Origin of the sequence: Bradyrhizobium sp. HKCCYLRH1034 (genome assembly GCF_051168375.1) — a bacterium.
In the GTDB taxonomy this organism is placed as follows: Bacteria; Pseudomonadota; Alphaproteobacteria; order Rhizobiales; family Xanthobacteraceae; genus Bradyrhizobium.
In genome coordinates this window covers 1-113342 of record NZ_JBNPUW010000012.1, presented here as the reverse complement: position 1 = coordinate 113342, position 113342 = coordinate 1, and the positions used below count along the sequence as shown (strand labels likewise).

General features: G+C 66.2%; 103 protein-coding genes and 1 pseudogene (1 of these 104 running past the window's edge). 43 read left to right on the top strand and 61 right to left on the bottom strand.

Features of this window, described 5'->3' with window-relative positions; translation table 11 throughout:
• A protein-coding gene (locus ACQR0W_RS25685) for an NAD(P)H-dependent flavin oxidoreductase (protein ID WP_316171409.1) crosses the window boundary here: on the bottom strand, window positions 1–904 show its 5' portion. 83 nt of this gene lie to the left of the window's left edge; only the first 904 of its 987 coding nucleotides appear in the window; it begins with the start codon at window positions 902–904; its stop codon lies off the left edge, out of view.
• 103 nt (window positions 905–1007) lie between these two features.
• Here ACQR0W_RS25685 and ACQR0W_RS25680 point away from each other — a divergent pair, with 103 nt between their 5' ends.
• Window positions 1008–1898 (top strand): LysR family transcriptional regulator, encoded by an 891-nt coding sequence (locus ACQR0W_RS25680; protein WP_316171411.1) that lies wholly within the window; start codon window positions 1008–1010, stop codon window positions 1896–1898.
• Window positions 1899–2127: 229 nt separating this feature from the next.
• Window positions 2128–3075 (top strand): cyclase family protein, encoded by a 948-nt coding sequence (locus tag ACQR0W_RS25675; RefSeq protein WP_316171413.1) that lies wholly within the window; start codon window positions 2128–2130, stop codon window positions 3073–3075.
• A 178-nt stretch (window positions 3076–3253) separates the two neighbouring features.
• Here ACQR0W_RS25675 and ACQR0W_RS25670 read toward each other — a convergent pair whose 3' ends face one another.
• Window positions 3254–3853 (bottom strand): TetR/AcrR family transcriptional regulator, encoded by a 600-nt coding sequence (locus ACQR0W_RS25670; RefSeq protein ID WP_315752961.1) that lies wholly within the window; start codon window positions 3851–3853, stop codon window positions 3254–3256.
• A gap of 49 nt (window positions 3854–3902) precedes the next feature.
• Here ACQR0W_RS25670 and ACQR0W_RS25665 point away from each other — a divergent pair, with 49 nt between their 5' ends.
• From ACQR0W_RS25665 to ACQR0W_RS25655, 3 genes are all read left to right on the top strand, one after another.
• Complete coding sequence (locus ACQR0W_RS25665; RefSeq protein WP_315711360.1) at window positions 3903–4745, top strand: oxidoreductase; 843 nt, start codon at window positions 3903–3905, stop codon at window positions 4743–4745.
• Window positions 4746–4892: 147 nt separating this feature from the next.
• Window positions 4893–5378, top strand: a complete 486-nt coding sequence (gene ruvX / locus ACQR0W_RS25660; RefSeq protein ID WP_315711358.1) for a Holliday junction resolvase RuvX — start codon at window positions 4893–4895, stop codon at window positions 5376–5378.
• A gap of 3 nt (window positions 5379–5381) precedes the next feature.
• Window positions 5382–6305, top strand: a complete 924-nt coding sequence (locus ACQR0W_RS25655) for an AEC family transporter (protein ID WP_315827243.1) — start codon at window positions 5382–5384, stop codon at window positions 6303–6305.
• Between the two features lie 10 nt (window positions 6306–6315).
• Here ACQR0W_RS25655 and ACQR0W_RS25650 read toward each other — a convergent pair whose 3' ends face one another.
• The 3 genes from ACQR0W_RS25650 to ACQR0W_RS25640 are packed head-to-tail and all read right to left on the bottom strand — an operon-like array spanning window position 6316 to window position 9525.
• The gene (locus ACQR0W_RS25650; protein WP_316171415.1) at window positions 6316–7140 is read right to left on the bottom strand and encodes a CPBP family intramembrane glutamic endopeptidase; all 825 of its coding nucleotides are present in this window, start codon (window positions 7138–7140) and stop codon (window positions 6316–6318) included.
• The gene (locus ACQR0W_RS25645; protein WP_316171417.1) at window positions 7137–8780 is read right to left on the bottom strand and encodes an acyl-CoA dehydrogenase family protein; all 1644 of its coding nucleotides are present in this window, start codon (window positions 8778–8780) and stop codon (window positions 7137–7139) included. The genes ACQR0W_RS25650 and ACQR0W_RS25645 overlap by 4 nt, the downstream gene beginning before the upstream one ends.
• 22 nt (window positions 8781–8802) lie before the next feature.
• Window positions 8803–9525: a M15 family metallopeptidase gene (locus ACQR0W_RS25640; protein WP_316171464.1), complete on the bottom strand. Its 723-nt coding sequence runs from the start codon at window positions 9523–9525 to the stop codon at window positions 8803–8805.
• Between the two features lie 154 nt (window positions 9526–9679).
• Between ACQR0W_RS25640 and ACQR0W_RS25635 the strand changes: the two genes are divergently transcribed.
• From ACQR0W_RS25635 to dprA, 5 genes are all read left to right on the top strand, one after another.
• Window positions 9680–10633 (top strand): aspartate carbamoyltransferase catalytic subunit, encoded by a 954-nt coding sequence (locus tag ACQR0W_RS25635; protein WP_315740287.1) that lies wholly within the window; start codon window positions 9680–9682, stop codon window positions 10631–10633.
• A gap of 23 nt (window positions 10634–10656) precedes the next feature.
• Window positions 10657–11958: a dihydroorotase gene (locus ACQR0W_RS25630; protein ID WP_315711353.1), complete on the top strand. Its 1302-nt coding sequence runs from the start codon at window positions 10657–10659 to the stop codon at window positions 11956–11958.
• A 30-nt stretch (window positions 11959–11988) separates the two neighbouring features.
• Entirely contained in the window at window positions 11989–12585 is a 597-nt protein-coding gene (gene plsY, locus ACQR0W_RS25625) for a glycerol-3-phosphate 1-O-acyltransferase PlsY (RefSeq protein WP_315711352.1), read from the top strand.
• A gap of 147 nt (window positions 12586–12732) precedes the next feature.
• Window positions 12733–14127 (top strand): patatin-like phospholipase family protein, encoded by a 1395-nt coding sequence (locus tag ACQR0W_RS25620; protein WP_316171419.1) that lies wholly within the window; start codon window positions 12733–12735, stop codon window positions 14125–14127.
• Window positions 14128–14189: 62 nt separating this feature from the next.
• Window positions 14190–15308: a DNA-processing protein DprA gene (gene dprA / locus ACQR0W_RS25615; RefSeq protein ID WP_315827249.1), complete on the top strand. Its 1119-nt coding sequence runs from the start codon at window positions 14190–14192 to the stop codon at window positions 15306–15308.
• A gap of 3 nt (window positions 15309–15311) precedes the next feature.
• Here the strand turns inward: dprA and ACQR0W_RS25610 are convergent, their stop codons facing one another.
• Entirely contained in the window at window positions 15312–15710 is a 399-nt protein-coding gene (locus ACQR0W_RS25610) for a winged helix-turn-helix transcriptional regulator (protein WP_315711348.1), read from the bottom strand.
• Window positions 15711–15807: 97 nt separating this feature from the next.
• Here ACQR0W_RS25610 and ACQR0W_RS25605 point away from each other — a divergent pair, with 97 nt between their 5' ends.
• Window positions 15808–16419, top strand: coding sequence for an FMN-dependent NADH-azoreductase (locus ACQR0W_RS25605; protein WP_316165131.1), 612 nt, complete (start codon window positions 15808–15810; stop codon window positions 16417–16419).
• 126 nt (window positions 16420–16545) lie between these two features.
• A pseudogene (locus ACQR0W_RS25600) lies at window positions 16546–16739 on the top strand (winged helix-turn-helix transcriptional regulator); the annotation flags it as partial.
• A gap of 13 nt (window positions 16740–16752) precedes the next feature.
• Here ACQR0W_RS25600 and ACQR0W_RS25595 read toward each other — a convergent pair.
• The gene (locus tag ACQR0W_RS25595) at window positions 16753–16962 is read right to left on the bottom strand and encodes a hypothetical protein (protein ID WP_315712655.1); all 210 of its coding nucleotides are present in this window, start codon (window positions 16960–16962) and stop codon (window positions 16753–16755) included.
• 225 nt (window positions 16963–17187) lie between these two features.
• Here ACQR0W_RS25595 and topA point away from each other — a divergent pair, with 225 nt between their 5' ends.
• The 8 genes from topA to ACQR0W_RS25555 all read left to right on the top strand — a co-directional run bounded on the left by topA (window position 17188) and on the right by ACQR0W_RS25555 (window position 28480).
• A complete protein-coding gene (gene topA, locus ACQR0W_RS25590) occupies window positions 17188–19959 on the top strand; it encodes a type I DNA topoisomerase (RefSeq protein ID WP_315711346.1) in 2772 nt (923 codons plus the stop codon).
• Between the two features lie 4 nt (window positions 19960–19963).
• Window positions 19964–22345, top strand: a complete 2382-nt coding sequence (gene rnr, locus ACQR0W_RS25585) for a ribonuclease R (protein ID WP_316171423.1) — start codon at window positions 19964–19966, stop codon at window positions 22343–22345.
• Entirely contained in the window at window positions 22342–22788 is a 447-nt protein-coding gene (locus tag ACQR0W_RS25580; RefSeq protein ID WP_315711344.1) for a DUF983 domain-containing protein, read from the top strand. Before rnr ends, ACQR0W_RS25580 begins: the two co-directional genes overlap by 4 nt.
• 40 nt (window positions 22789–22828) lie before the next feature.
• A complete protein-coding gene (locus ACQR0W_RS25575) occupies window positions 22829–23587 on the top strand; it encodes an NUDIX hydrolase (protein WP_316165129.1) in 759 nt (252 codons plus the stop codon).
• A gap of 44 nt (window positions 23588–23631) precedes the next feature.
• Window positions 23632–24969: an amidohydrolase gene (locus ACQR0W_RS25570; protein ID WP_316171425.1), complete on the top strand. Its 1338-nt coding sequence runs from the start codon at window positions 23632–23634 to the stop codon at window positions 24967–24969.
• Window positions 24970–25293: 324 nt separating this feature from the next.
• Window positions 25294–26619 (top strand): LLM class flavin-dependent oxidoreductase, encoded by a 1326-nt coding sequence (locus ACQR0W_RS25565; RefSeq protein WP_316187308.1) that lies wholly within the window; start codon window positions 25294–25296, stop codon window positions 26617–26619.
• Window positions 26620–26739: 120 nt separating this feature from the next.
• Window positions 26740–26907, top strand: a complete 168-nt coding sequence (gene rpmG, locus ACQR0W_RS25560) for a 50S ribosomal protein L33 (RefSeq protein WP_015666342.1) — start codon at window positions 26740–26742, stop codon at window positions 26905–26907.
• Window positions 26908–27127: 220 nt separating this feature from the next.
• Window positions 27128–28480 carry a globin-coupled sensor protein gene (locus ACQR0W_RS25555; RefSeq protein ID WP_316185722.1) on the top strand — a complete coding sequence of 451 codons (1353 nt, stop codon included), beginning with the start codon at window positions 27128–27130 and terminating at the stop codon, window positions 28478–28480.
• Window positions 28481–28544: 64 nt separating this feature from the next.
• On the opposite strand, the gene ACQR0W_RS25550 is transcribed toward ACQR0W_RS25555, so the two are convergent.
• From ACQR0W_RS25550 to ACQR0W_RS25520, 7 genes are all read right to left on the bottom strand, one after another.
• A complete protein-coding gene (locus tag ACQR0W_RS25550) occupies window positions 28545–28775 on the bottom strand; it encodes a hypothetical protein (RefSeq protein WP_315827257.1) in 231 nt (76 codons plus the stop codon).
• Between the two features lie 146 nt (window positions 28776–28921).
• Window positions 28922–29620, bottom strand: coding sequence for an aspartate/glutamate racemase family protein (locus ACQR0W_RS25545; RefSeq protein WP_316187310.1), 699 nt, complete (start codon window positions 29618–29620; stop codon window positions 28922–28924).
• A gap of 255 nt (window positions 29621–29875) precedes the next feature.
• Window positions 29876–30277 carry a DUF1127 domain-containing protein gene (locus tag ACQR0W_RS25540; RefSeq protein WP_315827259.1) on the bottom strand — a complete coding sequence of 134 codons (402 nt, stop codon included), beginning with the start codon at window positions 30275–30277 and terminating at the stop codon, window positions 29876–29878.
• 467 nt (window positions 30278–30744) lie between these two features.
• On the bottom strand, window positions 30745–31110 hold the full coding sequence (locus ACQR0W_RS25535; RefSeq protein ID WP_316187311.1) for a DUF1127 domain-containing protein: 366 nt from the start codon (window positions 31108–31110) through the stop codon (window positions 30745–30747).
• A 507-nt stretch (window positions 31111–31617) separates the two neighbouring features.
• Window positions 31618–31788 carry a hypothetical protein gene (locus tag ACQR0W_RS25530; RefSeq protein ID WP_315740306.1) on the bottom strand — a complete coding sequence of 57 codons (171 nt, stop codon included), beginning with the start codon at window positions 31786–31788 and terminating at the stop codon, window positions 31618–31620.
• Between the two features lie 878 nt (window positions 31789–32666).
• Window positions 32667–34088, bottom strand: a complete 1422-nt coding sequence (locus ACQR0W_RS25525; RefSeq protein WP_315718396.1) for a PleD family two-component system response regulator — start codon at window positions 34086–34088, stop codon at window positions 32667–32669.
• A gap of 12 nt (window positions 34089–34100) precedes the next feature.
• A complete protein-coding gene (locus ACQR0W_RS25520) occupies window positions 34101–34466 on the bottom strand; it encodes a response regulator (protein WP_008964019.1) in 366 nt (121 codons plus the stop codon).
• 216 nt (window positions 34467–34682) lie between these two features.
• Here ACQR0W_RS25520 and ACQR0W_RS25515 point away from each other — a divergent pair, with 216 nt between their 5' ends.
• Both ACQR0W_RS25515 and ACQR0W_RS25510 read left to right on the top strand, forming a co-directional pair.
• Window positions 34683–34982, top strand: a complete 300-nt coding sequence (locus tag ACQR0W_RS25515; RefSeq protein ID WP_315718395.1) for a DUF3572 domain-containing protein — start codon at window positions 34683–34685, stop codon at window positions 34980–34982.
• Window positions 34979–36286, top strand: a complete 1308-nt coding sequence (locus tag ACQR0W_RS25510) for a DNA polymerase IV (RefSeq protein WP_315827260.1) — start codon at window positions 34979–34981, stop codon at window positions 36284–36286. Before ACQR0W_RS25515 ends, ACQR0W_RS25510 begins: the two co-directional genes overlap by 4 nt.
• Before the next feature lie 8 nt (window positions 36287–36294).
• Here ACQR0W_RS25510 and ACQR0W_RS25505 read toward each other — a convergent pair whose 3' ends face one another.
• Window positions 36295–37152, bottom strand: coding sequence for a cell envelope integrity EipB family protein (locus ACQR0W_RS25505; protein WP_315718393.1), 858 nt, complete (start codon window positions 37150–37152; stop codon window positions 36295–36297).
• Between the two features lie 205 nt (window positions 37153–37357).
• Between ACQR0W_RS25505 and ACQR0W_RS25500 the strand changes: the two genes are divergently transcribed.
• The 4 genes from ACQR0W_RS25500 (at window position 37358) to ACQR0W_RS25485 (ending at window position 40450) form a co-directional block, all read left to right on the top strand.
• Complete coding sequence (locus ACQR0W_RS25500; protein WP_315827261.1) at window positions 37358–37825, top strand: RidA family protein; 468 nt, start codon at window positions 37358–37360, stop codon at window positions 37823–37825.
• A 75-nt stretch (window positions 37826–37900) separates the two neighbouring features.
• Complete coding sequence (locus ACQR0W_RS25495; protein WP_315827262.1) at window positions 37901–38653, top strand: glycerophosphodiester phosphodiesterase; 753 nt, start codon at window positions 37901–37903, stop codon at window positions 38651–38653.
• Between the two features lie 102 nt (window positions 38654–38755).
• On the top strand, window positions 38756–39964 hold the full coding sequence (locus ACQR0W_RS25490) for a GNAT family N-acetyltransferase (protein ID WP_316187312.1): 1209 nt from the start codon (window positions 38756–38758) through the stop codon (window positions 39962–39964).
• Between the two features lie 60 nt (window positions 39965–40024).
• Window positions 40025–40450, top strand: a complete 426-nt coding sequence (locus ACQR0W_RS25485; protein WP_316187313.1) for an HIT family protein — start codon at window positions 40025–40027, stop codon at window positions 40448–40450.
• Here the strand turns inward: ACQR0W_RS25485 and nadC are convergent, their stop codons facing one another.
• From nadC to ACQR0W_RS25445, 8 genes are all read right to left on the bottom strand, one after another.
• Window positions 40451–41299 carry a carboxylating nicotinate-nucleotide diphosphorylase gene (gene nadC / locus ACQR0W_RS25480; protein WP_315718388.1) on the bottom strand — a complete coding sequence of 283 codons (849 nt, stop codon included), beginning with the start codon at window positions 41297–41299 and terminating at the stop codon, window positions 40451–40453.
• Window positions 41296–42849, bottom strand: coding sequence for an L-aspartate oxidase (locus tag ACQR0W_RS25475; protein WP_316171440.1), 1554 nt, complete (start codon window positions 42847–42849; stop codon window positions 41296–41298). Before ACQR0W_RS25475 ends, nadC begins: the two co-directional genes overlap by 4 nt.
• Window positions 42846–43832, bottom strand: a complete 987-nt coding sequence (gene nadA, locus ACQR0W_RS25470; RefSeq protein ID WP_315827266.1) for a quinolinate synthase NadA — start codon at window positions 43830–43832, stop codon at window positions 42846–42848. Before nadA ends, ACQR0W_RS25475 begins: the two co-directional genes overlap by 4 nt.
• Window positions 43833–43900: 68 nt before the next feature.
• Entirely contained in the window at window positions 43901–44860 is a 960-nt protein-coding gene (locus ACQR0W_RS25465) for an NUDIX hydrolase (protein WP_316171441.1), read from the bottom strand.
• Window positions 44861–44875: 15 nt separating this feature from the next.
• Window positions 44876–45358 carry a tRNA (N6-threonylcarbamoyladenosine(37)-N6)-methyltransferase TrmO gene (gene tsaA, locus ACQR0W_RS25460; RefSeq protein WP_316171442.1) on the bottom strand — a complete coding sequence of 161 codons (483 nt, stop codon included), beginning with the start codon at window positions 45356–45358 and terminating at the stop codon, window positions 44876–44878.
• Between the two features lie 78 nt (window positions 45359–45436).
• Window positions 45437–45781, bottom strand: a complete 345-nt coding sequence (locus ACQR0W_RS25455; protein ID WP_316171443.1) for an AzlD domain-containing protein — start codon at window positions 45779–45781, stop codon at window positions 45437–45439.
• Window positions 45778–46524: an AzlC family ABC transporter permease gene (locus ACQR0W_RS25450; RefSeq protein ID WP_315827269.1), complete on the bottom strand. Its 747-nt coding sequence runs from the start codon at window positions 46522–46524 to the stop codon at window positions 45778–45780. Before ACQR0W_RS25450 ends, ACQR0W_RS25455 begins: the two co-directional genes overlap by 4 nt.
• A gap of 121 nt (window positions 46525–46645) precedes the next feature.
• On the bottom strand, window positions 46646–47671 hold the full coding sequence (locus ACQR0W_RS25445; protein ID WP_316171444.1) for a lytic transglycosylase domain-containing protein: 1026 nt from the start codon (window positions 47669–47671) through the stop codon (window positions 46646–46648).
• A gap of 133 nt (window positions 47672–47804) precedes the next feature.
• Here ACQR0W_RS25445 and ACQR0W_RS25440 point away from each other — a divergent pair, with 133 nt between their 5' ends.
• Window positions 47805–48740 carry a glycine reductase gene (locus tag ACQR0W_RS25440; RefSeq protein ID WP_316171445.1) on the top strand — a complete coding sequence of 312 codons (936 nt, stop codon included), beginning with the start codon at window positions 47805–47807 and terminating at the stop codon, window positions 48738–48740.
• 114 nt (window positions 48741–48854) lie between these two features.
• Entirely contained in the window at window positions 48855–49316 is a 462-nt protein-coding gene (locus ACQR0W_RS25435) for a PEGA domain-containing protein (protein ID WP_315718380.1), read from the top strand.
• Between the two features lie 15 nt (window positions 49317–49331).
• On the opposite strand, the gene ACQR0W_RS25430 is transcribed toward ACQR0W_RS25435, so the two are convergent.
• On the bottom strand, window positions 49332–50348 hold the full coding sequence (locus tag ACQR0W_RS25430; protein WP_316171446.1) for a carbon-nitrogen hydrolase family protein: 1017 nt from the start codon (window positions 50346–50348) through the stop codon (window positions 49332–49334).
• A 191-nt stretch (window positions 50349–50539) separates the two neighbouring features.
• Here ACQR0W_RS25430 and ACQR0W_RS25425 point away from each other — a divergent pair, with 191 nt between their 5' ends.
• The gene (locus ACQR0W_RS25425; protein WP_316171447.1) at window positions 50540–51496 is read left to right on the top strand and encodes a helix-turn-helix domain-containing protein; all 957 of its coding nucleotides are present in this window, start codon (window positions 50540–50542) and stop codon (window positions 51494–51496) included.
• Between the two features lie 78 nt (window positions 51497–51574).
• Here ACQR0W_RS25425 and ACQR0W_RS25420 read toward each other — a convergent pair whose 3' ends face one another.
• Window positions 51575–52459 carry a LysR family transcriptional regulator gene (locus ACQR0W_RS25420; protein ID WP_316171465.1) on the bottom strand — a complete coding sequence of 295 codons (885 nt, stop codon included), beginning with the start codon at window positions 52457–52459 and terminating at the stop codon, window positions 51575–51577.
• 94 nt (window positions 52460–52553) lie between these two features.
• Here ACQR0W_RS25420 and bla point away from each other — a divergent pair, with 94 nt between their 5' ends.
• From bla to ACQR0W_RS25395, 5 genes are all read left to right on the top strand, one after another.
• Complete coding sequence (gene bla / locus ACQR0W_RS25415; protein ID WP_316171448.1) at window positions 52554–53453, top strand: class A beta-lactamase; 900 nt, start codon at window positions 52554–52556, stop codon at window positions 53451–53453.
• A 141-nt stretch (window positions 53454–53594) separates the two neighbouring features.
• Window positions 53595–53756 carry a hypothetical protein gene (locus tag ACQR0W_RS25410; protein ID WP_315718376.1) on the top strand — a complete coding sequence of 54 codons (162 nt, stop codon included), beginning with the start codon at window positions 53595–53597 and terminating at the stop codon, window positions 53754–53756.
• Between the two features lie 41 nt (window positions 53757–53797).
• Window positions 53798–54124 carry a c-type cytochrome gene (locus ACQR0W_RS25405; RefSeq protein WP_316171449.1) on the top strand — a complete coding sequence of 109 codons (327 nt, stop codon included), beginning with the start codon at window positions 53798–53800 and terminating at the stop codon, window positions 54122–54124.
• Between the two features lie 99 nt (window positions 54125–54223).
• Window positions 54224–55651, top strand: a complete 1428-nt coding sequence (locus ACQR0W_RS25400; protein ID WP_316171466.1) for an MFS transporter — start codon at window positions 54224–54226, stop codon at window positions 55649–55651.
• 5 nt (window positions 55652–55656) lie between these two features.
• Window positions 55657–56418, top strand: a complete 762-nt coding sequence (locus ACQR0W_RS25395; protein WP_316171467.1) for a sulfite exporter TauE/SafE family protein — start codon at window positions 55657–55659, stop codon at window positions 56416–56418.
• 87 nt (window positions 56419–56505) lie between these two features.
• Here ACQR0W_RS25395 and clpA read toward each other — a convergent pair whose 3' ends face one another.
• Together clpA and clpS are read right to left on the bottom strand one after the other, a co-directional pair.
• Window positions 56506–58893 carry an ATP-dependent Clp protease ATP-binding subunit ClpA gene (gene clpA / locus ACQR0W_RS25390; RefSeq protein WP_315718374.1) on the bottom strand — a complete coding sequence of 796 codons (2388 nt, stop codon included), beginning with the start codon at window positions 58891–58893 and terminating at the stop codon, window positions 56506–56508.
• Between the two features lie 410 nt (window positions 58894–59303).
• On the bottom strand, window positions 59304–59636 hold the full coding sequence (clpS, locus tag ACQR0W_RS25385; protein WP_008960690.1) for an ATP-dependent Clp protease adapter ClpS: 333 nt from the start codon (window positions 59634–59636) through the stop codon (window positions 59304–59306).
• Window positions 59637–60126: 490 nt separating this feature from the next.
• Here clpS and ACQR0W_RS25380 point away from each other — a divergent pair, with 490 nt between their 5' ends.
• Complete coding sequence (locus ACQR0W_RS25380) at window positions 60127–61902, top strand: TadE/TadG family type IV pilus assembly protein (protein WP_315718373.1); 1776 nt, start codon at window positions 60127–60129, stop codon at window positions 61900–61902.
• Window positions 61903–61993: 91 nt separating this feature from the next.
• On the opposite strand, the gene ACQR0W_RS25375 is transcribed toward ACQR0W_RS25380, so the two are convergent.
• Window positions 61994–62335: a phasin family protein gene (locus ACQR0W_RS25375; protein WP_315718372.1), complete on the bottom strand. Its 342-nt coding sequence runs from the start codon at window positions 62333–62335 to the stop codon at window positions 61994–61996.
• Window positions 62336–62764: 429 nt separating this feature from the next.
• Between ACQR0W_RS25375 and ACQR0W_RS25370 the strand changes: the two genes are divergently transcribed.
• Window positions 62765–64513 carry a D-alanyl-D-alanine carboxypeptidase gene (locus tag ACQR0W_RS25370; RefSeq protein ID WP_315827276.1) on the top strand — a complete coding sequence of 583 codons (1749 nt, stop codon included), beginning with the start codon at window positions 62765–62767 and terminating at the stop codon, window positions 64511–64513.
• Between the two features lie 235 nt (window positions 64514–64748).
• On the opposite strand, the gene ACQR0W_RS25365 is transcribed toward ACQR0W_RS25370, so the two are convergent.
• From ACQR0W_RS25365 to ACQR0W_RS25350, 4 genes are all read right to left on the bottom strand, one after another.
• Window positions 64749–65465 (bottom strand): DnaJ domain-containing protein, encoded by a 717-nt coding sequence (locus ACQR0W_RS25365; protein ID WP_315827300.1) that lies wholly within the window; start codon window positions 65463–65465, stop codon window positions 64749–64751.
• Between the two features lie 110 nt (window positions 65466–65575).
• Window positions 65576–66334, bottom strand: a complete 759-nt coding sequence (locus ACQR0W_RS25360; protein WP_315718370.1) for a VWA domain-containing protein — start codon at window positions 66332–66334, stop codon at window positions 65576–65578.
• A 132-nt stretch (window positions 66335–66466) separates the two neighbouring features.
• Window positions 66467–67354 (bottom strand): alpha/beta fold hydrolase, encoded by an 888-nt coding sequence (locus ACQR0W_RS25355; protein WP_315718369.1) that lies wholly within the window; start codon window positions 67352–67354, stop codon window positions 66467–66469.
• A gap of 413 nt (window positions 67355–67767) precedes the next feature.
• A complete protein-coding gene (locus tag ACQR0W_RS25350) occupies window positions 67768–68691 on the bottom strand; it encodes a division plane positioning ATPase MipZ (protein ID WP_315718368.1) in 924 nt (307 codons plus the stop codon).
• Between the two features lie 262 nt (window positions 68692–68953).
• On the opposite strand from ACQR0W_RS25350, the gene panC reads away from it, so the two are divergent.
• Complete coding sequence (gene panC / locus ACQR0W_RS25345) at window positions 68954–69805, top strand: pantoate--beta-alanine ligase (RefSeq protein ID WP_315718367.1); 852 nt, start codon at window positions 68954–68956, stop codon at window positions 69803–69805.
• 168 nt (window positions 69806–69973) lie between these two features.
• Here panC and ACQR0W_RS25340 read toward each other — a convergent pair whose 3' ends face one another.
• From ACQR0W_RS25340 to mgtE, 8 genes are all read right to left on the bottom strand, one after another.
• Entirely contained in the window at window positions 69974–70414 is a 441-nt protein-coding gene (locus tag ACQR0W_RS25340) for a DUF1489 family protein (protein ID WP_316171451.1), read from the bottom strand.
• Window positions 70415–70437: 23 nt separating this feature from the next.
• Window positions 70438–71430 carry a hypothetical protein gene (locus tag ACQR0W_RS25335; protein ID WP_315827277.1) on the bottom strand — a complete coding sequence of 331 codons (993 nt, stop codon included), beginning with the start codon at window positions 71428–71430 and terminating at the stop codon, window positions 70438–70440.
• 298 nt (window positions 71431–71728) lie between these two features.
• Window positions 71729–71920 carry a hypothetical protein gene (locus ACQR0W_RS25330; RefSeq protein ID WP_315718364.1) on the bottom strand — a complete coding sequence of 64 codons (192 nt, stop codon included), beginning with the start codon at window positions 71918–71920 and terminating at the stop codon, window positions 71729–71731.
• A gap of 239 nt (window positions 71921–72159) precedes the next feature.
• The gene (locus ACQR0W_RS25325) at window positions 72160–72819 is read right to left on the bottom strand and encodes a glutathione S-transferase family protein (RefSeq protein ID WP_315718363.1); all 660 of its coding nucleotides are present in this window, start codon (window positions 72817–72819) and stop codon (window positions 72160–72162) included.
• A gap of 163 nt (window positions 72820–72982) precedes the next feature.
• Complete coding sequence (locus ACQR0W_RS25320) at window positions 72983–73843, bottom strand: hypothetical protein (RefSeq protein ID WP_316165100.1); 861 nt, start codon at window positions 73841–73843, stop codon at window positions 72983–72985.
• 147 nt (window positions 73844–73990) lie between these two features.
• Window positions 73991–74809 carry an aldo/keto reductase gene (locus ACQR0W_RS25315; RefSeq protein WP_316187314.1) on the bottom strand — a complete coding sequence of 273 codons (819 nt, stop codon included), beginning with the start codon at window positions 74807–74809 and terminating at the stop codon, window positions 73991–73993.
• Window positions 74810–74885: 76 nt separating this feature from the next.
• Window positions 74886–75161, bottom strand: a complete 276-nt coding sequence (locus ACQR0W_RS25310; RefSeq protein ID WP_315718360.1) for a helix-turn-helix domain-containing protein — start codon at window positions 75159–75161, stop codon at window positions 74886–74888.
• Window positions 75162–75242: 81 nt separating this feature from the next.
• Window positions 75243–76661, bottom strand: a complete 1419-nt coding sequence (gene mgtE, locus ACQR0W_RS25305; protein ID WP_316187315.1) for a magnesium transporter — start codon at window positions 76659–76661, stop codon at window positions 75243–75245.
• Between the two features lie 110 nt (window positions 76662–76771).
• Between mgtE and ACQR0W_RS25300 the strand changes: the two genes are divergently transcribed.
• A complete protein-coding gene (locus tag ACQR0W_RS25300; protein WP_316187316.1) occupies window positions 76772–77608 on the top strand; it encodes a polysaccharide deacetylase family protein in 837 nt (278 codons plus the stop codon).
• A 240-nt stretch (window positions 77609–77848) separates the two neighbouring features.
• On the top strand, window positions 77849–79042 hold the full coding sequence (locus ACQR0W_RS25295) for a polysaccharide deacetylase family protein (RefSeq protein WP_315718357.1): 1194 nt from the start codon (window positions 77849–77851) through the stop codon (window positions 79040–79042).
• Between the two features lie 56 nt (window positions 79043–79098).
• On the opposite strand, the gene ACQR0W_RS25290 is transcribed toward ACQR0W_RS25295, so the two are convergent.
• The 4 genes from ACQR0W_RS25290 to ACQR0W_RS25275 form a co-directional block, all read right to left on the bottom strand.
• Entirely contained in the window at window positions 79099–79473 is a 375-nt protein-coding gene (locus tag ACQR0W_RS25290) for a hypothetical protein (protein ID WP_315718356.1), read from the bottom strand.
• Window positions 79474–79706: 233 nt separating this feature from the next.
• Window positions 79707–80945: an NAD(P)/FAD-dependent oxidoreductase gene (locus ACQR0W_RS25285; RefSeq protein WP_316171456.1), complete on the bottom strand. Its 1239-nt coding sequence runs from the start codon at window positions 80943–80945 to the stop codon at window positions 79707–79709.
• Window positions 80946–80960: 15 nt separating this feature from the next.
• Window positions 80961–81311 (bottom strand): RidA family protein, encoded by a 351-nt coding sequence (locus ACQR0W_RS25280; RefSeq protein WP_315753009.1) that lies wholly within the window; start codon window positions 81309–81311, stop codon window positions 80961–80963.
• Between the two features lie 39 nt (window positions 81312–81350).
• Window positions 81351–82847 carry an amidase gene (locus tag ACQR0W_RS25275; RefSeq protein WP_316187317.1) on the bottom strand — a complete coding sequence of 499 codons (1497 nt, stop codon included), beginning with the start codon at window positions 82845–82847 and terminating at the stop codon, window positions 81351–81353.
• Window positions 82848–83052: 205 nt separating this feature from the next.
• On the opposite strand from ACQR0W_RS25275, the gene ACQR0W_RS25270 reads away from it, so the two are divergent.
• A complete protein-coding gene (locus ACQR0W_RS25270) occupies window positions 83053–83718 on the top strand; it encodes a helix-turn-helix domain-containing protein (protein ID WP_316187318.1) in 666 nt (221 codons plus the stop codon).
• Between the two features lie 12 nt (window positions 83719–83730).
• On the opposite strand, the gene ACQR0W_RS25265 is transcribed toward ACQR0W_RS25270, so the two are convergent.
• From ACQR0W_RS25265 to ACQR0W_RS25195, 15 genes are all read right to left on the bottom strand, one after another.
• Entirely contained in the window at window positions 83731–85779 is a 2049-nt protein-coding gene (locus tag ACQR0W_RS25265; RefSeq protein WP_316187319.1) for a UvrD-helicase domain-containing protein, read from the bottom strand.
• Window positions 85776–86330 carry a hypothetical protein gene (locus ACQR0W_RS25260; protein WP_316187320.1) on the bottom strand — a complete coding sequence of 185 codons (555 nt, stop codon included), beginning with the start codon at window positions 86328–86330 and terminating at the stop codon, window positions 85776–85778. The genes ACQR0W_RS25265 and ACQR0W_RS25260 overlap by 4 nt, the downstream gene beginning before the upstream one ends.
• 1 nt (window position 86331) lies before the next feature.
• Window positions 86332–89262, bottom strand: a complete 2931-nt coding sequence (locus ACQR0W_RS25255) for a site-specific DNA-methyltransferase (RefSeq protein WP_316187321.1) — start codon at window positions 89260–89262, stop codon at window positions 86332–86334.
• Between the two features lie 194 nt (window positions 89263–89456).
• Entirely contained in the window at window positions 89457–92471 is a 3015-nt protein-coding gene (locus ACQR0W_RS25250; protein WP_316187322.1) for a BPTD_3080 family restriction endonuclease, read from the bottom strand.
• 778 nt (window positions 92472–93249) lie between these two features.
• On the bottom strand, window positions 93250–95838 hold the full coding sequence (locus ACQR0W_RS25245; protein ID WP_315753011.1) for an ATP-binding protein: 2589 nt from the start codon (window positions 95836–95838) through the stop codon (window positions 93250–93252).
• A 213-nt stretch (window positions 95839–96051) separates the two neighbouring features.
• Complete coding sequence (locus ACQR0W_RS25240) at window positions 96052–97560, bottom strand: glycerol-3-phosphate dehydrogenase (RefSeq protein WP_316187323.1); 1509 nt, start codon at window positions 97558–97560, stop codon at window positions 96052–96054.
• The gene (locus ACQR0W_RS25235) at window positions 97557–98303 is read right to left on the bottom strand and encodes a class II aldolase/adducin family protein (RefSeq protein WP_315827284.1); all 747 of its coding nucleotides are present in this window, start codon (window positions 98301–98303) and stop codon (window positions 97557–97559) included. Before ACQR0W_RS25235 ends, ACQR0W_RS25240 begins: the two co-directional genes overlap by 4 nt.
• Window positions 98304–98321: 18 nt before the next feature.
• The gene (locus tag ACQR0W_RS25230; RefSeq protein WP_315718348.1) at window positions 98322–99362 is read right to left on the bottom strand and encodes a 2-hydroxyacid dehydrogenase; all 1041 of its coding nucleotides are present in this window, start codon (window positions 99360–99362) and stop codon (window positions 98322–98324) included.
• Window positions 99355–100935: an FGGY-family carbohydrate kinase gene (locus ACQR0W_RS25225; RefSeq protein ID WP_316171459.1), complete on the bottom strand. Its 1581-nt coding sequence runs from the start codon at window positions 100933–100935 to the stop codon at window positions 99355–99357. The genes ACQR0W_RS25230 and ACQR0W_RS25225 overlap by 8 nt, the downstream gene beginning before the upstream one ends.
• 2 nt (window positions 100936–100937) lie before the next feature.
• Entirely contained in the window at window positions 100938–102047 is a 1110-nt protein-coding gene (locus ACQR0W_RS25220; RefSeq protein ID WP_315718400.1) for an ABC transporter ATP-binding protein, read from the bottom strand.
• A 15-nt stretch (window positions 102048–102062) separates the two neighbouring features.
• Window positions 102063–103166 (bottom strand): ABC transporter ATP-binding protein, encoded by a 1104-nt coding sequence (locus ACQR0W_RS25215; RefSeq protein WP_315718346.1) that lies wholly within the window; start codon window positions 103164–103166, stop codon window positions 102063–102065.
• Window positions 103167–103172: 6 nt separating this feature from the next.
• On the bottom strand, window positions 103173–104030 hold the full coding sequence (locus ACQR0W_RS25210) for a carbohydrate ABC transporter permease (RefSeq protein ID WP_315718345.1): 858 nt from the start codon (window positions 104028–104030) through the stop codon (window positions 103173–103175).
• Window positions 104031–104042: 12 nt separating this feature from the next.
• Window positions 104043–104969 (bottom strand): carbohydrate ABC transporter permease, encoded by a 927-nt coding sequence (locus ACQR0W_RS25205; RefSeq protein ID WP_315753025.1) that lies wholly within the window; start codon window positions 104967–104969, stop codon window positions 104043–104045.
• Between the two features lie 102 nt (window positions 104970–105071).
• A complete protein-coding gene (locus tag ACQR0W_RS25200; protein ID WP_315753013.1) occupies window positions 105072–106511 on the bottom strand; it encodes an extracellular solute-binding protein in 1440 nt (479 codons plus the stop codon).
• Window positions 106512–106549: 38 nt separating this feature from the next.
• Window positions 106550–107539 (bottom strand): sugar-binding transcriptional regulator, encoded by a 990-nt coding sequence (locus ACQR0W_RS25195; RefSeq protein WP_315718398.1) that lies wholly within the window; start codon window positions 107537–107539, stop codon window positions 106550–106552.
• A 180-nt stretch (window positions 107540–107719) separates the two neighbouring features.
• On the opposite strand from ACQR0W_RS25195, the gene ACQR0W_RS25190 reads away from it, so the two are divergent.
• The 3 genes from ACQR0W_RS25190 to ACQR0W_RS25180 are packed head-to-tail and all read left to right on the top strand — an operon-like array spanning window position 107720 to window position 110909.
• Window positions 107720–108994, top strand: a complete 1275-nt coding sequence (locus ACQR0W_RS25190) for an FGGY-family carbohydrate kinase (RefSeq protein WP_315827289.1) — start codon at window positions 107720–107722, stop codon at window positions 108992–108994.
• Window positions 108991–109860: a TIGR01459 family HAD-type hydrolase gene (locus tag ACQR0W_RS25185; protein ID WP_316171460.1), complete on the top strand. Its 870-nt coding sequence runs from the start codon at window positions 108991–108993 to the stop codon at window positions 109858–109860. Before ACQR0W_RS25190 ends, ACQR0W_RS25185 begins: the two co-directional genes overlap by 4 nt.
• 14 nt (window positions 109861–109874) lie before the next feature.
• The gene (locus ACQR0W_RS25180; protein ID WP_316171461.1) at window positions 109875–110909 is read left to right on the top strand and encodes a class II aldolase/adducin family protein; all 1035 of its coding nucleotides are present in this window, start codon (window positions 109875–109877) and stop codon (window positions 110907–110909) included.
• A 12-nt stretch (window positions 110910–110921) separates the two neighbouring features.
• On the opposite strand, the gene ACQR0W_RS25175 is transcribed toward ACQR0W_RS25180, so the two are convergent.
• Both ACQR0W_RS25175 and ACQR0W_RS25170 read right to left on the bottom strand, forming a co-directional pair.
• Complete coding sequence (locus tag ACQR0W_RS25175; protein WP_316187324.1) at window positions 110922–112778, bottom strand: tetratricopeptide repeat-containing glycosyltransferase family protein; 1857 nt, start codon at window positions 112776–112778, stop codon at window positions 110922–110924.
• Between the two features lie 109 nt (window positions 112779–112887).
• On the bottom strand, window positions 112888–113097 hold the full coding sequence (locus tag ACQR0W_RS25170) for a hypothetical protein (protein ID WP_316235461.1): 210 nt from the start codon (window positions 113095–113097) through the stop codon (window positions 112888–112890).
• Between the last annotated feature and the right edge of the window lie 245 nt (window positions 113098–113342).

Sequence of the window (113342 nt, the reverse complement as noted above, 5' to 3'; positions counted from 1 at the left end):
CGGCGGCCGGCGGGATATCATGGATCAGGCCGACGGCCTCGCCGGCAATGACGGCGGCGATGTCGAAATTGCCTTCGGTCCGTGCCTTCACATAGTCCGCCGACACGTTCTCGACCTGCTGCAGCAGCTCGACCTCGCGCCCCTTCCAGCGGCGCGCATGGTCGTTGACCAGGCAGCGTCCGGTAAACGGCGCCGGCCAGACATTGTTGCGGGACAGGTCGAAGATGATGCCGCGCACGGTCTCGCCGGCTTTCGCAGCGCAGATGCGCCGCTTGGCCTCGTCGGCGCCGGCAGCCTCCCGGCTGGCATAGAAGCGCGTGCCGAGCAGCACGCCCTCCGCCCCCAGCATCAGCATCGCCGCAAGGCCGCGGCCATCGGCAAGACCGCCGGCCGCCGCCACCGGCACTCGCCCCGCGGCGAGGTCGACGATCGCCGGCACGATATCGAGCGTGGTCCGCGACGCGCCATGACCGCCCGCCTCGGTTCCTTGTGCAACCAGGATGTCGGCACCCGCCGCGATCGCCTGCTCTGCCATCGCTTCGTCCTGCACCTGGCAGATCAGCAACGCACCGGCCCGCTTGATAGCCGGCGCGAACCGCGCGGGATCGCCGAATGACAGCATGATCGCCGCGGGCCTGGCGGCGAGCGCCACGTCGAGCAGATCGGGTTGCTTCGCCAGCGACCAGGTGATGAAACCGATACCGAACGGCGCAGGCAAGCCTTCAAGCTTTGCGGTCTCTTGCGCGAGCCAGGTTCGGTTGCCATAGCCGCCACCGAGAATACCGAATCCCCCGGCGTCGCTGACCGCGCGCACGAGGCGCGCATCGGCAATCAGATCCATCGGCGCCAGCAGGATCGGCTGGCTGATGCCGAGCTTCTCCGTCAACGCCGTCCGCAGTGCCATGAAAGTCTCCTCAACTCTGGACGGCGACTTTAGGCGCGGCTAGCATTCTCTCAAAATGAATACTTGAGAACTCTGCCATCGCAGATTCAAAACGGAGATCGGCGTGGAACTGAGCGACCTCGAAACCTTTGCAGCCGTGGCGCGCAGCGGCGGCATCACCCGCGCTGCTGAGGCCCTCAACACGGTGCAGTCCAACGTGACCCAGCGGATCAAGGCGCTGGAAGGCGAGATCGGCACCGCACTGTTCGAGCGGCACAGCCGCGGCATGACCCTGACCCATGCCGGGCTGCGACTTCTGCCTTACGCCGACCGGATGGCGGCGCTGTCGCGCGAAGCGCTGCTCGCCGCGCGCGATGACGGCGAGCCGAGAGGACCGCTGACGATCGGCTCGATGGAGACGACCGCCGCCGTGCGCCTGCCGACGCTGCTCGCGGATTTTCATCGGCGCTTCCCGGCTGTCACCCTCGGTCTGCGCACGGCGCCAACCGCCGAGCTGGTGGCCGCCGTACTCGACGGGACGCTCGAGGGCGCTTTCGTGGCCGGCCCGATCGAACATCCCGAGCTCTCGGGTATCATCGCCTTCGAGGAAGAGCTGGTGCTGGTGACGGCCCGGCGCTTTGAAAGCCTGTCAGCCTTGCGTGCGGCCACGGCTGCCTCCGGCCCGACGGCGCTGGTGTTCAGGGCCGGCTGCACCTACCGGCAGCGGCTGGAGCAGGTCTTCAACGATTTCGGCTGGCCCGCGGCCGCGCGCATCGAGCTCGGTACGCTCGACGGCATGATCGGCTGCGTCGCCGCTGGCATGGGCGTCGCGCTGCTGCCACGCGCTGTGGTGACGCGAAACGAGATGATCGGCAGCGTCAGCCTGCACACGCTCGATCCAAGTCATGGACGCGTCGAAACCCTGTTCATCCACCGCCGCGCGGCGCATCGCAGCAGCGGCCTCTCGGCCTTCATGGCCGGACTCGCCGGCCGGGACCACGACATCGCAGCCTGACGCGATTCATTCAAAGATTGTGCTGAGCATCGCCAGCGAACGGCGCATTCCATTGCGCGAAATGACGTTTTCGCGCAGGGAAAAACAGCCATTTCGACCGATGCGACTTTCGGGCGCTGTGCAGCGCACGCGCGCGAAATAGCTTTGTCTGGCCATCCTCTACTACGTTAGGATGCAGCGCTGGCCCAGCGCGAAACAGAACAAACGTCAACATGTCGGAGGAAATGCGATGCGCAACGCGTTCGTGTTGTGCTGCTCGATTGCCATGATGGGTGCGATCGGGACGGCGAATGCCCAGGACAAGACCCCGGATTGGACGAAATCGAAATGGGGCCCACAGGACGAGATCGGCGCGGCCAACTACATCACGCCGGAGCTCGTGGTCAAAGCCGCCTCGCTGGTGAAGACCGGCAAGTCCTACCCGCTCGGCATGATCGTCGATTCCAAGACGCCGGCCTATCCGCCGCGTTCGTTCAAGATCACCGTGGTGCAGCCGGGCCAGGCCGGAATTCCCGGCCTCGGCCCGAACAAGGCGACCTACAATGACGACATCGTCGAAGGCTGGGTCGGCGTCGGCAGCCAGATCGACGGGCTCGGCCATCTCGGCATCGAGCACGTCTATTACAACGGCAACAAGCTGCTCGACTTCGCCGATCCGACCGGCCTGAAGAAGCTCGGCATCGAGAAGGTGCCGCCCTTGGTGGCGCGCGGCGTGCTGCTCGACATGGCGGCTTATTACAACACCGACGTGGTCAAGGAAGGCACCGCGTTCAACGTCAAGGAGATCGAGGAAGCTGCCAAGAAGCAGGGCGTCGAGATCCGCCAGGGCGACATCGTGATCTTCCACACCGGCTGGCTTGGTTTGATCGGCAAGGACGATAAGCGTTACGGCGCCGGCGAGCCCGGTCTCGGCGTCGAGGGCGCCAAATACCTGACCTCGAAGGGCGTGGTCGCGGTCGGGGCCGACAACTGGGCGGTGGAGGCGATCCCGTTCGAGTCGCCGAACCTGTTCGAGGTGCACCAGATCCTGCTCGCCATGAACGGGACCTACATCCTGGAGAACATGAACACGGCCGACCTCGCCAAGGACAAGGGCTACGAGTTCCTGTTCGTGCTGGGTCAGCCGCGCTGGCGCGGCGGCGTCCAGGGCATGATCAACCCGATCGCGATCCGTTAAGCTCCGCCGATCTCCTCGTGAGGGCATCCCGGGAGCGCCGCGTCCTCACGAGGAGTCTGGAATCGTCCTGCGAAAGTAAGCCTTGGACAAGGAGTCCGCCGCAGGCGCGCCTGGAGCGAGCCGGCCGACACAGACCTGGGACCGGTCGGTCAGTCGACCAAGCCGCCCCTATCGGACGTTAATGGAGGTAGGCGAGCAACAAGGCACTCGCCATGTCTCGCGCACGCGGGGCGAGCGCCGCGTCCGACAATTCGCCCGCAGTCCAGAAGGACAACACGCCGCGGAAACTGAAGGCGAGTTGCTCTGGAAGGCAGCACAGCGCTTGTTCTCGCCGGCTGGCCGTCAGTCCCTCTCCCTTTCCCAAGGCCAGTGCCCAGAAGGCAGTGGATCGGGAAAGCGTCTGACCGGGCGAAGCCTGGGCGGCACCCAGCCATCCCATCACGGTCCGGTTCACGTCTGGATTCTCCAACATCACCGCCACCGCCGTATCAATAGCCAATAGCACGCGTGTCTTCGTATCTCTCGATGGTGGCGCGGCGGTGTACCGCGTCTCCATGGTGTCGATCCGACGTATGGAGAGAGCCTGCATGATCGCCGCCTTGTTGCCAAACTGATTGAACGGCGTCGCGAAGCTGACCCCCGCCTCAGCGGCAAGGTCTCGCATCGAGAAATCGGCCCTGCCCTGACGGAGAAGCCGCTCTGCCGCATCGAGGACGTGCCGACGAAGCGGCTCGCCTCTCATGCCAATGGATGAATGTTCGGTCTTGCGAGGTACCATGCAATATCTATATCATGATATAGATAACCTTGTCATGCGGAGTTGTACGATGGCGGCTGCCGAATCGAAGATTTTCCTCGTCACTGGCGTCAGTTCGGGCTTGGGCCGAGCGTTCGCAAAGGGCGCGCTGGCCGCCGGCCATCGGGTGATCGGGACCGTGCGAAGGGTCGGGGATGCCGAGGCTTTTGCCGCGCTTGCAGCGGGCAAGGCTCATCCTCTCGTGATCGATGTTACCGATTTCGATGCAATCCCGGCTGCTGTGGCAGAGGCCGAGAAGCAGATTGGCGCGATCGACGTCCTGGTGAACAATGCCGGCTACGGTCACGAGGGCACGCTGGAGGAGTCCTCGCTCGACGATCTGCAGCGGCAGTTCGCCGCCAACGTGTTCGGCCCTGTCGCGATGATGAAGGCCGTGTTGCCGGGGATGCGCGCGAGGCGGCGCGGCCATATCGTCAATGTGACCTCCATGGGCGGCTTCATCACCATGCCCGGGATCAGCTTCTATTGCGGCAGCAAGTTCGCGCTGGAGGGCATCTCGGAGTCGCTCGGCAAGGAAGTGGCCCCCTTCGGCATCCGCGTCATTGCGCTTGCGCCCGGTCAGTTTCGTACCGATTGGGCGGGACGGTCCATGGATCGCACGCCGCGCAGCATTTCCGACTACGACGCCGTCATGGATCCGATTCGCGCCGCCCGATTGGCCAAGAGCGGAAACCAACCCGGCGATCCCGCGAAGGCCGCACAGGCATTGCTTGCCCTCGTGGAAGCCGAAAAACCGCCTGTGCGGCTGTTCCTCGGCGAGGACGCGCTGGCCCTGGTCGAGCAGAAGATCGAGGGCATGAAAGCCGAAGTGAGTGCCTGGAACAAGCTCTCGCGCTCCACCAGCTTCGCTTGATGATCCAAAGCCGGCGCATCCGGGAAAGACTGCAACGCTCGACATCTGGGCCGGTCGACTCGCGTGCGCGAGCTTCATCGGGGCGGCGAAGCGATGCACGTCCTCACCTGCTGGCCCGCCACGCACCTGCGTGTTAAGCGCATTGCCATGCCCGCCCCCATCCTCCCCCTCATCGAGGCCGCTGGCCGCTGGCCCGAGCGCGGCGCGCTCGTCGGCCTCGATCTCGGCACCAAGACCATCGGCGTCGCCGTGTCCGATCCGGACCGGCGGCTCGCCACCGGCGTCGAGACGATCCAGCGCAAGGCCTTCAAGGCCGACGCGGCGCGACTGCTGGCGATTTGCACCGAGCGCAAGGTGGTCGGCTTGGTGCTGGGCCTACCCATCAACATGGATGGCAGCGAGGGGCCGCGGGCGCAGTCGACCCGGGCGTTCGCGCGCAATCTCGCCGGCCTCACCGACCTGCCGATCGGCCTGTGGGACGAGCGGCTGTCGACGGCGGCGGTCGAGCGCGAGCTGATCGGCATGGATGTCAGCCGCGCCAGGCGCGCCGAGGTGATCGACACGCATGCGGCGATCTTCATCCTGCAGGGAGCGCTCGATCGGCTTGCGACCTTGCGCCAGTCCGGTCGCTAGCCCATGAGCCCCGTCGCCGCGGCGCTCGCGCCGGTATTCCTGCTGATCGTGGTCGGCTTCGGCCTGCGGCGCAGCCTGATCCGGCTGGATACGCAATGGCACGGGCTCGAGCGGCTGACTTATTATGTGCTGTTTCCGGCGCTGCTGATGCAGAGCCTGGTGAAGGCCGATCTCGGCAAGGTGCCGGTCGCCGGCATCGGCGGCGCCTTGTTCCTGGCGATGCTGGCGATGTCGGCGCTGTGCCTCGCGCTGCGGCCGCTGCTCACCCGCTCCGGCATCGATGGTCCGGCCTTCACCTCGATCTTCCAAGGGGCAACCCGCTGGCAGACCTACGTCGCGCTCAGCGTCGCCGGCAGCCTGTTCGGCGCGTCCGGGCTTGCGGCGGCGTCGGTGGCGATGATCGCGATCATCCCAATGGTCAACGTGTTCAGCGTCGCCGTGCTCGCCCACTACGCCTCGCCGACCCGCCGCTCGATCCGTGAGATCCTTGCCACCATCGTGCGCAATCCGCTGATCTGGGCCTGCATCGCCGGGCTCGCACTGAACGTGGCGCATATGCCGCTGCCAAAGCTCTGGCACGATGCCGCCGATGCGCTCGGACAGGCCTCGCTGCCGATCGGCCTGCTGGTGACCGGCGCCGGCCTGCACTTCGAAGGCTTGCGCCGCGCTGGCCCGGCCGCTGCGCTCGGCGTCGTGCTCAAGCTGGTCTTGATGCCCCTTCTCGCGATCGGGCTCGCCGGATGGTTCGGCGTCACCGGCCCGAGCCTCGTCGTCGTCGCGATCTGCGCGGCGGTGCCGACCTCGCCGAGCGCCTATGTGCTGGCCAAGCAGATGGGCGGCGACGCGCCGCTGCTGGCGCAGATCATCTCGCTGCAAACGGTGCTGGCGGCGCTGACCATGCCGCTCGCGATCGCCTGGGCGAGCTGAACGCGTCCGTTCAGGAAGAACCGCTGGCCAGCCACATGGTCTGCACCGTGGCGGCGAGGTTGTTGAGGCCGTGCAGCACCATGGTCAGATAGGTGGAGTGGGTACGAGAGCGCAGATAGCCGAACCACACGCCGAGGGAAAACACGTTGATCAGGGCGAACCAGTCGTACTGCAGATGCAGCACGGTCCACAGCAAGGACGACAGCACGATGGCGCCGGGCACGCGCAGGAAGGAGTCCGACCAGCCGCGGTAGAGAAAGCCACGCGCCATCAGCTCTTCCGACACTGGTGCGGCGACGCAGAAGGCGATGACCAGCAGCCAGACCACGCCGTCGCCTCTGGCGGTCTTCATGATGTCCACCATGAAGCTCGCCGACTTCTCTTCGCGTCCCGTCAGCTGCGCCGCCAGCTCCCAGCATCCCAGGATCACGACCATCCCGACAACGCCAAAGACGAAATTCTTCCAGCCGGTCCAACGCAGGCCCAGATAGTCGACGAACGACATGCGGGTGTGGCGGACGGCAAAATAGATCGGGATCAAAATGGCCGGGACGCCCATGATCGCCGACAGCGAGACCGTGAGCGACCGGCTCGCGATCTGGATCATGGCCAACTGAAACGCGGCCATGCTGTCGATTGGACCCTCATGGCGCAGCAGGAAATAGACGATCGGAGTCAGCTGGCCGATGAAGAACACGACGATGATGAGGAGGCCCCACAGCAAGGTGCGCCAGAAGCCCAGCGTGCGAGGCTGATGCTGCGCCGGAGCGACCTGCTGCGGCGGGTTGCCCGGATCGAGCGAATCCATCACGGCGGCTTCGGGAGAGTCGGTCAAGGCAGCGCGCGCTCCAGCAAGCTACGGATGTCTGAGCGATCGAGATCGACCGCGCCATACATGCTCGGGTGAACATTGGCGAGCCGCGTGGCGGCGAAAAGCTCCGCATGAGCGGGCATAACGAGGTTGAGCGCGGCGGCGGCTGCGAGCAGCGCCAACTTCTCGACTGCGAGGCGCGCGACGCGCTCGGAATCCGGCCGGCGGAAGCTGGTCTCGATGAAGGCGAGCGACTCCGCCGCGCCGGGCAACCCGCTGGTCTCTGCTTTGAGATGCATCAGGACGTGCGCGGCCGCCTCCGCCTCGCGCGCCAGCGCCCGCAGCACGTCCAGGCACATGACGTTGCCCGAGCCTTCCCAGATCGCATTGACCGGCGACTCCCGGAAATGGCGGGCGAGGATGCCGTCCTCGACATAGCCGTTGCCGCCCAGGCATTCCATCGCCTCATACAGGAACGGCGGCGCGCTCTTGCAGACCCAGTATTTGATCGCCGGTGTCAGCAGCCGCACGTAGTTCGCCTCCCGCGGCGACAGAGGCGCGCGATCGAACGCCTGACACAGCCGCATCACCAGCGCCACCGTCGCCTCGACATGGAGAGCCATGTCGGCGAGCACCGCCTGCATCAGCGGCTGGTCGGCGAGATGCTTCTGGAACACGCTGCGATGGCGCGCATGATGCAGCGCGTGCGCGAGCCCCGAGCGCATCAGGCCGGCAGACGAGATCGCGCAATCCTGCCGCGTCAGTTGCACCATCTGGATGATGGTGCTGATGCCCCTGCCCTCGTCGCCGACCCGCTCGGCATAGGCGCCGACGAACTCCACCTCCGACGAGGCATTGGAGCGGTTGCCGAGCTTGTCCTTCAAGCGCTGGAACTGGATCGCGTTCACCGAGCCATCCGGCTTGAAGCGCGGCATGAAGAAGCAGGTCAGGCCGGCATCGGCCTGCGCCAGCACCAGGAAGGCGTCGCACATCGGCGCCGACATGAACCATTTATGCCCCGTGATGCGATAGCCATCGGTCGTACGCTCAGCGCGCGTCAGGTTGGCGCGCACGTCGGTCCCGCCCTGCTTCTCGGTCATGCCCATGCCGAGTGTCATGCCGCGTTTTTGCCACCACGGCGCAAACGCCGGATCGTAGTCATCGGTCGCGATGACCGGCATCGCTCTTGCCAGCAGATCAGGCTGGGCGGCCAGCGCCGCCACCGAGGCCCGCGTCATGGTGATCGGGCAGAGATGGCCGCTCTCGACCTGCGAGGCGATATAGAACTTCGCGGCGCGCACCACCTCCGAGCAGCCGCCGACGGGCTGGCCTTCTGCCGTCCATGTCGAATTGTGCAGGCCGGCTGCGGCCGAGCGCGTCATCATCGCATGGTAGGCCGGATGAAATTCGACGACGTCTCGCCGAAAGCCCTTGGCGTCGAAGCTGCGCAGCTTCGGCGTGTTCTCGTTGGCGAGCCGGCCCTGCTCGGCCATCGCAGCTGAGCCCCAGAGCGCACCGAATGCAGACAGCTCCTGCTCGGCTCCGGCACCATCATTGGCCTTCAAGGCATCCATCAACGGCCGGTCGGCCGTGAACAGATTGACGTCCTCGAATGGCGGCGACTGGTTGAAGACCTCATGGGTCGCGAAGGAAGACTGCCTCATGGCCGTGCCCTACAGAGATCGATCATCGGCGCGGCCGAATGGGAAAAACATAAGTCGTCGCGCCAGCGCCCGGCAGCGAAAAGTGCCACCACTCCTTGGCATAGTTCACAAAACCTTGCCGCGCCATCACCGCGACCAGTTCGTTGCGCCAGCGGCGCTGCTCCGGTGTCAGGTTCTGCGCGGCGGTATGAGCCTTCACGTCGGAACAATCGTAGCCGGTTCCCATGTCGACGCCGCCCTCGGGCGCGCGTAGCGCTGCGGGCGCGGTGCAGTCCGCGTAGTCCTTGGCCGGGTCGAACGCCGCGGAATTGTCGGCCGCGAGCTCGACCAGCGTGAGATCGAGCGCCGCACCGGTCGAATGGCTCGAACGCACGGCGATGTAGCCGAGACGGAACAGGTCCTGCTTGGCAATGCGCGGACTGTAGCGGCGGCCGGCCGTGGTCTCGACGCCGTCCTGCGACCAGGCCAGCATCTCTGCGACCGCACGCACCGGCCGGTAGCAGTCGAGCATCTTCAGCGACAGGCCGCGCGGCCGCAGCTCGGCCTGAGCCGCCTGCAGCCGCCGCGCCACGTCACGCGTCACGACGCATTCGGCCGCCTCGTAGCCCGGCAAGGGTCGGCCGACGAAATTGTTGCTGCCGGCATAACGGATGTCCTGGAGGATCGTCGGGTCGATGTCGCGGAGATAGACGAAATCGAACGGCAACGCGGCCGCGCCGGCCGGCACGATCGCCGCCAGCAAGATCAGGGCGTATCGGAGCGGACCTCTTCCGGCGATGGCCCGCCAGTCCCCGGTTTGGAGCCCCCCGAGAGGCTCGGAAGACGGAACGGGGGAAAACTCGGAACCCCGGCTTTCGGCCTTGCCCCCCATGGAAACCGCGCCTATAGCTCTGGCTTTAATGGCAACCTCTCCGAAATCGACTTTCGTCCTCGGGCACCGGCATTTGCTGGGAATCGAGGGCCTTTCCGCCCACGACATCACCGGCCTCCTCGATCTGTCCGAGGAGTATGTCGAACTGAATCGTCAGGTCGACAAGAAGCGCACCGTGCTGCGCGGCCGCACCCAGGTCAACCTGTTCTTCGAGGCCTCGACGCGGACCCAGTCGTCGTTCGAGATCGCTGGCAAGCGGCTCGGCGCCGACGTCATGAACATGTCGGTGTCGTCCTCGTCCATGCGCAAGGGCGAGACCCTGATGGACACCGCGGTCACCCTGAACGCGATGCATCCGGACATCCTGGTCGTCCGTCACCACGCCTCCGGCGCGGTGGAGCTGCTGGCGCGCAAGGTCGACGGCTCCGTGATCAATGCCGGTGACGGCGCGCACGAGCATCCGACCCAGGCGCTGCTCGATGCGCTGACCATCCGCCGCAACAAGGGTCGCATCGAGGGGCTGGTCATCGCGATCTGCGGCGACGTGCTGCACTCGCGCGTCGCGCGCTCCAACATCCTCTTGCTCAACACCATGGGCGCCCGCGTCCGCATCGTCGCGCCCTCCACTTTGCTGCCGCCGGGCATCGAGCGCATGGGCGTCGAGGTCGCGCGCGACATGCGCGAAGGGCTCAACGGCGCCGACATCGTCATGATGCTGCGGCTGCAGCGCGAGCGCATGAACGGCTCGTTCGTGCCGTCCTCGTCGGAATATTTCCAGTATTTCGGGCTCGACCAGAAGAAGCTCGCCTACGCCAAGCCCGACGCGCTGGTCATGCATCCGGGACCGATGAACCGCGGCGTCGAGATCGAATCCATCGTCGCCGACGGCGCGCAATCGCTGATCCGGGAGCAGGTCGAAATGGGCGTGGCCGTGCGCATGGCCGTGCTCGAGGCTCTGGCCCGCAACCTGCCCAACGCGTGATACAGAAGTCGGGACCAAACGCCATGCTGACCGACCGCCGCCCGATCCTGCTTGCCAATGCGCGCGTGATCGATCCCTCCCGCGACTTCGACGGCCCCGGCGACGTGCTGATCGCCGACGGCGTGATCCGCGACCTCAAGCGCGGCATCGGCGCCGCGGGCGTGCCCGAGGGCACCGATGTCGTCAACTGTGCAGGCAAGATCGTGGCCCCCGGCCTGATCGACATGTGCGCCTTCGTCGGCGAGCCGGGTCTGGGCCATCGCGAGACCTTCGCCAGCGCCAGCCAGGCCGCCGCCACCGGCGGCATCACCACCATCATCTGCCAGCCCGGCACCGAGCCGGTGATCGACAATTCGGCGACCGTCGACTTCGTGCTGCGCCGCGCCCGCGACACCGCGATCGTCAACATCCAGCCGATGGCGGCGCTGACCAAGGGCCTGCGCGGCGAGGAGATGACCGAGATCGGGCTGTTGCGCGCCGCCGGCGCCGTCGCCTTCTCCAACGGCCACACCAGCGTGATGAACGCGCAGGTGATGCGCCGCGCACTGACCTATGCGCGGGATTTCGACGCCCTGATCGTGCATCACACCGAGGATCCCAATCTCGTCGGCGAAGGCGTCATGAACGAAGGCGAGTTCGCCTCGCGGCTCGGCCTCTACGGCATCCCGCCCGCAGCGGAAGCCGTCGTGCTCGAACGCGACATGCGCCTGGTGGCGCTCAGCAAGGGCCGCTATCACGCGGCCGCGCTGAGCTCGATCGACTCGCTCGACATTCTCAGGCGCGCGCGCGAAGCCGGCCTCACCGTGAGCGCGTCGGTCTCGATCAACCACGTGACGCTGAACGAGAACGACATCGGCCCCTACCGCACCTTCCTCAAGCTGACGCCGCCGCTGCGCACCGAGGCCGACCGCCGCGCGTTAGTCGAAGCGCTGGCCTCGGGCCTCATCGACGTCATCATGTCGGACCACACGCCGCAGGACGTCGAGGTCAAGCGGCTGCCGTTCGCGGAGGCTGCGAGCGGCGCGGTCGGGCTCGAGACCATGCTGCCGGCGGCGTTGCGGCTCGTGCACAATGGCGAGCTGAGCTGGACGACCCTGATCCGCGCCATGTCGACGCGGCCCGCCGAGCTGCTCGGCCTGCCCGGCGGCAGCTTGCGGGCAGGCGCGCCGGCCGACATCATCGTGATCGATCCGGACGTGCCCTGGATCCTCGATCCGGCCGACCTCAAATCGCTGTGCAAGAACACGCCGTTCGACGAAGCCCGCTTCACCGGCCGCGTGGTCCGCACCATCGTCGGCGGCCGCACCGTGTTCGAACATGTCTGACGCAAGGCGAAGCTTGGAAGGAGTGGTGTGATGGGTTCCGAAGCCTTCCTGCCGGTCGCTCTCATCATCGGCTATCTCCTGGGGTCGATCCCGTTCGGCCTGATCCTGACCAAGCTGGCCGGCACGCAGGATCTGCGCAGCATCGGCTCCGGCAATATCGGCGCCACCAACGTGCTGCGCACCGGACGCAAGGGGCTCGCGGCAGCAACCCTGCTCGGCGACGCGCTGAAGGGTACGGCGGCGGTCATCATCTCGGGCTATCTCGGCGGCCCGAATGCCGCGATGATCGCGGGCCTCGGCGCCTTCCTCGGTCACTTGTTCCCGGTGTGGCTGAAGTTCCGCGGCGGCAAAGGTGTCGCCGTTTACATCGGTATTTTGATCGGTCTGTTCTGGCCGGGCGCGATCTTCTTCTGCCTGGTCTGGCTCGCCACCGCATTCGCGCTCCGCTACTCATCACTCGCGGCACTCGTCGCCAGCGTGCTGACACCCATCGTGTTGTGGGCATTCGGCCACACCGCGCTGGCGGCCCTGTTCGCCCTGCTCACACTGTTGCTCATTTACATGCATCGCGAAAACATCAAGCGATTGCAGTTGGGCACCGAGAGCAAGATCGGGGCGAAGAAGTAGTCGCTCCGGACAAATACGGAGCAAATACGGAAAACCTGTGTTGCGCCCTGATTTCACAGCGGCTGCGCAGCAACACCGGCGATTCATCAGCTCATAAGTTAACGCGGGACTCTGGCGTGAATCATGATTGCCTGTCATGATTCCTGCATGTGGTTACGCAAGACCAACTCCAGCGGTTCGTCGGCCACGCACGATGACCGTACTGATCAGGCTCCGGCGCAGCAGAAGGCGGCCCCGGCCCGGTCGAACGCCAGCCTGCTGCTATCGGCCGCTGAGATCTGGTCGACCGGCATCACGGCCGCTGCAGAACCGGCGCAGACGCCCGAGACGCCTGCCGGGCCGGTCATGTCGGACGTCGCGCTCCCCGCCGAAATATCCGAGCCCAGCCCTGCGCCGGAACGAGCCGATGGCGCGCCGGCCGTCGCCGAGATGATCATGGCGGCCACGAGCACGCCCGTGATCAGCGAGACAAAGACCGCAGAGGCGCCCGAGCGAACGCTCGCGGAGACGATCGCAACGGTTAAGCTGCCGCCGCCGCCCCGGACATGGCCGCCGCGCAAGCTGTCGCTGGCCCTGCAGGGCGGCGGAACGTTCTCGGCCTTCACCTGGGGCGTGCTCGATCGCCTGCTCGAGGAACCCGGTTGCGACTTCGACACCATCAGCGGCGCCAGCGCCGGTGCGGTCAACGCCGCGCTGCTCGCGAGCGGGCTCGCCAAGGGCGGCCGCGACGAGGCGCGCAACCGGCTCGCTTTGTTCTGGACCCGGCTGATGGAGGAGGCGTCGTTCCGATCGCTGCTGGTGATCGGCGCGTACTCGCCGGCGAGCAGCTCGGTGTCGTTCGGTGCGGGGCTGCGCGGCGGACGCGCCGACCCGCTCGATCTCGATCCGCTCCGCGACATCCTCCGCGAAACGATCGATTTCGACGCCGTGCAGGGCCCGGCCGCGCCCCGCCTGCTGGTTGCGGCGACCCGGGCTCGTGACGGCCTGCCGCAGATCTTCCGCAATGCCGGCATCACACCGGATGCACTGCTCGCCTCCACCTGTCCCGCGCAACTGCACGCCGCTGTCGACATCGAGGGCGAAGCGTATTGGGACGGCGGCTACGTCACCAATCCGCCGCTGATCCAGATCGCGCATGAGTCCAGCGCCGCCGACCTGCTGGTCGTTCAGGTCACGCCCGCGCGCGACGGCCATGTCCCGACGACCTCGGCCGCGATCGATCGCCGCCTCGACCAGATCGCCGGCAATGCGGTCCTGAACGCCGAACTCGCGGCGCTCGAATGGGCGCGCAGCGACGGCCTGCATCCGCCGCGCGTCCATCGGCTTGCGGCCGAGGACGAGATCGAAGCCCTGGCACAGCGCGATGCGACCGATCTCGGCAGCGACTTCGTCGAGCTGCTGTACCAGCGCGGACGCGACGCAGCCGAGCGCTGGCTGCGCGAAGCTCCGGTCGGCACCACGCCAGCCATCCAGGGCGATCAGCCGGTGCTATCGTCTCCGGTGTCCGAGTCCGAGGATGTGCGCGACGTCGCGCCGGCGTAGCGCGCCCTCTTCCCTGCGTCCTCGGGTTGCTCCATTCTAGTCCCCGGTAAAGGGGGCTTTGCGTGGATGCCATCAACACGACGATCGAGCTGAGCGACACCGAGCGGCGCGACCGGCTGCGCCTGATCCGGTCCGACAATGTCGGCCCGCGCACCTTCCGCTCGCTGCTCGACCATTTCGGCACCGCGCGCGTAGCGCTCGACCGGCTGCCCGATCTGGCACGCCGCGGCGGCGCGGCCGGAGCCGGCCGGATCTGCACGGTCGGCGAAGCCGAGGCCGAACTCGAAGCCTGCAAACGGCAAGGCGTCGAACTGCGGGCGCCAGACGAGGACGGCTATCCGCCCCGCCTCGCCACCTGCGAGGATGCGCCTCCGTTGCTCGCGGTGCGTGGCGCCCGCGAGACGTTGATGCGCCCGATGATCGCCATCGTCGGCTCGCGCAACGCCTCCGCCGCCGGGCTGAAATTTGCCGGCCAGATCGCCCATGAGCTCGGCCAGGCCGGCTTCGTCGTCATCTCCGGCCTCGCCCGCGGCATCGATCAGGCTGCGCATCGCGCGAGCCTCGGCAGCGGCACGGTCGCGGTGCTCGCCGGCGGCCATGACCGGATCTATCCTCCGGAGCACGTCGACCTGCTCGGCGCCATCATCAGTGGCAGCGGCGCCGCAATCTCCGAGATGCCGCTCGGACACGAGCCGCGCGCCCGCGACTTTCCCCGCCGCAACCGGCTGATATCAGGCGCCTCGCTCGGCGTCGTCGTCGTCGAGGCCGCGCATCGATCGGGCTCGCTGATCACGGCGCGCATGGCCGGCGAACAGGGCCGCGAGGTCTTCGCCGTCCCGGGCTCGCCGCTCGATCCCCGCTGCGCGGGCACCAACGATCTCATCAAGCAGGGCGCCGCGCTCGTCACCGAAGCCGCAGACATCATCCAGGCCGTCGGCCCGATCATGGAGCGGCCGCTGCCCTTTTCGCTGCGCGAGCCGGAGGAGGAGTTGTTCGCCCCCGATCCCGAAAGCCACGACCGCGCGCAGATCACAGCCCTGCTCGGCCCGACCCCGGTGTCGATCGACGACCTGATCCGGATCAGCGGCCTGTCACCCGCCGTGCTGCGCATGGTGCTGCTCGAGCTCGAGCTGGCCGGCCGCCTAGAGCGCCACGGCGGCGGGATGGTGTCGCTGACCTGACTCTCAGTCAGCATCCCTGCGCGCGTCGAAGCGCGAGCGCGCCTGCTCGATCAGCTCCTGGTGCTGCATGGCCCACTGTCCGAGCGCCTGCACCGGCTGCGACAGCCCGCGGCCGAGATCGGTCAGCTCATAATCCACCCGCGGCGGGATGGTCGGAAACACCGTCCGCGTCACCAGCCCGTCGCGCTCGAGGCCGCGCAGGGTCAAGGTCAGCATTCGCTGGGAGATGCCGCCGACGAGCCGCTTCAGCTCATTGAAGCGCTTCGGCCCGTCCTGAAGCATCATGATGACGAACACGCTCCATTTGTCGCCGACACGCGCCAGGATCGAGGCCACACCCCGGCAATCATTATGATTTGGCTGCGTCGGGAGGTCGGGATCATCGCTGTCAGCAGGGGTCATGGCTGTGCCCGGGTTTCAAGAATGTGCGTTCTTGTGGGGTTACAGCACAGTCACTCATAGTGCGCCAGTTACAAACCAATACCGAGGTAACTGACCCATGACTCAACTCCTCCACATCGACTCCAGCGTGCTCGGCCCCAACTCCGTCAGCCGTCAGGTGTCCGCCGCGATCGTCGCACGGTTGCGCCAGATCACGCCGGGGCTGGAGGTGACTTACCGAGATGTCGCAGCCGAGCCGCTGTCGCATCTGTCCGGAACGCATGTCGCCGTCGCATACGGTGCGCCCGTTGAGGATCCCGCAGTGAAAGCTGATGTCGCGGCCGGACAGGCCGTCCTGGAGGAGTTCCTGGCCGCCGATATCGTCGTGATCGGCGCCCCTATGTACAACTTCTCCATCCCGAGCCAGCTCAAGGCCTGGGTCGACCGCATCGCTGTCAAGGGCAAGACTTTCACCTATGGCCCGAACGGCCCGCAAGGCCTGGCCGGTGGCAAGCGTATTATCGTGGCGGTCTCGCGCGGCGGCCATTACGGCGCGGACACGCCGATGGCGGCATTCGAACACCTGGAGACCTATTTGCGCAGTGTCTTCAGCTTCATCGGCGTCACGGATCTCGAATTCGTTGCGGCCGACGGTGTCCAGATCGGCCCGGAGCATCGCGAGCAGGCGCTGGCGAAGGCGATTCAGACGGCCGGCGGTCTCGCCGCTTGAGTCCCTCGGTGGCTGCCGCCGGCAGCCACCGCTTTCAATCCCGGGGGCAGGTCTCAAACCGCCACCGACCCGGCCGGTTAGCCCCGAAAGATCGGCGCTCCGGCCGGCGAGCTCGTGGCACCGCCATCGCCGAAGGGCCGCGGCCTGTTTCCGATCCTGGTCGCACTGCGGCAGTGGAGCGAGGAATTCGACGAGCACCCCGACGAGATCGCCACCGCGCTCGTCGACCGCGCGAACCGCAGGCCGGTTCGCAAGCGCTGCTGACCGCGGAGGACGGCCGGATGCCGGCGCCGGAGGAAACCGCCCTCGCCCCGCGGTGAGCGCGGGCGGCCGTCAGCAGAGCCTGCGGCGGCTGCGCAGCCTCAGATGCTCCTCGGCCTCAAGGTTCGCCATGCGCAGCAGGTAATCGAGCATGTCGAGACGATGGCGCTGCGCCAGATGCGACAGGCTGGCCGTCACCTCGGCGATCAGCGCCGCCGCGGCGTCGGGATCCTCCACCATCGCCTCGACGTCCGGGTCGCTTTTGTCCGCTGCCTTGGCCAACAACCGTCACCCAGCATAAGGAATTTGACGAAAAACAACCTCAAGAGAGCGCGGTTCTCATCGTGCTCCGTACAACCTGATAGGTACTTCGCCGGTCCAACGCAATCGCCTTTCAACATCCCTCGATTTGACAGGAACCCCCTCACCACCCATGTTCGGGTCAACGCAGCCGGCGCGAATCCCGCGAAGCCAGCTTCAATCCTTCCACTAAGCCATTGGAAATACATGAATATCGTCATCGTGGAGTCGCCTGCCAAGGCCAAGACGATCAACAAGTATCTGGGCTCCTCCTACGAGGTTCTGGCCTCTTTCGGTCATGTCCGCGACCTTCCGGCCAAGAACGGTTCCGTCGATCCGGACGAGAATTTCCGCATGATCTGGGAGGTCGATCCCAAGGCGGCGGGCCGACTCAACGACATCGCCAAATCGCTGAAGGGCGCTGACCGGCTGATTCTCGCCACCGACCCTGATCGCGAGGGCGAAGCGATTTCCTGGCATGTGCTGGAGGTGTTGAAGGAGAAGCGCGCGCTCAAGGATCAGAAGATCGAGCGCGTCGTCTTCAACGCCATTACCAAGCAGGCCGTCTCTGAGGCGATGAAGCACCCGCGCCAGATCGACGGTGCGCTGGTCGACGCCTACATGGCGCGCCGCGCACTTGATTACCTCGTGGGCTTCACTCTCTCTCCCGTGCTGTGGCGCAAGCTGCCGGGCGCCCGCTCGGCCGGACGCGTGCAGTCGGTCGCGCTGCGCCTCGTCTGCGATCGCGAGCTGGAGATCGAGAAGTTCGTGCCGCGCGAATACTGGTCGCTGATCGCAACCTTGGCGACGCCGCGCGGCGACACCTTCGAGGCGCGTCTCGTCGGCGCCGATGGCAAGAAGATCCAGCGGCTCGACATCGGCACCGGCGCGGAGGCCGAGGATTTCAAGACCGCGCTCAACGCGGCGAGCTACACGGTCGCGACCGTCGACGCCAAGCCGGCGCGCCGCAACCCGCAGGCGCCCTTCACGACGTCGACCCTGCAGCAGGAGGCGAGCCGCAAGCTCGGCTTCGCACCGGCGCACACGATGCGCATCGCGCAGCGTCTCTATGAAGGCATCGACATCGGCGGCGAGACCACCGGTCTCATTACCTATATGCGAACCGACGGCGTGCAGATCGACGGCTCGGCGATCACCCAGGCCCGCAAGGTGATCGGCGAGATCTACGGCAACAAATATGTGCCGGAGAGCCCGCGCCAGTACCAGGCCAAGGCCAAGAACGCCCAGGAAGCGCACGAAGCGATCCGCCCGACCGACCTGTCGCGCAAGCCGGCCGAGCTACGCAAGCGGCTCGATGACGACCAGGCCAAGCTCTACGAGCTGATCTGGACCCGCACCATCGCGAGCCAGATGGAATCCGCCGAGCTGGAGCGCACCACCGTCGACATCATCGCCAAGGCCGGCGCCCGCACCCTGGAGCTGCGCGCCACCGGCCAGGTCATCAAGTTCGACGGCTTCCTCGCGCTGTATCAGGAAGGCCGCGACGACGAGGAGGACGAGGACGGCCGCCGCCTGCCGCAGATGAGCCCGAACGAGCCGCTGAAGCGGCAGAATCTCGCCGTCACCCAGCATTTCACCGAGCCGCCGCCGCGCTTCTCGGAGGCCTCGCTGGTCAAGCGCATGGAGGAGCTCGGCATCGGCCGGCCCTCGACCTATGCCTCGATCCTGCAGGTGCTGAAGGACCGCGGCTATGTGAAGCTCGAAAAGAAGCGGCTGCACGGCGAGGACAAGGGCCGCGTCGTCATCGCCTTCCTGGAGAACTTCTTCCGCCGCTACGTCGAGTACGATTTCACGGCGGATCTCGAGGAGCAGCTCGACCGCATCTCCAACAACGAGATCGCCTGGCAGCAGGTGCTGAAGGATTTCTGGACCGGCTTCATCGGCGCCGTCGACGACATCAAGGATCTGCGCGTGGCGCAGGTGCTCGACGCGCTCGACGAGATGCTGGGGCCGCACATCTACCCGCCGCGCGACGATGGCGGCGATGTCCGGCAGTGCCCGACCTGCGGCACCGGACGGCTCAACCTCAAGGCCGGCAAGTTCGGCGCCTTCGTCGGCTGCTCGAACTATCCGGAATGCCGCTACACCCGCCCGCTCGCCGCCGACAGCGAGGCCGCGGCCGACCGCGTGCTCGGCCAGGATCCGGACACCGGCCTCGACGTCGTCGTCAAGGCCGGCCGCTTCGGCCCCTACATCCAGCTCGGCGAGCAGAAGGATTACGCCGAGGGCGAGAAGCCGAAGCGCGCCGGCATCCCGAAAGGGACGTCGCCCGCGAGCCTCGAGCTCGACTACGCGCTGAAGCTGCTGTCGCTGCCGCGTGAGGTGGGCATCCATCCGGAGACGGGTCTGCCGATCATCGCCAATCTCGGCCGCTTCGGGCCGTTCGTGAAGCACGACAAGACGTATGCGAGCCTGGAGGCCGGCGACGAGGTGTTCGACATCGGCCTCAACCGCGCCGTCACCCTGATCGCCGAGAAGATCGCCAAGGGCCCGAGCAAGCGGTTCGGCGCCGATCCCGGCAAGGCGCTCGGCGACCATCCCTCGCTCGGCCCTGTCGCCGTCAAGGCCGGCCGCTACGGCGCCTATGTCACCGCCGGCGGCGTCAACGCCACCATTCCCGGCGACAAGGAAAAGGATACGATCACGCTCGCCGAGGCGATCGTCCTGCTCGACGAGCGCGCCGCCAAGGGCGGCGGCAAGAAGGCCAAGGGCAAGGCTGCTGCGAAGCCGGCCAAGGCTGCCAGCAAAGCGGCTGCCAGCAAGGCCAAGCCGAAGACCGGCGGCGACGACGACACGCCGAAGCCGGCGAAAAAGGCCGTGGCGAAGAAGGCGGCCGCCAAACCGAAATCAGACTCCACCAGCAAGGCGCGTGCGCCGGTTGCCAAGGCCGCCAAGACCTCGGCCAAGCCTGCGACCAAGGCGACGCCCAAGAAAAGCGCCGGCAAGGCCCGCGGATGAGAAAATGACCCAAAAGCGCGACATCGGCTTCCCTTCGCGGGAGGCCATCGTCGCCTTCATCCGCGCCAATCCGGGCAAGGTTGGCACCAAGGACATCGCCCGCGCGTTCGGCCTGAAGAACGCCGATCGCGTCGCGCTCAAGCAGTTGCTGCGCGAACTCGTCGCCGACGGCACGGTGAAGAAGAGCGGCCGCAAGAAGGTCGTCGAGACCGCGTCCCTGCCGGCCACGCTGGTCGCCGACATCACCGGGCGCGACAGTGACGGCGAATTGATCGCCAAGCCGGCCGAGTGGGACGAGGCCGAGCAGTCCGAGCCGCCGCGCATCCGCATCCACACGCCGCGTCATGCCGGGCCGGGCTCGGTGGCCGGCGTCGGCGACCGCGCGCTGCTGCGGGTCGAGCCGATCAAGGATGATGGCGGCGTCTCCTATCGCGGCCGCGTCCTCAAGGTGCTGGATCAGGCGCGGCCGCGCGTGCTCGGCATTTTCCGCAGCAATCCAGGCGGCGGCGGCCGCGTGATTCCGGTCGACAAGAAGCAGGCCGGACGCGAGCTCTCCATCGCCCCCGCCGACACCAAGGACGCCAAGGACGGCGATCTCATCAGCGTCGACCTGCTGCGCGGCCGCGGCTACGGCCTGCCCTCGGGCCGGGTGAAGGAGCGCTACGGCTCGGTCGCGACCGAGAAGGCGATCAGCCTGATCGCCATCCATGCCCACGAGATCCCGATGGACTTCTCGGCCGCAGCCGTCGCTGAGGCCGAAGCCGCGCAGCCCGCGACCTTGAAGGGCCGCGAGGACTGGCGCGAGCTGCCGCTGGTCACGATCGATCCGCCCGATGCCAAGGACCACGACGACGCGGTTCATGCCGAGCCGGATCCCGATCCGAACAATGTCGGCGGCTTCATTGTCCATGTCGCCATCGCCGACGTCGCCTACTATGTGCGGCCGGGATCGGCGCTCGACCGCGACGCGCTGATCCGCGGCAACTCGGTCTACTTCCCCGACCGCGTCGTGCCGATGCTGCCGGAGCGCATCTCCAACAATCTGTGCTCGCTGGTGCCGGGCGAAGCGCGCGGCGCGCTCGCCGTGCGCATGGTGCTCGGGGCCGACGGCCGCAAGCGCTCGCACTCGTTCCACCGCGTGCTGATGCGCTCGGCCGCCAAACTGTCCTACGCACAGGCGCAGGCCGCCATCGATGGCAAGCCGGACGACGTCACCGGTCCCCTGCTCGAGCCGATCCTGAAGCCGCTTTATGCCGCCTATGAGGTCGCCAAGCGCGGCCGGGACGCGCGCGATCCGCTCGACCTCGACATTCCCGAGCGCAAGATTCTGCTCAAGAAAGACGGCACGGTCGACCGCGTCGTCGTGCCGGAGCGCCTCGACGCCCACAGACTGATCGAGGAGTTCATGATCTCGGCCAACGTCGCCGCGGCCGAACTGCTGGAGAAGAAGGCGCTGCCGCTGATCTACCGCGTGCATGACGAGCCGACGGTGGAGAAGATCCATGCGCTGCAGGAATTCCTGAAGACGCTCGACGTGCCCTTTGCCAAGAGCGGCGCGCTGAGGCCATCGCTGTTCAACCGCGTGCTGACGCTGGTGGCCGGCCAGGACTACGAGCATCTCGTCAACGAGGTCGTGCTGCGCTCGCAGGCGCAGGCGGAATATTCGACCGACAATTACGGACATTTCGGCCTGAACCTGCGCCGCTACGCGCATTTCACCTCGCCGATCCGCCGCTACGCCGACCTCGTCGTGCATCGCGGCCTGCTGCGCGCGCTGGGCCTCGGTGACGGCGCCCTGCCCGACAGCGAGACGCCGGATCATCTCACCGAGGTCGCGGCGCAGATCTCGGTCACCGAGCGGCGGGCGATGAAGGCCGAGCGCGAGACAGCCGACCGCCTGATCGCCCACCACCTCGCCGACCGCATCGGCGCGACGTTCCAGGGCCGCATTTCCGGCGTCACCCGCGCCGGCCTCTTCATCAAGCTCGACGATACCGGCGCCGACGGCCTGGTTCCGATCCGGACCCTCGGCACGGAATATTTCGACTATGATGAGACGCGGCATGCGCTGATCGGCCAGCGCAGCGGTGCCATGCACCGGCTGGGTGACGTTGTCGACGTGCGTCTGGTAGAAGCTCAGCCGGTGGCCGGCGCGCTGCGCTTCGAACTCTTGACGCAGGCCGACGTGCTTGTCTCGCGCCACGGCCGCCGCGAGCGGCCGAAGGGCAAGGCCGGGATCAAGGCAAGGGCCAAGAGCAAGGCAACGAAGCGCGCCAAGGCCGAGGCGCGGCCGAAGCACAAAGAAAAGAACCGCAAGGAAAGTCAAACGGCAGGGGCAAAACGCAAGCCCGGCACATCGAAGAAAGGCAGATCGTGGACGCCATGACCTCAACGCCCAGCACATTGCCCCCGCAGACGTGGACGCGCGACACCGGCCTCGCCGAGAAGCGCGACGTCTGGACAGCGATGAAGCGCGGCCTGCGCGGCCGCTGCCCGCGCTGCGGCGAGGGCAAGCTGTTCCGCGCCTTCCTGAAGGTCGCGGACAACTGCGACCGCTGCGGCCAGGATTTCTCCGGGCATCGCGCCGACGATCTTCCAGCCTATCTCGTGATCGTCATCGTCGGCCACATCATCGTGCCGCTGGTGCTCTCGATCGAGACCAACTACGCGCCGCCGGTGGCGCTGCAACTCGCGATCTATCTGCCGGTGACCTTGGTCGCCGCGCTCGCCTTGATTCAGCCGGTCAAGGGCGCCGTCGTCGGGCTGCAATGGGCGTTCCGCATGCACGGCTTCGACGACAATCCGGTGGAAGGCATTCCGCCGGTCTGAGCGACCAGACAATCAACGAATAAGAAAAAGCGGGGAGGACATGAGCGAGACGGCACAGGCCACGGGCGCAGCGGCGGGCAAGCCGGCCGAGAAGGAAGCCGACCATCATCCCTACACCAAGCCGAAGGATGCTGCGACGTTGATCCTGGTGGATCGCAGCGGCACGGTGCCGAAGGTGCTGGTCGGCAAGCGCCACGACAAGGTCGTGTTCATGCCCGGCAAGTTCGTCTTCCCGGGCGGCCGCGTCGACAAGTCAGATCATCGCATCCCCGTCGCAGCGCCGATGCCGGCCGAGCTCGAAGCCAATCTGTTCAAGGGCAAGCCGCAGACGACGGCCTCGCGCGCGAAGTCGCTCGCCGTCGCCGCGATCCGCGAGGCCTGTGAGGAAACCGGTCTCTGTCTCGGACGCAAGGTCGGCGGCTCCGCGCCGAAACTGGACGGGCCATGGGCGCCGTTCGCTGACGCCGGCCTGCTGCCCGATCCCTCCGGCCTGTTCCTGATCGCCCGCGCCATCACCCCGCCCGGCCGCATCAAGCGCTTCGACACGCGCTTCTTCACCGCCGATGCCTCCGCCATCACCCATCGCGTCGACGGCGTGATCCACGCCGATGCGGAGCTGGTCGAGCTGGTCTGGGTCGAGCTCGGCTCCAAGCCGCTCGCCGATCTGCACCCGATGACCAAGAACGTGCTCCACGAGCTCGACCGCCGCCTCGCCACCGGCCCGCTGCGCCACGACGCCCCGGTGCCGTTCTTCCATTTCTACGGCGGCAAGATGCAGAAGGACGTCCTGGGCGCGTGAGCTGAACGGGGCTAGACTGGCTGCGTTCATCGGAGAGCCGATCCATGACGCAGCCTCGCCGCCTTCTGCTCGCCTCCGCCGCCCTGATCGCCCTCGCCGCGGCACCCGCGCGGGCCGAGCTCGATGTCTCAGGACTGAAAAGCACGATTGCCGCCTCGCTCGAGCGCGACTATCCCGCGCTCGACGCGCTCTACAAGGATCTGCACGCCCATCCCGAGCTGGCCTTCCAGGAGGTCAAGACCGCCGCAAAGCTCGCGGAGCAGATGCGGGCGCTCGGCTTCGAGGTGACGGAGAAGGTCGGCAAGACGGGTCTGGTCGCGCTCTATCGCAATGGCGAGGGACCGACGGTCATGGTGCGCACCGAGCTCGATGCGCTGCCGATGGAGGAGAAGACCGCCCTGCCCTATGCCAGCCGCGACAAGGCCAATTGGAACGGACGCGAGACCTTCGTCGCGCATAGTTGCGGCCACGACGTGCACATGGCTAGCTGGGTCGGCACGGCCAAGACGCTCGTCGGCCTGAGAGACACATGGAAGGGCACGCTGATGTTCGTCGCGCAGCCCGCGGAGGAAGAAGTTGCGGGCGCAAAGGCGATGCTGGCCGACGGCCTGTTCACGCGGTTTCCGAAGCCCGATGTCGGCTTCGCGCTCCACGACGGCGGCTTCGCCTACGGTTCGCTGACCTATCGCACGGCAATCGGCTCTTCCAGCGTGGATGGACTGTTCGTTCGTTTCCACGGCCGTGGCGGGCACGGCGCAGCTCCCCATCAGACGATCGATCCGGTGATGATGGCGGCGCGCTTCGTGATCGATGTGCAGAGCGTGATCAGCCGCGAGAAAGACCCGACCGAATTCGGCATCGTCAGCATCGGCGCGATCCATGGCGGGACCGCCGGCAACATCGTCCCCGACAACGCGCTCGTGGTCGGCACCATCAGAAGCTTCAAGCCTGAGGTCCGCGCCAAGCTCGTGGCGGGCATCGAGCGCACCGCGAAGGCCGTGGCCGCCATGGCCGATGCGCCGCCGCCGCAGATCGAGATTAGCGAGGGCGCGAAGGCCGTCATGAATGATCCGGGCGTCGTCGCGACCGGCGAGAAGGTGCTGCGCGCCGCCTTCGGCGACAAGCTGATGTTGGTGCCGCCGAGCACGACCAGCGAGGACTATTCTGAGTTCGTGTCAGCCGGCGTGCCCTCGATGTTCTTCGGCATCGGCGTCTACGAGCCCGAGCGCGTCGCCGCCGCGCGCGACGGCAGCGGCCCGCCGCTGCCGCCGAACCATTCCCCGCAATTCGCGCCAGTGCCCAAGCCGACCATCGAGACCGGCGTCACCGCGATGACGCTCGCCGTGCTGTCGGCGTTCGATGCACGCGCACGGAGGCATTAGTTGTCCGGCCACGAATGACTTGCCATGAGACGGGCAGCCCTACGCCACCAAAAAGTGTCGTCCCGGCGAACGCCGGGACCCATACCGCGGAATCTGTCGTGGGCCCCGGTGGTCGAGACTGTGCTCACATGGCGTAGTTCACGGAGCATGGGTCCCGGCTCAAGGCCGGGACGACACCATTTGCTGCGTAACCTGTATTGCCTCACGACAGAATGAGCGTGCTGCGCACGACCGCAAAAACGAAATCGTGTTCTGCCGTGGGTTGCTGACGCGGATCGGGCGAGTTCCTATCTGCTCAAGAGATCAACCATCCACGGACACCCCATGGCTCCCCGTCAACTCAAGCTCGGCGCCTTCATGCGTCCGGTCTCCATCCACACCGGCGCGTGGCGCTATCCCGGCGCCTGGCCGGACGCCAATTTCAACTTCGCGCATCTCAAGCGGCTCATCCGGAAATTGGAGGCCGGCAAGTTCGACGCCTTCTTCATGGCCGATCATCTGGCCGTGCTGAACATGCCGATCAATGCGCTCAAGCGCAGCCACACCGTGACGTCGTTCGAACCGTTCACGCTGCTCTCGGCGCTGTCGGCGGTGACCGAGAATATCGGCCTGATCGCGACCGGATCGACCACCTTCGACGAGCCCTATCACCTCGCCCGCCGCTTCGCTTCCCTCGACCACATCTCCGGCGGCCGCGCCGGCTGGAACATCGTCACCACGTCGAACCCGGATGCCGCGCTGAATTTCGGGCTCGACGACCACATGGAGCATGCCGAGCGCTACAAGCGCGCCCGCGAGTTCTACGACGTCGTCACCGGCCTGTGGGATTCGTTTGCCGACGATGCCTTCGTGCGCGACGTCGAGAGCGGGCTGTTCTTCGATCCCGACAAGATGCACGTGCTCGACCACAAGGGCAAATATCTGAAGGTCCGCGGCCCGCTCAACATCGCCCGCCCCGTGCAGGGCTGGCCGGTGATCGTGCAGGCCGGCGCCTCGGAGGACGGCAAGCAGCTCGCGGCGGAGACGGCGGAGGCCGTGTTCACCGGCGGCGGCAGCCTCGCCGATGGGCAGAAGCTCTATGCCGACATCAAGGGCCGCATGGACAAGATCGGCCGTGATCCTGAGCATCTGAAGATCCTGCCCGGCGCCTTCGTGGTGGTCGGCGACAGCGTCGACGAGGCGAAGGAGAAGCGCGCGCTGCTCGACAGCATGGTGCATTACGACAGCGCCATCGCCTCGCTCTCGGTCATCCTCGGCACCGACGCTTCCGGCTTCGATCCCGACGGTCCGCTGCCTGATATCCCCGAGACCAACGCCTCCAAGAGCGGCCGCCAGCGCCTGGTCGATGTCGCCGCGCGCGACCAGCTCACGGTGCGGCAACTGGCGCAGCGGGTCGGCGGCTACGGCGGTCTGTCCTTCGTCGGCACCGCCAAGACGATCGCCGACCAGATGCAGGAGTGGCTGGAAAGCCGTGGGTCGGACGGTTTCAACATCATGTTCCCGTTCCTCCCCGCGGGGCTCGACGACGTCGTCGACAAGGTGATTCCCGAGCTGCAGCGCCGCGGGATCTTCCGGACGGAGTATGAGGGGCCGACCCTGCGGGACAATCTCGGCCTGCCCCGACCGAAAAACCGCTTCTTCGCGGCCTAGGGACCCCAGAATCTGGCCCTCAAACCTTGACTTTGGGGGCTGGCTGGGTAGGTTGCCGGCCAACGGCGCCCCCTCTTTGGCCGGTGCCCACCCCCGATCCCGATTCCAGAGGTTCAAGACATGGCCAAAGCGGTCACCATCAAGGTCAAGCTCGTGTCGACCGCCGACACCGGCTTCTATTACGTTGCCAAGAAGAACTCGCGCACCATGACCGACAAGATGGTCAAGAAGAAGTATGACCCGGTCGCGCGCAAGCACGTCGAATTCCGCGAAGCCAAGATCAAGTAAGATCGCGGTCTGCTGCGACTTCAACGGGGCCGTTTCGGCCCCGTTTTTTATTGCGCGCGATGCTCCCACTGCTGCGGCACGGGCCGTCCGCTTCTGATCGGTCCATTTGGCTGCGGCTGAATCTGGTTCCCGACTTAAGGAGCCATCAACCAAACCCATGCGATTTGGGGTAGCGGCGCCCCCCCAGCGTCTCCCTCCTTATTTTACCGGCAGACCAGCGATGACCGATCTTCAGACTTTGCAGTCCCGTCTCGATTTCATCGGCATCGACAATGCGACCCGAGAGGCGCTGCGAGAGCTGCGGCCGCTGATCGGCAAGGTGCTGCCCGGCCTGCTGGAGCAGTTCTACGCCCATGTCGGCAAGGTCCCGCATCTCGCCAAGATGTTCTCCAGCCAGGCCGCGATGCGGCACGCCTCGAAGGCCCAGCTCGACCATTGGATGTCGCTGGCGACCGCGAAGTTCGACGATGCCTATGTGAAGTCCGTGACGAGGATCGGCCAGGCGCACAACCGGATGGGGTTGGAGCCGCGCTGGTACATCGCCGGCTATTCGCTGATCGTGACCGGGCTGCAGAAGGCGATCGAGACGGAGATCGCGGACGGCTGGTTCGGCGGCCAGGCGGCGCGCGAGAAGAAGGGCGCGCTGCAGGCTGCGATCACCAAGGCGGCAATGATCGACATGGATCTCGCCATCTCGGTCTATCTCGATGCGGCCAAGACCGAGCAGCACGTCGCCATGCAACGCATGGCCGACGAGTTCGAAGCCACCGTCGGCCAGATCATCAACAAGGTCCATGCGGACGCGCGCACGCTCGAGGTCTCGGCCAACACGCTGACCAAGACCGCCGAGCAGACCCAGCACCTGTCGGCCAGCGCGGCCTCGGCCTCGGGCCAAGTCTCGACCAACGTGCAGTCGGTCGCCTCGGCCGCCGAGGAGATGACCTCCTCGGTCCATGAGATCGGGCGGCAGGTCAGGGAATCGACCACCATTGCCAAGGAGGCCGTTCGCCAGATCGAGCAGACCGATGTCGGCATCAGCGAGCTGTCGCGCACCGCCGAGCGCATCGGCGACGTGCTCAAGCTGATCACCTCGATCGCCGCCCAGACCAACCTGCTGGCGCTGAACGCGACCATCGAGGCGGCGCGCGCCGGCGACGCCGGCCGCGGTTTCGCGGTGGTGGCCTCCGAGGTCAAGGCGCTGGCGTCGCAGACCGCCAAGGCCACCGAGGAGATCGGCCAGCAGATCGAAGGCATTCAGAGCGCGACGCAGTCCTCGGTCGCCTCGATCAAGCAGATCGGCGGCACCATCCAGCAGATCTCGGAGATCGCCGCCGGCATCGCCGCCGCCGTCGAGCAGCAAGGCGCCGCGACGGGGCAGATCTCGCGCAACGTGCAGGAGGTCGCCGGCGGCACCGCGCGCGTCGTCGGCAACATCGGCGACGTCAGCAAGGGCGCCAGCGCCACCGGCACCGCCTCCGCGCAGGTGCTGTCATCCGCGCACTCGCTGTCGCGCGAGAGCGATCACCTCAAGGATGAGCTGGAGAAATTCTTGCGCAGGGTCCGTGCGGCCTGACTACAAAGAAGGGTGGATCGGCGTTGGCCGTCCGCCCTGCGACGTCGCGACGCTGCGCGCCGGCTTACATCCCGTGGCTCAGGAACACCGCCGAGCAGCGCTTGCTCAGCTTGGCCCGGTTCTGCGTCAGACAGTTCTGGACCCCGAAGTCGTCGCCGAGCTGAGCGCGGCAGAAACGCTTGGCGTCGGGCGCGCACGCCTTCTGCTCCTGCGGCGTCCCCATATGGCCCTGAGCCATGGCGAACGACGGCAGAACGGACAGCGACACGGCAACCGCGAACATCAGCTTCTTCATTGGGCGCTCCTCCTTGGGCTGAAACAAAACGTTTCCCACCCAAGGGGGTTCCGACGGAACTGCGCGTCCGAAGGCCGGATGGCGAGCGTCGCAGCCAATGCTGCCTGCACATCCCGCTCTGAACGGTCAGCGCCTTGCCGCAATTCTCAGCCGGCGCAGGACGTGGCCCGCGCCAGCGCAGCACGCGCGAGCAGACGCGTCGAATCCAACGTCGGCAGAGGCGAGTTGGCATCGTCGATGATCAGCGGAATCTCGGTGCAGCCGAGCGCGACGGCGTCGCAACCTTCCTCCTTCAGCCGCGTGATGATCGCCTGAAACGCGGCGACGGAGGGCGGCTCGAACCGCCCGTAGACCAGCTCATCCATGATGATGCGGTTGGCTTCGACGCGATCGGCTTCTTCCGGACGCGCGAACGCCAGCCCGTGTGCGGTCAAGCTATCCGGATAGACATTGCTGTCGACGAGCCATTTGGTGCCGGTGATGCCGATACGCCTGTAGCCTCTCCTGACCGCTTCCGTCGCGACCACGTCGGCGATGTGCAGCCACGGCAGCGGAGAGCGCGGCAGCACCAGCGGCAGGGCCTGGTGGATGGTGTTGTCCGGGCAGATCAGGAAATCCGCGCCGGCCGCGGCGAGCTTGCGCGCCGAGGTCAGCATCAGCTCGGCGACTCCAGCGAGATCGCCGCGATCGAGGCAGGCCACGTAGTCGGCGAGCGACGGCGTGTGCATCGACACCTCGGGATGGCCATGCGGCCCGAGCAGGTCGGCGCCCTCCTTGCAGATCGTGCGATAGCAGAGCGCCGCGCCCTCGGCGGAGCAGCCGACGATGCCGATATGTTTTGCCATTCGTCGTTCCATTTCCATCAACGTTGACGACGATGATAGCGCGAAAAGCGGCCGAGGGTGAACATCACCCCACCGCGCACCATCCTCTGCCATTGCGCGCACAGCGAAGCAATCCAGAGTCCTTGCTGAGCCCTGGCTTGCTTCGCTGTGCTCGCAATGACGCGGTTGCAACAGATCGCGCGCACGACATCGCCAGGGCCGATCACACGCTGATCCGCCCTGCCGAGACATTTGTTCGCACTGGCCTGTTCGCAGCTACATCACGCCGCGGGACATCATGGTGTTCGCTATGTCGAATCTCAGGCGCTCGAGCGCGCGGTGGGCTGCGATATGGTCGAGATCGCCTTGCGTCAGGCCGATATCCACCAGTTGCGCCTCGCTCAGGTCGCATAGCTGGACTCTCATCCGCCTGAGCCGACGGCCTTCCTGAAACACCAGCCAATAGCCCGCGAGCAGGCCGAACAGCCCCGGAGCCGAGATGCCCGGCGGCCCGGCCGCATTCTTTTCCGACAACGCGTCACGCAGCACCGTGACGGATGCGTTGGGTCGCGGCGCGGCTGGCGCCTGGTGCACCGCGTTCTTCACCAATGAGAGGGGGCGATCGCGCGTGGCGGCATTGCGCGCGATCTCGTCTGTGAGATGGGTCTGAGGTGGCATCGGTCGCTCCTGCTGCGTGATGCCGGCAGGGAGCGTGGCCAAACAAAAGGCCCCGTCCGATGCCGGCGGGGCCTGGTGGAATGATCGTGTCGTCGAAATCCTAGCGCACGACTCCTCCCACGGCCCAGCTGCGGCGGGCCGCATGTTTGCGGTTGGAGTTGCGCACGACGTTGATCATGGTTTGTCGGTACCACGATGATTGCGCCAGATCAAGGCATGTAGTTCCTGCGCTCGCAGATGAGCACCTATGCGAGGCTTGTGTTCTGCCGAACTCCCGCAGACGACGTCTCCGGCAGGATAGTGTCCATAGATAAGCGCGATCTCACCTCCGTCGTTGCGAGCGCAGCGAAGCAATCCAGAGTCGTGTGCGGGACCCTGGATTGCTTCGCTGACGCTCGCAATGACGTCGCGGCGACCATCTCGCGCTGTTGGTCGGTTATCCCTGCGTCGCCACTTTCAACGACCAACTACATTCCCCGACGCGAGACGCCGCCCGGATATGGATCATCCCTCAACCTGTCGAGCGTCCGCAGCGCGGCGATGTGCTCGATCTCGGCGCGCGTGATGCCGATATCTGTGAGCTCGCGTTCGCTCAGGTCATGCAGGCAGTCCCGCACGCTCTCGCGGCGTTGCCATTCTTGGATCGCGCGCCAGCACCAGCCGATCAAGCGGATGATCGGCCAGGTCGGCGTTGCCGGCGGACCGGCCGCGTCCTTTTCTGGCGACACGTCTCGCAACGCTGCGATCGACGCTTCGGACTGCATCGATGGCTGCACGCTGTCGATCGCGTCGGTGATTGACGCGATCGAGAGATCGACGTTGAGCGCCGACACGTGCGCAGCGTCGATCGTCGCGTTGGTCTGATGGGGTGGCATCCTCTGCTCCTGCTGTTATGCCGGCAGGGAGCGTGGCCAAACAAAAGGCCCCGTCCGATGCCGGCGGGGCCTGGTGAAACGATCGCAACGTCCAATTCCTAGCGCGCGACTCCTTCCACGGCCCAGCCGAAGCGGGTCATGTGATAGAAGTTGACGATGCGGACCGATTTGCTCATGTCACATAAGGTATCATGGCACGCACGCAACATCAAGGGATATTTGGGCGCCCCACATCCTGGCGGCGAGTTGTTGTAGATCGACCGCGCGAGCACGGCGGGCGGATTGGCGTCAGCTCAATCTGCCGATTTGCGGCGAACGTGAAGCGGCGCGCTGATCCGCCCTACGGAGTGCGGACTACCAGCTGAAATGTCCACATCGGGCACACTCCACAAACATCAGACGCTCTCTCGTCCGAGATACGTCGGAATGAGTCCACAACCATCCGGCCTTGCGCGCTGACCAGCGCTACGTACCGCGCCCCGCCATGAACCGATCCAAGATGTCAGCCAGCGAGCCCGAAACGCCTCCCAAGACCATGAAAACCAAAAGGTTGGTCTGCACACCGAGCGCTTCGAGGACCAAGACTCCACACAACATCAGCACGCCGGCCAAAACACCCATGCGAAGCGGCTTCATGCCTTTTCCCTAACAAGAGAGCAACGCCGCAACCAAGCTAACATGAGACGCCTGAAGTTCGTAGGGCCGATCAGCGTCGGCCTGATCATCAGGGGTCCATCCTGAAGCATTGAGATGAGGAAGCGATCTCCCCATCGAGCGCCACCGAGACGGTCCTGCGCCGAAGACTAACTTTTCGAACGCTTTCAACGAGATCGCTCTCGCCGGCTATCCAGATCGCAATTTTTTACTTTCGCTTTTCCAGAATTCATGCTATCCCCCTGCACATCCCACCTCGCCAAGAGGGGCGCATCGCGATCGTCACGAGCGTGAGGTGGGCTGCGGTGGGCGTGTCGGGTTGCAGCGTGGCTTGTCCGCGCCGACGAACATCCTGATGCGCACGGTGAAGCCGTGTGGTCCTGGCCTCCCGATGCTGAGGCCAAGCGGGCGCTGCGACGAAGCGCGCTCGCGACGGGGGCAAGAACGCCGGTCCCCGGGGAGAGCGCGGAGTAAGCCGTAAAGCCATCGCGCAGGGAGGGCCGGATGTCCGGCTCGTACCTGTGGTTCTGCCGCGTGCTTTCTTTCTGCACGCGGACCATGGGTGCGACCAGCACCCGGCCTTCCCTGCGCCCTCTGTTCTCGAAGAGGGCTTTGAATGGCACAACTCGGGCGCGGAGGCGCGGCGAGGATGAAGAGTGATGTGTGGAAACAATCGGCTCCGCACTCGCCGTCATTCCGGGGCGCCCGTAGGGCGAGCCCGGAATCCATACTCCCGATCGTGGTTATGGATTCCGGGCTCGCGCTCCGCGCGCCCCGGAATGACGATGTGGAGAAAGATGACGCTATTCGCCAGCAACGGATGCTCAGCGGCGGTCACACGGGACCGCCGCCCTGCCCCTCTAGCGGCCGCGGCCGGCGGCTTGCGGCAGGAACGGCGCCGGCTGATGCACGGGGGCGATCGCCACCGCGCGGTTGCGGCCCTCGTTCTTGGCGCGGTAGAGCGCATTGTCGGCGCGCTTCATGACGTCGGCGATCGGCTCGCCCTTCTGCTCCAGGGTCGACAGCCCGATCGAGGTCGTGACCTCGATGCGCTTCTCGCCCTTGTGCACCGAGAACGGCTCGTTGGCGACCGAGCGCCGCAAGCGCTCGGCGACCATGCCGGCGACGTGCAGGTCGGTTTCGGGCATCACGATGACGAACTCCTCGCCGCCATAGCGGCAGGCGAGATCGATGCCGCGGATCGACTTGCGCACGCGCATGGCGAACTCGCGCAGCACGTCATCGCCGGCATCATGGCCGTAATTGTCGTTGATCGACTTGAAGTAGTCGATGTCGAGCATCATCAGCGCCAGCGGCTTGCCACGGCTCGCGGCCTGGTCGGCGAGCGTCGAAAGATGCGTCTCCATGTAGCGGCGATTGTGCAGGCCCGTCAGCGCGTCGGTGATCGCCATCTCGATCGAGTTCTGGACGTTGTCGCGCAGATGGTCGGTGTAGCGGCGCTTGCGGATCTGGGTGCGGGCGCGCGCCAGCAGCTCGTTCTTGTCGACGGGACGCAGCAGATAATCGTTGACGCCGATCTCCAGGCCGCGCAGCAGCCGCGAATTGTTCTCGGCTTCCGCAATCGCGAGGATCGGCACCTGCCGGGTGCGTTCCAGCGAGCGCAGCTGGCTGCACAGCCGCAGGCCGTCGTAATCGTTCAGGTCGAGCGAGACGATGACGAGGTCGTAATTGCCTTCGGCGGCGTTGAACACGGCCTCGGCGGGATTGGTCTCGACGTCGATGGCATGCTCGGTCGCCAGCATCGGCCCGAGCCGCTCGTAGGACGACGGCCGGTCGTCGACCAGCAGCACCCGCCCGCCCTTGCCGGCGTCGGCAACCGCGTTGCGCTCGGGCGCCTGCACGCCGATCTCGAGCGAGGTCAGCGCGCGCATGCGCAGCTCGTCCGTCATCATCTTCAGCCGCGTCAGCGAGCGCACGCGCGCGATCAGCACGACGTCGGAGACGGGCTTGGTCAGGAAGTCGTCGGCACCGGCCTCCAGGCCGCGCACGCGGTCGGACGGGCTGTCGAGCGCCGTCACCATGACAACCGGAATGAAATGCGTGGCCGGATTCGACTTCAGCCGGCGGCAGACCTCGAAGCCGTCCATGTCCGGCATCATGACGTCGAGCAGGATGATGTCGCATTCGGCGCGCTGGCAGATCTGCAGCGCCTCGGCGCCGTTCGCGGCGGTCAGCACGTCGAAATATTCGGCCGACAGCCGCGCCTCCAGCAGCTTGACGTTGGCCGGGACGTCGTCGACGACGAGGATACGCGCGGACACTGCAGAAACTCCTTAGCCGATAAAGCGGCGTACCGTTTCAATGAATTTTCCGACCGAGATCGGCTTGGAAAGATAGGCTTCGCAGCCACCCTCGCGGATGCGCTCCTCGTCGCCCTTCATGGCAAAGGCCGTCACTGCCACCACCGGGATGGCACGCAAATCCGGATCGTCCTTGATCCATTTCGTCACTTCCAGGCCCGAGACCTGCGGCAGCTGGATGTCCATCAGGATCAGATCGGGGCGGGTCCGGCGCACGATGTCGAGCGCCTCCACGCCGCTGGACGTACCGGACGTCTGGTACCCGTGGGCTTCCAACAGATCGCGGAAGAGCTTCATGTTGAGCTCATTGTCTTCCACGATCAGGACGGTCTTGCCCATCCGCCCCTCCGAATCACTGACACCGGCATGTCCTCTGGCGGACGCCTGTCCACCGCTACTCATCTAATTCAAACTAGCCCCAGATTCGTTCTAAGCCGTTAAGTCGGTATTCGATCTTTCCCCGAGATGGTTTCCACTTGCTTGAACCCATTCCGAAGACTCGGGCATGATGGCGCAAAGTAGAGCCGACAAGTTAACGGAAAGGCAAATCCGCCGTTGAAAAAGCCCGTTCGAAATCCGCGCGAAGTCGCTGAAATCGTTGCAGTTCAGGCCCTCGGCTTCCTGGCCGGCGAACCGGAGCGGCTGGGCCGCTTCCTGGCCGAGACCGGGATTGGGCCGGAGACGCTGCGATCCTCGGCCGCCGACCCCAATTTCTTGGTCAGCGTGCTCGATTTCGTGCTGCGCGACGACGAGACGGTAAAGGCTTTTGCCGCCCACTCCAAGTTACATCCGACCAATATCATGGCAGCACGGCAGGTATTGGGCGACCGGCAGTGGGAGCGCGACGTGCCGTGACCAAGTCAGCGCCAGCGAGCGGGTCGCGCGCGGTCGCCGGGCCGGCCTGCTTCTGCCGCGACTGCCTGACGGACCTCGATGATGGCGCGCGCCGCTGTACGGTCTGCGGCTCGCCGCGCCTCGTCCGCCATCGCGCCCTGCCCGCGCTGACGCTGGCCCATATCGACTGCGACGCGTTCTATGCGACCGTCGAGAAGCGCGACAATCCCGAGGTCGCCGACCGGCCCGTCATCATCGGCGGCGGCAAGCGCGGCGTGGTGTCGGCCGCCTGCTACATCGCCCGCACCTATGGCGTGCGCTCGGCGATGCCGATGTTCAAGGCACTGGAGCTGTGTCCCGCAGCGGTCGTGATTCCCCCGGACATGGCGAAATATGTCCGCGTCGGCCGCGAGGTCCGGCAGGCCATGCAGGCGCTGACGCCGCTGGTCGAGCCGCTGTCGATCGACGAGGCGTTCCTGGACCTGTCCGGGACCGAGCGCGTCCACGGCATGATCCCGGCAAAGGTGCTGGCGCGCTTCGCCCGCGAGATCGAGCAGCGCATCGGGATCACCGTCTCGGTCGGGCTGTCCTGCAACAAGTTCCTCGCCAAGATCGCCTCCGATCTCGACAAGCCCCGCGGCTTCGCCGCGCTCGGCCAGGACGAGGCGCCGGCGATGCTGGCCGACAAGCCCGTCGGCTTCATCTTCGGCGTCGGCCCCGCCACGCAGCAGCGGCTGGCGAACCAGGGCTTCCGCACCATCGCCGACCTGCAGCGTGCCGACGAGATCGAGCTGATGAAGCAGTTCGGCGGTGACGGCCGCAGGCTGTGGCGGCTGGCGCGCGGCATCGACGACCGCAAGGTCGTGGCCGATCGCGGCGCCAAGACGATCTCCAGCGAGACCACCTTCGACACCGACATCCGCGACTACGCGACCCTGGAAAAGACCCTGTGGCGGCTGTCGGAGAAGGTGTCGGCACGGCTGAAGGCGAGCCAGCTCGCCGGGTCGACCATAACGCTGAAGCTTAAAACCGCGGACTTCCGCCAACGAACGCGCTCGCAATCGATCGCGGCGCCGACGCAGCTCGCCGGCAAGATCTTCGCAATCTGCAAGGAGATGCTGGCGCGCGAGACCGACGGCACGGCGTTCCGGCTGATGGGCGCAGGCGTCAGCGCGCTGCGCCCGGGCTCGGAGGCCTCCGACACCGACATGCTCGACCGCCGCTCGGCCTCGGCCGAGCGCGCGATCGATGCGCTACGCAAGAAGTTCGGTCAGGCCGCGGTCATCCGCGGCATCGCCTATGACGGCCCGGAGCAGACGGAATGATGCCCCGGTCAATTGCTGCAAGGCTTGCCGTCCTTCACGTCCTTGACGTCGAACTTGCCCAGCGCGCCGGCGATGACGAAATCATTGTAGTCGAGCACGAGCGCGCGCGAGACGCCGTTCTCGTAGAGCTCGAACGACATCGCGTAGACTGGCGTCTGCTCGCCCTCGGCCCGCTTGGCGTCGCGGTCATAATAGCTGACCGTCACCGGCCAGCGCGTCATCTTCTTCATCTCGTCATTGTCGGTCGAGGCGTCGGGCTTGGCGGCCGCCTTGTCGGCCGGCACGGGCGCACCGATCACGGTCAGCGTGTTGTAGACCTTCTCGCCATTGTCCGAGCCGTCATAGACCGTCAGCTCGAGCAGCGACTTGCCCTCGCGCGCGGCGGCGATGATGCGATGAATCTGCTCGGTCGGAAACACGGTCGAGCCGTCGAGCGTGAAGGTCTTCGCCTCGGGCTGCTTGAGCTTGACGGTGATGTGATCGCCGGTGCGCTCGGCGATACCGTCGACCGGGCTGGAGGCCTGCTCGTTCATGCGCGAGTCGATCTTGAAGCGGTAGCTCTTGCCGGCGCCGTCCTCCCACGCGGTGGAGCGCAGGTCGCTCAGGGTCACCTTGCCCTCACCGAGATCGAGCTCCGAGACCTGGCGGAATTCCGAAGTGTAGCCGTTGCAGGCGTTGCCAGAGAAATTGTAGAGGATGCGACCGCGCGCGCTGTTGACGGGGCTCGAGCCGCGCGACTTGACCAGGCTCAGGTCATAGAGCGCCTGATGCGGCAGGAACGGCACCGCCGCCCCGGCCTGCGCCGGACCGAACGTGATCGCCGCGACGGCGAGCGCTCCCATCGACAGTCGGAACGAATGAGCCATGAGTTTTCCTCGGAGGACGTATCGCTGAACCGTCACATTAGAGATCGCTGCATTGCGTCGCAACTGCGGCTGTCTCACGGAAACGTGCGCTTAAAGCGCCGGAATCGCGTCGGTGCTGGCTGCTTGCATGTCACTGGCAACTGCGCCAAACAGGGCCTCGGTCCGGCACGGGACCGGCTTTCAGGCGACAGAACGGGGATTCGAGATGGCGGGTACGGTTGAACAGAATCTGGCGGCACAGGGCATCACACTGCCGGCACCAAAGGCGCCGGTGGCCAATTACGTCCCGTTCGTGCGCACCGGCAACCTGCTGTTCGTGTCGGGCCAGGTCTGCCTCGGCGCCGACGGCAAGATGATCGCCTCCGGCAAGCTCGGCGGCGGCGTGTCGATCGAGGACGGCTATGCGGCCGCGGAGGGCTGCGGGATCAACCTGCTCGCCCAGGTCAAGGCGGCGGTCGGCGATCTCGACAAGGTCGTGCGCGTGGTCCGGCTCGGCGGCTTCGTCAATTCGGCGCCCGATTTCCTCGACGGGCCCAAGGTGCTCAACGGCGCCTCCGACCTGATGGTCGCAGCGTTCGGCGACAAGGGCCGGCACGCCCGCACCACCGTCGGCGTGTCGGCGCTGCCGTCGGACGCGGCGGTGGAAGTCGAAGGTGTGTTCGAGGTTGAGTGAGAGAGAGCGCATGATCCGGAATAGTGCGCGGCGGTTTTCCGACGAGATCATGCGCCAGCAAAACGGACGGGGCGAATGCGCGCACCTGACTGGCTGACGGCCCGCCCCGTCGCCCATCGCGGCCTGCACGATGCTGATCGCGGCATCATCGAGAACATGCCGGCCGCCGCACGCGGCGCCGTGGCCGGCAACTTCGCCATCGAATGCGACATCCAGCTGTCGGCCGATGGCGAGGCCATGGTGCATCACGACTATGATCTCGGCCGCCTCACCGAGGGCACCGGCCCGCTGATCGAGAAGACCGCGGCAGAGCTGAAAGCGATCAAGTTCAAGCAGACCGACGAGCAGATGATGACGCTCGGCGACCTCTGCAACCTGATCGCCGGGCGCGTGCCGCTGGTCATCGAGGTCAAGAGCACGTTCCAGGGCGATCGCCGGCTGGTCCGGCGCATGGCCGAGGTGCTGGCGTCCTACTCCGGCCCGGTGGTCGGGATGTCGTTCGATCCGGACCAGGTCCGCGCCTTGCGCGAGACCATGCCGACGCTGACGCGCGGCATCGTCGCGCAGCGCAGCTACGAGGACGGCTACTGGGCCAAGCTGACCCAGGCGCAGCGCGACAGCATGCTGCATCTCAAGCATGGCTTCAGCAGCCAGCCGCATTTCGTCGCCTATTGGGTCGAGCAGCTGCCTGCGCCTGCCCCCTGGATCGCGCGCAACGTGTTCGGCTGCCCGCTGCTGACTTGGACCGTCCGCACCCCCGAGCAGCGCGCCGCCGCAGCCCGCTATGCGGATCAGATGATCTTCGAGGGGTTTACGCCGGAGACGTGACGCCGGCCTTGAACTCGCTGCTGCGATGCACGATCTTCAGGGCGTGGCATCTGGGGCGTCCCGGCCGGGGCGTGCCGTGCCGGCCCGTTTGACAAGGATTCGATGGCATCGCCTGAGATCACGCTCGAAGCCGTTCCCGGGATCAACGAGGTCCCGGCCGCAGCATGGGACGCCTGTGCCAATCCCGAGGGCCGCGTCAGTCCCGGCTCATCTTCCGCCTGCGGGCGCGGCTACAATCCGTTCATCTCACACGCGTTTTTCTCGGCGCTCGAAGCCTCCGGCTCGGCCACCCTGCGCACCGGCTGGGCGCCGCGCCATCTGGTGGCGAAGATGGGTGACGAGGTCCTCGGCGTCGTGCCGTGCTACCTCAAGTCCCACTCGCAGGGCGAATATGTCTTCGACCGCGGCTGGGCCGATGCGTATGAGCGGGCCGGCGGGCGCTACTATCCGAAGCTGCAGGTCTCGGTGCCGTTCACGCCGGCCACAGGGCCGCGGCTGCTGATCCGCGCCGACCAGGACCGGGACATGATCGGCAATGCCCTCGCCCAGGGACTGAAGGCGCTGTGCGGGATCAGCGAGGCGTCCTCGGTCCACGTCACCTTCGCCCGGCAGGCCGAATGGCAGCTGCTCGCCGCGCAGGGCTTCCTGCAACGCACCGACCAGCAGTTCCACTGGCACAATCAGGGTTTTTCCACCTTCGACGATTTCCTGGCGACGATGAATTCGCGCCACCGCAAGGCGATCAAGCGCGAGCGGCGCGACGCATTGGCCGCCGGCATCACCATCCATTGGCTGACCGGCAAGGACATCACCGAGGACGCCTGGGACGCATTCTTCGAATTCTACATGGAGACCGGCTCACGCAAGTGGGGCCGGCCGTATCTCAACCGCAAGTTCTTCTCGCTGATCGGCGAGAGCATGGCCGACGACGTGCTGCTGGTCATGGCCAAGCGCGAGAGCCGCTGGATCGCCGGCGCGATCAACTTCATCGGCTCGGACACGCTGTTCGGGCGCAACTGGGGCGCCATCGAGCACCACCCGTTCCTGCATTTCGAGGTCTGCTACTACCAGGCGATCGACTTTGCGATCCAGCACAAGCTCCAAGTCGTCGAAGCTGGCGCTCAGGGCGAGCACAAGATCGCGCGCGGCTACCTGCCGCAGACCACCTACTCCGCGCACTACATCGCCGACCGCGGCCTGCGCCGGGCCATTGACGACTATCTCAAGCGCGAGCGCGCCTATGTCGAGGAAGCCGGCCGCGAGCTCGCCGAATCCGCCCCGTTCCGGAAAGGCATGGACGAGCCGTCTTGACCGGCGACACGCGCCGGTGAGAGTAAGGCGCACCAAGAGGAACCGCTTAAGGGACTGCCCATGACCGCCTACGATCCCAACAATCCGTTCGCGAAGATCCTGCGCGGCGAACTCCCCTGCACCAAGGTCTATGAGAACGACCACGTGCTGGCGTTCCTCGACATCATGCCGCGCGTGCCCGGCCACACCCTGGTGATCCCGAAGGCCGCCGCACGCAACATCCTCGACATCACCGAGGAGGACTATCTCCACGTCGGCCGTGCCGTGCGCACCATCGCCCGCGCCGCCAAGACCGCGTTCGCCGCCGACGGCATCACGGTGCAGCAGTTCAACGAGCATGCCGGCGGCCAGATGGTGTTCCACCTGCACGTCCACATCATGCCTCGCCGCAACGGCGATTCCCTGCTGCCGCCGGCGAGCCGCAAGGAAGATCCGAAGGTGCTGGAGGAGAACGCCGCCAAGCTGATTGCGGCGCTGAAGGGCTGATCAGGCCTCGTCGAGCCCGATGTCGAGCGCGGCCGACGAATGCGTGATCCAGCCGACCGAGATCAGGTCGACGCCGGCCGCGGCGATCGCGGGCGCGGTCTCCACGGTGATCCGGCCCGAGGCTTCGGAGATGGCCTTGCCGCTGATCATGCCGACCGCGGTTTCGAGCTCCGCCGGCGTCATGTTGTCGAGCAGCACCGCATCGACGCCCAGCGTCAGCGCCTGCTCGAGCTGAGCCAGAGTGTCGACCTCGACCTCGATCTTGACGAGATGGCCGGCATGGGCCTTTGCGCGCGTGATGGCAGCCTTGATGCCGCCGGCGATGGCGATGTGGTTGTCCTTGATCAGGACGGCGTCATCGAGCCCGAACCGGTGATTGCCGCCGCCCCCCGCGCGCACCGCATATTTCTCCAGCGCGCGCAGGCCCGGCGTGGTCTTGCGGGTGCAGACGATCTGCGCCTTCGTCCCCTTCACCGCTGATACCAGGGACGCCGTCGCGCTGGCGACCCCGCTCAAGCGGCAGAGGAAGTTGAGCGCCACGCGCTCGCCGGTCAGGAGCGCCCGTGCCGGGCCGCTGATGGTCGCGATCGCGTCTCCCGGCGTCACGACGCTGCCGTCCGGTCGCACGATCTCCATGCGCACGTCCGGCGAGACGGTCTGGAAGGCGCAGCGCGCCACATCGAGGCCTGCGATCACCCCGTGCTGGCGCGCCCGCAGCTTCAGCGAGGCGCGCTGCTCGGCGGGGACGATGGCATCGGTGGTGATGTCGCCGGCGCGGCCGAGATCCTCGAGCAGCGCCATGCGCACCAGCGGCTCGTAGAGCAAGGGCGAGAGAGGATTGAGAGTCATGGCACTGCGCTCCTGAACGGCGTCTGCTCGGCCTCGACAATGTCGCGGGCAACCGCGATCGCCTCGGGCAGAGTGAGGCTGGATGGCTGCGCGACGGGCAGCGTGCCCGGACGATCGCTGCGGAAATGCGCGCCGCGGCTCTCCTCCCGCGCATGGGCCGCGACCGCGAGCATCAGGCCGACCACCGCCGGGTCAGCCATGGACCCGGCCTGCTCTGCCAGTGGAAGCAGGCCGCTGACGGCAGCCGCGATCGTGCGATGCTCGCGCATCACGCCCAGCGCATGCGACAGCAGCGGCCGTGCGGCCGACGGATCGGACCCCGGCGGAATGGCAGCCACCGCGCACGGCTTGCCCGCACGCTGCGGCGCCCCGGCCACGCTTTCGGCCACCCATTGCGCGCAGACGATCGCTTCCATCAGCGAGTTGCTGGCGAGCCTGTTGGCGCCGTGCAGGCCGGTGCGGCTGGCCTCGCCACAGGCCCACAATCCCTCGACCGTGCTGCGTCCCATCGTGTCAACAGCGATGCCGCCCATATGATAGTGCACGGCCGGCCGCACCGGGATCGGATCGCGCGCGGGGTCGATGCCCGCCATGCGGCAGAACGCGCTGATCACGGGATAGCGCGCGGCGAAATCCTTGCCCGGCTTGTTGCGCGCATCGAGGAACACGCGGTGGCCTTGCGCACGGCGGCGCCATACCGCCCGCGCCACCACGTCGCGCGGCGCCAGCTCAGCGCCGGGCTCGTCGGCCATGAAGCGCGTACCGGTGTCGTCGATCAGGACGGCGCCGTCGCCGCGGATCGCCTCGGTGAGCAGCGGCAGCGGCCGCGACGGTCCGTCGAACGCGGTGGGGTGAAACTGCACGAATTCGAGATCGGACAGCACGGCCCCGGCCCGCGCCGCCAGCGCGAGGCCCTGGCCGAAACAACCGGCCGGATTGGTGCTGTCGAGGAACAGGCCGCCGATGCCGCCGGTTGCGATCACGACGCGTGTCGTGGCGAGGATCAGAGCCTCATCGCCGCGCGCCGCAGCCACGCCCTGGATCGCGTTGTCATTGACGATCAGCCGGCGCGCCTCGACGCCTTCGAGCAAGGTCACCGAAGCACAACGCCTGACAGCCGCGATCAGCGCGCGCATGATCTCGCGTCCCGTGCCGTCGCCCGTCGCATGCACGATCCGGTTGCGGCTGTGTGCGGCCTCCAGGCCCAGACGCCAACGTCCATCCGCACCTCGGTCGAACGCAACGCCAAGCTGCGCGAGGCGCTCGACCGCGGCCGGCGCCGCATCGATGATGCGGCGCGAGGCGGGCTCGTCGCACAATCCGGCTCCGGCGGCGAGCGTGTCCTTCAGATGCAGCCCCGGATCATCGTCATCGCCAACCGCCGCGGCGAGGCCACCCTGCGCCCACATGCTCGACGCCTCCGCGCCGAGCGGCGACTTCGACAACAGCACGACCGGCTCGGGCGCAAGCGCCAGCGCCGTCATCAGACCTGCGGCACCGCCGCCGATGATCACGGGACGGCCGATCAACTTCGAAACATCGATGCTCATGATGCCAGCATCCTTTCCACTGCGCGCCGCGCGCGCTCGGCCATCGCGGGATCGATCGTGACCTCGTGCGTGTTGGTCTCGAGCGCATGGCGGATGTTCTTCAGGGTGATCCGCTTCATGTGCGGGCACAGATTGCAGGGGCGGATGAACTCGATGTCGGGATGGAGCACGGCGACATTGTCGCTCATCGAACATTCCGTCAGCAGCACCACGCGGGCCGGCCTTCTTGCTCCGACGAAGTCCGACATCGCCGCGGTGGAGCCGGCGAAGTCCGCCTCCGCCACGACCTCGGGCGGACACTCCGGATGCGCGAGCACGGTGACACCAGGATGGTTGTCGCGCAGCGTGCGGACGTCCTCGGCGCTGAAGCGCTCATGCACCTCGCAATGCCCTTTCCAGGCCGTGATCCTCACCTTCGTCTGTGCGGCGACGTTCCGCGCGAGATATTCATCCGGCAGCATGATGACGTGATCGACACCGAGCGACTCGACCACCGCGCGCGCGTTGCCGGAGGTGCAGCAGACGTCGGACTCGGCCTTCACCGCCACCGACGTGTTGACATAGGCGACCACGGGCACGCCCGGGTGGCGCGCGCGCATCAGCCGCACGTCGTCGGCGGTGATCGACTCCGCCAATGAGCAGCCCGCCTCTACGTCGGGGATCAACACGGTCTTGTCGGGATTGAGCAGCTTGGCGGTCTCGGCCATGAAGTGGACGCCGGCGAGCACGATCACCTCGGCATCGACCTTGGTCGCTTCGCGCGCCAGCAGGAGGCTGTCGCCGACGATGTCGGCGACGCCGTGATAGATTTCGGGCGTCTGATAGTTGTGCGCCAGCACCACGGCATTGCGCCGGCGCTTCAGCGCCAGAATGGCTTCGACATCGTCCTCGAAGACAGCCCATTCCGGCGGCGGGATCACCCGGCTCAGACGCTCAGCAAGCGATGCATTCGGCGCGACGGCGGGCAGGACAAGATCGACCATTTATACTCTCCGTGAGCATAAGATGGCTTATACTTATCCTGAGCATAAGCTGTGTCAAGAGCGGGAGATCAAGATCGCGAGAGCGGCAGCTTGGTTCCGACCACCGCCCGCTCGGCCAGAACGCCCTGCCGGAAGCGGAACAGCTTGGCCGGCCGGCCAATCGTGTCGGCAGCAATTGCGCCTGTCTCTTCAACCAGTTCCTGCTGCTCGATGAGGCGGCGGAAGTTCTGCTTGTGCACGAGCCGGCCGGCGAGAGCCTCGACGCTGCGCTGCAATTGCAGCAGTGTAAATTCTTCCGGCATCAACTCGAACACGACCGGCCGGTATTTGATCTTGGCGCGCAGGCGGGCAATGCCGGTGGCGAGAATCCGACGGTGATCACCGATCATGGCGCGCCCGGGCAGCATCGGCTGGCTGGCCCCCTTCTCGCGCACGCTCTCGGGGATCATCGCCGCCTCATACAGCAGCTCATAGCGCTGCAGCGTCAGCTCCTCGTTCCACTCGCGGCCATCGAGACCGAAGGTGATTGCGGCGCGCTGCCATCTCGTCTTTTGCAGCGCCGGCTGGTCGGCGGCTCGCGCCCAGGCCTTCAGCTTCGGCGCGATGATCTTGGCCAGGATCGTCGGCGGTCCGTCGCGATGATCCTCCCACGGGAAGTAGTCGTACCACGACGACCATTGCGCATCCGCGCCCTCACGCCCCTCTTCCTCGCGGGTCAGGCCGAGATAGCTGATGGAGATGCGGTGCGGCGCGTCGGGATCGCCGCCGCGACCGCGGTCGGCGAAGGTGTAGAGCTGCTCGACATAGCCGAGCGGATGACCGGTCTGCGCCTCGACCCAGGCGCGCAGCCCCATCTGCAATGAGCGGTGCGCGAACTGAAACGGTCCGCTCGGCAGCGCCGCAGCATGCTCGATCGTCATGATCTTCGGGTGTCCGTCGGTCACCGCCACCAGCACGGCGACGAGGTCCGCCGTGATCGCATCCAGAGCCGTCACCGTCTTCTGCGGCCGCTTGTTCACCTTCGACATCCGGATCCGTCGGTCCTATTTGTCATCCTCACCCGCCGCCGCCGGCGTGAACGCGCAATGATCCGGCTTCAGGTCGATCAGCGGCGTCTCGTCGAGGCAGTCGAGACCGCGCACCAGCACGGTGTTGCCTTCCAACGCGACGAAGCGGACGGTCGACACGCCGATCGGATTGGGACGCACCGGCGAGCGCAGCGCGAAGGTGCCCCGGGTTTCGCCGTCATGATGGCGCGGGCTCTGCTTGACGAGATCACGGCGCGCCCGGTTGAGCCAGTACAGCACCTGGAGGTGGCTGAAGGCGTCGATGCCCTGCAGCGCCGGCACCCAGGGCTCGAAGATCTCGAGCCGGCACACCGGCCCCTCGAAGCTGCCCTGCCGCGGCGTCTCGAGCCGCGAGGTCCAGGGCGTGCGGATGCGGCCGATGAAATACAGCGTGGCGTCGCGCGGCTGTGGCGCGTCGACGGCGACTTCTCCCGGACGGAGATCGGAATCAGTGGTCATTGCGGAGTCCTTGGGTCTTCCCGGCAATCTATCCGAACCTCGGCTCACCGCAATTGCGGTCGCGCAAGATCGCGCAACTCAGCCGAGCCACCATTTGCCGGCCAGCATCGCGGCTTCGCCGCAGACGACACCGGCAAAGATCGAGCGGCGGCTCGCCATGAAGGCTGCAAGGCCGGCAGCGACGGCACCGTAGCGCAGCCCCCACGGCACGCTGGCGAGCGCGCCCGGCGGCTGCACCAGGATCTGGGCGATGACCCCCGCCAAGATGGCGGTCGCGACCGCCTTGACCCACATCAGCAGGTCCGAGCCCTCGTCGAGCCCGCTGCCGAACCAAAGTCCGAGCAGGCGCCATATCTGGTTGGGGATCACGCCCGCCACCAGCAGCACCACGAGCGCATGCCAATCGCCGATGAAGTCGCTCATGCCAGCCCCCGCCGCTCGCGCCATTTGTGCGCGCCGAACGCGAGCGTTCCGGCGACGACGCCGCTGACCAGGATGTCGACGCCGCTGTCGAGCTGGGCGGCCAGAGGATACAGCACGAGGCCGAGACCGAGCGCGAGCACGTCGGCAAGCTCCCTGGCGTTGCGCAGGGTCGAGAACAGGAAGGCCAGCGGCGTCAGCAAGAGCACCGCGGCGCCGAAGGTCTGCGACAGATTGGCGGCGAGAAGATACCCGATGATGGTCGCGATCAGCGCGATCCCCATCAGGCCGGTGCCGAGCCCATGCACGAAGGCGATACGGCGCTCGCGCGGCACATGCGGCAGGAAGCGATAGCATTCGACCCACAGGGTCACGGCGGTGAAATGCGCGATCAGCACCAGGTGCCGCCGCTTGGTCTGCGGCGAGCGGATCAGCGGCAGCACCGCCACCACCATCGGAAACAGCCGGATCGCGCTCATCGTGACCGCGATCGCCGATTGCAGAATGGTCTGGCCGGAGCCGAGCGTGGAGACCAGGATGATCTGCGCTGGACCGGCCCAAACCAGCACCGTGCTCAGGATCGCCCAGAGCATGCTGAAACGGGTATCGTGGGCGAGCGCGCCGATGCCGATGAAGGTGACGAACAGCACCAGTGACAGGATGGTCGCTGACGTCGCGCGCAGCCCCCAGCCGAAGGCGCGCAGTGAACCATGCCATTGCGGCGAATCGAGCGGAGGAAGTGTCACGGGCGGCCCAGCGGAACGAACCGCGATAAGGCTGGCGAAAGCCGCTCGCGTCAACCGCCATCAGGCGCGCGCGGGTCTGCGTCCGGCGCAGCCATCCCCCACACGCCGCGCTGCGGCAGCTCTATCCGGAGCGATTGCGCAGCACGAAGCAGGCACCACCGGCCTCGCGGATCCGACTGCAGAGAGCGTCGGCCTCGGCCCGCGTCTCGGCGCCGATCCGCACCTGATAGAAGGCGCGGTTGCCGCGCGAGCGCATCACCGACGACAGCAGGCTCGGGTCGCGGTCGCCGATGACCGGGCCAAGCCCCTTGATCGCCCGCGAATACATCGCGAGCGCCTTGTTGCGGTCGAAGCCTGCAGCCAGTTGGACGCCCCATGGTTTCGCGGCCGACAGCGCCACATGCTGCTCGAGCTCCGTGACGAACGGATTCGGCGCGCGCTTCAACATCGCCATCAGCTGACGACACGAGGTCGGCGGCGGGCTTGGCGGCGTCTTGCCGCCGTTACCGGCGGCCGCCCACTCATCGATCGTGGCTCCCGTGATGGCCGAGACGTAGTTGCGGGTCTCCCAGGGCATCTGCCCCTTGCCGGCGAGCCAGTCCTGCACCCGGCGCGGCCCCGCATTGTAGGCCGCCGCCGCGAGCCCGAGATTGCCGAACTGGTCGCGCAGCTCGGCCAGGAACTGCGCCGACTTCGGCAGCGCCTGAACCGGATCGAACGGATCGAGCAACTGGCGCTCGTTCGCCGTGCCCGGCATGAACTGCGCGATTCCCTGCGCGCGCTGGCCGTTGCGCGTGACCGGCCCGACTGCATCGCTCTGGAAGCGGCTCTCCTGCCAGATCACGCGAGCGAAGAATTCGAGCGGCAGATCATTCGCCTTGGCTGCGGATTCGATCATCAGGCAGATTGCCTCGCGCGTACCGCTCTCCTTGGGCTCCTCGGACTTGTTCTCCGAGCTCTCTGCCGCAGCGTCTGCCGGCTTGGCAGCCTCCTGCGGCGAATCCTGCCGGGCGCCGTCCTTCGGATCAGCCGGCGCGGCAGCGTCACGGTCGGAGGCCTGCTCCGCCGCCACGCCGGACAAGGGCATGGTCAGCATCAAGGCAAGGCCGAGACAGGCAATGCGAGCAACCGAAATCATGGAAAGCATCGTGAGCGCGGTGCAATGGTTGGAATTCTGCCGAGAGACAAAGCCCAAGACCATGCGGGGTTCCACCGCGCGGCGCCTTGACACAGCGAACGAGCCGGCTAGCACTCCTCGAGTGCCGCAGGGAGCGCGACGGATGACCGCACCGACCGACGACAGACTCGGCTTCGCGCCCGAAAGCGATGCGCCATTGTCCTACATGGCGCGCACGCGCGACTACTATCTCGCGATCGGCTATGACACGCCCTATCGCTGGGCTCACTACACGTCGGCGCCGTTCCATCCCTTGCGCAAGCCGCTCGCGCAGTCGCGCGTCACCATCGTCACCACGGCCGCGCCTTTCGATCCCGCCAAAGGCGATCAAGGCCCCGGCGCGCCCTATAATGGCGGCGCCAAGTTCTACTCCGTCTATGACGGCGACACGTCGGCGCAGCACGACCTGCGCATTTCCCACATCGCCTATGATCGCGCGCACACCTCGGCCGAGGATTCCGGCACCTGGTTTCCGCTACCACAGCTCCTAAGGCTGGCAGGTGAAGGCCGCATCGGCGCGGTCGGACCGCGCTTCTTCGGCGCGCCGACCAATCGCAGCCACCGCGTCACGATCGAGACCGATGCGCCAGAGATTCTCGCGCGCTGCCGCGCCGACGAGATCGACGCCGTCGTGCTGGTGCCGAACTGTCCGGTGTGCCACCAGACCGTGAGCCTGGTGGCACGGCATCTCGAAGCGAACGGCGTCGCGACCGTCGTCATGGGCTGCGCCAAGGACATCGTCGAGCACGCCGCCGCGCCGCGCTTCCTGTTCTCGGATTTTCCGCTGGGCAATTCCGCCGGCAAGCCGCACGACGCGGCCTCACAGGCCTTCACGCTCGAGTTGGCTTTGCGTGTCCTCGAGAGTTCACCAGCCGCACGCACGACCGTGCAATCGCCTTTGCACTGGAGCGACGATCACGGCTGGAAGCGCGACTACAGCAATCCGGCCATGCTCGCGCCGGACGAGCTGGCGCGGCGGCGCGCCGAGTTCGATGCGCAGAAGGCGATCGCGCGGCAGGTTCGTGGAAAGCAGGTGTGAAAGCCACACTCGCGCGAAACTCGCCCGGGAATTTCTTCGGATAATGCTGATTGCGCTTGCCGTCCCGCTCCAGTTGCGCTTGAGTTCCCCCGGGTTTGAAGGGGGCAGTACCAAATGAGAGTTGTAGCGTTGGTGGCGCTGTGCGCCGCGCTGGGAGGCTGCGCGTCCGTAACGCGGGGTACAACCGAGACGATCAGTGTCGCGTCGACGCCGTCCGGGGCCGAAGCCACGATCGCCGGTCTCGAAGCGCCGATGACCTGCACGACGCCCTGCTCGTTCGTCGCCAAACGCAATGCCGACATCTCCGTCACCATCGAAAAACCGGGCTACGAGACCCAGATCATCCCGTTGACCAAGGACATCCCGGCGACCGGCGCGGCCGGCTTCGCCGGCAACATCCTGGCGGGCGGCCTGATCGGCATGGGTGTGGACGCAGCGACTGGCGCGGCGACCGACCACAAGCCGAACCCGGTGATCGTCACCTTGCAGCCGCGCATGGCGGCGCCGGCAGGCCGTCCGCAGCGGCCGCCGCGGCGGTCGGCCCCGCCGCCGGCACAACCGGAGGCCGGGACCTAGCGCCCGCCAAGCCTGTCAGCCAGCCGCCGATGGCGCCTCGCCGGGAGTGACCGTGTCGACCGGCAACGCGAACTGCTCGACCCGGTTGAGCGGCTTCTTGTTGAGCAGCAGCCGGGTGACGTCGGGGCGCGAATAGTGTCCCGCCGGATCGGCGGCATTCTTGGCGATGCCGATCATGCCCAAATCGATCTCGGCGATCAGCAGGCCTTCCTGCTCCGGCGGCAGCTTCTCGGCGAGCGACGAGCCATCCGGACCAAAGATCGCGGCGTGGCCGCCGCCGACATGCAGCAGCGCGTGCTTGTCGGGCCGGTCGCACAGTTCGTCGATCATCGCCTGCGAGACGGTGGCGCACGGCGCCAGCACGAAGCACGAGCCCTCGACCGCATAGACGCGCGAGGCGGCGTTGTTGACCTCGGCGCCGAGCGCCGGCGCGAACGGATCGTACAGCGAGAAGCTCGGCCACGCCGCGACGTGCACCTGCTCGTTCTGCGCGTACATCGCATATTTCGACAGCGGCTGCAGATGCTCCCAGCAGCACAGCGCACCGATCCGGCCGATGTCGGGACGATCATGCACAGCAAGGTCGCTGCCGTCGCCCTCACCGTAGACGGTACGCTCGGCATGGGTCGGCCGCAGCTTGCGGCGCCTGGCAATGGTCTCGCCGTCCGGGCCGATCAGCCATTGCGCGATGTAGAGGCTGCCGCCGTCGCGCTCGGAGAGTCCCAGTACGGCCGTCAGCCTGGCCTTGCGCACGGCAGCCCGCAGCGCTTCGGCCTGCGGGCTGTCATAGGCCAGCGAGTTGTCGAAATAGCGCTGCACGAAGCCGCGACCGATGCACCAGGCCGGCGAGTCCATCCAGATGTGCCAGGGATAGCCGGGGATGAAGACCTCCGGAAACGCGATCAGCTTGGCGCCCTTGTCGGCCGCCTCCTCGATCAGGGCGATGGTCTTCTTGATCGAGGCGTCCAGGTCGAGCCAGGCCGGTGCCGCCTGCACCACCGCCACCTTGTATTTCGGATGTGCCAGTCCCATCGCTGCTGCTCCCTGATGCCGTGCGCGGCGGTGGCGCCGCGACCGGGCCAACTATTGACGCCAGCCGGCTTTCGCGCTCGTCTGCCAGGGAACGAAAATTCGACTGCGGCCGAGACGAAGACCCCAGCCGGCCCGGAATTTGCTGCATTGCCACAGATCAAGCCGGCAGAGGTGCAGGGGGAGACGGAGCGATGCCGATCCTGTTCACCACCGACGGAAGCCCGGGCCACCGCCGGCTGGCGCGGTGGCAGGACATCGTCTGCGACGTCTATGTCGGGCTCGATTGCACGTCCGATCTCGGCAGCGCGTTTCGCGGCTCGGTGACCCACACCACGTTGGGACGGGCTGTCTGCTCCGAGGTTGCCTCGGACCGGCAGCGCGTGCACCGGACCTCGCAGCGGATCTCCCGGGCGGATGCCGACTTCGTTCTCGTCGCATTCGGACGTGAGGGAATCGGCGGCGTCGTCCAGGATGGCCGCGACACCGTGATCCGGCCCGGCGAGTTCGCGATCTACGACACGACCCGCCCCTATGAGCTGCAGTTCGACGCCGCGTTCAAGCAGATCGTGTTCAAGCTCCCGCGCGAGATGCTGCAGCGCCGGATCGGCCCGACGGAGACCGTGACGGCGATCAGCTTCGGCCCCGACAGCCCGCTCCAGCCCCTCGCCCATGAGTTCATCGTGAGGCTCTGCGAACGCGCCGAGCACATCGGCCCCGAGCATGCCGAACCTCTCGCCAACCAGGCCGCCGACCTGCTCGCCATGACCCTGGCCGAGCGGTTGCGCGCACAACCCCTGCCCGCCTCGAGCCATCGCGCAACGCTGCTCTATCGGATCAAGGCGCACATCCGCACCCGACTATCCGACGCCGGCCTCTCACTGCCGGAGATCGCACGCGAGCTCGGGCTATCGACGCGCTACGTCAATGATCTGTTCTCGGACGAGGAGACGTCGTTCCAACGCTTCGTGCTGGCCGAGCGGCTCAAGCAGTGCCGGCGCGATCTCGGCTCGCCGATGCTGGCGCATCGTCAGATCAGCGAGATCGCGTTTTGCTGGGGCTTCAATGACCTCTCGCATTTCGGCCGCGTGTTCCGCGAGCAGTTCGGCCTGTCGCCACGCGAGTGGCGGCGCAGCGCCGTAAAGCGCTGAGCTGGCCGCAACGCGCCCGCCTCACGCGCCTCGTGGCGCTGTTCGCGCCCTCGGCTTGTGCGAGGTGGCGCCCGGCCGTCAGCGCGGCGGATCGGCGCGCAAGGCATCGACCAGCCAGTCACGAAAGGCAAGCATGCCGGACGTCGGTTCTTTCGACTTCAACCAGGTCAGCCAATAAGAACCGGCGGCGACCCCAGCCGCAAACGGCCGGACCAGCCGACCCGTCTCGAGCTCGCAGTTGAACATGGCGATCGGAACCAGGCCAACGCCGACGCCGCGCGCGGCCGCTTCGGCCATCGCGACGGAGCTGTCGAAGATCGGCCCCTGGATCATCGGGCATGGAGCGCCCGCGACTGCAAACCATAATGGCCATTCCTCGGCGCGATACGACCGCAGGAGATTTTCGCCCGCGAGATCCGACGGCGCGCGCAGACGACTCGCGACATCGGGATGACAGACGGGCGACAGCGGGGCAGACATCAGATGGATGGCCTCAGCGCCGTGCCAGGATCCGTCGCCGAAGCGAAGCGCGATGTCGAGCCCGTCTCCGGCGATATCGATGCGGTTGTTGTTGGTGAGGAGGCGCAGGTCGATATGGGGGTGCGCATCTCGAAAACCGTCGAGGCGTTGCAACAGCCATCCCGTTGCAAAGGTGCCGACACAGCCGACGGTCACGACCTCGCGGGTTCCCTTCGCTTCGATGCGATCGATCGCGCCGCTGATGCGACTGAACGCATCGTTGAGGACGGGAAACAGAGCCAGGGCTTCGTCAGTCAACGTGAGGCCACGCGGCAGGCGCCGGAACAGGTGAGCGCCCAACATCTGCTCGAGCTGTTTCACCTGGTGACTGATCGCGGTCTGCGTGACCCTGAGCTCCAAGCCTGCCTTGGTGAAGCTCAGATGCCGGGCGGATGCTTCGAAGGCCCGCAAGGCGTTCAAAGGGAGATGGCTGCGGATGGGCATGATGACCAAGTTCTGCTCATGGCTCGACGAATAAATGATCGTTTGTCAGTCGTCACCTCGTTCGGCAGGTTCGCGCAGTCACTGGAGAATGAACATGCTGACGAGACGGCATCTGGGTTTTGGAATCCTCGGGATGGCGGCTGCGGCGAGCGGGCTGCCATCACCTGCGGCGAAGGCGGCGGCCGACCGAAGGGCGCATCTGGAAGGGGAACTCGCCCGCATCGAGCGCGAGAGTCTCGGACGGCTCGGCATCGCCGTCCTCGACTCCGAGAGCGGGTTCGAGGCGGGCCTGCGCTCGGCCGAGCGCTTTCCGATGTGCAGCACGTTCAAGTGTCTGGCTTCCGCGGCTGTCCTGAAGCGCGCCGACGCCGGCGAACTGCATCTCGACACGCGCGTCCCGTTCGAGGCGAAGGATCTCGTAACATATTCGCCGGTGACCAAGGAGCACGTCGGCCGCGGCATGACACTCGCCGAGCTCTGCGAAGCTGCGCTCAGCCAGAGCGACAACACCGCGGGAAATCTCCTGTTGCGGCAGATCGGCGGTCCTGCGGGTCTGACGCGTTTTGCCCGATCGATCGGCGACGAGATCAGCCGCCTGGACCGCTGGGAAATTGAGCTCAACGAGGCGCTGGCCGACGACCCTCGCGACACGACCAGTCCGGCCGCCATGCTACAGAACCTGCGCCGCGTGCTCCTTGGCGAGGTCTTGTCGACGAATATGCGCCAGCGATTGACGGACTGGATGATCGCCAACAAGACCGGCGACACTCGGCTTCGCGCCGGTGTGCCGCGTGACTGGCGCGTCGCCGACAAGACGGGCGCTGGGGACCGCGGCACGACCAACGACATCGGCATTCTCTGGCCCCCGGGCCGCAAACCGGTTCTGGTCACGGCCTATCTGACTGGTTCACAGGCGTCTCCCGAGGATCGCAACGCAACGATCGCGAAAGTCGCGCGGGCGGTTGCAGACGTCGTGATGGGACAGGCTGGGTAGTTCCAGCATCCGGCTTCCGAGCCCCTCCGGAAGCCGGACATCAGACCCAAGATGTTCGCCATGGCGGCGCAACGATTGGGCAGGCTAAGCTGCGGCCGGCCCACGTCATCGGAATGTGCGGCCGCTGCCGGGATCGATCCGATGCGCCGCTTTGCCATGAAGGCCCTGTTCTCCCTGCTGACCTTGCAGCGGGACGACGAGACACAGCTGCGCTGGGACCGGATCGTCCTGATCGGCTCGACCCTGGTGACGATCGGGCTGATCGCCCTATATGCCTATAGCAAGGCCGAGGGCCGCTGGTAGCCGGGCGCAAGACACGCGAGAACGAGTTCATGAGACGACGAATGGGGTCCGCCTGCCTGCTGCTGGCGTTCGCGTCGACCGCCAGCCATGCGCTGGACAGCGAGCAGAAGCGTGGAAAAGCGCTCTTGCAAAGCCTTTGCAGCCGATGCCATGCGGTAGGTCTCACAGGCGCCAGCCGGCACCCCGACGCGCCCCCGTTCAGGACCTTCGGTGACAGCAAGCTCTACGACGAGGATTTCGCCCAGCGGCTGCAGGCCGGCCTGTCGACCATTCACAAGGACATGCCGAGCTTCCAGTTCGATCGCGCCGAGGCGGAGGCCGCGGTCAATTACCTCAAGGCGATCCAGGTCCGCCCCAAACGGCGGTGACGCGCCGGCGCGCTCCGCTGGCGTGAAACGGGACTTGTACGGCCCGGTTGCCCGTTCCCGTTCATTGTCCGCGGCCCGGCTGCGACCGGAGCCCGCATGATGACACCGACGACCACGGGTCTGCACGCCGACGGACTGCCGCTGCCGCAGCGCACCTGGGCGATCGTGACGATCGCCCTCGGCATCGTGCTGGCCGTGATCGACGGCGCCATCGCCAATGTGGCGCTGCCGACGATCGCCCGCGACCTCCATGCGAGTCCTGCTTTTTCGATCTGGATCGTCAACGGCTATCAGCTCGCGGTGACGATCTCGCTGCTGCCGCTGGCGTCGCTCGGCGAGATCATCGGCTATCGGCGGGTCTATCTCGCCGGCCTCGTGCTGTTCACGGCTGCCTCCGCCTTCTGTGCGCTGGCCGACAGCCTGCTGCTGCTGACGCTCGCGCGCATCCTGCAGGGCTTTGGCGCCGCCGGCATCCTCAGCGTCAACTCGGCGCTGGTGCGTTTCACCTATCCGCACGCTCTGCTCGGCCGCGGCATCGGCATCAATGCGATGGTGGTCGCGGTCTCCGCCGCGCTCGGTCCGACCATCGCCGCCGGCATCCTCGCCGTCGGTAGCTGGCCGTGGCTGTTCGCGATCAACGTGCCGCTCGGCATCGTCACCTTCGTCTTCGGCTTCCGCTTCCTGCCGCATACGCCGCGCGCGCCGCACATGTTCGATTGGCAGAGCGCGGCGCTGAGCGCGATCACCTTCGGCTTCCTGATCGCCGCCGTGGACAGCCTCGGCCATGGCGAGGCGCTGGTGACCTGCGCGATCGAGTTCGTCGTCGCCGTCACGGCCGGCGTGTGGCTGGTCTGGCGCCAGACCCACATGGCCTCGCCGCTGCTGCCGCTCGACCTGCTGCGCATTCCGGTGTTCGCGCTGTCGATCGCGACCTCGATCTCGTCGTTCTGCGGCCAGATGCTCGCCTTCGTCGCGATCCCCTTCTATCTCGAAAGCCATTTCGGCTATTCGCCGGTGCAGATGGGCCTGCTGATCACGCCGTGGCCGATCGCGGTCGGCCTGACGGCACCGATTGCGGGACGGCTGGTCGAGCGCGTGCCGGCCGGGCTGCTCGGCGGCATCGGTCTCGTCATCTTCGCATGCGGGCTCGGTGCGCTCGGCCTGCTGCCGCGCGAGCCGTCGGCATGGGATGTCGTCTGGCGCATGGCGCTGGCCGGCTGCGGCTTCGGCTTGTTCCAGACGCCCAACAACCGCACCATGATCGCCGCTGCGCCACGCGAGCGCGCCGGCGGCGCCAGCGGCATGCTCGGCACGGCGCGCCTGCTCGGCCAGACCACGGGCGCGGCCCTGGTCGCGATGTTTCTCGCGATCGACGCGACCGACGGCACGCGGCTGTCGCTCTTGACCGGGGTCGGTTTCGCGCTGGTCGGCGCGTTCCTGAGCATGCTCAGGCTGTCGCCGGCCGGCGCCCGCGGCGCCGAGCGCGTCCGCGTCCAGGACGGCCAACGGCTGAAGGGCGAGTCGTGACAGCGATGACGGACTGGACGATGCTGGCCCTGCTCGCCCTCGCCGCCTTCGGCTCGGGCATCGTCAATGCGCTGGCCGGCGGCGGCGCGTTCCTGACCTTCCCGACGCTGCTTGCCGCCGGCATTCCCGCGATTGACGCCAACGCCTCCAGCACGGTCGCGCTCTGCCCCGGCCAGTTCGTCAGCGCTTGGGCCTCCCGTGAGATCTTGAACGACGCAAAGGCGCCCTGGCGCCACGACCTCGTGCGGCTGTCGATCATCAGCCTGCTCGGCGGCACGCTCGGCGCCGTGCTGCTCTTGGTCACACCGTCGGCCGCCTTCAGCCGGCTGGTGCCCTGGCTGTTGCTGTTCGCCACGAGCGTGTTTGCATTCGGCATGCGTTTTACGCCGAGGGATGGCGCGCGCTGGTTCGGGCCGCGGACCATCCAGGCGGTGCAGTTCGTGATCGCGATCTATGGCGGCTACTTCGGCGGCGGCATCGGCATCCTGATGCTGGCGGCCCTGGTGTTCTACGGCATGCGCGACATTCGCGCCATGAACGGCATGAAGGTGCTGCTCGCTGCGCTCATGAATATGACGGCCTCCGCCATCTTTGCGTTCTCAGGCCGCGTGCATTGGCTGGAGACGCTGACGATGATGGGCGCTGCCATGGTCGGCGGCTTCGTCGGCGCGCGGCTTGGCCAGATCATCCCGCCGGCCCATGTGCGCCGCTTCATCATTGCCGTCGGCTGCGGCCTGACGGTGTATTTCTTCGTCAAGCCGGCCTGAGCCGGACGTCGCATCACAGAACCTCGCGTCAAACGAAAAAGGCCGGCGCGATGGCCGGCCTTTCGTAGTGATCTCGTAGCGTCAGGCCTACGCCTTGACCAGCGGTCCCTTCGGCGCCGGCCCCTTCGAGCCGCCGCCGGACTTCGGCTTGCGCTTGCGCGCGGCCGGAACTTCGGACTTCGGCGTGACCGGGCCCTCGACGAACTCGAAGCCGATCTTCTCCTCGACGCCGGATTCGTCCTTGACGAGGACGACACGGACGTGACCGCCGCCCTTCAGCTTGCCGAACAGCACCTCGTCGGCCAGCGGCTTCTTGATGTGCTCCTGGATCACACGGCCCATCGGCCGCGCGCCCATCTGCTCGTCATAGCCGTGCTGGATCAGCCAGGCCTTGGCCGGTTCCGACAGCTCGATCGTGACGTCGCGGTCGGCGAGCTGGGCCTCGAGCTGCAGCACGAACTTCTCGACGACCATTCCGATCACCTCGACGTTGAGGTGCGCGAACGAGACGATGGAGTCGAGCCGATTGCGGAATTCCGGCGCGAACTGCCTGTTGATCGCCTCGTGGTCGTCACCTTCCCGCTTCGAGCGATGGAAGCCGAACGCCTGCTTGGCCATGTCGGCCGCGCCTGCATTCGTGGTCATGATCAGGATCACGTTGCGGAAGTTGACCTGCTTGCCGTTGTGGTCGGTGAGCCGGCCGTGATCCATGATCTGCAACAGCACATTGTACAGGTCCGGATGCGCCTTCTCGATCTCGTCCAGCAGCACCACGCAGTGCGGATGCTGGTCGACGCCATCGGTCAGGAGGCCGCCCTGGTCGAAGCCGACATAGCCAGGAGGCGCGCCGATCAGGCGCGACACCGTGTGCCGCTCCATGTACTCCGACATGTCGAAGCGCAGCAGCTCGACGCCCAGGGTCGAGGCGAGCTGCTTGGCGACCTCGGTCTTGCCGACGCCGGTCGGACCCGAGAACAGATAGCAGCCGATCGGCTTCTCCGGCTCGCGCAGGCCGGCACGGGCCAGCTTGATCGAGGCCGACAGCGAATCGATCGCCTTGTCCTGGCCGAACACCACGCGCTTGAGGGTCTGCTCGAGATGCTTGAGCACCTCGGCATCGTCCTTCGACACGCTCTTCGGCGGAATCCGCGCCATCGTGGCGATCGTGGTCTCGATCTCCTTGATGCCGATCGTCTTCTTGCGCTTGTTCTCGGCCAGCAGCATCTGCGCCGCGCCGGATTCGTCGATCACGTCGATCGCCTTGTCCGGCAGCTTGCGGTCATGGATGTAGCGCGACGACAACTGCACCGCGGCCTCGATGGCCTCGTTGGTGTATTTCAGCCGGTGATAGTCCTCGAAGTACGGCTTCAGCCCCTTCAGGATCGCGATCGCATCCTCGACCGACGGCTCGTTGACGTCGATCTTCTGGAACCGGCGCACCAGCGCGCGGTCCTTCTCGAAATGCTGGCGATACTCCTTGTAGGTCGTCGAGCCCATGCAGCGGATCGAGCCCGAGGCCAGCGCCGGCTTGAGCAGGTTGGACGCATCCATCGCGCCGCCCGACGTCGCACCGGCACCGATCACGGTGTGGATCTCGTCGATGAACAGGATCGCGTTCGGATGCGCCTCGAGTTCCTTGAGCACCTGCTTCAGGCGCTCCTCGAAGTCGCCGCGATAGCGCGTGCCCGCGAGCAAGGTGCCCATGTCGAGCGAGAACACGGTCGCGGCCGACAGCACCTCCGGAACCTCGCTGTCGACGATGCGCTTGGCGAGGCCCTCGGCGATCGCCGTCTTGCCGACGCCGGCTTCGCCGACGAACAGCGGGTTGTTCTTCTGGCGCCGGCACAGCACCTGGATGGCGCGGTTGATCTCGGAGTTTCGGCCGATCACCGGATCGATCTTGCCGTCACGCGCCTTCTTGTTGAGATTGACGCAATAGGTTTCCAGCGCCTCGCCCTTTTTCTTGGAGTCCTCGTTGCCCTTGGCTTCGGTCTCCTCGTCGACGCCGCGAACCGGGCGCGCTTCGGAGACACCAGGGCGCTTGGCGATGCCGTGGCTGATGTAGTTCACGGCATCGTAACGCGTCATGTCCTGCTCCTGCAGGAAGTACGCGGCGTGGCTCTCACGCTCGGCGAAGATCGCGATCAGCACGTTGGCGCCGGTGACCTCTTCGCGGCCCGACGACTGAACGTGGATCACGGCGCGCTGGATCACGCGCTGGAAACCTGCGGTCGGCTTGGCGTCGTCGCTGCCGTCCGTGACCAGATTTTCGAACTCGGTTTCGAGGTAGTTCACGAGACTGCCGCGCAGCTTGTCGAGGTCGACGCTGCATGCGCGCATCACGGCCGCTGCATCGGAGTCATCGATCAAGGACAGAAGGAGGTGTTCCAGTGTCGCGTATTGATGATGACGCTCGTTGGCGATCGCCAGCGCACGATGCAGGGATTGTTCAAGGCTTTGAGAAAAAGTCGGCATGCGCGTCCTCTGTGGCCCCTTGCCATCATGATCGCCGCCGCCCGGTCAGGCAACAACAACCTTCGTCAAATATAGTTATAACCGAGTGCGACAAAAGACCGGCCGAGCCGCTCGATTACGGGTTCACCGGATCGTCAATGCAAAACCCGTTCCGATTGCGGCAAATCCGGCTGCGACAACCGAACGGCGCACGCCGCCGAGCGGGGAGAGATAAGGACCAGAGCGGCCGTAATTCTTCGGACGAGAAGTGAAACCTGCCCGGATTGCGCTGACCTCGTCTGCAGCAATTTGCGGCTTTCGATGACCCTTCGTCCGATGCCGATTCGCGGTGATCAATCGGGCAGCGCCCCAGCCCCCGCCCCTGGCCAGCAGATGCGCGCGTCGGCGGCTCCCTTCGCGGAGGGAGCCGGCTATTTCTTCTCCATCACACACTGCAACGGGTGCTGGTGCTTGCGGGCGAAGTCCATCACCTGCGTCACCTTGGTCTCGGCGATCTCGTAGGTGAAGACGCCGCACTCCCCGATGCCGTGATGATGCACGTGGAGCATGATCTTGGTCGCGGCCTCGACGTCCTTGTTGAAGAACTTCTCCAGGACGTGAACGACGAACTCCATCGGCGTGTAATCGTCGTTCAGGATCAGGACGCGGTAGAGGTTGGGGCGCTTGGTCTTCGGCTTGACCTTGGTGATCACGGACGTGACCGGGCCACCGGTGCCACCGGACTTGTTGTCGTTATTGCTCATCCTGGGCGCGGATCGGTTCAATCTGGAAGTTGGCTGCGACATCTTGCACGCGTTAGATATGGCTGCGAGGCTCCCAATAAAGAGTTTCCCTCGGCGGGTTGCTCTCAATAAGGGGTGCCCCCCGACCTGTCCCCTGCCGGGCCGCTTTCCGCCACCCGGTCCTGCTTTCCAGATCGCCTGTCCCAGCCGACCGGTCCGGTCGGACCGACACCGGGAATATGGGTCAGCGCCCGGTTTGCCGCAAGCGCAGGCCCGGGACGGACCGACGCTCCGGCAGGACCGATTCCCTGCCCCGGCGATGAGGCGCAAGGTTAATCAAACCGGTCGCATTTTACAAAGCCCATTCAGCGGGCATTGACAGGGAACCAGCCCGGTTGCGGGCGCGGCGCCACGCTGCGGGCATTGGCCCGGTGTTTCGCGGTTTCGATTTACCCGTCCTTGACGAAGCCGAACCGAAAACACCTGCAGAAAACCATAATTGGTGAGCGACATGACCGATGTCTCCTTCATTCGACTCTGCCGCCGCGCCGTCCGACGGTTCGCCTGCGACCGCGGTGGCAATATCTCCATGCTGTTCGCCATCGCGCTCGTCCCCATCCTGGCCTTCGTCGGGGCAGGCGTCGACTACAGCCGGCTGAACGCCGCGCGGTCGTCGATGCAGGCGGCGCTCGACTCCACCTCGCTGATGCTGTCGCGCGACCTGGCGCAGGGCACGATCAGCGCAGCCGACATCGGAACCAAGGCAAGCGCCTATTTCAAGGCGCTCTACACCAGCACGGACGCACAGAACGTCACCGTGACGGCCAGCTATACCGCCTCGACCAGCTCGTCGGCCTCCAACATCCAATTGTCGGCCAACGGTCAGATCGTCACCCAGTTCATGAAGATTGCCGGCTTTCCGACCATGGACTTCGGCGCCAAAACGACATCGACCTGGGGCGACGTGAAGATGCGGGTGGCGCTCGCGCTCGACAATACCGGCTCGATGGCATCCAGCGGCAAGATGTCCGCGCTGCAGAACGCCGTGGCCGGCAGCGGCGGGCTGATCGACCAGCTCAGCGCGCTGGCCAAGACCCCGGGCGACGTCTACATCTCGGTCGTTCCATTCGCCAAGGTCGTGAACGTCGGCGCAAGCAATTACGCCAAGGACTGGATCGACTGGACCGACTGGCAGAATCCGCCCACGATCCAGCCTGCCAATGGCTCCTATCAGGCCGCAATCCCGAACGGCAGCTACACGCAATCGCAATGGGACATGGTGGGACCGGGATCCTCCTGTCCGTTCAAGTCCGGCAACGGCTTTCCCTACTTCTCCTGCACCAGCGACCCGGCGACCGGGAGTTCGAGCGCCTCGCGGATTCCGACGAGTGGGAGCTACACGGGCTACATCTGCCCGGGCTACGATTCCGCCTCGCACAGCTATTACAACGGCTGCTGGAACAGCGTTCAGACCAGCACGCGGGTGAACTGGTGCACCGGCAGCTATTGCAGTTGCCCGACCAGCGGCAGCAATCTTCCGAACAACACGTGTAGTTGCACGGGAAGCGGATCCAGCACGGTGTGCAAGGTCAACACCTTCACCCACACCTGGGTCGCCAACACCAAGAGCACCTGGACCGGATGCGTCGCCGACCGCACCCAGCCGAACGACGCAAATGCCGTGTCACCGGCGACCTCCGACGTGACGACGCTGTTCCCGGCCAACCAGCACATGGAGAACAACATCCAGTACTGCAGCAGCACGGCCTCCACGAAACTCGCGGAAATCGTGCCGCTCAGCTACAACTGGAGCTCGCTGAAGAGCGCAGTCAACGCCATGCAGCCGACCGGCGGCACCAACCAGGCGATCGGACTTGCCTGGGCCGTCCAGTCGCTGATTCCGAACGGCGTGCTGGGCGCGCCGGCGGAGGACGTCAACACCACCTATAATCGCGTCATCATCCTGCTATCGGACGGCCTGAACACCGAGGACCGCTGGCCCGAATACGGCAACGGCTCGTCGCAAGCCTCGGGCAACCCGATCGACGCGCGCCAGGCGCTGCTCTGCTCGAACCTGAAGAACACCAAGGATTCGAAGGGCAACGCGATGTACACGATCTACACGATCCAGGTGAACACGAGCTCGCCCGCCGATCCGACCTCGGCCGTGCTGCAGAACTGCGCCAGCAGTCCCGACAAGTTCTACATGCTGACGAGCTCGAGCCAGATCGTGACCACGTTCAACTCGATCGGCACCGCATTGTCGAAGCTGCGCGTCGCCAAATAACAGAAGCGCCGGGCACCGACAGCGCTCCACCTTCAGCCAACAAAAAAGCCCGGCGCAAGCCGGGCTTTGTGCTCCCTGCAGGCGCGAACGGTCAGTGCGCGGCCGGCGGGGTGAACTTCGCGGCGATGCCTTCCAGCGGCTTGAACGCCTGCTTGGCGAGATCCGAATACAGCCCGGCGATCTTCTGCGAATCGGCGACGAAGGTCTCGTAGGCCGACTTGGCGAACTCGGTCTGCACCTCGAGCACCTTGTCGAGCGACTTCACGCCCTGGAGCTTCTCGACGAACGACTTGGTGTCCTCGAACGACTTCTTGGTGTAGTCGCCATACGCGGTGGCGATGGCCTGAAGGCCGTTCTGCACGGTGGTCGCGGAGTTCACGACGGTCTCGAACTGCTCTTTGCCGTAGTTCTGAAAGTCTTCAACCTTAAACATGTGGCATTCCTTTCCCTGATTTTGAGCGCCCTCAGGGAAGCCCCGGCTCCCTGACGCATTCATAATATAGTGCAGCGCACAAAAAAATCAAGAATCTTGTGCAATGCACCATCCCGGGCATTGCGGTCTCGACGCACCGTCGGACGCCCCAAGCCGGGGCAGTTCGGCAGAAATACCAGCCATCGCCGCAAGGTTTCTTTAATCCTTTGGCAACTCGACCGTCCTAACCTCTCCGGTGGTCCCGGCCAGCGTCGGCCGAACCGTAAAGCTGTTCTAAAACAGCGTCTTAACAAAACCTCAGTTCGAGGCCTTCGATGCTTGGCAGCGTCACGGCGCGATCGGGAGGTCCGACAGGCACGGTTACGGGGGCGTTCGGCACAATTTCGCCTTACGAGCCGGTGATCACGTCAGAAATTGGACGGGGATTTCATGCTTCGCAAAAAAATGGCTTCCTCGCGCCTGTTGCGAGTTGGCGTCTACGGACTGATCACCCTCGCGACGGCAGCAGTGGTCACGGTCGACAGCGCGGAGGCGCGTCGGCGCCATCGGCAGCATCACGCGCGTCACTCCCCCCATAATGACGAGGGCAGCTACAGCCCGGCGTTCGCGTCGATCGTCGTCGACGGCAATTCCGGCGCGACGCTGACGGCGACCAATCCCGACGCCTTGCGGCACCCCGCCTCGCTCACCAAGATCATGACGCTCTATTTGCTGTTCGAGCGGCTCGATTCCGGCAAGATGAAGCTCGACACCGAGATGCCGGTGTCCGAGCACGCCTCCGAGCAGTCGCCGACCAAGCTCGGCCTGCGCCCCGGCCAGAGCATCCGCGTCGAGGACGCGATCAAGGGCCTGGTGACGCGCTCCGCCAACGACGCCGCCGTGGTCATCGCCGAAGCGATCGGCGGCGACGAGGACGAGTTCGCCAAGATGATGACGCGCAAGGCGCGCTCGCTCGGCATGAGCCGCACCACCTATGTGAACGCCTCCGGCCTCCCGGCCGACGCGCAGATCACGACGGCGCGTGACCAGTCGATCCTCGGCCGCGCGATCCAGGACCGCTTCCCGCGGTACTACCGCTACTTCTCGACGGTGGTGTTCAATTATCGCGGCCAGTCGATCCGCAACCACAATCATCTGCTCGGCAATGTCGAGGGCATCGACGGCATCAAGACCGGCTACACCCGCGCCTCCGGCTTCAACATCGTGACCTCGCTGCGCCGCGGCAACCGCCATCTGATCGGCGTCGTACTCGGCGGCCGCAGCGGCGGCTCGCGTGACGCCATCATGCGCAACCTGCTCGCCGAAAATCTCGACAAGGGCGCGACCCGGCGCACCGTGGCGGCGATCGGCGAGCGCGGCGGCTCCGACAGCGGCGATGCCGATCAGGGCACGATGCAGCTCGCCTCGGCGGCGCCGGAGACGCCGGCCCCGAGTCGCGCCTCCAAGATCATCTCAACCCTCTCGGAAGCCACCGCGGCCCTGCCGCCGGCGGCACCGAGAGAGGCCAAGGTCGAGCCGGCGCCGATGACCTCCGGCGTGATCCAGAGCCAGCCGATGTCGATCGTTCCCGGCTCGACCGAGCCGATGAAGCCGGTCAAGGTCAGGACGGTCCAGGTCAAGGCCGGCGCGGTCAAGCTCGCGACCGCCGCGCCGCAGCCGGCCGCCCCTGCTCCCGCACCCTTCGCTCAGCGTGTCGAGGCCATCGAGCCGGCGCCGCCGATCGCCCGTACCGAGGCCCCCCGTCCCGACATGCCGCCGCAGCCGCCGGGCCATGGCACCGGCAACGGCATTCTCGGCGTGCTGCCCGCCTCCAGCCTGCCGGCAGGCTCGTCGCAGGCCATGGCCTATGCGGCGCCTCCGGCCCAGCCGGCGCCGACGCAGATCGCCTCCGCGAGCGCTGCGCCGGAGCTTCCGAGCAAGCCTTCCGTCACGCGCAGCGGCTGGATCATCCAGGTGGGAGCGCTGGACAACGAGGCCGAGGCCCAGAAGCGGATCGAGGCGGCCCGCAGCTCGGCACAAGGTCTCCTCAGCAAGGCCGATCCCTTCACCGAGACGGTTGCGAAGGGCGACAAGACCCTCATCCGCGCCCGCTTCGCCGGGCTCGATCGTGATCAGGCCGAGGCCGTCTGCAAGAAGCTGAAGCGCGCCGACATCTCCTGCATGACCGTGCACAACTAACGCCGGCACTGATCCTGTTCCGATGAGGCCCGCGCGACACAGCGCGGGCCTTTTCGTTTGCGGACCACGCGATCGACGGCGGGACGCACGGGTGCAAACCACTCGTCAAGGATTTCCCGCTAGAACTTTTTCACCATGACGAACGATCGTGCCTGGCAAGGGCGAGAGCCGCCGGCGTCGACAAAGTTGCGTTGAAAGCGGGTTCGGTGTTGTGGCGTTGGTGGCGTTGCCGGAGTTAGCCGTGATGCGTACGAAGCAGAGTATCCTTGGCCTCGTTCACCCGGGCGGCGAGGTACGTCGACCCCCCTTGGTCGGGATGCAGTTTCTTCATGAGCGCGCGGTGGGCACGCCCGATCTCGTCTCGCCCCGCGCCCGGCTGCAGGCCAAGGATCTGATAGGCCTCCTCTTCCGTCATTTTGGAGCTCGACGCCGCGCGGCCCTGCCGCCCTGCCGCATCGCCCTGCGCGTGCTGACGCCAAGCGGGAAACCGGCGGTCCAGATAAGTTTCAAGTAGAGCGACGCTGTCGGCATCGAGGCTCGGCGTCATCGCGGCGAGCTGCGGCAGATCGAACTCGTCCAGCGACCGGCCGGCATGGGCGCCGGCGACAAAGCGGCCCTGCATCTGCCCGCTGTCATGATCGAGCACCATCTCGATGAAATGCGAGCGCACCCGCGAGCTCTGACCGGACGAGCGCTGCCCACCCAGCCCGAACATGCTGCCGACATTGCCGAGACCACCGGGTGACCAGCCGAGCAGCCCCGCCCCGAACAACCCGATCGGGATCGCCACCACAAGCTCGCCGCGGAGGCCGGTGAAGGCTGCCACCGCAAGGCAGCCGATACCGCCGGCAACCTTGATCGCGCGCGCCAGCGCCGCCGGATTCGCGTTCCGGAACATCTGCAGCAACAGATAAAGGGTGATGACGGCGACGGCGCCAGCGATCAGTGTCATGACCCGAATATAGGGCGTGCCGGGACAAAAAGCATGATCGGCTGCGTCCGCGACCGGCAGGCTCGAGCCGCTGCGCCGGGCTTGACGTTGGCGGCCGCCGAAATCGATCTCTACTTCATCTGCCCGATCAGGCGTGCCGCGCCCGCTTCGGAGCCGGCCAGCCGGAGCAGCGCCGCCCGGCCACCCGCCGCGTAGGCCGCGGCGGCGCGCAGAAGGTCGCGCAACTGCGCGGATGCGCCGGGATCGAAACGGCACCATGCTCCCCCCGACAGCCGCGCCATCTCGCGAAACGCCTGCTCGGCCGCGGGCTCATTGCCCTCCTGGAACATGAACAGCGGAACCTTCAGCAGGCCGAGCTCGCCGGCCTTTGCGCAGAGCACGTCGACATTCTCCTCCATCGCGTCGCCAACGAACACGACGGCGCGGATTCCGGATGCTGTCGCATGGCGCCGCGCCTCGGCAAGAACCTTGCCGATCTGGGTCTGGCCGCCGCGGCAATCGATCTTGCCCATCAGCCGGGCGAGCTCAGCGCTGTCGGATATCCAGCCAGTGGCGCGGCATTCATCGAAGCCACGATAGTACACCAACCGGATATCGAGGCTGCCGAGTGCGGCGGCCTCGCGAAACATGTCGGCCTGCAGGGCACAGGCCATGTCCCAGGTTGGCTGGCGGCTCAGGGTCGCATCAAGCGCAAAGACGAGACGGCCTCTGGTTCCCTGAGCGGCAGGAGCCATGGCCTTGGCCTGCGCAACGAACGCCGCAACGGCGTCTGCCGTGGAACGCTCATTGTCGGGCAACCGCTGCTGGCGCGATCCCTCTTCGGCCGAGGTCAACGGGGCAGAACCGGGCTTCGAACGATCATCGACCATGCACGCACCTTGCTCGGACGCGCATCATGTGGGCAGGCGGACGGACGGCTTCAACAACGGCAACGCATCTGCCCGCCGACGTGGCAGGCAAGGATCAGGCGAGGCTGGCGCGCGCCCCGGCGGCTTGCGCGCTCAATGCGTCAGCGGCTTGGCCGGCGTCGCGGTCTTGCCAACCGGCGCATAAGGCGCGACGGGACCCGGATCGAGCAACGGGGTCTTGGTCTCGACCGGCCCGATGTCGCTGGTGCTGTCGCTATCGGCGAGGAACTTGTCCAGCATGGCCTGGATCGACGACTTGGCGTCGTCAGGTCCGGTGTCGCGCATGTCGTTGTGCTGGAAGTCCGTCTTGACGACGGTGATGCCTTCCTTCTCGCAGATGTCGTCGCTCGGGATCACGCCGGGATCGGTCTTGAATTGCGGGTCCTTCGAGCGGAACGACAGGATCTTGAACTTGCCGTCGGTGACGAACGGGACGCGGAGGTTGTCGAGCGTGACGACCTTCCGGACGTCTTCGGGATACTGCTTGGCGAAATACATCGAGATGTCGCCGCCCATCGAATGACCAACCATCGTCAGATGATCATAGTCGGCATTCGGCTGCACCTGGTGCATCTGCTCGACGGCGAACCGGATGTTGGCGACACCGCGCTGGATCTGCGGCAGCCGGCCGACATAGGGCTCGCCGACCTTCGTCACCATCGGCGCATCGGTCGGCAGGTCGTGCTGGATGCTGACCGCCATGTAGCCGCGCGCAGCAAATACGTTGGCCAGGAACGAGTACTCGGTGAACTTGACGGTGTTGCCGTGATTGAGGATCGCGACCGGCAGCTTGATCATGCCGGCTTCGGCCTGCATCTCCTTGTCGCGCCGGACGGCCACGGCGACCTCGACCAGCCGGTTGTCGCGCGAGGCGTCATAGAACCTGATGGTCTCGTGCCGGATAGCCCACTTGCTCGCGGTGAAGTAGCCGACCGCCGCCAGCACGCTGACAGACACAAGAACGGTTATTCCACGCTTCATGTTCGTCCCTCGGGAGCACAATCAAAGGTAGTTTTGAACCTGTAAGACTCTCGCGACCCGTTCTGTTTAATATATGTAACGGCGCTGTGACAGGAAGACCAAATGTTGTGTATCCGTCGCCCGTTCGTTGTGCGCCGCACCTAGTTGCTGTGCAGCATAGCTGGGTTCCGCCGCCCGTCTCTTGCGACTTGAGCCCTGAACGTCAGGTTCAAATCAGTCATGAATTTGACGGTAATCTAGCGAAATTGGCGGCTGCGGCGTTGACCTGAGACAAATCTTCCTCTGTCCGCCCCCAAAACAGGCCGGACGCGCCGTTACCCGCCACCGCTGTCCGCAGATTGTTTAACCAAGCCGGGCGCACGTTCAACGCGCACAATGTCTCAGGCGAGGTCTCGCCCGAGTGCGGACGGTATTCAGGCGCTGATGATGTCGTGCAGGTCGAGTGGCTTGTCGACCTGGGCGAACCATTCGGCGCGGTTCGCGGCGCGGCGGCGGCCGCGCTCGTCCAGCGGCAGCTTGAGCTGGCGCAGCAGGCTGGTGACCTCCTCCCGGGCCGTGACGTGGCCGAGATTGGGGCGGGTGCCCAGGGTCGCCTCGTCGATGTCGTCGAGCGCGGTCAGTCCGCGCGGGAAGAACTCACGGTAGACGACGCGTTCGGCAAAGCCGTCGATGGCGCGAAAGCCGAGCCGCAGCGACAGGTCCTTGAGGCCGTCGGCGACCAGTTGCTTGTTGCGGGAGCCGAGCATCGACAGCCGGTTGCGGACCACGATCCAGTCGGTCATCGCACCGTCCACCTGGCGGCGCTTGCGCCGGACGTCACGCACCATCTCCGCATAGTGGCTCTCGCCGGTCACGGCATAGGTCGCGGGATCGACCGTTCCCAGCACGTCGAAGTCGAGGAAGCTGTCGTTGATCGGCGTGACCAGCGTATCCGCCATCGAATGCGCCAGGCGCATCAGGTAGCTGTCGTTGCCGGGCGTATCGATGACGATGAAATCGAACGAGCGTTCGACGGCGCTCACGGCCTCCATGAACTGCTGGAACTCGGTGTTCTCGTTCTCGTCGATCTGCAACGTCCGGCCGAGCTGGATGCAGTAGTGCGTCGGCAGTTCGAGGCGCAGGCCGGTGCGGCGCGCCCAGGCGCTCCGGTTGTTGATGTAATGGGTGAAGCTCTGCTGGCGGCAATCGAGATCGATCGTGGCGACACGCTGGCCGGCCTTCAGGAGTGCCACGGCAATGTGCAGGGCGGTGGTCGACTTGCCCGACCCGCCCTTCTCGTTTCCAAGCACAACCACGTGGGCCGAGCCCGATTGTCCTTGGCTAGTTTGCACCAGCATGTTGTCGACCTCTTACGATCATCTTCGAGTCACGGTCGTCTGCGGTCAAGTGAAATGCATCGTCATCGTGAATCCCACGGGGGACGCATCCTCCGCTACTACTTGACGCGCGCGTTTACCAACTCCGCATCGGACGCGGAGACGTGCTAACAGGCGTATTCAAGTATGCTGAGCGGCGTGTCGCGTTCTTGTTAAGGGCAGTCGCCCGAGCGTCAAGGCCGAACAGTGCAACCGCAATTTTTCGCTGTGAGATCGAGCAAAAATGTCACGAAGCCCGCGCGTCGCCCGCACCGTTTCCGCCCTCCGCCGCGAGCTCGACAGCTTGCGCGCGAGAAAAGCCAGCATCGCGCTCGTGCCGACCATGGGCGCCCTGCATGAAGGGCACATCTCGCTGGTCCGGCTGGCGAAGCGCCGCGCCGACAAGGTGGTCGTCTCGATCTTCGTCAACCCGACTCAGTTCGCGCCGACGGAGGATTTCGGGTCCTACCCCCGGACCTGGAAGGAGGATGTTGCGAAACTCGCGGCCGAGCGCGTCGATCTGATCTGGCATCCCGACGCGAAGGCGATGTATCCGGACGGCTTCGCGACGCGGATCGTGCCGGAGGGCGCGGCATTGGCCGGGCTGGAGGATCGCTTCCGTCCGCATTTCTTCGGCGGGGTCGCGACCGTGGTCGCCAAGCTGTTCACGCAATGCCGGCCGGACGTCGCGATCTTCGGCGAGAAGGACTATCAGCAGCTCCGCGTCGTCGCCCAGATGGCGCGCGACCTCGATCTCGGCGTCCGTGTCGTCGGATCCCGTACGGTGCGCGAACGCGACGGACTCGCGATGTCGTCGCGCAATGTCTACCTCACGGCAGACGAGCGGCGGGCGGCGCCGACGCTGCACCGTGTCCTGAAGGAGCTGGCGGCCCGGCTGCGCGCCGGCGACGACATGCAGGCGGCCATTGGGGATGGCGCCGCCGCGATCACCGAAGCCGGCTTTGCCTTGGACTATCTCGAGGTCCGCGACGCCGAGACGCTGGCGCCCATCGCCCCGAACGAGTCAGGACCGAAACGCATCCTGGTCGCGGCCAAGATCGGAACCACGCGACTGATCGACAATATCGCCGCGTGAGCCGCCGGGAGACCAGCCGTCCGCCAACACCGTGAGCGCGCCCTCGCCCGCAAGGCAGAGGCAAGGACAACTGACGCCGCGTCGAGCGTACGCCCGGCCCTTGCGAGCGAGGCTGACTTCCGCCTCGCGTGAGATGCTCACGCGCAACACCACCGGCTCATCAAAGTGCTACAGCAGGCCGAGATCGCGCAGCTCGCGGCGCAGCGGCTCGGGCATGGCTTCGACGCCCGCCGCACTGGACTTGCCGAGATCGGCCGGCGCATCCTCGGCCGTCAGATAGCGCCAGCCCTGGAACGGACGCATCGGCCGCGGCGACACCGCGATCACCTTCGGCTGCATGATGATGCGGCACCGCCCGATGCCGTCGCCGTCGCGGAACGGCTCGATGCCGACGATCTTCTCGCGCGCGGCGACCTCACCGCGAATCACCCAATACAGCGAGCCGCCGGCGAGGATGTCCTCGACCCGTTTCGGCGTCATCCGCGTGACATGGACGTGCTGCTGCGGCAGGCCCTTCTTCTTGGCCGCGAGCATGCGCTCGGCGATCCACTCCTTCAGCTCTTTCACGGACTCGCAGCCGACGGCGAGCTTGATCAGGTGCAGAGGCATGATGGCGGTTCGACCAGCGGGATCTATTCGTTGTTGGCGGCCGGCTCGGCGGCCTCAGGCGCCGCTTGAGGCGCCGCAGCGGCCGGCTTCGGCTTCGGCGCGGCCTTCTTGGCCGCCGGCGGCGCCTGGGCGTGGCTGGCAGCCACGGTCGGTGGGGCTGCGGGCGGCGCAAGCTGCGTCGGCGGTTTCGGCGCGGCGGCTGCCGGGGCGACCGAGCGCGTCGAGGCCGTCGGCTCGGGATTCATGATGCTGACCGGCGGGGTGTTCGCCGAGCTGGGAAATTCGGCGGTCGTCGGCTTGCCGTTCGGCGCCGACGGCGCCAGCCCTGGAGGCGCCAATCCCGCAAAGGTCCCAGCGGCCGGTTGGCCCGGCGCCGCATTCCACTGCGAGGCGTAGCGCGTCACCAGCCCCTCATAGGTCCGCCCTTCCATGTTGTTCATCAGTTGCTGGCGATCACCCACGGCACGGAACATCACGCAATCGCTCGGCGTGCAGCGGTCGCGTGTCAGCAGCACATAGGCCATCAGGCCATAACGATCGCGCTCGACGGCGCGGCGCAGCGCCAGCAGCTCCGCGGTCATCACCTTGTTGGCGCTGGCGACGTCGCCCACCTGGGACAGCCGGCTCAGCATGCCCGCCGCATAACTGACGGCCGCGGCGGTCATCTCGGCCGATCCGAACAGGCTCTTCTCGCAATTCGCGAGCACCAGATCGCCGGCGAGATCATCCACGCAGGCCAGGGCGGGTGCCGAGAGGCCGACGGAGGCGGTCACCGCAGGATCGCCATTGGCGCCACGCGGGGTCGCATCCTGGCTCCGCATCATCGACGCCACCGCAATCCCGACCGCCAGCAGCGTGATCACCGTCAGCGCGCCGTTGGCGACCGATTTCTCGGCCCTGAGCAGCGTCATCAGCACGACCAGTGCAAAGAAACCCGCCGCGGCAACGGTGAGCCACATCGGGAACGCCGGTGAGTTCAAGAGCTGATCCAACGAGGAAGGCCAGGTCGAGTTCATGCGCGCTTGTTCCTGACGCGGGCCAGCGAAAACGGCCCCGATGGCGTCCCTACATGGGACGGCCGTGAAACGATCATCAAATTCAAATGATCACCCGATCGATTGCGGCCCCACCAAGACAATAAGACGATTCCATACGCCTGCGGGCGCCGGATGGTGTGGAGCTACCCGCTATCCCCAAAGGGATCGCGCAGCAATCGTCATCGCCTCGCGCCACGGCTCCCGAACGCGTGGCAACTCCCCCTCTCGCTTCGGCCATGTCTCCGGCGGCCGCGTCCGCCGACGCGGCACGTCATCTTCAAGACAAGGCCAATTGGCTCTCTCTGGCAACCCGCTCGAAGGCTTCCGTCGAGCTTTTGATCCGATACTGGCAGTCGTCGTCTTCCGTCGGAAGCTGGCGGATGATCTCGTAGGTGCCTGTGGCGGCCGGACGCGAGACGTTGCTCGCGGTGAAATAGACGGTCGCCCCAATGGGGAACTTGTGTTTCAACGCCCTCTCCTGCTCGCATGCCGGCAAGAGCCCCTGGTCCCGCTGCCCGGGCCGGCGTGTCTTTATAAATATTGCCCTTATATCACGCCGCCGCCCGCCCTGACCAGCGACCTCACGACATGGCAAACGCGGAGATTGCGAGAGTCTTCAACGGGATGGACCCGCAAACGGTATTCTTGGACGAGCGGGTCGGGGTTCGCTCGTCCACCACGGACCAAATCGCGAACGGACGAGACCGCTCAGATGTTCTCGACCCGCTCGATGACCCAGTCCTCCGCCAGGCCGTCCTTCACCCAGGCCGCGAAGGCCGGCATCGCCATCATCATGTCCATGTAGGCGCGGGTTTCGGCGGCGACCGGAATGGCGAAACTGTGGAAGCGCGTGACCACCGGCGCGAACATGGCGTCGGCGGCGCCGAAGCGGCCGAACAGGAACGGCCCGCCATGGCTGTAGCGGGCACGGCAGTCGCGCCAGATGTCCTCGATCCGGGCGATGTTGGCCCTGGCATCGGCAGACAGCTCCACCGGCCGCACCGGCCGGTGCAGGTTCATCGGGCATTCGTTGCGCAAGGCCGGAAAGCCGGAGTGCATCTCCGCGCAGACGGATCGGGCATGGGCGCGCGCAGCGGCATCGGCGGGCCACAGCCCCGCCTGCGGGAAGCGCTCGGCGAGATATTCGATGATCGCGAGCGAATCCCATACGCTGATCGCGCCATCGATCAGGATCGGCACCTTGCCGGCCGGGGAATGCTCAAGGATGCGCGCCTTGTCGGCGGGATCGGCGGTGTAGAGCGGGATCACGATCTCATCGAAGGCGATGTCGCAGCCGCGCAGCGCCAGCCACGGCCGCATCGACCATGAGGAATAGTTCTTGTTGCCGATCACCAGCTTCAGCGTCATGTCGCACCGTCTCCGTGTTGGGCGTGGACGGCCCGCGCAGCCGCGCCGTCGACGCTCATGCTATGGGCGACGCATACAGGATGATCGGCCGCTGCGTCGACACACAAGCGCTACGCCCCAGACCACGCGCCCGTCCCCGTGCCGTCGCCGGCCGCAGGGTAGATCAGCGGGCGAAATCCTGCGGCGTGAACGACATCTCGATCACCTTCCACTCGTTGTAGCGATCGGGAGGCAACATCGCGTAGGGCTGGCAGGCATTCAACGCCTGGACCGCGCTCTCCTTGAGCTGGATCGCCTTGGAGGCTGCGACGACCTCTATCACCTCCGGCTCCGTCGCCAGCCGTCCATCCGGTGTCATGCCAAAGCGCAGCCTGATGAGCACGTTGTCCGACAGGGACAGCGACGCCGGCAGCCGCGCGCAGCTCCTGACCTTCTGCCGCAGGGCCGCTTCCAGATTGGCGGCGAGGTTCGTCGTCGCGGTCGGCCCGGCGTCCTTGCCGTCCTCCGGGCCGCCGGGACGCGGCAACGGTGACAGCGGCTCGGGTAGACCGAGCATGACCCCATACTTCACCGTGAGATCCGGTTCGGGAGGCACATAGGTCGGCGCGGGTGGCGGCGCCGGCTTGACGGCGGATTTGCTCTCCGCCTTTGCGGCCGTCTTCACCGCCTTGGGCGATGCAGCCTGCACTGGCTGTTTCGCCGCCGGCGCAGGCTGCATCGGAGGATTGGGGGTCTCCCTGGCGTCCTGCGGGGGACTGGGCGGTGGCGGTGCGGCGGCCGCGGGCAAGGCGCTCGGGTCCGGCTGCGGCAGCACCAGATCCGGCGTCGGGGATGGCGATGGCGTGGCGACCGGCTCGGGCGTCTTCTGCGGCTCGTCAGCGTCGACGATGTTGACCTCGATCTCGTCGCTCTTGGGCAGCTCGTAAGGCCGGACCGAGGTCGAGACCACGACCCCACCGGCGATCAGGAGATGCGCGAGCACGGACGCGGCGATGCCCCAACGGATGAACTGCCAACGTTCCATGCTGCTTCACTACGCCCGCGCATGAGCGAAGGCGCGCGGTGCGCCATCGCTCTGATCATCGGCAGGGAATGCGGCAGCCGCCGTCGTGCGGCCCGCCGGCCGCTCCCTGTCATGTCAGGCTGTAGCACAAATGCGCGGGCGCCGCCCTCAATCCCATTTCGGCGCAAAGGCGAAGTTGGTCATCCGTCCTTCGGGGCTGCCCATCGCGAAGATGTCGGCCATGTCCTGCTCCGAGAGCTCGAAATCGAACACGTCGAGGTTCTCGGACAGCCGTTCGACCTTGGAGGTCCGCGGGATCGCCACGACGTTCTGCTGCACCAGCCAGCGCAGGCAGATCTGCGCCGGGCTCTTGCCATGGGCGCGGCCGATCCGCGTCAAGGTCGGATCGTTCTTGATCTTGCCCTTGGCGATCGGGCTGTAGGCGACGAGCGCGATGCCATGGCGCGCGCAGGCCTCGCGGACCTTGGTCTGATCGAGATAGGGATGATACTCGACCTGATTGCACACCAGCGGCTCCGGCGATGCCGCCACTGCCTCGTCGAGCAGACCGACCGTGAAATTGGACACGCCGATATGGCGTGCGAGCCCGAGCGTCTTGGCATGGGCCAGCGCGCCGAGCGTCTCGCTCAGCGGCACGTGCGGATTGGGCCAGTGCAGCAGCAACAGGTCGACCTCGGAGACGCGCAGCCGGACCAGGCTCTCTTTGGCCGAGCGCTCGAGATCGTGCGGCGCAAAATGCGTGGTCCACACCTTGGTCGTCAGGAACACCTCGTTGCGCCGGACGCGGGACGCACGCAGGCCCTCGCCGACCTCGTGCTCGTTCTCATAGACCTGCGCGGTGTCGATGTGCCGGTAGCCGAGAGTGAGCGCCTGCTCGACGATGCGGCTGCAGGTGCGGCCACGCAGCTCCCAGGTTCCGAGACCCAAGGCGGGAATCCTGGCACCATTGGCCTCGATCATCAGCATGGCCGTGCACTCCAGCGCGCGTGCAACATTATGTAGGCACACGCTGGGCGTTGCCAACGCACGACCCGTGGTGGGCTTAAGTCTTGGCTAAAGCCGCGAACACCGTCTCGGGCGCGTGCGCGATGACGGTGAGCAGCGCGCGCGCCGGGCCGCGCGGCATGCGCTTGCCCTGCTCCCAATTGCGGATGGTCTCGACGGGCACACCGAGCTTGGCGGCGAATTCCTGTTGGGTCAGATGCACCCGCCGCCTGAGATCGCGCACTTCGAGCGGAGCCGCGGGCGCCAGCGGAATCTCCTCCCCGTCGCGCAGCTCCACGATCCGTCCATCTGCCTTCAGCCGCAAGCGTTGCATCGTCCGACTCCGTGTCGAGCGACAGTCTCGCCGAACCACGTTAAGGCCGGATTAACGATATAAGTCGTTCAGGCGCCGGGGTTATTTCAGGCCGAACCAGAGCGTGGCGATGCCGAGAAACGAGAAGAAACCGACCACATCGGTCACCGTCGTGACGAAGGTTCCGGAGGCGACGGCGGGGTCGGCCCGGACCCGTTCGAGCACCATCGGGATCAGAATGCCGCCCAGCGCACCCGCGACGAGATTCGAGATCATTGCAAGCCCGATCACGATGCCGAGGCCGGGCATCTTGAACCACGCCACGGCGGCGATGCCGGTGACGAGCGCAAAGGCCAGGCCATTGACGAGCCCGACCAGCCCCTCGCGCATCACCACCCGCATCGCATTGTTCGGCCCGAGCTCCCGCGTCGCCAGCGCGCGCACCGCCACCGTCATGGTCTGGGTCGCGGCATTGCCGCCCTGACTGGCGACGATCGGCGCGAGCACGGCGAGCGCCACCATCTGCTGCAACTGGTCCTCGAACAGGCCGAGCACCGATGACGCCAGGAACGCGGTGGCAAGATTGATCAGCAGCCAGTTGAAGCGGCCCTTGGCGATGGTCCAGACGCTGTCGGACAGTTCCTCGTCGCCCGACACGCCGCCGAGCGCCTTGAAATCCTCGTCGGCCTCCTCCTCGATGACATCGACCACGTCGTCGATGGTGATGACGCCGGCCAGCCGGTTCTCGGCATCGACCACGGGGGCCGCGACCAGATTGTACTTGCCGAACAGCCGCGCCACCTCGGCCAGATCGTCGGTGACGGTGACGCGACGGCGGTCCTCGTCGATCAGATCGGCCAGCGGAACCGGACGGCGGGCGCGCAGCAGCGTATCGAGCGACACCGCACCCTGCCAATGCCGTGCGTCGTCGACCGCATAGATCTCGTAGAACCGCTCGGGCAGATCCCGCGTCTCGCGCATGTAGTCGATGGCCTCGCCGACCGTCCAACCCAGCGGAACCGCGATGAACTCCCTCTGCATGCGGCGGCCGGCCGAGCCCTCGGGATAGTCGAGGCTGCGCGCGAGCGCGTCGCGCTCGGACGGCGGCAGGCGTTCGAGGATCTCCTCCTTGTCCTCCTCGTCGAGGCTTTCCAACAGCTCGACGGCGTCATCGGATTCGAGCTCGCGCACGCCCTCGGCGACGGTCGCGGGCTCGAGCTCCTCGAGGATCTCCTCGCGGACCGCGTCGTCGACCTCGTTCAGCGCGGAGAAGTCGAAATCGGTGCCGGTCAGCTCGACCAGCCGGACACGGTCGTCCGGTGCGAGCGCCGCGATCAGGTCGCCGAGATCGGCCTCGTGCAGCTCGGCGACCTCGGCGCGCAGGAACGCCTCGTCCTCGGCGGCGATGGCCGCCGTGATGGCCGCGATGAATTCGGCGCGAATCTCGCCGGATTCGGTGCGCATCGGCGCGCGATCGCGTAGAGTGGCATCAGCATGGGCAACGTCCGATGTCTCGTTCATGACGTGCCTCACGCGCTTGATTTCAGAGCAAATGGTCTGATTTGTGCTTTCACGCATTACATAATCGGCAACAGCGAGCGCAACGGGAAAAGATGCGGCCTTGGCGATCGATGACGGGATGGGTAAACGCGGCCGGCGTCGTGGCGGCGCTGCTCGCGGCTGACGTCACCGCGGCCGCGCCTGCCGCATGCCCGCGCGAAGGTACGCTCGGCACGTCGCGCATTCTCACCGTCGACGCCGCGACACATCCGCGCGTCGGACTGAAGAGCTTCCCGGACACGCTGCCGCTGCATGACGGCGAAGTGGTTCTGACCTTCGACGACGGCCCGTCGCCGCCGATGACCGACAAGGTGCTGGCCGCGCTCGCCAGGGAATGCGTGCGCGCGACCTTCTTCCTGGTCGGCGAGCCTGCGTCGCGCCGCGCCGCGTGGGTGCGGAAGATCGCGGCCGAAGGCCACACCATAGGCCATCACAGCTTCACGCATGCGAATCTCGCGCACGTCACGCCGGAACAGGCCGTCGATGAGATCGATCGCGGCATCGCCGCCGACGAGAAGGCGCTCAACGGCGCGGAGACGACCACGCCGTCGACGCCATTCTTCCGCTTCCCCTATTTCGAATCGACACCGGCGACGCTCGACCTGCTGCAGTCGCGCGGCATCGTCGTGTTCGGGGCCGATCTTTGGGCCAGCGACTGGAACCCGATGTCACCGCAGCAGACGCTGAAGCTGCTGACCGCCCGGCTGAGCCAGGCGCGCAAGGGCATCATCCTGCTGCACGATCCGCAGCCGCGCACGGTCGCCATGTTGCCCGCGTTCCTGCGCTACCTGAAGAACCACGGCTATCGCGTGGTCCATGTGGTTCCGAAGCAGCCGGCGGATGTGCATCACGAGCAGCATAGCGAGCGCCCTTCACCCGCGCCGACGCCGCCGCACGAAGGTGGTTAATCCGTCGTTCAGGGCCGCTGTCTACGCTCGACGGCCGTGATCGCGGCGATTTCTGCCGCTTGCAATCCGGCAACAGCCGCGCGCAAACCGGAACCCGGAACGATGTCATCTCGCGACAGCCGAACATCCCTGCTATGTCTTGGCGGTCGCTTGCGCCTTCCGCGCGGCTGCGACACATCATCGAGCGTCGAAGACCCTGGCCGAAGGCGTCGGGACGGTGAAGGGAATGTGAGCAGCGTGATGCGTGATCGTCGGTGGGCTTGCGTCGGACGGCCAACATGGCTCGCAGTGCTGTTGGGCACCGTCGCCTGCTTCGCCTCCAGTGTCGGATCATCGGCGGCATCGGCAGCCGATTGCCCCGGACATCCCAACGCGCTCGGCACGTCGCGCGTCCTGGTGGTCGATCCGCGCGAGCATCCGCGCATCGGCGCGATGCAGTACAAGGAGACGCTGCCGCTGAAAGATCACGAGGTCGTCATCACCTTCGACGACGGCCCGCTGCCGAAATACAGCAATCAGGTGCTGCAGATCCTTGCCGATCAATGCGTCAAGGCGACGTTCTTCACCATCGGCCGCCAGGCCAAGGCCGATCCCGAGGGCGTGAGGAAGCTTGCGGCCGCCGGCCACACCATCGGCACCCACAGCCAGAACCATCCGCTGAGCTTCAACAAGATGACGCTCGACCAGGTCAAGCCCGAGGTCGACCAGGGGATCGCCTGGACGACAGCGGCGCTCACCGATCCGTCGGCGCTGTCGCCATTCTTCCGCGTGCCCGGCCTGCTGCGCGGCGACGCCGTGGAGAGCTACGCCGCCTCGCTCGGCCTGCAGGTCTGGAGCGCCGATTTCCTCGCCGACGACTGGCGCAACATCTCCGGCGCCAAGGTCTATGAGCTCGCGATGAAGCGGCTGGAGGCGCGCGGCAAGGGCATCCTGCTGCTGCACGACATCCATGCGCGCACCGCCACGGCGCTGCCGAAGATCCTCGCCGAGCTCAAGGCCAAGAACTACCGCATCGTCCACGTCGTGGCGGCGACACCGGACCGGCCGGCGACGCCGACCGAGCCCGAGGACTGGCTGGTGCACCGCCCGTCGGACGAGACCCCGGTGGCGCATTGGCCCAAGATCGCGCCCGTCGATCTCGCTGGCGCCGATACCGGGGCCCGGGCCAGGCTGGACGATTTCGGGATTCTCAACGTGCCGGCGGCTGTCGCGCGTGTCGTGCAGAAGCCGGCATGGCCGCGTCCGCCGCTCGCGCCGCGGCTTGCGGCGCCGGCCTTGGCAGCGCCGGCGTCCGATCTGTTCGCATGGCCGCCTGTCGCGCCGCTGTCGGCGCAGCGGCGCCAGCTGGCCCGGCTCGAGAGCCCGGCCCCGAAGGCTGTGGCCGCCAAGCCGGCGCCGCGCCCGGTGCGCCTCGCCAGCCTCAGGCGGCGCTGAACATTCGCAGATGTTGCAGGTGAGGACGCGGGACAATTCGCCTGCGCCGCGCGCGATCAGCTCGAGACCAGCTTGCTGACGCAGAGGATGACGGTGGCCGCCAGGAAGAACAGGTCCATGTAGGACTTCTTCTCGCCGTCCTTGCGCAGCGATCCGACGTCGGACACCACCTGCCTAGAGACCACCTGCCCCACCGGCCCGTCGCCCAGCATGCCGGCCAGACGGCGAACGTCCGACTCCATCTTCTCGATCCGTCCGAAGAAGTGGAAGGTGCGCACCACCGTGACGGCGCGCATGCCGGCATAGATCAGCACCACCAGCGCCAGGACGGCGCGGTTCTGGTACTTCTCGACGTAGTTCAGGCTGAGATAGACGGCCGCGAGAAATACGAAATTCGAGATGAAGCGGTACATGAGGCCCGTGAAGTTCATCTGCTCCCCCACATGATGTTCGGATCACTGGCCGACGACAGAACTCACGAAACGCGTTTCGCCCCCGCGTCCTGGTCCAACCGGCGTCACCCTAGGAGAGCGGGCTTGCGAATTCGTGAAGTGGAAATTTTGCAGCGCCAGAACGGCCCAGAACAGGCCCGCTTGGTAAACAAGGGACTGCCCGGAGAGCGTCTCTGCAGCCTGCAATTGCAGGGCGGCAGCAGCTCTCGCAGCTATGCGCCGAATCGCGCCGGTGCGCAGGCGGCGACGTCGACGCTCGGCGCTTCGCCGCTCATCAGCTCGGCGAGGATGCGTCCCGTCGCAGGCCCCAGCGTGAAGCCCTGGTGGCCGTGGCCGAAATGCAGCCACATGCCCTTGTGACGCGCCGCCTGGCCGACGACCGGCAGCATGTCGGGCATGCACGGCCGCGTGCCGATCCACGGCTCGGGCTCCACCGGCCTGCCGAGATCGATGAGCTGGCGCGCAGCAGCCTCGGCCTTGCCGAGCTGAACCGGGGTCGATTTCGCATTCGGCGATGACAGCTCGGCACCGGTCGTGATGCGCACGCCGAGCGCCATCGGGTTCATCAGATAGCCGCGCGCCGCATCGCGCAGCGGCAAATCGAGCGGCGCGCCGCCGGTGTAGTGACGGTGATAGCCGCGCTTGCGCACCATCGGGATGTCGTAGCCGAACCGCGTCAGGAACTCCGGCGACCACGGCCCGAGCGCGACCACCACGGCCTCGGCCTCGATGCGTCCCTCCGCGGTGGTGACGGCCCAGCCGCTGCCCGCCTGCGCCAGCGTGGTCGCGTCCCCGCGCAGCAGCTTGCCGCCGCGGCGCGTGAACAGCTCGGCATAGGAGGCGACCAGGCTGCCGGGATCCGACACGGTCCACGGCTCCTGCCAGTGCAGGCCGCCGATGCCGCTGTCGATCAGCGCGGGCTCGGCCTGCTTGAGCTGCTGGGCGCTGAGCAGCTTGAACTTGACGCCGAAGGCTTTGCCGACGGCTTCGGCCTCCCTCGCCTCCTTGTCGAACTGCGCCTGCGTCCGGTGCAGCACGCGAAAGCCGTCGCGGCGCACGAGGTTGCCGGCGCCGGCCGCGAGGATCAGGGGCTCGTGCTCGGGCGCGGCGCGCGCGATCAGTTGCGCATAGGTGCGCGTCAGCACCTCGTGGCGCGCGGGGAACGAATTCCACCAGTATTGCAGCAGCGGTCGCACGTGATAGGGCAGCGCCGCGAGGCTGTAGTGCACGTCGTTGGTGCGCGCGAGCGCGATGTCGAGCACGCCGGCGATATCATAGGGCATCGCGTAGGGCCTGACGGCCTCGCTCTGGATGATGCCGGCATTGCCGTAGCTGGTCTCGCGGCCCGGCTCCCTGCGGTCGACCAGCGCCACTGACCAGCCACGGCTTTGCAGGTGCAGCGCCGTGCCGACACCGACCATGCCACCACCGAGAACGATCGCGCTTTGCATCGTCATCACTCCTGCTCAGGTCCGCGCCGCCGCGACGACGGTGACCTCGATCTTCACATCCGCGATCATCTGCGCCTGCACCGTCGTGCGCACCGGCATCGGGTCCTTGAAGTGCCTGCGATAGGCCTCGTTGTAGGCGGCGAAATCCGCCTTGTCGGCGAGGTGCACCATGCAGGACACGATGTCGTCGAGCGTCAGCCCCTCGCCGGCCAGCGTTTCCGCGATGTGCTTGAAGACGAGGTCGGTCTGCGCCGCGATGCCCTCGGGGATGCTGCCGTCATCGGCGACCGGAATCTCGCCGGACAGGAACACCAGGCCGCCGGCGCGGCGCACCAGCGAGAACGGCCATGAGGGGGCGTCGGACATCGTTAGTCGCTCCAGGATGTAGTGATCATGAGTGCCGCCTCAATCCCACGCCATGAAGCCGGGCGTCTGCGCCAGCGGCGGCAGCGACGCGAGCCTTTCGAGATCGGGCCGGGGACGGCGCAGCTCGGCATCGTCGGCGAACGCGGCCTCCAGCGCCGCGGCAACGCCGAGTACCAGCGCGTCGCCGCCGCGGGGACCAACGATCTGCAGGCCGAACGGCAGGCCGTTGTCGTCGAGGCCGAGCGGCAGGCTGAGCGCGGGATGTCCGGCCAGGGTCACCGCGTAGGCGAGCGCCAGCCAGTGGAAGTACGACCGCGTCGGCACGCCGTCGATCTCCGCCGGATACAGCTCCGCCCACGGCCGCGGGCTCAAGGTGATGGTCGGGCTGATCAGCACGTCGTGGCTGGCGAAGAAGCCCTGATAGGCGCGGTAGATGCGGGTCTGGTTGGCGCTCGCGCGCGAAAAATCCTCGAGGCTGTAGGACAGGCCCTCCTCGACATTGGCGCGCACGTTCGGCCCGAGCATGTCGGGCCGCTCGCGATAATTCTTGCCATGCTGGGTAAGGAACAGCGAGGCACGCAGCACCGCAAAGGTCTCGTCGGCGCCGCTGCAATCCGGCGCGCCCTCATGCGCGCCGGCAAACAGCGGCGCGATGCGCGACACCCGCGCGCGGAAGGCGCGGCGGATCAGTTGTTCGGTCGGCGCAAAGCCGAAATCCTCGGTGAAGGCGAGCCTGAGCTTGTTGAGTTCGACCGCCGGCGGCACGGCCCAGCGCGCAGGCGCGCCGCGCACGGCCTCGCCCGGCAGGGTGTAGGCGAGCGGATCGCGCGCATCGTCGCTCGCCATCACCGACAGCATCAGCGCGGTGTCGGCGACATCGCGCGCCATCGGCCCGTCGGTCGACAGGCACGACCAGCCATGGGCGCGCTTCTCGCTGGCGACGAGGCCGTAGGAGGGGCGCATGCCGACGATGCCGGAGAAGCCGGCCGGATTGCGCAAGCTGCCGCCAGTGTCTGACCCTGAGGCGAGCGGGGCCATGCCGCAGGCAAGCGCGACCGCCGAGCCGCCGGAGGAGCCGGCGGCCGAGCGCGCGGGATCGAACGGGTTGCCGGTGGCGCCGAACACGGGATTGCGGGTGTTGCCGCCCGCCGCCCATTCCGGCGTGTTGGTCTTGCCGAAGATGATTGCCCCGGCAGCGCGCAGCCGGCCCACCGAGGCCTGGTCGACGGCAGGGACGTTGTCGGCCAGGATCGGGCTGCCATAGGTGGAGCGCATCCCGGCGGTGTCCTGGGTATCCTTGATCAGCACCGGCAGGCCGTGCAGCGCCCCCCGGTCCTCGCCCCTCACGATCTCGGCCTCGGCGACCTCGGCCGCCGCGCGGGCAGCCGGCTCGTCCAGGGTCACCACCGCGTTGACGGCCGGATTCACCGCCGCAATCCGGTCCAGACACGATTCGAGCAGCGCAACCGGCGAGATCGCCTTTGTTTTCAGGAGGTTGACCAGCTCGACGGCGGTCTTGTCGCAAATCGATTCCACGGGCTTCTCTTTTCCGTTTCGGAAAACTATTTAGCATATAGGAAATCGAATGCACGACCCGAAAACGCATTGTTCCACCGCTGTCCACGCATGACCTTCGGACATCGGGGCACCCGATTGAATATGTTGTTCTTTGGGGCGAGATTGTCGGCCTGCCCCGGCCATCGGCACGCCTGATCCGCTAACGGATTTTCCGGAGATCGCTTTGACAGACACCGCCATCAGCGCGTCGACCGAAGGCCCCCACTCCCAGCTCGGCCAGTGCCTGAAGGCGGCCCGGCAGGCGCGCGGGCTGACCCTGAAGCAGGTCGCCGAAAAGACCGGCATGGCGCTGTCGACGCTGTCCAAGGTCGAAAACGGCCTGATGTCCCTGACCTATGACAAGCTGCTGCAGCTCACCTCGGGCCTGCAGATGGACATCGCCGAGCTATTCAGCCCGACGACGCCGCGCCCCGAGGCGGGTCGCCCGGTGACCGCCCGCCGCAGCGTCAGCCGCGCCGGCCAGGGCCAGATCGTCAACACCAGGTTCTACACCTACACCTATCAATGCACCGACCTGATCGGAAAGCGCATGGTGCCGATGATCGCCGAGGTGCGCGCCCGCACGCTCGAGGAGTTCGGCCCCCTGCTCCGCCACAGCGGCGAGGAATACTTCCTGGTCACCCGCGGCACCATCGCCGTCCACACCGAATTCTACGCCCCGGAGATCCTGCACGAGGGCGACGGCATGTATCTCGACAGCACCATGGGCCACGCCTACCTCAACGCGGGTGACGCGGAGTCCGCGCAGGGCGTGTGTCTCTGCACGAGTGAGCAGGCCGATCTGTTCGAGCAGCTGCATAGGATTGCGAAGAAGGATGCGGTGGAGTAACCGCCAGCAACGCTACTGCATAAAATCAGCGAGATACTCGGACGTCGGGTTCGCCCCCGTCAGCAAAAGATGCTCGCGCGCCCGCGTGCAGGCGACGTAGAGTAGCCGCCGCTCGGTCTCGTAGATGTCGTCGAGCTCGGCCTCATCGGCGGCGTCCTCGACGCGCTCGTCGAGCGGCAGGATGCCCTCGTCGCAGGCCATGACGACGACGGCGCGGAACTCAAGCCCCTTGGCGAGGCTCATCGCGCCCGTGGTGATCGCGTCAGCCCCCGCAATCCCGGCCAGCGCAGCCCGCGCGCGGGCCACCAGCGCCTCGGTGCGCACGAACACGCCGATCTCCTGCGGCACGATGCCATCCGCCAGCCATGCCGCGATGGTCGCGCCGACATGCGCGCCCTCCTCCGCGACATCGGCGAACGCCTTCACCTCCGGCCGCGGCCCCTCGAACACCGAGATGATGCCGCGCCGCTCGTCCTCCAGCCCGTCGGAATCGCGCAGCACCGTCGGCAGCAGCCGGTCGGCGGCGCGGCGGATCTGCTGCGAGGTGCGATAGCAGACCTTCAAGGTGAACGAGCGGCCGCGCACGTCGACGCCGAGGCTCGCCCAGGAATACGGATGCTGGAAGATCCGCTGTCCGGCGTCGCCGGCCAGGAAGAGCCCATCATTGGCCTTCGGCGCCAGCGCCGCGAAGAAGCGCAACTCGGCCGGCGCGAGATCCTGCGCCTCGTCGATGACGACATGGTCGAACGGCCTGGCCGCACGGCCTTCGAGCGCCGTCGCAAGGTCGGTGAAGACATTGGCCCAGGTCGTGTAGCGCTCAGCCGCGAGCGCCGCGCGCACCGCTGCAAATACCGGCCACAGCCGCACCCGCTGGTTGGGGCCGAGCCGGCTCTTGCGCCCCATCCGCTGCACGGTGGCGTAGGCCTCGAGCGACGACAGCCCCCAGGCAGCGACGACGTTGCTCCATTCCGACAGCAGGAAGCGCTCGGAGAATCCCTTGAGATCCGCGGACGCCATGCGCAGCCGCTCGCGCAGCACCTGCTCGGAGGCGATGCGCGGCCGAAAACCGTGTTCGAGCTGATACATCTGCTCGGCAATGCCCTTGAACGAGGCCGTGGTGATGCGCGGCACCACACCGCCGGTCTCCGGCGCCAGCACCAGGAGCTTCTTGGCGAGCGCATCCGCCAATGGCCGCGAGAAGCTCGCCAGCAGGATCTTTGCGTGCGGATTGTCGCGCGCGAGCCTGACGGCGCGATGGATCGCGACGATGGTCTTGCCGGTGCCGGCCGAGCCCGCCACCCGCGCCGGGCCTGCGAAGCTGCGCGCCACCAGCGCGCGCTGCGAGGGATGCAGGAAGACGCCCCATTTCTCCCAGGGGTACGCCAGCGCCTGCTCCAGCTCCTCCTGGCCGGCGATGGGACGGATGCGGCGCAGCGCATCGGGATGCTGATAGGGATCGGCCGGCGCAGGCGCCGGGCGCGCCAGCACGCCGGTCGCGGCATATTCGAGCAGCGCCTCGGCCGCTTCCGCCGGCAGATGCTTTGTGAGCGTGAAGAAGCCGTCCTCGTCGGCGGCCCTCACATCGGCCAGCCAGTCCGCCGGCACGCCGATCGACAGCAGCGCCTCGTCATCGAGCGCGGCGAACAGCAGCGGGGCCGCGACCCCCGGCCCTGCCGCCGCCGGCTGCGGCACGACGAGATCTAGCGTTGCCGGTGGCGCCACCTCCTCGACCCGCTCGCGCACCTCGACGATCTGGATCGCGCCGGTGCGCGGATGCGCCTCGATCCGCCGCCGCTCGGCCCAGGCATAGGCGTCGTCGTGATGGCCGACATAGGCGACGAGCACGGTGTCGCCGGTCTTGTGCAGGATCAGCCTGACATCGCGATTGACCCGCGCCGACCAGAAATTGCGGTCCTTGCTGTTGTCGATCCGGTGCAGTTGCAGCCCGTTGCCGCCGGGGTCGAGCTGCAGATCGAACACGCTCGCCTTCACGGCCTTCTGGTCCGCGCCGGCAAGCTTGGCGAAGGAGGCGGTGAACGTGTCGGCGAGCAGGAAGTTCATGGCTTGGACCCCGAGTCCAGTCCGGTTCGGCCTACGTAAACCTCTTTCCCAGTCAATTCATTGCGGTAAACATCCACTCCGTCTTGCGTCCGCAGGAACTTCAACGACTTCGCTTCAGAACCGCCGGGAACGAAGCCGTAGGTATGAGACAGGCTGTTCTCGAACTCCCACCCATCTGGAGTAAAGACCTGCCTGACAGCACTGCCTTTCAGGCGACAAGCGGCTACCCGCATCTTGGGGTTGCCACCCAGGTTGACATGACCGTACTCGATCCACGAACAACTCGATCTTGGCCCGGCCAGTTGATCGACGACTACGATATCAACCGCCTCACCGTTGCTGGTATGAATGAGGCCGTGGCTAGCCGTAAGAAACTCGACGAACGTCCTGACATCTTCAGCCGCCATGAAGCCCACACGAGCCAGCTCGTTGTCTGAGCATAACGTCGCATTAGGCAACGACGCCTTGAAGCCGTCCCACCCTGTCGGAGCGCGTTCGAAGAGTGACGCCAGCTTGACAACGACGGAGATCGCTTCAATCAGCACAGCCATCTCACACTCCAAAAACTTTCATCACCTCGTCGCCAAAATGGTTGATTACCTTCACCGCGATCTTGCGGCTCTTCGGCCGCGGGAACGGGCGCGACGTGTCGGAATAGAGCGTCGCCCAGGCGTCCTCGTCGATGTCGGCCTGGAGCGCGGTCTTGAGACTCTTGTAGGGATCGTTGGCGCCAAGGAAATAGGCGTGGCGGACGAAGAAGCTTTCCTCGTTGTAGTCGGTGTCGACGAACCAGGCGGCGATGCCCTTGGTGTCGTTGGATCTGATGTCACCGGTGTTGGGATCGAACACGTCGACGCCGTTGACCTTGACTCGGATCTCCGACCCGCCTTCGTCGAGGATCTGCACGTCGGGCTCGCCGAACACGACGAACATGTTGCCGCGCCCGGTGTTCTTCAATTCGTCGGACATGTGCATGTCCGGATTGATGCGCGCCTTCAAAATCTTCAGGCTGCCGAGGCTGCCCAGCTCCGAGGAATGCGCATCGAAATTGAAGGCGCAGGCGATCAGCACGTCGAAGCGGTTGTCGACCGCCTCGCGCGCGGCGGCGACGAGGTCCTGGCGGCCGACCGTGCCGTATTCCGGACCGATCAGGATCGCCGCGCGGCGCTCCGGGCCGTTGTCGCCCTCGATGAAGCTGCCGCTGGCGCCGATGAAATTGCCGGGCCAGGGCGCGAGGCTCTCGAACGAGATGCGGTCGCCCTTGGCCTGCTGCTTGACGCCCTCGGTCTTGAGATAGTCGATCACGATGGCCGCAAAGTCTTGCCCGGCGAGATCGGCATCGCCGGCCGCGCGCTTGCCCGCGGCGGCGTCGATCAGGTCGATCAGTTCCTCCTCGCTCGCGGGCGCGGCGCGGTGCGGCGACAGGCTCTCGACCGTGAACGGGCCGGCGACGCGGACGCGGCCATTGTCCTGATACGGCTTGTCGTAGAGATACTCGACCTCGGCCCGCGCCGCGATCGACGCATCGATCTCGCGCTGCCGCGCGATCCGTGCCTCCCACCATTTCGCATGTGGCTCTTTCGCCGCAGCGGGCGCATCGGCCGGCAGCTCGCGCGGGACCTGCCACTCCTCCCAGGTTTCGCTCATCGCCGCATTGAGCGCCGTGCGCAGAGGCTCCAGTGCCGTCTGCCAATGATTCCAAATGTCGTCGATGTCCGGATTGTTAGCGATCTTGCCGAGCATGATTCGCGGCACTCGCTCGTAGACGAAGCCTTGGCGAATGTCCTGTTGCACGGGCGTATCGGCCGGCACACGTTGACTCAGCTCAGCCTCCTTGGAGCGCCCCTCGCGACTGTCGGCGAGCAGATACCAGGGGTAGCGTGCCGCCATCAGCCTTGTCCGCGCCAAAGCGAGGGCCACGCGGCTGGTATCGACTGTGATCCATCGCCTGCCCCATTGCTCGGAGACATACGCGGTGGTGCCGGAACCGCAAGTCGGATCAAGCACGAGGTCGCCAGGGTCAGTCGACATTAAGATACAACGCTGAACCGTCTTCGTTCCGCTTTGGACAATGTATACCTTGTCGTCAGTGAAACTCCCCGTCCCTGTATCAATCCATACGTTGCCGATCTCTTTTGCACCGAAGTCATCGATGTATCGAATGTAAGCAGCCGAAAAACCAGATGGAGTAAGTCGATTAGCTTTCTTCAGTCGGCTTACGCCGACCTCACCTGTGGACCAATAACGTTTGCCCGGCCGCATTTTTTGGCCAAACAGCTCGAACTCGAACGATCCGGGAGGCTTCTGAGACGTGAAATTGTCGAGCCTGAAGACACGTCCCTTAGAAGGGTGAAACGATGATAGTTCATCGTCACTCATCCTCCTGCGCTCGCCGGCCGGGGTTTCAAGCCACCGATACACATTTGCCTGATCGTCATCGAGCCCTTTTTCTACTAGCGGCTTACGATATTTCAACGACAAGAAATTTCGAGCATACCAGACTAACTGATCCGAAACACCGGCTAGGTATTCCGCCGACCTGCCAGCTGTTTTCATTACTGCAATCTGGCTAACAAAGTTACTTTCTCCGAATACCTCGTCCATGACCGCACGCACGCGATGTACGTTTTCATCTCCAATCTGCACGAAGATAGACCCGCTCTCCGTTAGGAGATCGCGCATCACCGTCAGCCGATCGCGCAGATAGGCCAAGTACGAATGTATCCCATCCTTCCACGTATCCCGGAACGCCTTCACCTGCTCCGGCTCGCGACTGATGTCCGTCTGCTTGCCGTCCTTGACGTCGCGTGACTGGGTCGAGACCTGCCAGTTCGAATTGAACTTGATGCCATAGGGCGGGTCGAAATAGATGCACTGCACCTTGCCGCGCAGCGCCTCGCGCTCGGCGAGGCTCGCCATCACCTGAAGCGAGTCGCCGAGGATCATGCGGTTCGACCAGTGCTGGTCGTGCTGATAGAACTCGGCGCGCTGGTCCGGTTCGATGCCGTTGAAGTCCGCGAACAGGTCGGGCGCGTCGCTCTCGGCCTCGCGCCTGCTTTCGGTGTGCCCCTTCAGATCGTCGATGATGGCCTTCGGATGGATCTTCTCCTGGATGTAGAGCGGCGGCACGTTGACGACGAGGTCGGACCAGTCCTGCCGGTCCTTGCCGCGCCACACGAGCTGCGCATCCGACAGCGTGAGCTTGCCGGTCTCGGCCAGCTCCTGCTTCTGCGCCTCGCTGATGGTGATGCGCATGCCGTTCCAGATCAGCTCCGGCTGGCTCGGCTCCTCCGGCGTGCGCGTGGTGCCCTCCGGCAACGGCCGCGCCCGCCTATAATGCTTCGGCGGCAGCGGCGAAGCATCCTCGTCGCGACGGAAGAAGCTCTCCATTTCCGCGGTCGGAATGTTCTTCCGGCTGGCAGCGTCATGCTTGAGCGCATCGACCTGCTTGGTGGACTTGGGAGTTTTCGGCGAACGGGCCATCAGTCAGTCTCTGTAAAATGCACGCGAGCGCGAAAGGCGCTGCGCATGAACGGGCGCATCTCTCTCCTCGTCATGGCCGGGCTTGTCCCGGCCATCCACGTCGTGAGGAGCCCGCAGGCCGACGTGGATGCCCGGGACAAGCCCGGGCATGACGTGCCCCAAGGGGCGGTTTTGCTTAGTCGCGACTTGATCGATCATGCCGGGACCTTGGCTTTTGCGGATGCCTCGTCCGACATCACCTTCTCGACCAGCCTCGCAAAATCCTCGTCCATCGTCGCCCAGTCGCGGAATTCCGCGAACGCCCAGCGGCCGAAGCCGCCGAGGGCGTTGACGCCGGGGGCCCAGAGGTCGCGCGCGGTCTGCGCCTTGGCTTTGTCGCTCTCATCGCGCATCCCCTTGACTTCGAGCACGAGGTTCAGCGGCTCATCCGTCCCGACATCGAGACGGACGATGAAATCCGGGATGTAGCGGCGCATCACGCCGGCATCGAGATAGGGGATGTCGAAGCCGAGCGCCTGGTTCTTGGCGTAGGCGAGCACGCGCGGATGGCCTTCCAGCGTCAGCGCAAGCTGCTCCTCCCAGTCGCTGTCGAGCACGACGTGGCTGATCTGGCATTTCGGCGGCTGCGCGCCGGTCTTCCACACCGGCTTCGACGTGATGAAATTGACGAAGCGCGTCGAGCCTTTGGGGTTGTAGGGATCGAGCACCGCAAGCAGCCGCCCGCTGCTGCCGCGGGTGCAGGCGATGTTGATCTTCTCCGCGGCCCGCGCGAGCTGGTCCTTGTAGAGGATGGCGCCGATCGGCACGCCCTTCGTCACCAGATAGCCCTCCTCGATCCAACGGCGGGCGATGCGCTGGATCTGCGGAAACAGATGCTGCTTGGGAAAGCCCTCGTCATCACGGAAATGCGTGTAGAGCAGATGCTTGGCGAGGTTGAAGCTGATCTCCGACGAGCGCAGCGCTTTCAATTCCTCCGGCTCGATCGTGACACCAGCACCGACGATGCCTTCCATCACCACCTTGGTCGGGCCGATGTCCTGCGGCGTGATCTCCAGCCGGCTGTCGGCAGTGAACTCGGCTTGCAGCTTCTCGGATGGCAGGTCACGGCGATAGCCGCTCACGCGAGGAAACACGATCTCCAGGCTGGCGCGCTCCTTGATCGCATGGACCCGCGTCACTGGCTTTGGCGCGGTCGGCTTGGTCTCCTGCGGGGAAGACGCGAAGTCGAACGGAATTCCCATGATGTCGGCATATTCGACGTCGAACAGGCCGGTCTTGGGATTGAGCTCGTAGGACTGCCGGCGCAGGCCGCGGCCGACCACCTGCTCGCATAGGAGCTGGGTGCCGAAGGCGCGGATGCCGAAAATATGTGTGACGGTGTTGGTGTCCCAGCCCTCGGTCAGCATCGACACCGAGACCACGCAGCGGATCTGCTCGCCGAGCCGGTCCTTGCGGCCAACCGTGTTCATGACCTCTCGGAGGATCTCGCTGTCGCTGACCTCACCCTGCCCGCCCGCGCCCTCGCGACCCGCACGCTCGCGCTTGAACTGCTCGATCTCCGGGCCGGCTGCCTCGCGGAACCCCTTGTCGAGCGCCTCACCGGATTCGAGCTGACGGGAGTCGATGAGCAGAGTGCGGGGCCTCGGCAAACGCGTGCCCTGATCGTCGTAATTGCTGAAGAGCTTCAATTCTCCGGGCTGGAAAGCCGACCGCTCGCTATCCTCGAGGTCCCGCTCGAATCCGGCGACATATTCAAAGACCAGTTTCGAGATCGCGGTATTCTGGCAGACCACGATGAAGACCGGGGGCACGCCGATGCCGGCAGCTTCCCAGCGCCTGAACTCGCCTACATAGTGACTGTACAGCGCATGCAGCGCCGTCTTCATCATGTTCGGCAGGTCAAGCGGGCTGAGCTTGCTGGCACCTGCGGCGGTCTTCGGCAAGTCCTTGCCGACATGCTTCCAAAGATCCCGGTACACGACCGCGTCGGTCTGGACGAGATTGTCGGTGACGGGAACGCGCGGCAGCTTGACGATGCCGCTCTCGATCGCATCCATCAGGCTGAAATCGGAGACCACCCAGGGAAACAGCACGCCCTCGCGATAGCCCGAGCCGCGCAGGAAGAACGGCGTCGCCGAGAGATCGTAGACCGCACGGACGCCCTTCCCGAGCCGGCGGTGCAGCGCTTCGATGCCGCTGATCCAGAGCCGCGCCGCCTCCTCGTTCTCGGCCGCCTCCTTCTTATCGTCACCACTGAGAGCGCCTTCTTCGTCGCCGTCCTGCTTGTGCCGGTAGCAATGATGCGCCTCGTCATTGATGACGTTGACGCGCTCGAAATTGAGCAGCTTCTCACAGGCGCGCTTCAGCATCTCGGCGTCGGTCTCGGCCGTCTTGACCGGCTCCGGCGCGTTGCCGGTCAGGAAGCTGCGCGCCACCTTGCTAAGCGACAGCGTCTCGCGATGCTGGAAGGCATGGTAGTTGGTGATCACGATCTCGGCGCGGCGGATGTCCGGCAGCATCTCCGGAGGCACGATCTCGCGCGTCTCGTAATAATTGTCGGACTCGCTCGGCAGGAGCACGCGCAACCGGTCGCGGATGGTGATGCCCGGCGCGACGATCAGAAAGGCGCGGGAAAAGTCCTTGGAGTCCTTGCGCACCGCATTGACCGTCTGCCACGCGATCAGCATCGCCATGACCGTGGTCTTGCCGGTGCCGGTCGCCATCTTCAGCGCGAGTCGGAACAGCTCCGGATTGGCCTCCTCATTGGCATTGCGGAGCTGATCCAGGAATTTTTTCGTCGCGGCGCGCTTCGGCGCCACCTCGGTGAACCAGATGATGGTCTCGACCGCCTCGATCTGGCAGAAGAACGGCCGCGGGCCGACAAACTCGTGATGCCGCCAATGTTCGAGCAGCCGCTGCGTCGCCGATGTCACGCCCCAGTCGGCCGGATTGCGCAAACCGCGCCATGATTCGACATGGCCGCGGATCTCGTTGATCAGCGCGTTCTCGCTGTAGGTCTCCAGCTCCAGCGACGCCTGCGCGCTCGCCACCTTCTTCCGCGCCGCGGGAACGGGAACGATAAAACGAGAAGGCCGCCGCCCCGGTCGCGGCGGACCGTCCAGCGGCTGGCCGTGATCGTCCATTGGATGGTGCCACTGCGGCGCAGCATACGGCGAATTGAGAATCGGCCGCTCATAGAAGCTGGTCAATATCCCGTCCCCACCCCTGCAATTCACTTGTCGAGCGAATAAATCGATCCATGCGTCTGATGCGTGTTTCCGTCGTTTTACCGCCGGCGTCAATCCTCCGATGGACGACTTTCCCAAGCCCGACGGGCGACTCGCGCGTTCAGGACCCGCGCGTTCGGCGCTCGGTCGCGGCCGGATGTCGGTGCGCGGAAAATCCGATTTCCCGCAACGCGCCAACCACATCACCCCTGTCCAGTCCCCTCGCGAAAAATATTCCTATTTCGCTTTATCGGAAATCATGATTGTATCTCCCCGTCCCGCCTCGGCACGAGGGGCGTATCGCGATCGTCACGGCACGCGGGGTGGGATGCGGTGGGCGCAGCGGTTCGCAGCATGACGAAGGTCATGCGGACGAACGAAGCCGTTGCGCCGGCGAAATCGTAGGGTCCTGGCCTCCCGGTGCTGAGGCCAAGCGCGCGACAACGCGTTCGCGTTGCGCGGGTGACGGGGGCAAGACAGCCGGTCCCCGGGGAGAGGACGTATAAGCCGGAAAACCATCGCGCGGGGAATGCCGGGATGTCTCGGCTGAACCTGTGGTTCCTGCCGCCTGCATTCTTGTTCGCAGGCGGGCCATGGGTGCGGCCAGCACCCGGCATTCCCCGCGCCCTCGTCGTCGAGAGGGCGAAACGACCGGCACAGCTCGGACGCCCTGCGCGCCGCGAGGCGGAAACGACTTGCCCGGACGGCGCTGTCGATCGGGGCGAACACGGGATCGCTCACCGCATGATCGCCCGCGGGCTCACGTCGCCTTCCTGCCGGCCAGGGCCGAGACGATCGCCTCCGACAATTGGCCGAGCCGGAACGGCTTGGCGAGCAGCCTGCTCGTCGCGCGGAAATCTTCCGGCACCAGCGAGGGGTCGGCGAAGCCGGACATGAAGACGATCGGCAGCTCAGGCCATCGGCGGCGCACCTCGCGCGCCAGGTCGATGCCGGTCATGGCATCCGGCAGCAGAATGTCGGTCAGCAGCAGCGCGAACGGGTCCGACCGCTCCAGCGCGGCGATCGCGGCTGCCGCATGGGTGACGACGACCGGGCTGTAGCCCATCGACGTCAGCATGGTCGATGCCATCGCGCCGACCAGCGGATTGTCCTCGACCACCAGGATCCGCTCGCCGGTCTGCGGCCGCGCCAGCCGCGCCGCACCGGCGCGCGCGCGGCCCGTGGCGCCCGGCCCCGCGCTCGGCAGATACAGCGTGACGCAGGTGCCTTCCGCCACCCGGCTGTCGATCAGCACCGTGCCGCCCGATTGCCGCGCAAAGCCATAGACCATGCTGAGGCCGAGGCCGCTGCCCTTGCCGAATTCCTTGGTGGTGAAAAACGGCTCGAAGGCGCGGCGCGCGATCTCGGGCGGCATGCCGGCCCCCAGGTCCGACACCGCGATCGTCACGTAGTCGCCGGGCATGATGCGCTCGTCGCCGTCGTCGAGCGGCTGGTCGAGCACGGCATTCGTCGTCGCGATCGTCAGGCGCCCGCCGCCGTCCATCGCGTCCCGCGCATTGAGCGCCAAATTGAGCAGCGCGTTCTGCAATTGCGTCGGATCGATCAGGCAGTGCCACAGCATCGGGTCCTGCGCCAATTCGATCTCGATGTTCTCGCCGAGCGTCCGCTGCAGGATGGTCGTCATGCCGTTGACGAGCTGGTTCACGTCGGTGACCTGCGGCTGCAGCGCCTGCTTGCGGGCGAAGGCGAGCAGCCGGCGGTTGAGATCGGCGACCCGCTCCGCCGCCTCGATCGCCCGCTCGACCATGCTGCGACGGGAGCTTTCGCCGGGCGTGAGCGCGTCGAGCAGCAGATCGAGATTGCCGAGCGTCGCCGCCAGCATGTTGTTGGAGTCGTGCGCGATGCCTCCCGCCAACTGGCCGATGGCCTCCATCTTCTGCGCCTGACGCAGTTCGTCCTCGATGCGCTTGCGCTCGGTGATGTCGACCGACAGCACGAAATAGCCGCGCACCGTGCCATCCTGGCTGCGATCCGGCACGCGAATGGTCTCGCACCAGCGTTCACGGCCGTCGGGAAACGCGATCTTCTCCTCACCGCCCGCGGTTCGGCCGGCCAGCGCGGCCTCGATCTTCGGCCTCACCTCGTCTCGCCGCGCGGGGTCGATGTAGTCGTCGATCCGCCGGCTGCGACCGACCCCGCTGGACGGCTGCGCATACCATTCGCGCGCGACGCGGTTGGCATAGCGGATGTCACCATCGGCGCCGACCTGGACGATCAGCGCGGGCACGTTCTCCGTGACCAGCAGATGCTGCTCGAAACTGTCGCGCAGCGCCTGCTCGGAGGCCGCGCGCAGCCGCCATTGCCGCGCCAGGACGAGGCCGAATCCGGCGATCAGCAGATTGAGACCGGCGGCGATGGCGCTGTAGTACAGCGCATTGTTCTTCCAGCCGGCCAGATACTCGACCGGGTCGCGCGCCACGGTCACCACCAGCGGCAGGCCGGCGACGCGCCGATAGCTGATGCTCCGCGACGTCCCGTCCGTCATGCCGCTGCCCTCGAAGCTGCCGTGAGGCGCCTGCGGGAGATAGAGGCTGAACAGGCGATTGGACCCGACGTTGCGGCCGGCGAAATCGTCGGCATGCGGCGAGCGCAGCAGGATCGTGCCGTCGTCGCGATAGAGCGTCACCGTTCCGCGCTGCCCCACGTTCAGCGACAGGAAGAACTGCCGCAGATTCTCGTAGTCCACCGCCACGACGATCACGCCGGCAAATCGTCCGTCCGGCATCATCAAGGCGCGGCTGACCGCGATGAACCGACCCCTGTTCACGCGCGAGGCCACCGGCACGTCGATGAAGAGACCGCGGCCGGGGTCATCGCGCTGGACCTTGTAATAGGCCCGATCGGCGAAATTGTTCTCACGGCCGGGAACTCCGTTGCCGGCGCTGTCGCCGAGCAGATTGCCGTCCGCATCCAGCACGACGATGCCGCCCGCGGCGGGGTACGGCACCACCCTGCGCTTCAACTCGCCGATCAGGGCCGGGTTGCCGGCAGTGAGCAGCGATGGGTCCTGCTTGAGACTGTCGATCGTCGTGTTCAAGAGCACGTCGACGCCCTGGATGTTGCGCAACATGTATTCTTCGAGCGCGCGGGCGAGATCTCCGTTGGCCGCCTCGGTGGTCCGATAGGTCTCCCGATAGTTGACGGAAAGCATGTGGGCCACGAAGGCATCACACAGCAGCGCCAGCACGAGGCCACTCAGCACGATGATCCACGGAGTCCAGCGCCGGTCCATCCAGGAGCCGGACGCGAACCTCGTCCAGGCGTCGACGATGCCTTCCTGCCGCGGACCGCGCCGATGGTCGGCTCTCGCTTTGATCTGGTCCGGCATGGCGTCGAATTCAGGAGGTCGTCGGGCGGTTTGATTGTGAATCGATCGGCTTAGGGGGCATCGGCGAAGGTCCGGATTATGCCGAATTCCGCGTCTCCAGGCGCGTCGCGATCCATATCGCGGGCGCTCGATAGCACGGTTTGCCGGGGCGTGTCATCGGCACCCGCCAAGCGCTGCGGCGGTCGCGGAGGGGCTCGAGGCGTCAAGACGCGATCAGAGCTGGTGCTCGAACGCCTCGCGCTCGGCGCGGCTCAGATGCAGGCCATGCTTGGTGCGCCGGTCGAGGACGTCGGCGGCCGTGACGGCCCACTCCTGCTCGCGCAGGAAAACGAGCTCGCGCTCATAGAACGAGGCACCGAAATGGCGGCCGAGATCGCCGACGTTGCGGGACGCTCCGAGCAGGTCGCGCGCGCGGGTGCCGTAGAGCCGCGCATAGTGCGCCACTACATCGCGCGGCAATCCCGGATAGGCGCCTGCGAGATCAGCGAGGAACTGATCGAACGGCACGCCGAAATCGCCGCCCGGAAGACGCGCGTCCGCCGTCCATGCCGGCGCCATCTGCGGAAACCACGGCGCGAGACGTTCCATTGCCTGCTCGGCGAGCCGGCGAAACGTCGTGATCTTGCCGCCGAAGATCGACAGCAACGGCGGCTGTCCGGGCGCACCATGCATCTCGAACACGTAGTCGCGCGTCACCGCCGACGGATTGTCGGCGTTGTCATCGTAGAGCGGCCGCACCCCGGAGAAGGCGTGAATGATATCACCCTTGCCCGGCGCGGCCCGGAAATAGCGCTTGAGCACGGCGAGCAGATAGTCGATCTCGGCACCATCGACAGCGACGTCGTCTGCGCGGCCGTCATGCACGATGTCGGTGGTCCCGATCAGCGCCAGGTCGGTCTCATAGGGATTGACGAAGATCACGCGGCGGTCGGTGTTCTGCAGCAGATAGGCCTGCGATCCGCTCCAGAATTTTGGCACCACGAGATGGCTGCCTTTGACGAGCCGCACGTTGTGCGCGGAGTTGAGCCCGGCGACACCCTGTACCACGTCCTGCACCCAGGGACCTGCGGCATTCACCAGCGCCTTCGTTCGGACGATCTGAACCTCGCCGTCTTCGGAGCGCATCTCCAGCCGCCAGGCATCGCCCTCACGCCGTGCGCTCACAGCGCGGGTGCGCGGCAGGATGATGGCTCCCTTGTGCGCGGCATCGACGAGATTGAGGATCACCAGCCGGGCATCGTCGACCCAGCAGTCCGAATATTCGAAGCCGCGCCGGAACTCGGGGCGCAGCGGCGCGCCCTCCGGCTCGTGCGCGAGATCGACGTTGCGGCTCGCCGGCAGCTGCTTGCGGCCGCCGAGATGGTCGTAGAGGAACAGCCCGGTGCGCACCAGCCAGGCGGGACGCTGCTCCGGCGAGTGCGGCAGCACGAAGCGCATCGGCCAGATGATGTGCGGCGCCGAGGCCAACAGCACCTCGCGCTCGATCAGCGCTTCGCGCACCAGGCGGAATTCGTAGTACTCCAGATAGCGCAAGCCGCCATGGATCAGCTTGCCCGATCGCGACGAGGTGCCTTGCGCAAAATCGTCCTTCTCGCACAGCAGCACCTTCAGGCCGCGGCCGGCGGCATCTCGGGCGATACCAGCGCCATTGATGCCGCCGCCGATCACGGCGAGGTCCAACAGACCGTGATCGGTTCCGCTGCGTGAGACCGTCGCATTCATCGCTTGCTGCTGCGCTTCTTCTCTGGCTTGCTGCGCGCAGCGGCACGCGCCTTCGTCGCAGCCTTGGCCGGCTTTGCCGCTTTCGCCTTCGGCTCCTGCAGACCATAGGTCGAAAAGCCCTGCGCCGTCTCGGCGATCTCGGCGTCACCCAGAATGTGCGGCTGGCCGAGGGCGAGCGACAGGTAGTACTGCTTCGCGATGGTCTCGAGCTCGACCGCAAGCCACATCGCCTTGTCGAGGTTGGCGCCGACCGCGATCATGCCGTGATTGGCCAGCAGGCAGCCGTTGCGGCCTTCCAGCGCCTCCAGCGCAAGCTCGGACAATTCGGCCGTGCCGAACCGCGCATAGCCGGCGCAGCGGATGTCGGTGCCGCCGAACGCCGCCATCATGTAGTGGCAGGCCGGGATCGGCTTGCGCGCGATGGCGAGCACGGTGGCATAGGTGGAATGCGTGTGAACGACGCCGCCGACATCCGGACGGCCGCGCATGATGTCGAGATGAAAGCGCCATTCCGTCGAGGGCTTCAACGGCCCCTCCCAGGAACCGTATTCACCCTCGAGCGGCATCGAGGCGATCATCTCCGGCTTCATCGAGTCATAGGGCGTCGCCGAGGGCGTGATCAGCATGCGGTCCTTGTAGCGGGCGGAAATGTTGCCCGAAGTGCCCTGGTTCAGCCCCGACGCATTCATCCATCGGCATTTGGCGATGATGTTCTCGCGGATCAGCCGTTCCTCGCGATTCATGTCGAAAACCTTTCGTCGTCAGCAGGGATTGAGCGGCGGCTCGCCGGCCAGATAGCGGCGAACCTCTTCGGCCGCCTGGTCGGCGGCAAAGGTGACGGTGCGCACGGATGCGCCGGCGATGTGCGGCGTCAGCGTGACATTCGGGAGCTGCAACAGCGGCCAGTCCGGCGGCACCGGCTCGACCGCAAAGGTGTCGAGCATCGCGCCGGCCAACCGTCCCGAGCTGAGCACCTCGAACAGCGCCTTGTAGTCGACCAGCGGACCGCGCGCGGTGTTGATCAGGATCGCCCCCGGCTTGATCTTCGCCAGCGCCTCGCGATCGATGAAGCCGGTGGTCTCCGGCGTCACGCGGGCATGCAGGCTGATGACGTCGGCGCGCGCCAGAAGATCGGCAAGCGCGACGTGCTCGACACCGTCGTTGCGGTCCTGTGCGCTGAGCTGGACGTAAGGGTCGGTCACCAGGATCCTGCAGCCGAACGCCTTGAGCAGCTTCACGACGCGCGTGCCGATCGCGCCATAGCCGACGATGCCGACGGTCATCTCCCCGAGCTCGCGTCCGGTCCGGTCGGCGCGATAAAGATCGCCGCGCCACTCCCCGCCCCGCATCGACTCGTGACCGCTCCTGATCAGACGGGTCTCCGCGAGCATCGCGCCGATGGTGAACTCCGCCACCGCGCTGGCATTTCGTCCGGGCGTGTTGACGACCAGCACGCCATGATCGCGCGCCGCCTGCATGTCGACATTGACCGGACCGCCGCGCGACACCGCGATGAACTTGAGCCTTGGCAGCCGCTGCAGCATCGCGCGCGAGATCGGCGCGAGATGCGTCACCAGCAGCGGCGCTTCGCCGATGAATTCGGCGAGCTCATCCGGATCGCCCATGAACTCCTTGAGACCATCGAGCTTGGAGCCGGCATAGCCGTGCTCCATCGGCTCGTCCGGCCAGGGCTGTTCGAGCATGCGGATGTCGACGCCGTCGCCGCAGATGGCGGTGATGCGTTCGGCGAACACCGAGGGCAGCATGAAGCGGTCGCCGATGATGGCGATGGAGCTAGACATGATTGGCTCCTGCACGCTGGGCCGCAAGCTGCTTCCACACCGGCCGAGCCGCGAGGCGAGCCTCGACATAGGCCGGGAACAGCTGCGCATAGCGCTCCGCCAGCGCCGCATCCGGCGCCTGCGGCTCATCCAGATACGGTCTCACCCATTCCTCCGCGCAGATCATCATGTCCGGGTAGAGCCCGGTCGCGACCGTGGCGATCATCGCCGCCCCCGACGCGCCGGCTTCCTCGCGACGGCAGACTCGAATCGTGCTGCCGAGTGCCGCGCCAAGAATCGCGCCGAGCGCGCGGCTGCGTGCCGCGCCTCCGGTCAGGCGAATTTCCGTCGGCAGCGGTCCCATCGCCGCGTAGCAGTCGCGTGCGGCGAAGGCCAGTCCCTCCATCACGGCGCGCATCAGATCCCAGTAGCCGTGACGGGTGCGCAGGCCGACCAGTTGCGCAGACGCCTCGTGGGACACGAATGGTCCGCGCTCGCCAGCATCCGAGATGAAGGGATGATAGAGCAGCTCGCCCGCCTTCGCCGCGAGCACGCGCTCGTCCAGCCGCCGGATCAGATCATTGCGCGACCGGGCGATGCCTTCCATGGCGAGCACGCCTCGCGCGACATCGAGCAACCAGTCGATGTTCAAGGTCGCAGCCATGGTCGACTGCATCTGGGCATAGTGGTCCGGCACCGGGAACGGCATCGTATAGCCGGTCGCCTCGGCATTCAGCTTGACCGCGTCGGCGCTGTTCGCCAGCCGCATGTGCATGCCGGTCGAGCCGATGATCGTGCAGCCGACGTCGGGTGTGGGATCATATAGCCCACCACCGAGCGCATTGCAGATCACGTCGACATAGCCGAGCGACACCGGCACGCCCTCGGGCAAGCCCGTCTCCGCCGCGGCCGCCGCGGTCAAGCCATGCGTCGTCGTGACACCATCGACGACATCTGGAAACAGGCGCGCGGAACCAGCGATGCCGATGAGACGCGCCGCCTCGCCGTCGAAACCGCGCTTGCGAAAGTCGCCGCAGGAGAACGTCGCCTCGGACGGGTCCGTGGCCCGCTCGCCGGTCAGCTTGAAGTAGAGCCAGTCCTTGCAGTGGAACGCCGTACCCGCGCGTCCCAGCATCTCTGCGTCATGCGCCTGCAGCCAGGCCAGTTGCGCCCCCTGCTGGCAAGCGTTGAGCCCCGATCCGGTGCGCTGATAGTGCGCGGCATTGCGCTCGCCGCCGCGGAAGGCTTCGACGAACCCTGCCGCGCGCGAGTCGAGCCACAGCAGCGCGGGCGCGACGGGATGGCCGTCCGCATCGATCAGCCAGGTGCCGTCGCCCTGCCCGGTCACGGCGATCGCGGCGACGCGACGGAACAGATCCGGCAGCGTGCCGCCCAGGCCGCGCAAGGCCGCGACGGTGTCGGTCCAGGTCCGCGCCATGTCCTGCTCGACGCGGCCGCCCGGCAACGTCGCGTAGCTGTTGGGAATCGCGAAATCCCCGAGCTGGCGTCCGTCCCGCGCAAACGCCACCGCCTTGATCACCGAGGTCCCGGCGTCGATGCCGATGATCACGTCGCGGATCGCAGCCGAGGTCATGTTCAGCGTGCCTCCGCGTGGCGGACGCAAACGCCGTCGGCGCCGAAAATATGGAGATGGCGTGACTCCAGCGCGCAGGGCACGACGTCGCCCGGTCGCGCCGCGACCTTGCTGGATGTCACGCCAACCAGCAGATGACCGGCGCACTCGCCCGCAATATGCGACTGATCGCCGAGCCACTGGTTGGAGACCACGCGCAGCCTCGCCTCGCCGCTGCCGATCGCGATCCGCTGCGGCCGGATGCCGACCTTGATCCGATCGGCCCGCACCAGCGTCTGCTGTCCCGCCGCGTCCAACGTCTGCCCGGGAATGTGAAAGGCAACATCGGAGCCCACAGACAGGCGGAACCCGCCTTCCTCCTGCGTCACCACAGCCTCCATCAGGTTCATCGGCGGCTCGCCAATGAAGCTCGCGACGAACAGATTGGCCGGGCGGTTCTTCAGCTCCCGCTCGCTGGCGAACTGCTGAAGCACGCCGTCTTCCATGACGGCGATGCGATCGGCAAGTGCGCTCGCCTCGGTCTGGTCATGGGTGACGAAGATCGCCGTCATGCCGCGCTCGGCGAGCAGACCCTTGATGCGGCCGCGCAGCACGGCACGCAGCTGCGGCTCCAGTTGACCCATCGGCTCGTCGAGCAGATAGAGGTCGGCATCACGCACCAGCGCTCGGGCCAGCGACACCCGCTGCTGCTGTCCGCCGGAAAGCGCGTGGGGATGATGATCGAGAATGTCCTCTATCTCCACCAGGCGGGCAATGCTGACAACGCGTTGCGCAATCTCGGCGCGCGACAATTGCCGCGCCTTCAGCGCGAACGCAATGTTCTCACGCACCGTGAGCGGCGGGTACAACGAATAGCCTTCGAACGCCATCGCCACCTTGCGCTTCGCCGGCGCCAGATCATGGATCGTCCGCTGCGCCAGCGCGATCGACCCCGAACTCACGCTCTCGAAGCCGGCGATCATGCGCAGCGTCGAGGTCTTGCCGCAGCCGGAAGAGCCGAGCAGCGCGACGATCTCGCCGGCCTTCACCTCCATATCGAGCGCGCGCACGGCATGAACCGGCGGCTTGCCCCGGCTGTGATAGACCTTGTCGACGTTGCGGATTTCGAGCATGCCCATCCCCGATCCTCACGCCGCCTGCCGCCGCGGCGCCAGGCCGATGCGCTCGCCCGTGGCGTGGTCGAACAGCAGCGCCGCTTCCGGCGCGAACCGTACGAACACGTCCTCGTCGGCATGCGCCTCCAGCGCCTCGGGCGCCTGCGCCGCCAGCCACTCCGATCCGTCGGCGAAGCGCAGCAGCACCACGGCGCGCTCGTGGATCGGCGTGACCGCGACGATCCGCGCCGGGATCACACCCTCGCCGCCATCACGCGTCACCACGACATCGTCGGGCCGGACGCCAAGCCAGCAACGCTCACGCATATTGGACGGCACGCCGTCCGCATCGAGCCGGATCAGCGTCCCGGCAACAGATGCGGTCAGCCGCCCCTGCTCCGCCACCGGCGTGACCTCGGCAAGATTGATGCTGGGATCGCCGAACAGCCGGGCCACGGCGACCGACGCCGGCCGCGCATAGATCTCCTCCGGACGCGCCACCTGCACCAGGCGGCCATTGATCAGCACGGCAATGCGATCGGCGATCGCCATCGCCTCACGATAATCCTGCGTCACGTAAAGCACCGCCGCAGAGCTCCTGCGCAGCAGGCTCGGCAGCTCCAACCGCATCTCATAGCGCAGCTTGGCATCGACGTTGCGCAAGGGATCGTCGAGCAACAGCACCCCGGGATTGCCGATCAGCGCGCGCGCCAGCGCGGTGCGCTGCTTCTGGCCGTTGGACAGTTCACGAGGCTTGTGGCCGAGCACGTGCTCGATCTTCAACAGCCGGCTCATTGCCGCAACCTTGGCCGCAATGTCGGCCGCGCCCGTCGCGCGCAGCCCGCTGGCGATGTTGTCGCGCGCGCTCATGTGCGGAAACAGGGCAAAATTCTGGAACGCCATGCCGATGCCGCGCTGCTCCGGCGGCGCGTCGACGATCGAGCGGCCGCCGACCAGGATGTCGCCGCCGTCAGGCTCGAACATGCCGGCAATCATCCGCAGCAGCACGGTCTTGCCGCTGCCGGACGGGCCGAACACCGCGACGATCTCGCCGGGCTCGACCGTCAGCGACACGCCCTTGGCGCAGCTTGCGGCGCCGAAGCTCTTGTCGACCGATTGGAGTTCGAGACGCGCCATGTATCCTCAACCCTTCACTGCACCGAGCGAGAGACCTTCGACCAGATAGCGCTGCGCATAGAGCGCGAGCAGCAATGTCGGGGTGACCGACAGCACGATCGCGGCGGCGATCTGGCCGTATTGGATACCGGACGCCGTCACGAAGGCCAATGCGCCGACCGTTACCGGCTGCTTGTCGGCCGAGGCCAGGATCAGCGCAAAGACGAAGTTGTTCCAGCAGAAGATGAAGGACAGCAGGCCCGCCGCGGCGATGCCGGGCCCGGCCAGCGGCACGGCAATGCGGGTGAACGCCTCGCGCCAGGAATGCCCCGCGAGCCGGTAGGCGTGCTCGATGTCCGGACTGATGTCCTCGAAATAGCCGCGCACGATCCACAGGATCAGCGGCAGCGCGATCAGCTGGTAGACCCAGACGATGCCAAAATAGGTGTCGTTGAGGCCAAGCTGCTGGTAGTACAGCGACAGCGGAAGCAGCACCAGGAGCGGCGGCGCGAAGCGGAACGACAGCAGCGTGAAGGCGATGGTCTCGCCGAGCCGGAACTTGAAACGCGCGAACGCATAGGCCGCGGGGACGCCGAGCAGCAGCGCCAGGATCACCGACGCGCTCGACAGCACGAAGCTGTTCATCAGATTGCGCATGAAGGTGAGCTGCAGATTGCCGGCGGCGGTCTTGAGCTGGCCCGAGATCAGCGCCTCATAATTGGCGAACGTCGGCTCGAACAGGATGCGCGGCGGGATGCGCAGGATCTGCTCATTGGTCTGGAACGACATCAGGAGGATCCAGACGATCGGAAACATGAAGAACAGAAGCACCAACGCAAGCGCGATGCCACGGAAGATGCGCCCTGCCAGACTGGAGTGATCCATGATGTCTCTCCCTCAGGCGTGACCGTGGGCGCGCGCGCGCAGCCGCAACCAGTTCTTGATGAAGATGTTCGACAGGATGTTGGTGATCAGCCACAGGATCATCAGCAGCGCCGCCGAGCGTCCGACATTGGTGTACTGGAAGAACTCGAGATACGCCTGCACCTGGAACACCATCAGCCGGTCCCCTGGCCCGCCTTGCGTCATCGCATAGACGATGTCGAACTGCTGGATCGAATCGAGCAGCCGGAACAGCGAGGCGGTGATGATGTAGGGCGCGAGCATCGGCAGGGTGATGCGGAAGAACACGAAGCTCGCCGGCACGCCGTCGAGCGCCGCCGCCTCGAACGGCTGCCGCGGCAGCGAGCGCAGACCAGCCAGGAGCAGGATCATGATGAACGGCGTGTAGACCCAGACGTCGACCAGGACGACGGTGAACAGCGCGGTCGACGGATCGGATGCCCATTTGAAGTCGTGCACGCCGAGCAGCCCGACCAGATAGGACAGGATGCCGAAGCTCGGATTGGTCATCAGCTTCCACATCAGCGCGGCGATCGCCGGCGCCGTCATCAGCGGCAGCAGCAGCATGATCGAGACGGCGTTGTGGAAGCGCGTGGGACGTCGCAGCAGCAGCGCGATGCCGAGGCCGAGCAGCAGCTCGGCGATGACGGTCACCGCGGTATAGACCAGCGAGATGCGCAGCGTGTTCCAGAACGCCGGATCGGACAGGAAGTCGATATAGTTGTCGATGCCGATGAAGCCGCGCAGATACGGCAGATTGAGCCGGTAGCGCTGCAATGAATAGACCGCAGCGGTCACGAACGGCACCAGGATGGCGATGCAGACCAGCAGCGCCGGCAGGCTCAGCAGATACGGCAGCAGCCGGCCGCGCCAGCGTTTCGTGCGGCGCGGCGTCGCCTTGGTCTCGACAAGTTGGGCCATGCTCATGACAGGCGTGATCACATCAGCGCGGGATGGGGCCGACCCGGACGCTTGTGGGGAGCATCCGGGCCGGCAGGCGGTCATGGGAGATGCGGCGCGGCCTCAGCCGAGGCCGGCCTGCTTCAGCTGACGGTTGATGCTCTCGGCAAGCTTGTCGAGGCCCTCATCGACGCTGATCTCCTTGGCCACCATCTTCTGCAGCGAGGCCGCCCACTCCGTCGTGAGGTCGAAGAACAGCGGCTGCGCCGTGAAGTAAATCTTCGCACCTGGTGCCGACAGGTCATGCTGCTCGAGATAGCCAGGATAGGACTTGGCGATGCGGTCGCGGAATTCGCCGTCCTTCCACACGGAAGCGCGGACCGGATTGACGAAATCCATCTTGCGGGCACCGAACAGATCGTGCTCGACGGAGGCCGCCCACTGCATGAAGGTCCAGGCCGCATCCTTCTGCTTGGAGAAGCTCGACATCGCCAGCGACCAGATCCAGACGTTCGGCGTCGGTGCCTTCGCGGCCGGATTGGCCGCGAACGGCGCGTAGCCGAGATTGCCGCGCTCCTTGTTCTCGCCGCCGTTCATGAAGTAGCCGAGAATGTCGGCGTCGAAGATCATGCCGGAGGCGCCGGCGCCGAGGTCCGTGCCGACCTGATACCAGGTGTAGGTCGACCAGTTCTTCGGACCCGCCCCCTGGATCATCTTGACCCATTTCTCGTGGAAGTCCTTGGAGGCCTTGGTGTTCATCGCGGCCTTCAGCTTGCCGCCTTCCATCACGAAATCCTTCTGGCCGAAATTGGCGTAGGCCGAGAGGAAGCCCGGATGGATGGTCGCCCACGAGCGCGAACCGCGCACGCCGACGCCATAGGGGCCGCCAGCGTCCTTGGTGATCTTGGCCGCGACCTCCAGCATGTCGTCGAGATTGGTGGGCGGCTTGACGCCGACCTTGTCGAAGATCTTGCGGTTATAGGTGATGTTGTTGAGCTCGTAGCCCCACGGGATGCACCACTGCTTGGCCTTGCCGGAGCCGAGCTCGGAGCCAGCGACGCCGTCCCAGGCGGTGGAGGAGCGCAGGCCCGGCAGCACATCGTCCCAGGCGAACGCCGGATTGGTCTTGGCCGGATCCTTGATGTAGGCGTTGAGGTCCTCGATCCAGCCGGCCGGACCGTAGGTCCAGGTCATGTAGGCGCCGGTCATGAAGGCGTCGTACTGATCGGACTTCGACGACAGCGCCGCCGTCACCTTGTCGAAATAGACGTCCTCGGGGAAGATGTCGTAGGTGACGTTCATGCCGGTGAGGCTCTTGAACGCCTCGATGTCGCCGATCATCGCATCGACGTAAGGATGCTTGTTCAAGAGCAGCTTGACCGTCTTGCCGCTATGGGCCTTCCAGTTGAAGTCAGCGGCCATCGCCTTCGACATCGCCGAGGCAAAGGCGGCATTGGCGGCGACACCGGCGATGCCGAGCTTGGCAGCGCCGTCGAGCAGATCACGCCGGCTGATGCGCTTGCCGGCATAGGCCGCAAAGAGATTCTTCTCACGATCGTACATTCAACCCTCCCTTTGTTTTTTGTAGAAACGTGTTCGCGTTACCTGCCCTTCCGACTCTTGTTCTTGGAGTTGCCGGATGTTTTCTCCGGCTTGTCGGTCGCCAATGCCTGAGCGGTTACCTCATCGATGATGAGACCGTTCAGGAAGCCGCTGCGCAGCACCGCGCGCAGGGCCGTGATCTTTGCCTCGCCGCCGCCGATGGCGACGATGCGGTGTTTCTTCAGATCGGCAGCGGCCATCGAGGTGGCGCGCGCCGAAAGATCGAGATCGAGCAGTTCGCCCTGGGCGTTGAAGAAATGCCCGAGCAGATCGGCGCAGGCGCCGGCGCGCTTCAGCTCGACGACCTCGTCCGGCTTGATCATGCCGCTCGACACCAGGAAGCCGTCGGCATGGATCTGGCCGATGCCGACGAACAGCAGCGACGCCCGCTGCGCCAGCGCGAACACGTCCGATATGCCGAATTGCTGCATCAGCACGCGGCGGTCGGCGACGGAGTTGGCGAACACCGGCACCGGCAGCAGATAGGCTTCGGCGCCGGTGCGCTCGGCCAGGCGATGGATCACATCGAACGGGTTGGCGGCGAATTTGCGCGTCAGGCCGCCGAGCAGCGACACGAACTGCACGTCGCGCGCCGGCGTCTGCGGCAGTTGCGCCACCACCGCCGCAAGCGTGCGACCGTGGCCGACGCCGATGATCTTGTCGTCGCCGCGCTCCAGCACCTGGCGCAGGAAGCTCGCACCCTCCAGCGCGAGGGCCTTCAGTGGCAGATCGCCCTCGCCGAGATCCGGCGCAACACGGCAGAAGTCGAGCCCGTAGCGTTCGGCCAGCGCGTTCTCGAGTGCGACGCATTCGGCGACGGGACCCTCGACGAAGACACGGATCATACCCTCGCGGCTGGCCCGCGCGATCAGGCGATGCGCCTTGGTGCTCTGGATGTTGAGGCGGTCGGCGACCTCCGACTGCGTCAGCCCGGCCGCGAAATACAGCCAGGCGGCGCGCGTCGCGAGCGAGGCCTCGCCGTCCACCATGGGCGCCCTGTCGGAAGCTGTCGTCACGCCTGAATGCCTGCTTGCAAAATTCTTCACACCTTGCAAAAAATTGCAGACGCCGGTCCGGCCGTCAATCCCCCAAACGTGCTGCAGCGCGTCAGGGATGACGCGCCGGGCGAGCACAGCCATGCTCGCCGGCACGCAACGGGATGAGGTCGCATGACGGAATTGTTTGTCGGCATCGACGTGGGCACGAGCGGTGTGCGCGCCTGCGCCGTCGATATCAGCGGCGAGATCAAGGGCGCAGCCGCCGTTCCGCTGGTCGCGCCGCGTCAGGACGGCAACGCCATCGACCAGGATCCTGAGCTGTGGTGGCAGGCGACGGTCGCGGCGCTCGACAAGCTCGGCAGGATCGTCGATCTCGGCGCCGTCGCGCGCATCGCGGTCGACGGCACCTCCGGCACCTTGCTGCTGATCGACGCCGACGGGCGGCCCCGCTCGCTCGGCCTGATGTACAATGATGCCCGCGCCGTCGACGAGGCCAGGCGCATCGCCGCAATCGCGCCGCCCGAGAGCGGTGCGCATGGCACGAGCGGCCCGCTCGCCAAGCTGCTGCATCTGCTCGCCTCCACGAGCGGCGCGCGACAAGCCGTGCACCAGGCCGACTGGATCGCCGGACGCCTCGCCGGCCATCACGGCGTCAGCGATGAGAACAACGCCCTGAAGCTTGGCTATGACCCCGTCAGGCGCGAATGGCCGCGCTGGATGGATCAGCTCGGCGTTCCTCGCGACGTCCTGCCGAGCGTTCTCGTGCCGGGCACGCCATTCGCCGATATCGATCCGTCGACCGCGCGCGCGCTCGGTCTGTCGCCGTCGGCGCGCATCGTCGCCGGCACCACCGACGGCGTCGCCGCCTTCATCGCCACCGGCGCCGATGCGCCGGGCGATGCGGTGACATCGCTCGGCACCACGCTGGTGGTGAAGCTGATCGCGACGCAGCCGATCTTCGCCGCCGATCAGGGCGTGTACTCGCATCGCCTCGGCGACAAATGGCTCGCCGGCGGCGCATCGAACTCCGGTGGCGCCGCACTGCTTGCGCATTTCACCGCCGCCGACATGGACCGCATGGCACCGTTGCTCCGCCCCGACGAGCCGACCGGGCTCGACTACTATCCGCTGCCCAAACCCGGCGAACGTTTTCCGATCGCAGATCCCGCGCTGGCGCCGCGGATCGCGCCGCGGCCGGTCGAGGATCATCGCTTCTACCAGGCGCTGCTCGAAGGAATTGCCGGCGTGGAAGCGCTGGCCTATCAGCGTCTTCACGCGCTCGGCGCACCGGCGCTGCGGCGGGTGATCAGCATCGGCGGCGGCGCCCGAAATGATGCCTGGACCGATATCCGCCGGCGCATCGTCGGCGTGCCCGTCAGCGTCGCCGCGCAGACCGAAGCGAGCTACGGCACAGCGCTGCTGGCGCTGCAGGGACCGCCGCGATGACGGCGGCGGCGTGCGAGATCAGCGGCCTGTCCGCCATTGCCGACCGGTTCGATCACGTCCTGCTCGACCAATGGGGCACGTTGCATGACGGCAGAACGGTGCTTCCCGCCGCGCATGACTGCGTCCTCAGGCTGCGCGAGGCCGGCAAGCACATCCTGGTGCTGTCGAACTCCGGCAAGCGCGCGAGCGCCAATGCCGAGCGCCTCGCCCGGCTCGGCCTGTCGCGCTCGACCTATGACGGCATTCTCACCTCGGGCGAGGTGACTTGGACCGGCCTGCGCGACCGCACCCGCGAACCCTTCACCGATTGTGGCAATGCCTGCTTCCTGATCACCCGGGGCGGCGATTGCTCGCTGATCGACGGGCTCGACCTCGTCCTCGTGACGGATATGCGTGACGCCGACTTCATCCTGCTCGGCGGCCTCGATGACGACCTCGCCGAGCCCGACCTCTGGCGCGATCGATTCACCGGCGCGGCCGCGCGGGGCGTGCCGATGATCTGCGCCAATCCCGACCTGATGATGTTCGGTGCGGCTGGCCTCGTGCCGGCGCCCGGCACGCTGGCGCGCGCCTATGAGTGGCTCGGCGGCCCGGTGAGCTTCGTCGGCAAGCCGCATGCGCCGATCTTCGCGGCGGCGCTGGAGCAGCTCGGCGATCCGGACCCGCACCGCGTGCTGATGATCGGCGACTCACTCGACCATGACGTCGCCGGCGCCCGCGCCGCAGGCCTGCAGAGCCTGCTGCTCGGCGATGGCGTGCATCGCACGACGCTGGCCGGTGCGCCCGACCTCGCTGCGGCAACGCGCAAGCTCGCAGCTTCGCCCGGCCGCATGCCGAATTGGACGATGCAGCACCTGGTGTGGTGAGAAGGAGACGCGAAATGCGCGAGCCTGCCGAGCTTGATGATTTGCGCCGAATGTCGGCGCGGGTCGGCCGCAACATCGAGCTGGTGCAAGGCGCCGGCGGCAACTCCTCGCTCAAGCAGGATGATGTGCTGTGGGTGAAGGCGTCCGGCACCTGGCTGGCCGACGCCGATGCGAAGGACATCTTCGTGCCTGTTCTCCTGCCTGCGGCGCGCGGTGCGCTCGCCGCTGATGACGAGCGCATTCCGCTGGCCGCTCCGGGCCCCCTGCGCGCCTCGATCGAGACCGCGCTGCATGCGCTGCTGCCGCACCGGGTCGTGCTGCACGTGCATGCCGTCAACACCATCGCCTGGGCGGCGCGGCGCGATGCGCGCGATGAATTTGCGGCGCGGCTGGACGGGCTCGCCTGGCGCCATCTCGACTACTTTCATCCCGGACTGCCGCTGGCGCGCGCAGTGAGCACCATCGTCGCGCGCGACTGCATCGACGTGCTGATCCTCGGCAATCACGGCCTCGTCGTTGGTGCCGAAAGCTGCGATCAGGCCGAGGCGCTGGTCCATGACGTCGAGCGCAGGCTGGCGCTGCCGGTGCGCCCGGCGCCCGCTGCCGACGCCGCGGCCTTGCGCCGTCTGTGCGCCGGCACCGCCTATCGCCTGCCGCACGATGCTGGTAGCCACGGCATCGCCACCGATCCGTTCAGCCGCGCCATCGCGACCGGCGGCTCGTTGTATCCGGACCACGTCGTGTTTCTCGGCCCGGGCCTGCCGACGATCGAGAGCGCCGGCGGCCTCGCCACGCTGCTCGCACGGGCGGACGCGAGCCGCCTGCCCGCGCCCGTCGCGGCCCTCGCGCCGGGTCTCGGCGCCATCATCCGCAGCGACGCCAGCCCGGGCGCCGAGGCCATGCTGAGCTGCCTCGCGCTCGTGACCAGCCGCCTGCCGTTATCGGCCGATATCGGCTATCTCTCGTCTCAGCACGAGCAGTTGCTGCTCAACTGGGACGCCGAACGTTACCGGCAGCAGCTGACGGCAAGCCGCCAGCCGTCGAATTGAAGCGGCGACGGATCACGCGATCGCATCGCTCGAGACCGGCGGGGACGGCGCCCTCGCCCCAACCAGTTCGTGAAGCGCATCTCCGACCTGATCGATGACTTCGCCCCAATCGCGCCTTTCGCGCTGACGGAACAGGCGCATGCGCGGATACCAGACGCTGTCGTCACGATCGAGCAGCCAGCGATAGTCCGGCGTGTACGACAGAAGCGTCCAGGTCGGACAGCCAAGCGCGCCGGCGAGATGAGCGACACTGGTATCGACCGTGATCACGAGATCCAGACATGAGATCAGCGCGGCGGTATCGGCGAAATCGGCAAGTTGACCCGTCAGGTCCACGATCCCGCTCGTCTCCTGGAGCACGGCCTTGTCTTCGGCCTTCGGCTCCTTCTGCAGGCTGACAAACGCCGCATCCGCGCCGAGCAGGCGGGACAACGTGCGCAACGGGATGGAGCGATTGTGGTCGTCGAGATGATTGGGGTTGCCTGACCAGACCAGGCCGACGCGCAATTTCTCGGGCGTGCCAAGGCGCTCCTGCCAGAGTTGGATCCGATCCGGATCAGGCGCCGGCAAATAGGACGCCGGCGCTGGAATCGTGGCCAGTGTCGTCCGAAAGACAAACGGCAGGCTCATGATCGGACAATGGGCATCCACCCCCGCAAGGTCGGCGGCCTCCGAGACCGGAATACATTGCGAAATGCCCGGCATGTTTGACAACAGTGGAAGCAACGGCTTTTGAACGGCAAGGATGACGCGCGCGCCCAACGCTACGACCATCGGCACGTAGCGGACAAACTGGATCGTATCGCCCAGTCCTTCATCGGCGGCGATGACGATGGTTTGTCCCGCGATGCCATCCTGGCCGAGCCACATGGGTTGCCGGAAGCGCGGATAAGAGCTCGGCAGGCTCCAACGGGCCTCCCGGCCAGACCAGCCCGCGTCGAGATTTCCCAACAACAGGTTCAAATGAGCCGTTCCAAGATCGGCCAGCGCGTCTCTCGGATCGGCCCCCTTCAACTGCCTGTAGATCTCGAACGCCTCGTCGAACCGACGGAGCTTCGTCAGCACGGAGGCCTTGTCGTGCAGCGCATCCCTTGAACCCGGCTGCAGAGCCAGGGCTCGCTCGAACCAATCCAACGCGTCCTCGTCTCGGCACATCGTCCGCAACACGATGCCGGTCTTGACGCAGATGTCGGAGTTTTCCGGTTCGATGGCGTGAGCTCGCTGGCAGATCGTCAGGGCCTCGTCGAAGCGCTTCAAGCCGTTCAGAAGCGCGCCACGCATCAAGAGTGTCGGGACATGGTTGGGCCGCAAGACGTCGCTCAGATCGAGATAGGTAAGCGCGTCGTCGATCCGCCCCAGCCGTTGAAGCGTGATGCCGCACTGGTTGGCGGCATCCCAATGCCTGGAATTCAGCTCCAACACACGTTGGAAGCTCGACACGGCGTCGGCGAGCTGCTGCAGGTTGATGAGGGCATTCCCCCTCAGCATCCACAGATCGGCGCTTTCGAGACCGAGCGCCGTCGCCTTGTCGACGACCTTCAGCACCTCATCCGAGCGTCCCAAGACCTGCAGCACCGTGCCAAGACTCAGGAAGTACTGCGGCTGAACATCCTGCTGGAGCGCGCGGGATACCCACTGCAATGCAGCTCCATACTGCTGCCCCTGCAGGGCAAGGATGCCCAGCAAGTTGAGGGTCGGCGCATGCCCTCCGTCGATCGCAAGCGCCATATGGCAACACCGTTCGGCATCCGCATGTCGGCCATTGGCGACATCGCGCAGAGCAGCGTCATAGAAGAGCGCGGCCCCATCGGGCTTGACAGATTGGAGCTTCACTTTAGCGGGTGAAGCTCGGCGCTCGCGACGGTTCATTGCTGCATATGGTCCGGGTTGCGTCGTTAAAGTAGTTGATTCTCATTCAGGCTGACAGCCGCAATTCTATCTCCGGCTGTAGCGACGGCCGCGCTGATTCCGCCTGCATTCACCGCGATAAAAAGAACGGAAGATAACCATCCGATGACCACGGCGCGGGCAAACTCAAATTCACTGCAACCATGCCGAGCACGACCGAACCAGCGTACGCGAACGGACTGATTTCCTGAGCCCCCTCAACGGCGTCACTCATGTCCAGTCCTGCCGAGAAAGATAAATTTTCTTCTCTTTTACCGAATTCACGATTGTCTGTTCTCATCCCGCCTCGCCATGAGGAGCGCTTCGTCACGACGTGCGGGCGGATGGTGACGATGACCCGTCCGTGACGGGGGCAAACAAGCCGGTCCCCGGCGAGAGCACGTATATGCCGCCCAACCATCGCGCGGGGAATGCCGGGAGGCGGGCTCAAGCGGTGGTCGCAACACCGAGTGTTTTCATTCGTGACAGCAGCTCGTCAAGCGCTTCTGCTGGAGTTTTCCATCCTAGCGTCTTTCTCGGTCGGGA

Bases quoted from the DNA above. Each gene is read 5' to 3' on its own strand.
- ACQR0W_RS25495 (WP_315827262.1), top strand. From the start codon at position 37,901: ATGCGCGCACCTGACTGGCTGACGGCCCGCCCCGTCGCCCATCGCGGC.
- ACQR0W_RS25300 (WP_316187316.1), top strand. From the start codon at position 76,772: ATGACGGGATGGGTAAACGCGGCCGGCGTCGTGGCGGCGCTGCTCGCG.
- ACQR0W_RS25465 (WP_316171441.1), bottom strand. From the start codon at position 44,860: ATGTCGAAGGTGAACAAGCGGCCGCAGAAGACGGTGACGGCTCTGGAT.
- ACQR0W_RS25325 (WP_315718363.1), bottom strand. From the start codon at position 72,819: ATGACGCTGAAGCTGGTGATCGGCAACAAGAACTATTCCTCATGGTCG.
- ACQR0W_RS25540 (WP_315827259.1), bottom strand. From the start codon at position 30,277: ATGCCACCTCAGACCCATCTCACAGACGAGATCGCGCGCAATGCCGCC.
- ACQR0W_RS25610 (WP_315711348.1), bottom strand. From the start codon at position 15,710: ATGACCCCTGCTGACAGCGATGATCCCGACCTCCCGACGCAGCCAAAT.
- ACQR0W_RS25215 (WP_315718346.1), bottom strand. From the start codon at position 103,166: ATGGCGCGTCTCGAACTCCAATCGGTCGACAAGAGCTTCGGCGCCGCA.
- topA (WP_315711346.1), top strand. From the start codon at position 17,188: ATGAATATCGTCATCGTGGAGTCGCCTGCCAAGGCCAAGACGATCAAC.
- ACQR0W_RS25310 (WP_315718360.1), bottom strand. From the start codon at position 75,161: ATGCAACGCTTGCGGCTGAAGGCAGATGGACGGATCGTGGAGCTGCGC.
- ACQR0W_RS25355 (WP_315718369.1), bottom strand. From the start codon at position 67,354: ATGAAGCGTGGAATAACCGTTCTTGTGTCTGTCAGCGTGCTGGCGGCG.
- ACQR0W_RS25665 (WP_315711360.1), top strand. From the start codon at position 3,903: ATGGCGGCTGCCGAATCGAAGATTTTCCTCGTCACTGGCGTCAGTTCG.
- ACQR0W_RS25320 (WP_316165100.1), bottom strand. From the start codon at position 73,843: ATGGAACGTTGGCAGTTCATCCGTTGGGGCATCGCCGCGTCCGTGCTC.
- nadC (WP_315718388.1), bottom strand. From the start codon at position 41,299: ATGACTCTCAATCCTCTCTCGCCCTTGCTCTACGAGCCGCTGGTGCGC.
- ACQR0W_RS25190 (WP_315827289.1), top strand. From the start codon at position 107,720: ATGACGGAATTGTTTGTCGGCATCGACGTGGGCACGAGCGGTGTGCGC.
- ACQR0W_RS25575 (WP_316165129.1), top strand. From the start codon at position 22,829: ATGAGCGAGACGGCACAGGCCACGGGCGCAGCGGCGGGCAAGCCGGCC.
- ACQR0W_RS25245 (WP_315753011.1), bottom strand. From the start codon at position 95,838: ATGCCGGACCAGATCAAAGCGAGAGCCGACCATCGGCGCGGTCCGCGG.
- ACQR0W_RS25285 (WP_316171456.1), bottom strand. From the start codon at position 80,945: ATGCAAAGCGCGATCGTTCTCGGTGGTGGCATGGTCGGTGTCGGCACG.
- ACQR0W_RS25620 (WP_316171419.1), top strand. From the start codon at position 12,733: ATGTGGTTACGCAAGACCAACTCCAGCGGTTCGTCGGCCACGCACGAT.
- ACQR0W_RS25395 (WP_316171467.1), top strand. From the start codon at position 55,657: ATGACGGACTGGACGATGCTGGCCCTGCTCGCCCTCGCCGCCTTCGGC.
- ACQR0W_RS25425 (WP_316171447.1), top strand. From the start codon at position 50,540: ATGCCGATCCTGTTCACCACCGACGGAAGCCCGGGCCACCGCCGGCTG.
- ACQR0W_RS25605 (WP_316165131.1), top strand. From the start codon at position 15,808: ATGACTCAACTCCTCCACATCGACTCCAGCGTGCTCGGCCCCAACTCC.
- ACQR0W_RS25205 (WP_315753025.1), bottom strand. From the start codon at position 104,969: ATGGCCCAACTTGTCGAGACCAAGGCGACGCCGCGCCGCACGAAACGC.
- ACQR0W_RS25430 (WP_316171446.1), bottom strand. From the start codon at position 50,348: ATGGGACTGGCACATCCGAAATACAAGGTGGCGGTGGTGCAGGCGGCA.
- ACQR0W_RS25315 (WP_316187314.1), bottom strand. From the start codon at position 74,809: ATGCTGATGATCGAGGCCAATGGTGCCAGGATTCCCGCCTTGGGTCTC.
- ACQR0W_RS25280 (WP_315753009.1), bottom strand. From the start codon at position 81,311: ATGTCCGACGCCCCCTCATGGCCGTTCTCGCTGGTGCGCCGCGCCGGC.
- ACQR0W_RS25225 (WP_316171459.1), bottom strand. From the start codon at position 100,935: ATGACCTCGGCTGCGATCCGCGACGTGATCATCGGCATCGACGCCGGG.
- ACQR0W_RS25180 (WP_316171461.1), top strand. From the start codon at position 109,875: ATGCGCGAGCCTGCCGAGCTTGATGATTTGCGCCGAATGTCGGCGCGG.
- ACQR0W_RS25210 (WP_315718345.1), bottom strand. From the start codon at position 104,030: ATGGATCACTCCAGTCTGGCAGGGCGCATCTTCCGTGGCATCGCGCTT.
- ACQR0W_RS25550 (WP_315827257.1), bottom strand. From the start codon at position 28,775: ATGAAGAAGCTGATGTTCGCGGTTGCCGTGTCGCTGTCCGTTCTGCCG.
- ACQR0W_RS25260 (WP_316187320.1), bottom strand. From the start codon at position 86,330: ATGGCTGTGCTGATTGAAGCGATCTCCGTCGTTGTCAAGCTGGCGTCA.
- ACQR0W_RS25475 (WP_316171440.1), bottom strand. From the start codon at position 42,849: ATGAGCATCGATGTTTCGAAGTTGATCGGCCGTCCCGTGATCATCGGC.
- ACQR0W_RS25530 (WP_315740306.1), bottom strand. From the start codon at position 31,788: ATGAAGCCGCTTCGCATGGGTGTTTTGGCCGGCGTGCTGATGTTGTGT.
- ACQR0W_RS25630 (WP_315711353.1), top strand. From the start codon at position 10,657: ATGCTGACCGACCGCCGCCCGATCCTGCTTGCCAATGCGCGCGTGATC.
- ACQR0W_RS25265 (WP_316187319.1), bottom strand. From the start codon at position 85,779: ATGAACTTCCTGCTCGCCGACACGTTCACCGCCTCCTTCGCCAAGCTT.
- ACQR0W_RS25375 (WP_315718372.1), bottom strand. From the start codon at position 62,335: ATGTTTAAGGTTGAAGACTTTCAGAACTACGGCAAAGAGCAGTTCGAG.
- ACQR0W_RS25545 (WP_316187310.1), bottom strand. From the start codon at position 29,620: ATGGCAAAACATATCGGCATCGTCGGCTGCTCCGCCGAGGGCGCGGCG.
- clpS (WP_008960690.1), bottom strand. From the start codon at position 59,636: ATGAGCAATAACGACAACAAGTCCGGTGGCACCGGTGGCCCGGTCACG.
- ACQR0W_RS25645 (WP_316171417.1), bottom strand. From the start codon at position 8,780: ATGAGGCAGTCTTCCTTCGCGACCCATGAGGTCTTCAACCAGTCGCCG.
- ACQR0W_RS25440 (WP_316171445.1), top strand. From the start codon at position 47,805: ATGACCGCACCGACCGACGACAGACTCGGCTTCGCGCCCGAAAGCGAT.
- ACQR0W_RS25505 (WP_315718393.1), bottom strand. From the start codon at position 37,152: ATGGCTCATTCGTTCCGACTGTCGATGGGAGCGCTCGCCGTCGCGGCG.
- bla (WP_316171448.1), top strand. From the start codon at position 52,554: ATGCTGACGAGACGGCATCTGGGTTTTGGAATCCTCGGGATGGCGGCT.
- ACQR0W_RS25365 (WP_315827300.1), bottom strand. From the start codon at position 65,465: ATGACACTGATCGCTGGCGCCGTCGCCGTCATCACCCTTTATCTGTTG.
- ACQR0W_RS25295 (WP_315718357.1), top strand. From the start codon at position 77,849: ATGCGTGATCGTCGGTGGGCTTGCGTCGGACGGCCAACATGGCTCGCA.
- ACQR0W_RS25370 (WP_315827276.1), top strand. From the start codon at position 62,765: ATGCTTCGCAAAAAAATGGCTTCCTCGCGCCTGTTGCGAGTTGGCGTC.
- ACQR0W_RS25655 (WP_315827243.1), top strand. From the start codon at position 5,382: ATGAGCCCCGTCGCCGCGGCGCTCGCGCCGGTATTCCTGCTGATCGTG.
- ruvX (WP_315711358.1), top strand. From the start codon at position 4,893: ATGCCCGCCCCCATCCTCCCCCTCATCGAGGCCGCTGGCCGCTGGCCC.
- plsY (WP_315711352.1), top strand. From the start codon at position 11,989: ATGGGTTCCGAAGCCTTCCTGCCGGTCGCTCTCATCATCGGCTATCTC.
- ACQR0W_RS25235 (WP_315827284.1), bottom strand. From the start codon at position 98,303: ATGAATCGCGAGGAACGGCTGATCCGCGAGAACATCATCGCCAAATGC.
- ACQR0W_RS25455 (WP_316171443.1), bottom strand. From the start codon at position 45,781: ATGAGCGACTTCATCGGCGATTGGCATGCGCTCGTGGTGCTGCTGGTG.
- panC (WP_315718367.1), top strand. From the start codon at position 68,954: ATGTCACGAAGCCCGCGCGTCGCCCGCACCGTTTCCGCCCTCCGCCGC.
- ACQR0W_RS25520 (WP_008964019.1), bottom strand. From the start codon at position 34,466: ATGGGCAAGACCGTCCTGATCGTGGAAGACAATGAGCTCAACATGAAG.
- rnr (WP_316171423.1), top strand. From the start codon at position 19,964: ATGACCCAAAAGCGCGACATCGGCTTCCCTTCGCGGGAGGCCATCGTC.
- ACQR0W_RS25500 (WP_315827261.1), top strand. From the start codon at position 37,358: ATGGCGGGTACGGTTGAACAGAATCTGGCGGCACAGGGCATCACACTG.
- ACQR0W_RS25185 (WP_316171460.1), top strand. From the start codon at position 108,991: ATGACGGCGGCGGCGTGCGAGATCAGCGGCCTGTCCGCCATTGCCGAC.
- ACQR0W_RS25570 (WP_316171425.1), top strand. From the start codon at position 23,632: ATGACGCAGCCTCGCCGCCTTCTGCTCGCCTCCGCCGCCCTGATCGCC.
- ACQR0W_RS25675 (WP_316171413.1), top strand. From the start codon at position 2,128: ATGCGCAACGCGTTCGTGTTGTGCTGCTCGATTGCCATGATGGGTGCG.
- ACQR0W_RS25255 (WP_316187321.1), bottom strand. From the start codon at position 89,262: ATGGCCCGTTCGCCGAAAACTCCCAAGTCCACCAAGCAGGTCGATGCG.
- ACQR0W_RS25670 (WP_315752961.1), bottom strand. From the start codon at position 3,853: ATGGTACCTCGCAAGACCGAACATTCATCCATTGGCATGAGAGGCGAG.
- tsaA (WP_316171442.1), bottom strand. From the start codon at position 45,358: ATGACCACTGATTCCGATCTCCGTCCGGGAGAAGTCGCCGTCGACGCG.
- ACQR0W_RS25400 (WP_316171466.1), top strand. From the start codon at position 54,224: ATGACACCGACGACCACGGGTCTGCACGCCGACGGACTGCCGCTGCCG.
- nadA (WP_315827266.1), bottom strand. From the start codon at position 43,832: ATGGTCGATCTTGTCCTGCCCGCCGTCGCGCCGAATGCATCGCTTGCT.
- ACQR0W_RS25350 (WP_315718368.1), bottom strand. From the start codon at position 68,691: ATGCTGGTGCAAACTAGCCAAGGACAATCGGGCTCGGCCCACGTGGTT.
- rpmG (WP_015666342.1), top strand. From the start codon at position 26,740: ATGGCCAAAGCGGTCACCATCAAGGTCAAGCTCGTGTCGACCGCCGAC.
- ACQR0W_RS25240 (WP_316187323.1), bottom strand. From the start codon at position 97,560: ATGAATGCGACGGTCTCACGCAGCGGAACCGATCACGGTCTGTTGGAC.
- ACQR0W_RS25580 (WP_315711344.1), top strand. From the start codon at position 22,342: ATGACCTCAACGCCCAGCACATTGCCCCCGCAGACGTGGACGCGCGAC.
- ACQR0W_RS25170 (WP_316235461.1), bottom strand. From the start codon at position 113,097: ATGAGAACAGACAATCGTGAATTCGGTAAAAGAGAAGAAAATTTATCT.
- ACQR0W_RS25490 (WP_316187312.1), top strand. From the start codon at position 38,756: ATGGCATCGCCTGAGATCACGCTCGAAGCCGTTCCCGGGATCAACGAG.
- ACQR0W_RS25175 (WP_316187324.1), bottom strand. From the start codon at position 112,778: ATGAACCGTCGCGAGCGCCGAGCTTCACCCGCTAAAGTGAAGCTCCAA.
- clpA (WP_315718374.1), bottom strand. From the start codon at position 58,893: ATGCCGACTTTTTCTCAAAGCCTTGAACAATCCCTGCATCGTGCGCTG.
- ACQR0W_RS25565 (WP_316187308.1), top strand. From the start codon at position 25,294: ATGGCTCCCCGTCAACTCAAGCTCGGCGCCTTCATGCGTCCGGTCTCC.
- ACQR0W_RS25635 (WP_315740287.1), top strand. From the start codon at position 9,680: ATGGCAACCTCTCCGAAATCGACTTTCGTCCTCGGGCACCGGCATTTG.
- ACQR0W_RS25340 (WP_316171451.1), bottom strand. From the start codon at position 70,414: ATGCCTCTGCACCTGATCAAGCTCGCCGTCGGCTGCGAGTCCGTGAAA.
- ACQR0W_RS25380 (WP_315718373.1), top strand. From the start codon at position 60,127: ATGACCGATGTCTCCTTCATTCGACTCTGCCGCCGCGCCGTCCGACGG.
- ACQR0W_RS25435 (WP_315718380.1), top strand. From the start codon at position 48,855: ATGAGAGTTGTAGCGTTGGTGGCGCTGTGCGCCGCGCTGGGAGGCTGC.
- mgtE (WP_316187315.1), bottom strand. From the start codon at position 76,661: ATGAACGAGACATCGGACGTTGCCCATGCTGATGCCACTCTACGCGAT.
- ACQR0W_RS25220 (WP_315718400.1), bottom strand. From the start codon at position 102,047: ATGCTCGAAATCCGCAACGTCGACAAGGTCTATCACAGCCGGGGCAAG.
- ACQR0W_RS25420 (WP_316171465.1), bottom strand. From the start codon at position 52,459: ATGCCCATCCGCAGCCATCTCCCTTTGAACGCCTTGCGGGCCTTCGAA.
- ACQR0W_RS25290 (WP_315718356.1), bottom strand. From the start codon at position 79,473: ATGAACTTCACGGGCCTCATGTACCGCTTCATCTCGAATTTCGTATTT.
- ACQR0W_RS25485 (WP_316187313.1), top strand. From the start codon at position 40,025: ATGACCGCCTACGATCCCAACAATCCGTTCGCGAAGATCCTGCGCGGC.
- ACQR0W_RS25555 (WP_316185722.1), top strand. From the start codon at position 27,128: ATGACCGATCTTCAGACTTTGCAGTCCCGTCTCGATTTCATCGGCATC.
- ACQR0W_RS25410 (WP_315718376.1), top strand. From the start codon at position 53,595: ATGCGCCGCTTTGCCATGAAGGCCCTGTTCTCCCTGCTGACCTTGCAG.
- ACQR0W_RS25195 (WP_315718398.1), bottom strand. From the start codon at position 107,539: ATGGTGGACGGCGAGGCCTCGCTCGCGACGCGCGCCGCCTGGCTGTAT.
- ACQR0W_RS25335 (WP_315827277.1), bottom strand. From the start codon at position 71,430: ATGAACTCGACCTGGCCTTCCTCGTTGGATCAGCTCTTGAACTCACCG.
- ACQR0W_RS25360 (WP_315718370.1), bottom strand. From the start codon at position 66,334: ATGGTCGATGATCGTTCGAAGCCCGGTTCTGCCCCGTTGACCTCGGCC.
- ACQR0W_RS25405 (WP_316171449.1), top strand. From the start codon at position 53,798: ATGGGGTCCGCCTGCCTGCTGCTGGCGTTCGCGTCGACCGCCAGCCAT.
- ACQR0W_RS25200 (WP_315753013.1), bottom strand. From the start codon at position 106,511: ATGTACGATCGTGAGAAGAATCTCTTTGCGGCCTATGCCGGCAAGCGC.
- ACQR0W_RS25445 (WP_316171444.1), bottom strand. From the start codon at position 47,671: ATGCTTTCCATGATTTCGGTTGCTCGCATTGCCTGTCTCGGCCTTGCC.
- ACQR0W_RS25230 (WP_315718348.1), bottom strand. From the start codon at position 99,362: ATGTCTAGCTCCATCGCCATCATCGGCGACCGCTTCATGCTGCCCTCG.